This is a genomic window from Synechococcus sp. H55.10 (genome assembly GCF_047502715.1).
Classification (GTDB): domain Bacteria; phylum Cyanobacteriota; class Cyanobacteriia; order Thermostichales; family Thermostichaceae; genus Thermostichus.
On the sequence record NZ_JANSJJ010000155.1, the window covers coordinates 1 to 108,888 of the forward strand.

The 108,888-nt window shown below is 60.5% G+C and carries 91 protein-coding genes, 1 tRNA gene and 1 riboswitch; of the genes, 45 read left to right on the forward strand and 47 right to left on the reverse strand.

The features are described 5' to 3' along the window. Window positions 1–244 precede the first annotated feature (244 nt). From NW858_RS09600 to NW858_RS09610, 3 genes are all read right to left on the reverse strand, one after another. Window positions 245–1,534, reverse strand: a complete 1,290-nt coding sequence (locus NW858_RS09600; RefSeq protein ID WP_414337136.1) for a M16 family metallopeptidase — start codon at window positions 1,532–1,534, stop codon at window positions 245–247. Between the two features lie 61 nt (window positions 1,535–1,595). Continuing rightward, window positions 1,596–2,900 (reverse strand): M16 family metallopeptidase, encoded by a 1,305-nt coding sequence (locus tag NW858_RS09605; protein ID WP_414509468.1) that lies wholly within the window; start codon window positions 2,898–2,900, stop codon window positions 1,596–1,598. A gap of 84 nt (window positions 2,901–2,984) precedes the next feature. After that, window positions 2,985–4,199, reverse strand: a complete 1,215-nt coding sequence (locus tag NW858_RS09610; protein ID WP_414335773.1) for a site-2 protease family protein — start codon at window positions 4,197–4,199, stop codon at window positions 2,985–2,987. 318 nt (window positions 4,200–4,517) lie between these two features. On the opposite strand from NW858_RS09610, the gene nrdJ reads away from it, so the two are divergent. The 3 genes from nrdJ to pheS all read left to right on the forward strand — a co-directional run bounded on the left by nrdJ (window position 4,518) and on the right by pheS (window position 10,627). Next, complete coding sequence (gene nrdJ / locus NW858_RS09615) at window positions 4,518–8,108, forward strand: ribonucleoside-triphosphate reductase, adenosylcobalamin-dependent (RefSeq protein WP_414520385.1); 3,591 nt, start codon at window positions 4,518–4,520, stop codon at window positions 8,106–8,108. Between the two features lie 165 nt (window positions 8,109–8,273). Next, window positions 8,274–9,512: an RNA-guided endonuclease InsQ/TnpB family protein gene (locus NW858_RS09620; RefSeq protein WP_414520386.1), complete on the forward strand. Its 1,239-nt coding sequence runs from the start codon at window positions 8,274–8,276 to the stop codon at window positions 9,510–9,512. A gap of 113 nt (window positions 9,513–9,625) precedes the next feature. Next, complete coding sequence (gene pheS / locus NW858_RS09625; protein ID WP_414335728.1) at window positions 9,626–10,627, forward strand: phenylalanine--tRNA ligase subunit alpha; 1,002 nt, start codon at window positions 9,626–9,628, stop codon at window positions 10,625–10,627. A gap of 212 nt (window positions 10,628–10,839) precedes the next feature. On the opposite strand, the gene NW858_RS09630 is transcribed toward pheS, so the two are convergent. The 13 genes from NW858_RS09630 to NW858_RS09690 all read right to left on the reverse strand — a co-directional run bounded on the left by NW858_RS09630 (window position 10,840) and on the right by NW858_RS09690 (window position 22,163). Then, a complete protein-coding gene (locus NW858_RS09630) occupies window positions 10,840–11,136 on the reverse strand; it encodes a PipX family protein (RefSeq protein WP_414335729.1) in 297 nt (98 codons plus the stop codon). 197 nt (window positions 11,137–11,333) lie between these two features. Beyond that, window positions 11,334–11,909 carry a TIGR04376 family protein gene (locus NW858_RS09635; RefSeq protein ID WP_414520387.1) on the reverse strand — a complete coding sequence of 192 codons (576 nt, stop codon included), beginning with the start codon at window positions 11,907–11,909 and terminating at the stop codon, window positions 11,334–11,336. Window positions 11,910–11,991: 82 nt separating this feature from the next. Beyond that, window positions 11,992–12,747 carry an ABC transporter ATP-binding protein gene (locus NW858_RS09640; RefSeq protein WP_414520388.1) on the reverse strand — a complete coding sequence of 252 codons (756 nt, stop codon included), beginning with the start codon at window positions 12,745–12,747 and terminating at the stop codon, window positions 11,992–11,994. Window positions 12,748–12,812: 65 nt separating this feature from the next. Continuing rightward, a complete protein-coding gene (locus NW858_RS09645; RefSeq protein WP_414335734.1) occupies window positions 12,813–14,588 on the reverse strand; it encodes an MBL fold metallo-hydrolase in 1,776 nt (591 codons plus the stop codon). A 227-nt stretch (window positions 14,589–14,815) separates the two neighbouring features. Beyond that, a complete protein-coding gene (locus tag NW858_RS09650; RefSeq protein ID WP_414368246.1) occupies window positions 14,816–16,297 on the reverse strand; it encodes a cellulose synthase in 1,482 nt (493 codons plus the stop codon). Window positions 16,298–16,404: 107 nt separating this feature from the next. Then, the gene (rpmA, locus tag NW858_RS09655; RefSeq protein ID WP_414368248.1) at window positions 16,405–16,674 is read right to left on the reverse strand and encodes a 50S ribosomal protein L27; all 270 of its coding nucleotides are present in this window, start codon (window positions 16,672–16,674) and stop codon (window positions 16,405–16,407) included. Window positions 16,675–16,734: 60 nt separating this feature from the next. Continuing rightward, window positions 16,735–17,142 (reverse strand): 50S ribosomal protein L21, encoded by a 408-nt coding sequence (gene rplU / locus NW858_RS09660; protein ID WP_414335739.1) that lies wholly within the window; start codon window positions 17,140–17,142, stop codon window positions 16,735–16,737. A 192-nt stretch (window positions 17,143–17,334) separates the two neighbouring features. Continuing rightward, window positions 17,335–18,084: a photosystem reaction center subunit H gene (locus NW858_RS09665; RefSeq protein ID WP_414520389.1), complete on the reverse strand. Its 750-nt coding sequence runs from the start codon at window positions 18,082–18,084 to the stop codon at window positions 17,335–17,337. Between the two features lie 71 nt (window positions 18,085–18,155). Beyond that, window positions 18,156–18,437 (reverse strand): chaperone modulator CbpM, encoded by a 282-nt coding sequence (locus NW858_RS09670; RefSeq protein WP_414336116.1) that lies wholly within the window; start codon window positions 18,435–18,437, stop codon window positions 18,156–18,158. Beyond that, window positions 18,434–19,366: a DnaJ C-terminal domain-containing protein gene (locus NW858_RS09675; protein WP_414336118.1), complete on the reverse strand. Its 933-nt coding sequence runs from the start codon at window positions 19,364–19,366 to the stop codon at window positions 18,434–18,436. Before NW858_RS09675 ends, NW858_RS09670 begins: the two co-directional genes overlap by 4 nt. 129 nt (window positions 19,367–19,495) lie before the next feature. Continuing rightward, the gene (locus NW858_RS09680) at window positions 19,496–20,257 is read right to left on the reverse strand and encodes a ChaB family protein (RefSeq protein WP_414336120.1); all 762 of its coding nucleotides are present in this window, start codon (window positions 20,255–20,257) and stop codon (window positions 19,496–19,498) included. A gap of 272 nt (window positions 20,258–20,529) precedes the next feature. Then, on the reverse strand, window positions 20,530–21,384 hold the full coding sequence (locus NW858_RS09685; RefSeq protein ID WP_414333764.1) for a M28 family peptidase: 855 nt from the start codon (window positions 21,382–21,384) through the stop codon (window positions 20,530–20,532). Continuing rightward, complete coding sequence (locus NW858_RS09690) at window positions 21,384–22,163, reverse strand: HAD family hydrolase (protein ID WP_414520390.1); 780 nt, start codon at window positions 22,161–22,163, stop codon at window positions 21,384–21,386. Before NW858_RS09690 ends, NW858_RS09685 begins: the two co-directional genes overlap by 1 nt. A gap of 144 nt (window positions 22,164–22,307) precedes the next feature. On the opposite strand from NW858_RS09690, the gene lpdA reads away from it, so the two are divergent. From lpdA to NW858_RS09705, 3 genes are all read left to right on the forward strand, one after another. Beyond that, window positions 22,308–23,690, forward strand: a complete 1,383-nt coding sequence (gene lpdA, locus NW858_RS09695; protein WP_414333768.1) for a dihydrolipoyl dehydrogenase — start codon at window positions 22,308–22,310, stop codon at window positions 23,688–23,690. Between the two features lie 99 nt (window positions 23,691–23,789). Continuing rightward, window positions 23,790–25,097 carry a class I SAM-dependent methyltransferase gene (locus NW858_RS09700; RefSeq protein WP_414520391.1) on the forward strand — a complete coding sequence of 436 codons (1,308 nt, stop codon included), beginning with the start codon at window positions 23,790–23,792 and terminating at the stop codon, window positions 25,095–25,097. A gap of 65 nt (window positions 25,098–25,162) precedes the next feature. Continuing rightward, on the forward strand, window positions 25,163–25,807 hold the full coding sequence (locus tag NW858_RS09705; protein ID WP_414333772.1) for a DUF305 domain-containing protein: 645 nt from the start codon (window positions 25,163–25,165) through the stop codon (window positions 25,805–25,807). A gap of 188 nt (window positions 25,808–25,995) precedes the next feature. On the opposite strand, the gene NW858_RS09710 is transcribed toward NW858_RS09705, so the two are convergent. Then, entirely contained in the window at window positions 25,996–26,196 is a 201-nt protein-coding gene (locus tag NW858_RS09710; RefSeq protein ID WP_414333773.1) for a hypothetical protein, read from the reverse strand. A gap of 458 nt (window positions 26,197–26,654) precedes the next feature. On the opposite strand from NW858_RS09710, the gene NW858_RS09715 reads away from it, so the two are divergent. The 5 genes from NW858_RS09715 to NW858_RS09735 all read left to right on the forward strand — a co-directional run bounded on the left by NW858_RS09715 (window position 26,655) and on the right by NW858_RS09735 (window position 32,756). Next, entirely contained in the window at window positions 26,655–28,424 is a 1,770-nt protein-coding gene (locus NW858_RS09715) for a dipeptide ABC transporter ATP-binding protein (RefSeq protein WP_414347480.1), read from the forward strand. 148 nt (window positions 28,425–28,572) lie between these two features. Next, complete coding sequence (locus NW858_RS09720) at window positions 28,573–29,325, forward strand: response regulator transcription factor (protein ID WP_414333777.1); 753 nt, start codon at window positions 28,573–28,575, stop codon at window positions 29,323–29,325. A gap of 70 nt (window positions 29,326–29,395) precedes the next feature. Then, on the forward strand, window positions 29,396–31,504 hold the full coding sequence (locus tag NW858_RS09725; protein ID WP_414520392.1) for a TIGR00300 family protein: 2,109 nt from the start codon (window positions 29,396–29,398) through the stop codon (window positions 31,502–31,504). A gap of 85 nt (window positions 31,505–31,589) precedes the next feature. Beyond that, window positions 31,590–31,943: a hypothetical protein gene (locus NW858_RS09730; protein WP_414520393.1), complete on the forward strand. Its 354-nt coding sequence runs from the start codon at window positions 31,590–31,592 to the stop codon at window positions 31,941–31,943. Between the two features lie 30 nt (window positions 31,944–31,973). After that, a complete protein-coding gene (locus tag NW858_RS09735) occupies window positions 31,974–32,756 on the forward strand; it encodes an S-adenosyl-l-methionine hydroxide adenosyltransferase family protein (protein ID WP_414368258.1) in 783 nt (260 codons plus the stop codon). A 41-nt stretch (window positions 32,757–32,797) separates the two neighbouring features. Here the strand turns inward: NW858_RS09735 and NW858_RS09740 are convergent, their stop codons facing one another. After that, window positions 32,798–33,244: an Hsp20/alpha crystallin family protein gene (locus tag NW858_RS09740; protein ID WP_414333784.1), complete on the reverse strand. Its 447-nt coding sequence runs from the start codon at window positions 33,242–33,244 to the stop codon at window positions 32,798–32,800. 342 nt (window positions 33,245–33,586) lie between these two features. Between NW858_RS09740 and NW858_RS09745 the strand changes: the two genes are divergently transcribed. Both NW858_RS09745 and NW858_RS09750 read left to right on the forward strand, forming a co-directional pair. After that, window positions 33,587–33,805: a 2Fe-2S iron-sulfur cluster-binding protein gene (locus NW858_RS09745; RefSeq protein ID WP_414368632.1), complete on the forward strand. Its 219-nt coding sequence runs from the start codon at window positions 33,587–33,589 to the stop codon at window positions 33,803–33,805. A 203-nt stretch (window positions 33,806–34,008) separates the two neighbouring features. Continuing rightward, window positions 34,009–38,133, forward strand: a complete 4,125-nt coding sequence (locus tag NW858_RS09750) for a hypothetical protein (protein ID WP_414520394.1) — start codon at window positions 34,009–34,011, stop codon at window positions 38,131–38,133. 13 nt (window positions 38,134–38,146) lie between these two features. Here NW858_RS09750 and NW858_RS09755 read toward each other — a convergent pair whose 3' ends face one another. Genes NW858_RS09755 through ffh form a run of 3 tightly spaced genes read right to left on the reverse strand, consistent with a single transcriptional unit; the run spans window position 38,147 to window position 41,181 of the window. Then, window positions 38,147–39,208 (reverse strand): histidinol-phosphate transaminase, encoded by a 1,062-nt coding sequence (locus tag NW858_RS09755; protein ID WP_414520395.1) that lies wholly within the window; start codon window positions 39,206–39,208, stop codon window positions 38,147–38,149. Between the two features lie 48 nt (window positions 39,209–39,256). Continuing rightward, window positions 39,257–39,715, reverse strand: a complete 459-nt coding sequence (locus NW858_RS09760) for a tRNA (cytidine(34)-2'-O)-methyltransferase (RefSeq protein ID WP_414333789.1) — start codon at window positions 39,713–39,715, stop codon at window positions 39,257–39,259. A gap of 8 nt (window positions 39,716–39,723) precedes the next feature. After that, window positions 39,724–41,181: a signal recognition particle protein gene (ffh, locus tag NW858_RS09765; RefSeq protein ID WP_414333791.1), complete on the reverse strand. Its 1,458-nt coding sequence runs from the start codon at window positions 41,179–41,181 to the stop codon at window positions 39,724–39,726. A gap of 158 nt (window positions 41,182–41,339) precedes the next feature. Between ffh and NW858_RS09770 the strand changes: the two genes are divergently transcribed. The 3 genes from NW858_RS09770 to NW858_RS09780 all read left to right on the forward strand — a co-directional run bounded on the left by NW858_RS09770 (window position 41,340) and on the right by NW858_RS09780 (window position 44,666). After that, window positions 41,340–42,800: a carotenoid oxygenase family protein gene (locus tag NW858_RS09770; RefSeq protein WP_414520396.1), complete on the forward strand. Its 1,461-nt coding sequence runs from the start codon at window positions 41,340–41,342 to the stop codon at window positions 42,798–42,800. Window positions 42,801–43,411: 611 nt separating this feature from the next. Next, complete coding sequence (locus NW858_RS09775) at window positions 43,412–44,290, forward strand: hypothetical protein (protein ID WP_414347462.1); 879 nt, start codon at window positions 43,412–43,414, stop codon at window positions 44,288–44,290. A 91-nt stretch (window positions 44,291–44,381) separates the two neighbouring features. Next, window positions 44,382–44,666 (forward strand): hypothetical protein, encoded by a 285-nt coding sequence (locus tag NW858_RS09780; RefSeq protein ID WP_414333797.1) that lies wholly within the window; start codon window positions 44,382–44,384, stop codon window positions 44,664–44,666. 192 nt (window positions 44,667–44,858) lie between these two features. Here the strand turns inward: NW858_RS09780 and NW858_RS09785 are convergent, their stop codons facing one another. The 4 genes from NW858_RS09785 to NW858_RS09800 form a co-directional block, all read right to left on the reverse strand. Then, window positions 44,859–45,653 carry a transporter substrate-binding domain-containing protein gene (locus NW858_RS09785; protein WP_414520397.1) on the reverse strand — a complete coding sequence of 265 codons (795 nt, stop codon included), beginning with the start codon at window positions 45,651–45,653 and terminating at the stop codon, window positions 44,859–44,861. 5 nt (window positions 45,654–45,658) lie between these two features. Then, a complete protein-coding gene (rplT, locus tag NW858_RS09790) occupies window positions 45,659–46,015 on the reverse strand; it encodes a 50S ribosomal protein L20 (RefSeq protein ID WP_414333801.1) in 357 nt (118 codons plus the stop codon). A 123-nt stretch (window positions 46,016–46,138) separates the two neighbouring features. Next, window positions 46,139–46,339 (reverse strand): 50S ribosomal protein L35, encoded by a 201-nt coding sequence (gene rpmI / locus NW858_RS09795; protein WP_414333811.1) that lies wholly within the window; start codon window positions 46,337–46,339, stop codon window positions 46,139–46,141. A gap of 117 nt (window positions 46,340–46,456) precedes the next feature. Then, window positions 46,457–47,683 carry a class I SAM-dependent methyltransferase gene (locus tag NW858_RS09800; protein ID WP_414520398.1) on the reverse strand — a complete coding sequence of 409 codons (1,227 nt, stop codon included), beginning with the start codon at window positions 47,681–47,683 and terminating at the stop codon, window positions 46,457–46,459. 71 nt (window positions 47,684–47,754) lie between these two features. Between NW858_RS09800 and glcD the strand changes: the two genes are divergently transcribed. After that, window positions 47,755–49,245: a glycolate oxidase subunit GlcD gene (gene glcD, locus NW858_RS09805; RefSeq protein ID WP_414347454.1), complete on the forward strand. Its 1,491-nt coding sequence runs from the start codon at window positions 47,755–47,757 to the stop codon at window positions 49,243–49,245. On the opposite strand, the gene NW858_RS09810 is transcribed toward glcD, so the two are convergent. The 3 genes from NW858_RS09810 to NW858_RS09820 all read right to left on the reverse strand — a co-directional run bounded on the left by NW858_RS09810 (window position 49,242) and on the right by NW858_RS09820 (window position 52,541). Next, window positions 49,242–51,113 (reverse strand): AAA family ATPase, encoded by a 1,872-nt coding sequence (locus NW858_RS09810; RefSeq protein ID WP_414427124.1) that lies wholly within the window; start codon window positions 51,111–51,113, stop codon window positions 49,242–49,244. The genes glcD and NW858_RS09810 overlap by 4 nt on opposite strands. Before the next feature lie 122 nt (window positions 51,114–51,235). Then, window positions 51,236–51,925, reverse strand: a complete 690-nt coding sequence (gene hypB / locus NW858_RS09815; RefSeq protein WP_414333809.1) for a hydrogenase nickel incorporation protein HypB — start codon at window positions 51,923–51,925, stop codon at window positions 51,236–51,238. A 43-nt stretch (window positions 51,926–51,968) separates the two neighbouring features. Continuing rightward, window positions 51,969–52,541, reverse strand: coding sequence for a phycobiliprotein lyase (locus NW858_RS09820; RefSeq protein ID WP_414347451.1), 573 nt, complete (start codon window positions 52,539–52,541; stop codon window positions 51,969–51,971). Between the two features lie 396 nt (window positions 52,542–52,937). Here NW858_RS09820 and NW858_RS09825 point away from each other — a divergent pair, with 396 nt between their 5' ends. Both NW858_RS09825 and NW858_RS09830 read left to right on the forward strand, forming a co-directional pair. Continuing rightward, complete coding sequence (locus NW858_RS09825) at window positions 52,938–53,219, forward strand: hypothetical protein (protein ID WP_414335973.1); 282 nt, start codon at window positions 52,938–52,940, stop codon at window positions 53,217–53,219. Between the two features lie 183 nt (window positions 53,220–53,402). Beyond that, on the forward strand, window positions 53,403–54,533 hold the full coding sequence (locus NW858_RS09830; protein WP_414335975.1) for a murein hydrolase activator EnvC family protein: 1,131 nt from the start codon (window positions 53,403–53,405) through the stop codon (window positions 54,531–54,533). On the opposite strand, the gene NW858_RS09835 is transcribed toward NW858_RS09830, so the two are convergent. After that, window positions 54,524–55,174, reverse strand: coding sequence for an ABC transporter ATP-binding protein (locus tag NW858_RS09835; protein WP_414335977.1), 651 nt, complete (start codon window positions 55,172–55,174; stop codon window positions 54,524–54,526). The two genes, NW858_RS09830 and NW858_RS09835, sit on opposite strands and share 10 nt — an antisense overlap. A 166-nt stretch (window positions 55,175–55,340) precedes the next feature. Between NW858_RS09835 and NW858_RS09840 the strand changes: the two genes are divergently transcribed. The 4 genes from NW858_RS09840 to NW858_RS09855 all read left to right on the forward strand — a co-directional run bounded on the left by NW858_RS09840 (window position 55,341) and on the right by NW858_RS09855 (window position 58,584). Then, complete coding sequence (locus tag NW858_RS09840; protein WP_414335979.1) at window positions 55,341–55,541, forward strand: DUF3285 domain-containing protein; 201 nt, start codon at window positions 55,341–55,343, stop codon at window positions 55,539–55,541. A 188-nt stretch (window positions 55,542–55,729) separates the two neighbouring features. Further along, window positions 55,730–56,863, forward strand: coding sequence for a histidine kinase (locus tag NW858_RS09845; protein WP_414335981.1), 1,134 nt, complete (start codon window positions 55,730–55,732; stop codon window positions 56,861–56,863). A gap of 278 nt (window positions 56,864–57,141) precedes the next feature. Beyond that, the gene (locus NW858_RS09850; RefSeq protein WP_414336181.1) at window positions 57,142–58,245 is read left to right on the forward strand and encodes a serine hydrolase; all 1,104 of its coding nucleotides are present in this window, start codon (window positions 57,142–57,144) and stop codon (window positions 58,243–58,245) included. Window positions 58,246–58,362: 117 nt separating this feature from the next. After that, window positions 58,363–58,584: an RNA-binding S4 domain-containing protein gene (locus NW858_RS09855; RefSeq protein WP_414336183.1), complete on the forward strand. Its 222-nt coding sequence runs from the start codon at window positions 58,363–58,365 to the stop codon at window positions 58,582–58,584. 3 nt (window positions 58,585–58,587) lie between these two features. Here the strand turns inward: NW858_RS09855 and NW858_RS09860 are convergent, their stop codons facing one another. The 3 genes from NW858_RS09860 to NW858_RS09870 form a co-directional block, all read right to left on the reverse strand. Further along, window positions 58,588–59,124, reverse strand: coding sequence for a hypothetical protein (locus NW858_RS09860; RefSeq protein WP_414427145.1), 537 nt, complete (start codon window positions 59,122–59,124; stop codon window positions 58,588–58,590). 10 nt (window positions 59,125–59,134) lie between these two features. Next, complete coding sequence (locus tag NW858_RS09865) at window positions 59,135–59,554, reverse strand: plastocyanin/azurin family copper-binding protein (RefSeq protein ID WP_414348027.1); 420 nt, start codon at window positions 59,552–59,554, stop codon at window positions 59,135–59,137. 210 nt (window positions 59,555–59,764) lie between these two features. Next, window positions 59,765–60,448 (reverse strand): DUF4439 domain-containing protein, encoded by a 684-nt coding sequence (locus NW858_RS09870; protein WP_414348029.1) that lies wholly within the window; start codon window positions 60,446–60,448, stop codon window positions 59,765–59,767. 202 nt (window positions 60,449–60,650) lie between these two features. Here NW858_RS09870 and NW858_RS09875 point away from each other — a divergent pair, with 202 nt between their 5' ends. From NW858_RS09875 to NW858_RS09890, 4 genes are all read left to right on the forward strand, one after another. Continuing rightward, window positions 60,651–61,400 carry a WecB/TagA/CpsF family glycosyltransferase gene (locus NW858_RS09875; RefSeq protein WP_414337171.1) on the forward strand — a complete coding sequence of 250 codons (750 nt, stop codon included), beginning with the start codon at window positions 60,651–60,653 and terminating at the stop codon, window positions 61,398–61,400. Window positions 61,401–61,444: 44 nt separating this feature from the next. Continuing rightward, window positions 61,445–62,260: a cell division ATP-binding protein FtsE gene (locus tag NW858_RS09880; protein ID WP_414333366.1), complete on the forward strand. Its 816-nt coding sequence runs from the start codon at window positions 61,445–61,447 to the stop codon at window positions 62,258–62,260. 63 nt (window positions 62,261–62,323) lie between these two features. After that, window positions 62,324–63,235, forward strand: coding sequence for a cell division protein FtsX (locus NW858_RS09885; RefSeq protein ID WP_414333364.1), 912 nt, complete (start codon window positions 62,324–62,326; stop codon window positions 63,233–63,235). Between the two features lie 78 nt (window positions 63,236–63,313). Continuing rightward, window positions 63,314–63,553 carry a DNA-directed RNA polymerase subunit omega gene (locus NW858_RS09890; RefSeq protein ID WP_414333373.1) on the forward strand — a complete coding sequence of 80 codons (240 nt, stop codon included), beginning with the start codon at window positions 63,314–63,316 and terminating at the stop codon, window positions 63,551–63,553. Between the two features lie 37 nt (window positions 63,554–63,590). On the opposite strand, the gene NW858_RS09895 is transcribed toward NW858_RS09890, so the two are convergent. The 4 genes from NW858_RS09895 to coaBC all read right to left on the reverse strand — a co-directional run bounded on the left by NW858_RS09895 (window position 63,591) and on the right by coaBC (window position 68,927). Continuing rightward, entirely contained in the window at window positions 63,591–65,474 is a 1,884-nt protein-coding gene (locus tag NW858_RS09895; protein WP_414520399.1) for a mechanosensitive ion channel family protein, read from the reverse strand. A 23-nt stretch (window positions 65,475–65,497) separates the two neighbouring features. After that, window positions 65,498–66,616: a calcium/proton exchanger gene (gene cax, locus NW858_RS09900; protein ID WP_414333372.1), complete on the reverse strand. Its 1,119-nt coding sequence runs from the start codon at window positions 66,614–66,616 to the stop codon at window positions 65,498–65,500. Window positions 66,617–66,807: 191 nt separating this feature from the next. Continuing rightward, window positions 66,808–67,578, reverse strand: a complete 771-nt coding sequence (locus NW858_RS09905) for a hypothetical protein (RefSeq protein WP_414520400.1) — start codon at window positions 67,576–67,578, stop codon at window positions 66,808–66,810. Between the two features lie 119 nt (window positions 67,579–67,697). Continuing rightward, complete coding sequence (gene coaBC / locus NW858_RS09910) at window positions 67,698–68,927, reverse strand: bifunctional phosphopantothenoylcysteine decarboxylase/phosphopantothenate--cysteine ligase CoaBC (RefSeq protein WP_414520413.1); 1,230 nt, start codon at window positions 68,925–68,927, stop codon at window positions 67,698–67,700. A 332-nt stretch (window positions 68,928–69,259) separates the two neighbouring features. Here coaBC and NW858_RS09915 point away from each other — a divergent pair, with 332 nt between their 5' ends. From NW858_RS09915 to NW858_RS09925, 3 genes are all read left to right on the forward strand, one after another. After that, window positions 69,260–69,628, forward strand: coding sequence for an AbrB family transcriptional regulator (locus tag NW858_RS09915; protein ID WP_011432615.1), 369 nt, complete (start codon window positions 69,260–69,262; stop codon window positions 69,626–69,628). 250 nt (window positions 69,629–69,878) lie between these two features. Further along, window positions 69,879–70,661 (forward strand): Ig-like domain-containing protein, encoded by a 783-nt coding sequence (locus tag NW858_RS09920; RefSeq protein ID WP_414333358.1) that lies wholly within the window; start codon window positions 69,879–69,881, stop codon window positions 70,659–70,661. 10 nt (window positions 70,662–70,671) lie between these two features. Beyond that, window positions 70,672–72,387, forward strand: a complete 1,716-nt coding sequence (locus tag NW858_RS09925) for a helicase HerA domain-containing protein (protein WP_414520414.1) — start codon at window positions 70,672–70,674, stop codon at window positions 72,385–72,387. Here NW858_RS09925 and NW858_RS09930 read toward each other — a convergent pair. The 4 genes from NW858_RS09930 to NW858_RS09945 all read right to left on the reverse strand — a co-directional run bounded on the left by NW858_RS09930 (window position 72,357) and on the right by NW858_RS09945 (window position 77,807). Continuing rightward, window positions 72,357–73,601 carry an FAD-dependent hydroxylase gene (locus tag NW858_RS09930; RefSeq protein WP_414520401.1) on the reverse strand — a complete coding sequence of 415 codons (1,245 nt, stop codon included), beginning with the start codon at window positions 73,599–73,601 and terminating at the stop codon, window positions 72,357–72,359. The genes NW858_RS09925 and NW858_RS09930 overlap by 31 nt on opposite strands. Before the next feature lie 6 nt (window positions 73,602–73,607). Further along, entirely contained in the window at window positions 73,608–74,597 is a 990-nt protein-coding gene (locus NW858_RS09935; RefSeq protein WP_414415428.1) for a methyltransferase domain-containing protein, read from the reverse strand. Window positions 74,598–74,817: 220 nt separating this feature from the next. Further along, a complete protein-coding gene (gene metE / locus NW858_RS09940) occupies window positions 74,818–77,061 on the reverse strand; it encodes a 5-methyltetrahydropteroyltriglutamate--homocysteine S-methyltransferase (RefSeq protein ID WP_414520402.1) in 2,244 nt (747 codons plus the stop codon). Between the two features lie 428 nt (window positions 77,062–77,489). Next, a riboswitch (cobalamin riboswitch) is annotated at window positions 77,490–77,695 on the reverse strand. Window positions 77,696–77,733: 38 nt separating this feature from the next. Continuing rightward, window positions 77,734–77,807: transfer RNA gene (locus tag NW858_RS09945), tRNA-Arg, on the reverse strand. Between the two features lie 266 nt (window positions 77,808–78,073). On the opposite strand from NW858_RS09945, the gene NW858_RS09950 reads away from it, so the two are divergent. After that, entirely contained in the window at window positions 78,074–79,396 is a 1,323-nt protein-coding gene (locus tag NW858_RS09950; RefSeq protein WP_414520403.1) for a dihydroorotase, read from the forward strand. A gap of 366 nt (window positions 79,397–79,762) precedes the next feature. Next, window positions 79,763–80,164: a SaoD/DsrE family protein gene (locus NW858_RS09955; RefSeq protein ID WP_414333147.1), complete on the forward strand. Its 402-nt coding sequence runs from the start codon at window positions 79,763–79,765 to the stop codon at window positions 80,162–80,164. A 5-nt stretch (window positions 80,165–80,169) separates the two neighbouring features. On the opposite strand, the gene clpB is transcribed toward NW858_RS09955, so the two are convergent. From clpB to phoU, 3 genes are all read right to left on the reverse strand, one after another. Continuing rightward, the gene (clpB, locus tag NW858_RS09960) at window positions 80,170–82,812 is read right to left on the reverse strand and encodes an ATP-dependent chaperone ClpB (protein WP_414333146.1); all 2,643 of its coding nucleotides are present in this window, start codon (window positions 82,810–82,812) and stop codon (window positions 80,170–80,172) included. Window positions 82,813–82,985: 173 nt separating this feature from the next. Then, window positions 82,986–85,160, reverse strand: coding sequence for a ribonuclease R family protein (locus tag NW858_RS09965; RefSeq protein ID WP_414520404.1), 2,175 nt, complete (start codon window positions 85,158–85,160; stop codon window positions 82,986–82,988). Window positions 85,161–85,333: 173 nt separating this feature from the next. Further along, window positions 85,334–85,975 carry a phosphate signaling complex protein PhoU gene (phoU, locus tag NW858_RS09970; RefSeq protein WP_414333153.1) on the reverse strand — a complete coding sequence of 214 codons (642 nt, stop codon included), beginning with the start codon at window positions 85,973–85,975 and terminating at the stop codon, window positions 85,334–85,336. 255 nt (window positions 85,976–86,230) lie between these two features. Between phoU and NW858_RS09975 the strand changes: the two genes are divergently transcribed. After that, window positions 86,231–87,559 carry a four-carbon acid sugar kinase family protein gene (locus NW858_RS09975; RefSeq protein WP_414520405.1) on the forward strand — a complete coding sequence of 443 codons (1,329 nt, stop codon included), beginning with the start codon at window positions 86,231–86,233 and terminating at the stop codon, window positions 87,557–87,559. A 34-nt stretch (window positions 87,560–87,593) separates the two neighbouring features. After that, window positions 87,594–89,123 carry an FAD-dependent oxidoreductase gene (locus NW858_RS09980; RefSeq protein ID WP_414520406.1) on the forward strand — a complete coding sequence of 510 codons (1,530 nt, stop codon included), beginning with the start codon at window positions 87,594–87,596 and terminating at the stop codon, window positions 89,121–89,123. On the opposite strand, the gene treZ is transcribed toward NW858_RS09980, so the two are convergent. Beyond that, window positions 89,096–90,937 carry a malto-oligosyltrehalose trehalohydrolase gene (gene treZ / locus NW858_RS09985; RefSeq protein ID WP_414520407.1) on the reverse strand — a complete coding sequence of 614 codons (1,842 nt, stop codon included), beginning with the start codon at window positions 90,935–90,937 and terminating at the stop codon, window positions 89,096–89,098. The genes NW858_RS09980 and treZ overlap by 28 nt on opposite strands. Before the next feature lie 134 nt (window positions 90,938–91,071). Between treZ and NW858_RS09990 the strand changes: the two genes are divergently transcribed. Beyond that, window positions 91,072–93,138, forward strand: coding sequence for a prolyl oligopeptidase family serine peptidase (locus NW858_RS09990; RefSeq protein ID WP_414520408.1), 2,067 nt, complete (start codon window positions 91,072–91,074; stop codon window positions 93,136–93,138). On the opposite strand, the gene eno is transcribed toward NW858_RS09990, so the two are convergent. Beyond that, the gene (eno, locus tag NW858_RS09995) at window positions 93,125–94,408 is read right to left on the reverse strand and encodes a phosphopyruvate hydratase (protein ID WP_414347112.1); all 1,284 of its coding nucleotides are present in this window, start codon (window positions 94,406–94,408) and stop codon (window positions 93,125–93,127) included. The two genes, NW858_RS09990 and eno, sit on opposite strands and share 14 nt — an antisense overlap. Window positions 94,409–94,598: 190 nt before the next feature. Then, on the reverse strand, window positions 94,599–95,273 hold the full coding sequence (gene ntcA, locus NW858_RS10000) for a global nitrogen regulator NtcA (RefSeq protein WP_414333132.1): 675 nt from the start codon (window positions 95,271–95,273) through the stop codon (window positions 94,599–94,601). A 289-nt stretch (window positions 95,274–95,562) separates the two neighbouring features. Between ntcA and NW858_RS10005 the strand changes: the two genes are divergently transcribed. Both NW858_RS10005 and NW858_RS10010 read left to right on the forward strand, forming a co-directional pair. After that, entirely contained in the window at window positions 95,563–97,425 is a 1,863-nt protein-coding gene (locus tag NW858_RS10005) for a M61 family metallopeptidase (protein ID WP_414520409.1), read from the forward strand. A gap of 49 nt (window positions 97,426–97,474) precedes the next feature. Then, entirely contained in the window at window positions 97,475–98,779 is a 1,305-nt protein-coding gene (locus tag NW858_RS10010) for a hypothetical protein (protein WP_414520410.1), read from the forward strand. Window positions 98,780–98,809: 30 nt separating this feature from the next. Here the strand turns inward: NW858_RS10010 and NW858_RS10015 are convergent, their stop codons facing one another. Further along, window positions 98,810–99,697, reverse strand: coding sequence for a hypothetical protein (locus tag NW858_RS10015; protein ID WP_414333128.1), 888 nt, complete (start codon window positions 99,695–99,697; stop codon window positions 98,810–98,812). Between the two features lie 306 nt (window positions 99,698–100,003). Between NW858_RS10015 and psbV the strand changes: the two genes are divergently transcribed. The 8 genes from psbV (at window position 100,004) to NW858_RS10055 (ending at window position 108,769) form a co-directional block, all read left to right on the forward strand. After that, window positions 100,004–100,546, forward strand: coding sequence for a photosystem II cytochrome c-550 (gene psbV / locus NW858_RS10020; RefSeq protein WP_414333127.1), 543 nt, complete (start codon window positions 100,004–100,006; stop codon window positions 100,544–100,546). Beyond that, a complete protein-coding gene (psbV2, locus tag NW858_RS10025) occupies window positions 100,546–101,070 on the forward strand; it encodes a photosystem II cytochrome PsbV2 (RefSeq protein WP_414333126.1) in 525 nt (174 codons plus the stop codon). The genes psbV and psbV2 overlap by 1 nt, the downstream gene beginning before the upstream one ends. Window positions 101,071–101,215: 145 nt before the next feature. Further along, on the forward strand, window positions 101,216–102,343 hold the full coding sequence (locus tag NW858_RS10030) for an HD-GYP domain-containing protein (RefSeq protein ID WP_414333124.1): 1,128 nt from the start codon (window positions 101,216–101,218) through the stop codon (window positions 102,341–102,343). Window positions 102,344–102,404: 61 nt separating this feature from the next. After that, entirely contained in the window at window positions 102,405–102,704 is a 300-nt protein-coding gene (locus tag NW858_RS10035) for a YlxR family protein (protein ID WP_414337986.1), read from the forward strand. 384 nt (window positions 102,705–103,088) lie between these two features. Further along, window positions 103,089–106,241 carry a translation initiation factor IF-2 gene (gene infB, locus NW858_RS10040; protein ID WP_414520411.1) on the forward strand — a complete coding sequence of 1,051 codons (3,153 nt, stop codon included), beginning with the start codon at window positions 103,089–103,091 and terminating at the stop codon, window positions 106,239–106,241. Window positions 106,242–106,349: 108 nt separating this feature from the next. Next, on the forward strand, window positions 106,350–108,179 hold the full coding sequence (locus tag NW858_RS10045) for a proline--tRNA ligase (protein WP_414333119.1): 1,830 nt from the start codon (window positions 106,350–106,352) through the stop codon (window positions 108,177–108,179). Between the two features lie 21 nt (window positions 108,180–108,200). After that, complete coding sequence (locus tag NW858_RS10050) at window positions 108,201–108,506, forward strand: hypothetical protein (RefSeq protein ID WP_414520412.1); 306 nt, start codon at window positions 108,201–108,203, stop codon at window positions 108,504–108,506. Next, a complete protein-coding gene (locus NW858_RS10055) occupies window positions 108,503–108,769 on the forward strand; it encodes a hypothetical protein (RefSeq protein WP_414333116.1) in 267 nt (88 codons plus the stop codon). The genes NW858_RS10050 and NW858_RS10055 overlap by 4 nt, the downstream gene beginning before the upstream one ends. The last annotated feature ends 119 nt before the right edge of the window (window positions 108,770–108,888 follow it).

Genomic DNA, 108,888 nt, shown 5'->3' on the forward strand with positions numbered 1-108,888 from the left:
ATGTCTGTTCTGCCTGTGGGTTTGCGATACCGCGGGACAGGGGAACGGTGATGGTTTTCTACAACGTTGCTACTAATCAGCAACCGGGGCTGGGAACCCGCCTCGTGAGTCTTGGATGCTTCAGCTCTACTTCAGAGACCCGGTACACGGGATCCATGAAGCAACTGGGGCAGAGGAAGAGACAAAAATCTCGCCGTAAAGCGGATGGGGAAACCCCACCCGCCTGCGCGGTGGGGTAGTTCATTCAAAACACCAGCTCAACTTCTGCTAAGGCAGCTTCCGGCCCCACCAGGGCAATGGCCGGGTTGGTCAGATAGGTTTTCGCAGCTTGATGGAGCTGCTCTGGGGTGAGCTGCCTGACCTCTTGCAAGTACTGCTGGTCGAACTCCATGCCCAAGCCCAAAATCTCGTACCAGCCGGCCAGTTGCGCCACTTGGGCATTGGTTTGTTTGCTGAGGGCGTATTGGCCCAATAGCTTGCGCTGGGCCATTTCTATCTCTTCTGGGGGGAGCGGATTGGCCTGCAGACGGTGGATTTCTGCCTGCAGGCGCTCCAGGGCTACCTGGGTGTTCTCCGCCGCAGTGCCCATATAAACCCCAAAAGGAGCGGGATCCCGACGGGTGGCAAAAAAAGCCGAGACCTCATAGGCCAGGCCGCAGCGCTCCCGCAGCTCCACAAACAGGCGGCTGGACAGACCGCTGCCCAGGTAGGTGGCCAGCAATTTCAGGGCTGGATAATCCGCAGAAGCCGCAGGGGATCCGCGAAAGCCGATCAAGAGGGTCGTCTGCTGGGTGGGCTGGGGCAGCTTCAGCAGTTGCGGCTCCCTCAGAGGGGGTAGGGGAAGATCCAGGTCTTTTGGAGAGGGGCCGGGAACAACCCAGTCTCCCAAAGCAGCTTCCACTTGGGCAGCCATCTGCTCCGGCGGCTCTGGGCCGATCACCACCATCACCATTCCATCGGGACGACAGTGGGCCGCATGATAGGCTACCAAATCCTCGCGGGTCAGGGATCCCACCGTCTCCAGCCGTCCCAGCCCCGGTAGGGCGTAGGGGTGATCCCCGTAGAGGGCTTGCCGCACCCGATCAAAAGCCAAGCTGAAGGGCCGTTCCTGTTGGGCGCGAATGGCCTGCAGCATCAAATCCCGCTCCCGCGCCACCTCCGCCTCGGGAAAGCTGGGATCCCGCAGGAGCTCCGCCAGCAACCCCAGCAGCTCAGGAAAATCCGCAGCCACACAGCGCAGGCTGACCTCGAAACAGTCGGCAGAGCTGTCCACCCCCAGCGAGGCTCCCAGCGATTCCACCCAAGCGGCAATGGCCTGAGAGTTGTGCCGATGTGTCCCTTTGGTGAGGACAGCCGCCGTCAAGTGGCTCACCCCCGCCTGCTGCGGTCGCTCTGACCGGCTGCCGCCGCGGAAAAAGCAGTGGGCCGCCAAGATCTCCACCGTTGGGTTCTGGCCCAGCAACAGCGTGAGGCCATTGGCCAAAAGGACGCGCTGTAGACGGCCACGTTGGGTGGCAAACAGGGTAGCGTTCATGCAGGCAAGGGATCCCCGTCCAAAATCCGAAAATCAAGGGTCTGGGGCGTCGAGGTAGCGCTCAACGACAAGCCAGTTGCAGCTCCGAGACTGCCGCCGGATCCAGAGCAGTTGGCTTGAGAAGGGTGACCACATGAGCTTCCGGAGACAAGTATTGCTGGGCCAGTTCCCGGAGCTGAGCCGGGGTAAAAGATTGCAACAACTCCAGGTACTCTTGAATGCGTTGCACCCCACTCAGCGTCTCGTAGTAGCCATAGATACTCGCCAGTTGACTGGGAGACTCGGCGGAGAACAAGAACTCATGGGTGAGCATACGTCGGGTGCGATCCAACTCCGCTTGGCCGATGCCATCCTGCTGTAACTTTTCAATCTCGTGCAGGATGGTCGCCTCCACCCGCGCCACATCCTCCGGCTCCAGTTGGGCACTGATACAAAAAAGCCCTCCCTCCTTCAGCACCAGCGAAGAACAGCCAATGGCCCTCACCCAGCCCCGCTGTTCCCGCAGCAGATGAACCAGCCGCGAAGTACGGCCATCTCCCAGCACAGAAGCCAACATCTCCAAGCCGCAGGCCTCTTGCCAATCGTCAATGCCGACGGTGGGCCAGGCCAATTTCAGGCGGGCTTGCTCCAAGCGGACATGGGTGCTCTCCCGGCGCAGGATCCCTTGGGGACGAGGCTGCGGCGGAATGGGGGGGCTGACCGCTGCCGGCCCGGCGGCAGAGCCACCAAACTGCTCCTCCACCAAAGCCAGCGCCTTTTCAGGTTCGAGGCCACCCGTCACCACCACCGTCATGGATTCAGGCCGATACCAGCCGCGGTGGTAGGCGCGCAGCAGCTCAGGGGTCAGTTGCATCAGGCTTTCTGGCGTGCCCAACACCGGTCGTCCATAAGGGTGCTCCCCGTAGGCGGTCTCCATCAGAAGCTGATAGGCGGTGTAGTCGGGGTTGTCGGCGGCGCGGCGAATTTCCTCCAGGACCACCTGCCGCTCCCGCTCAAACTCCTGCTCCGGGATCCCGGCCCGCAAAACCACCTCTGCCAGGTAAGGCAAGGTATCGGCCAGGTCGGCAGCGGCCACCGTAATGTAGTAGTGGGTGTAGTCTTGGCTGGTGGCCGCATTGGTAACTCCCCCCCGTCCTTCAACGGCCCAGTCCAACTCACCGGGGGCCAAACGCTCGCTGCCCTTAAACACCATGTGTTCCAGAAAATGGGAGATGCCCAGGCACTCCGGCAGCTCATGGCGTGCACCTGCCCGTACCCAGACATCAACAGTAACAGAATCGGCAATCGGGATGGGATGAAGGATGACGCCTAGCCCATTGCTCAGTCGGTGGGTGTAGGCGGGCAAAAGACGAGGAGCGCGATTCAAAATTCTTAACTAATAGAGAACACTCTTAATTATAGAGGGAAAAGGTCGCCGCGAAATAGCATTTGAGACTACTTTTCTTGGCATTTAAGGCTCGTTGTGCAGATCTGGGGATCCCTGCCAAGAGAGACTGGGGGATCCCTCGCCGGCCAGATTGTCCTCCACCTGAAATCCAGGGGGCCACTCTTGGCTGTCTCGCACCCGTTGCACCACCTCTTGGGGCAGCAGAACCCCCAACTGCCGGGCAGCCATGGCCACCACATCGCCCCGATCGATCAAGCCGGCAATGGCACCGCTGGGCGTGAAGACCAAAATGCGGCGCGGTTCTGCCTGGCGCATCATCTGAATCACCTGGGGGATGGGGGTCTCCTCTCGTACCCCCTGCAGTTGCTCCATCGGCTTGAGAATGGCCTTGAGGGTGAGGCGATCCCACTGGCTGCGCTCGATGTCGTTGAGCAGTTCTGGCCTGACCAACCCGCGGTAGCGGCCGTCTTCCTCGGCGAAATAAATCTCTGCTGGCTGAGCTGGGGCTTCCGGCTTGAGGGAAGAGGGCACCAGGTAGCGATCCACAAACTCCCGCAGGCTCATGTTGGCATCCAACACCCGAAACTGGCGGGTCATCACATCGGCAGCCTTCAGGCGGGCCAACACCTGCTGGAGCTGGGCATACTGGCTGTAGCGGCGGGCGGTGTTCAAAATAAACAGTCCGATCAGTCCCAGCCAGAGGCCATTCAGGCTGCCAGCAAAGACCGCCAACAACCCTAGCCCCAACAGGCCAAAGCCGACAAATTGTCCGGCCCGAGCCGCCCAGATCATGCCCTGTTGGCGATCCCCTGTCCAACCCCAGATGGCCGCCTTGAGCATTTGCCCTCCATCCAGAGGCAGTCCCGGCAGCAGATTAAACAGGGCAATCGTCAAGTTGATGGCAGCCAAGTTGGTGAGGGTTGAGGCCAGCATCGACTCCGGCACAGCCCAAGCCCGGGCCAGGCTGAAGATGAGGAACAGGCCCAGGCTGAGGAGGGGACCTGCCACCGCCACGCAAAAAGCGCCGAGGGGACGGGGGACTTCCCGCTCAATCGCTGCCATGCCCCCAAAAATAAACAGGGTAATGGAGTTAACCCTCACTCCGTAGGCGCGGGCCACCAGGCTGTGGGCCAGCTCATGGGCCAGCAAGGAGAGAAACAGCCCCAGCGCCGTCACCACGCCGTAGGAGAGCACCAGCAACAGAGCCGCCGGAAACCAGGTGTAGTCGATGAAAAAGGGGATCCCCCACAAGCTACCGATGCGCAGGCGACTGGTCATGGCATCCAACTCCTTCTACAGTTTGCGCCCAGGCGGGCGACTTTTCGAGAGAGCAAGCGACCCTCTTCCCCGGGATCCCTCTTCATCCACTGTAGCCCCTCTGCCTGGCCTTCCGTTCCCTCCGGCAGACACCTCGGGAGAGATAACCGGGCCGGCTCTATCCCTAGGGGATCTTTGGGAGCTCTTGCCAGCACAACACTACCTGCAACACCAGGCTCCTGAAGATTGTGATAACGTGGTTGGGCATCGGGTCGGCGGGGTTGCAAACCGACGCTCAAAGGAGCTTTAGCAGGGGAGCCTTGCAGGAGGGGTGTGGCTATGGTTCAGAGCAAAGAAGTACATTCTCCGGAAATTCAGGGACTTGGTCTCGCCGAGGCGACGGGATCCCTGGGCGAGTTCCCAGCAACAGCTCCGACGGCCGCTCCAGTGTTCTACCGCACCTACAGTCGGCGGCGCCCGGATGGCAGCCGCGAGACTTGGAGCGACGTCTGCGATCGCACCCTGACCGACATTGCCCGCTTGGGGCGTTTTACTCCCCAGGAGCGGGAGCTGGTGGAACGTCTGCAGCGGCAGTTGAAGGCGTTGATCTCGGGCCGGGCCCTGTGGGTGATGGGCACCGACTGGATCCAGAAGCCGGAAAACTACTCTGGCGCCTACAACTGCACCAGCACCACCGTGGTGGACTGGCGCTCTTTTGGCCTGATGATGGATCTGGCCATGATGGGCTGCGGCACGGGGGCGGTGCTGGAGCCCCAGTTCATCAACCGCTTGCCCCCCATCCTCAACCGCCTGCAGGTCCAGGTGGTGGGATCCCTCGGCGCCACCCCCCGAGAGCAGCGGCAGGAGCACACCCGCATCCAGCGGCAGGGATCCCGGGTGCACATCCAGGTGGGGGATAGCCGGCGGGGCTGGGTGGAGTCCTACCAGGCGCTGCTGGAGCTGGCGGCGGATCCCAGCTTGGGCGGCGAGGTTCAGGTGACGGTGGACTTGAGCGATGTCCGCCCTGCCGGCGAGCGGCTACAGGGGTTTGGGGGTGTGGCCAACCCCATCAAGCTGCCCGGCCTCTACGAGCGCTGTGCCGCCATCCTCAACAAAGCGGTGGGCAGACAACTGAACTCGGTGGAGTGCTGCCTGCTCATCGACGAGGCGGCGGTGACGATTGTGGCGGGGAACATTCGGCGGTGCTTACCTGAAAACGCCTTGGTGCACACCTCACAAGGTCTGGTGCCCATCAAGGATGTGCAGGTAGGCGATTGGGTTCAGACCCCTCTTGGGTTTCGTCGGGTGGTCAACAAGTTTGACCAAGGGATCCAAGAAGTTTACGAAATAGAGACCAATGCCCTTCCTTTCTTTTCAACTTTGAACCACCGCCATGCGGTTTTGGCAGACGCTCGGGGGAACATCGCATGGAAAAGTACCCACGAGTTAGTCGAGGGGGATCGTCTGCTGCACGACACCCAAGTTCTCCCCGGCACCATTACCCACCTCCCTGAGGACTTTACGGCACCTCGTCCAAGACAAAGCCCCACCGCAAAGCCCCTGCACATCCCGCCTCTGACGCCAGAGGTGGCCTGGCTCATTGGGTTTACCCAGGGGGATGGGTATGTTGCGCTGGGGCGCGATCTCCACGGCAAGCCCTACGGTCACCTGGAGTGGAGTGCCAATACCCTGGATCCCGAGCTGCTTTCCCGTCTCCAAGCTAAGCTGGAGCAGGCGCTAGCCGCCTTCGGGCTGACAGCTACCTGCAGCTATGGGCCAGGGGAGAACAGGGCAAAGTTTGTGTGTTCCTGCATCCCGCTGGCGGAGTATTTCGAGCGGCACATCAAGAAACCAAAGCAACCCCCGCAAGTTCCCGACTTTATCCTACGCGGCACCGTTGAGGTACGGTCAGCTTACCTGGCAGGCCTTATCGACAGCGATGGGTCAACCCGTAGTCATCCCCCCCAATTGCTGACAACTGTCCACCGCTCCTTTGCCCTGCAAGTGGGGGCTGTGCTCTCCAGTCTGGGTATTGCAGGCCGACTCAAAATCCTCCCCCCCCAGCAGGAGAACTGGCAGGTTCAATACAGCCTTACCCTACCGGCATTCAAGGATCGGTACAACGCCTTGGTGGCTCCCTACTCAGCTAAAGGGAAGTTGCCCCAAGGGCTGGAGACGCATGGCTTTACGATTCCGGGCTCCCTGCTGCAGGAAGTATACAGCTACACTGAGATGCGCGGCATGGGCTGCCAAGGAGCTCGGTCGGTCGAAGCCAACTATGAACGATACTTGGCTGAGTCGGGGTTGGATTTGGATATCCCCGTTACAGTTAAGGGCCTAGGCAGCCATGACTGGGTACGAACCTACGACATTGAAGTCGAAGAGGCCCATTGCTTTTACTGCAATGGCTATCTCACCCACAACAGCGCGGGCATGCGCCAATTTGCCGCCGACGACGAGCTGGGATCCAGCGCCAAGGACAACCTCTGGCAGCAGGACGAGCAGGGCAACTGGAGAATTGACCCGGAGCGGGATGCCCTGCGCATGGCCAACCACACGCGCGTGTTCCACCGCAAGCCAACGCGAGAAGAGTGCATTGCGGCGGTGCGCAAGCAGTTTTACTCCGGCGAGGGAGCCATCCAGTGGGCGGGGGAAGCTGTGGCGCGGGCCAATGTCGACCTGCTCGCCACTCCAGAATTGAAACAGACCTTCCTCAACATCTATGCTTCCCAAGGCCCAGAGGAAGCTCGACGCTGGCTAAAACACCACTGGCCAACCCTGCCCGAGGCTGAACTGGAGCACCGGCTGCGGCGGTATGGGTTAAACCCTTGCGGCGAGATCATTGGATGCGACTTCCACTGCAACCTGGCTGAGATCCACCTCAACCGGCTGGATCCCCACAACCGCCAGGAACAAGAGGAGGCCTTCACAGCCGGGGCCCTGACGGCGGCGGCGCTATTGCACCATCGCTTTGTCGAGCCCCGCTTCCAGCGCTCGCGGGAGTGGGATCCCATCGTCGGCGTCTCGTTTACCGGTCTGTTTGACTTTTGCGTCAAAGCCTTTGGGGTAGACTGGCTGCGCTGGTGGCAAGAAGGGAGGCCGGATACGCCCCTGGGGCGGGAGTTCAAGCAGCAGGAGCAGGAATACCTCAGCTTTTGGAAGGAAGTTGTCCACCGCGTGGTCTGGGACTACTGCGACCGCCACGGGTTGCGCCGTCCCAACCGCTGCACCACTGTTCAGCCCGCTGGCACCAAGTCCCTGCTCACCAACGCCTCGCCCGGCTGGCACCCGCCCAAGGCCCAGCGCTACATCCGCCGCATCACCTTTGCCAAAAACGACCCCGTGGCCCTCGCCTGTCTGGACTATGGCTACTCGGTAGTGCCCGCCCAGGCGGACAAGGACGAAAACGGCAACCTGCTCAACGACCCCTTTGATCCCCGCTGTACCGAGTGGCTGGTGGAACTGCCGGTGGAGGTGGAGTGGGCCAACTTGCCCGGCGCCGAGGAGATTGAGATTGAGCGCTTCTCCGCCCTGGCCCAGTTTGACTTTTACATGCAGGTGCAAAAGTACTACACCACCCACAACACCTCAGCTACCCTTGAGCTGCGCGAGGACGAGATCGAAGCGCTGGGATCCCGCATTTACGAGGCCATCCGCGACGACGAGGGCTACATCAGCGCAGCGCTGTTGGCCCGCTTCGACGCCCCCTTCCCCCGCCTGCCCTTCGAGAAAATCGACAAGGCCACCTACGAGCGGCTGGTGGCCGAGGTCAACACGAGACGAAGGACAGACGACTTCTTCGCGGCCCTGGCCCGCCATGACCACCACCTCGCCCTGGCAGCAGAGGGGCCGGCAGGGTGTGATGCTTTGGGGTGTCTGTTGCCAGATACGGACTCCGCCCCGCTATCCCCAACGGCGCCTCAGAGCTAGGCCCCAATAAGGAGTGGGTAGCTCTTTGCAACACAGCAGAGTAGCTTGGTAGCCCCGTACTAAGGACTCCGTCCCGCTAGCGCGAGTAGTGCGGGGCGGAAAAGCCTTCGATGCTCACCAATGATGCGAGTCGTTAATATAGCTTTGGATCGCCACTCAGCACCAATGGACTACGGCTGTCAACAGGTTCTGATTCAGGACAGGAAGCTAGTAGCCCTACTGGAGTACCTCTGCCAGCAGTCTAACAAGGTCTACAACTGTGCTCTGTACTATGCTCGCCAAGTCTATTTCAAGACCAAGCGACTGGTAAGCTACGCTCAGCTCTGCAGAGAGATGGTGAGAACCAAGAACAAGCACTTTGCGGCGATGTACGCTTCCTCTGCACAGCAAACTTGCAAGTCAGTAGCAGAAGCACTAACTAGCTTTAAGTCGCTTTTGCAAGCGCAGCCGAACGCAAAGCCCAGGTTGCCGCACTACCGTAAGGCTGGACTGTTCCCTGTAGCCTACCCGAAGCAATGGCTGAAATTCCAAGAAGGGCAGGTCAGAGTGCCTCTCGGCAAACAAGTCAAGGCGTGGTTTGGCCTAGACGCTTTCTGGGTGCAGTTCCCTACCCATTTGCGGTGGGAAGACCTCAAGGAACTCAGAATCCTACCCCGACATGGGGTGTTCTACCTAGAGTGGGTGTATGCCAAACCTTCTCAACCACAGCCCCTTGACCCAACAAAAGCGTTGGCAATTGACCACGGAGTTGACAACTGGCTTGCCTGCGTCAGCAATCTAGGGCACAGCTTCATCATCGACGGGCGCAAGGTTAAATCTTTTAACCAGTGGTACAACAAAGAGGTGGCCAGGCTCAGAACTAATAAACCACAAGGCTTTTGGTCTCGCCGCCTCAGTTGTCTCACTGAGAAAAGAAATCGTAGGATGCGGGATGCCGTCAACAAAGCCGCTCGCCTGGTTGTCAACTCCTGTCTGGAGCACTCTATTGGGAAAGTTATCTTTGGCTGGAACAAAGGGCAAAAGCAAGCGTGCAACCTAGGCAAGGTTAACAACCAGAGCTTTGTCTTCATTCCCACCGAGCGGTTGAAGAGGCGCATAGAGGAGCTATGTCAGCAATACGGCATTGAGTTTATCGAGGTTGATGAGGCGTACAGTTCCCAGGCCAGCTTCTTGGATGGGGATGAGCTGCCTAACTATGGTGAAAAACCCGACGGGTGGCAAGCATCTGGGAAGCGAGTAAAGCGGGGACTGTACCAAACGGCAACGGGATGGTTGGTCAATGCGGATGCTAATGCTGCGGCCAACCTGCTGAAAAAAGTAAGCAGAACCTTGGGGCTCTGTCTCAAGGAACTGTCTAGGGGCGTCTTGACAACGCCTTTGCGAGTCCGTCTGTGGACTGCGTAAGAATCCCCCGACTTTAGTCGGTGGGAGTGTCAAGACCGGGCTTCCTCCTGTGATACTTTTGTAGGGACTTATTCAGCCCTTCGGGGATCCCTTCTGCCCTTGGAATTGGCCCCATGCAAGACGCAAAAGACACGCTCCGCCAGCAGCTTCTCACCCTGCAAAGCGAGGCTCTTGCCCAAGTGGAACAAGCCGCCGATCTGGAGGCTCTGGAGCAGCTCCGCATCGACTACCTGGGCAAAAAGGGCAAGCTCTCCAAGATCTTGGGAGGAATGGGGAAGCTGCCCCCAGAAGAACGGCCTGCGATTGGCGCTTTGGCCAACACCTTCAAAGAGTCTCTCCAATCCAGCCTGGAGCAGCGCAAGCAGGCCCTTGGCGAAGCTCAACTGCTGCAGCGCCTAGAAGCAGAGCGGCTGGATGTCACCATGCCGGGGCCGCGTCGGCCTCTGGGGCGGATCCACCCTTTGCAGGCCACCATCGACCGCATGCTGGATATTTTTGTGGGGATGGGCTACACGGTGGTGCACGGCCCGGAGATCGAGACGGAGTACTACAACTTCGAGGCCCTCAACACCCCTGCCGACCACCCGGCGCGGGACATGCAGGATACCCTCTACCTAGAAAAGGGCTATCTGATGCGCACCCAAACCTCTTCGGTGCAGGTGCGCTACATGGAGCAGCACCAGCCGCCGCTGCGCATTGTCCATGCCGGGCGAGTGATGCGCCGCGATACCGTCGATGCCACCCACTCTGCCGTATTTCACCAGATGGAAATTTTGGCGGTGGGCGAGAACCTCACCTTTTGCGACCTGAAGGGTACCCTCAAGGAGTTCGTCACTCGCCTGTTGGGCCAGCGAGAAACCCGCTTTCGCCCCAGCTATTTTCCCTTCACCGAGCCTTCCGCCGAGATGGACGTGCGCTTTGGCTCCAAGTGGCTGGAGATTTTCGGCTGTGGCATGGTGGATCCCAATGTGTTTCAGGCGGTGGGCTATGACCCGGAGCGCTACACCGGGTTTGCGGCAGGGATCGGCATCGAGCGAATGGCCATGCTCCTACACGGCATTCAAGATATCCGGCTGTTCTACAGCAGCGACCTGCGCTTTCTGTCCCAGTTTTAGGTTTTATCGTCATTTCAAGGCTTCGTTTGCGCCAGCGACGCGGGGCGCTATTCTCGACTCCCCTCTCCCTCAGGGAGAGGGGCTGGGGGTGAGGGGAGTGGCGAGGGACGCGTGGGAAGTGTCTTAATCTAGTTTGAAGTGGCCATAAGCGGCTGTCTGGGGGAACGTAACCCTTGCCCTAAGGTCATGCCAGACTCTCAGAAGGAGCCCCGCTAGGAAAAGGTTTGCTTATAGATCAACTGCAGTTGTTCTAGCTCGTCTTGACGAGCGGCGCGGCGCAGCAGGCGCATTTGCTCTTCGATGAGTTGGCGAGCCTCGTTACGGCTAATCGGATCAAAGACCAGCTCCTCCACGGCAGCAGGATCCCCGTTGTTATCCGGCGGCTTGAAGTAAACCCGAAAAAAGAGCCTTTGAGCATAAAGGGTGGTGAAGATGGCCTGACTTTCGTCAACCCGACACAGGCTGTAGAGCAAACCAAATGTGGGGTGATTCAGATACAACTCATTCATGCCCAATAGCGTATCACTCTTGGTGGAGAAGAGGGGCTTTCCTTCTCGTTCGGTGGCGGAGAAAGTCTCCGAAGCGATTTTGCTCCGGCTCTTAAGACCGAGAGCTGAAATTATAGGTTCCACCCAGCTTGATTTTGGTTTGGCTGTTGCAACTGGATTCGAGGTTAACAAAGTTTTTCTGGGCACAGGTCGGGCTGCTATCGCCGCTTCTGTTCCCCCACCTTTTTCTTCATGTCATCCAATTCCTTATCTACCGCTAGCCGCATCTCCAGCCGACGAAATTCTTCCTCCAATTTATCCTCCTCAAACAGCTTTTCCCAGGGGCTAACCCGCTCGGCGGCAGTTTTGGCTTGTGCGGCTTTGACTTCTTGTAGCTTGGTTTGTACCTCTTGGCGGCGCTGGGCAATTTGCGGCAGTAGAGCTTCCAGTTGCCGGATTTTCTCCTCTAGGGACTTCCCTTGGTTGAACAACCGGCTCCCTTGCTGCAGCAGTTCGGCTTCGCGTCGGCGTGCCCCTTCGGCCAGATCGGGGCGGTTGGCTCGCTCGGCTTTTTCGATGCGAAAGTGCCAGGTCTTGATCTCCTCGCCCAGCTTGGCGAGAGCTTCGCTGAGGGCCTGCTTCTGAGCGCGGCTTTCCTGCAACAGCCGTCGAGTTTCTTCTTCCTGCTGGCGCAACTGCTCGTCGAGGGCTTGCAACTCGATCTCGGGGTGAGCCCTGAGAAACTCCTCCAGACGGGTTTCCAAAAATCGGATGATATCTTCGATGAATTTCATGGGCCGATCCTGCCGAGCGCTCAGTTGCGTTTAGGCTAGCGCAAGCCGGCTCGTTCCCGATAGGCCCCCGTTGGATCCCGGCCTAGGCCAGCAAATGCCCATCGGCAACTCGGATGATGCGCTGGGCGACCTGGGCCACTTTCAGGTCATGGGTAACCACGACAAGGGTAATGCCCTGGCGGTGGAGCTCGGCAAAAAGGTTGAGCACTTCCTGACCGGTGTGGCTGTCCAGGGCTCCTGTGGGCTCGTCAGCCAACAACAGTTGCGGTCGGTTGACGACGGCCCGGGCAATGGCCACCCGCTGCTGCTGGCCCCCGGAGAGCTGGGCTGGGCGCTGGTGCAGTTTGCTCCCCAAGCCCACTTGTTCTAAAGCTTGCTTGGCCCGCCGGCGTTGTTCTGGCTCCGGGATCCCGGCATAGGCCAAGGGGAGCATGACGTTTTCCAGTGCTGTCAGAACAGGCAGCAGATGAAACTGCTGGAAGACAAAGCCGATCTTTTGGTTGCGAATCCGGGCCAGCTCCCGATCCGTCAGGGTAGAGACTTCCACGCCGTCCAGCCAGTAGCGCCCTGAGCTGGGCCGATCCAAACAGCCCATGAGGTTCATCAGGGTGGACTTGCCGGAGCCCGAGGGCCCCATGATGGCGCAATACTCTCTCGGCCAGATCGTTAGGTTGATGTCGTAGAGGGCCTGAAAGCGGCCTTCCGGCAGCGAGTAGACCTTGTTCACCCCAGCCATCTGCACCACGGGCGGGCGGGGTGGGATCAAGGCGTCGGCTGATCGCTCCAGGGATCCGACTGGCCGCTGACGGCGAGCTGCCCAGGGTTGTTGCTCAGGCATGGTGGCTACCGCGACTTGTCCCATTCTAGCCTTTGGGCTGCTGGGGCTTCGGGGCTTGTTGGAAGCTAACCGGAAGAGCGGATTTCCAGCGGCTGATGGTAAGGACAGCTTCCTTGCGGATCCACCCGGAGGCGGTAGAGGGGAGAGCGCTCTTGGTCGCAGCGAAAGGCTTGGGCTTGTGAGGTCAAGATCTGGCGGGCAAAGCGGCAGTTCTGGCACTTTCTGCCACCGTTATGGGTGGAGGCAGAAGTCTGTTTTGGACGCGACATGATTCCTGCTGGGGCGGGGGCAGCCTCTGCCGGACGGATCAGCTCCCGTGGAGCAAGGCCGCGCAGCACCAGTTCGGATCCCTGCCAGCGGGCTTCCACCAGGCCGGTATCGGCCCAGGCGGCCCAGCGGGGATCCTGGGCGATCTGGGGCGGCAGACGCACCTGCACTCCGGCCAAGGCGCGGGGCGGGCCCTGTTCCTGCCAAATTTCTTCCACCTCCCCCTCGTAGCGCACCGCGGGATCCCTGACCTCGGCAGGAGCATCCGGGGGCTGGATCGGGGTTTGCAGGCGCCCGTCGGCCAGCTCTAGCCAATGGCCAGACTGGGGGCAGTGGACATGGTAGCGATTGCACAGCTCTGGCAGATCCGCCAGATCCTGCGCTTGCTGGGGGCTGGCGTGCACCAAAACCAGATGTTGGGGGCGAAAGGTGTGGATGATCTGGGTGAGATGCCCGACATCGTTGTGGCTGTGCCAGGTCATCCATTCCACCGCCAGGCGGGAGCGCAGCGGTGCCGGCCAACGCTCAAACGGGGTGGCCAGCTCCACTTCCGGCAGCCGCAGCAGCAGACAGGAGCGCTGCGGTTGGGCCAACAACCTCGACCAAATGGGATCCCAGGCCTTGGGATCAGCATCGGCATCGCACAGCAGCAGGCCTTGGGGCAGAGGATCCGCCTCCGTGAGGGGCTGCACCTGTGGCTGTAGGCGGTCTTCCCAAAACAAGGGCTGGTAGGTGGCGAAGTTGCGCACCGGCTCCGGCAGGTAGGGGAGCAAGCGTTCGTAGAGCTCGCAGCCTGCCGCCAAACCCGGCGCCACCCACACCTTCAGTGCTTGGGGAGATTGGGTAAAGCGGTGGTGGGCCTTGAGGAGAAAGATCAGCTCCTGCCCCAGCCCCAACACCGGCAGCGGCAACAGCACCGTTTGCCCCGCTTCCAGGGCGCTGAGCAACCGCTCCACCAGGCGATTTTCCAGATGACGACGGGGCGGATGGCGGGTGGATCCCAGCGAGGCTTCGATGAGCAGCACGTCCGGCTGCCAGTGGCGCAAAGCGGCGAGATCCAGGCCGGGGGCAAAGCGAGTTGAGGCCAGGGAACAGTCGCCGGTGTACACGCAGGTTTGGGCTGGAGTGGTCTGGGTATTTTGCAGCAGGGTTGCCGCCGCCCCTGGCAGGTGCCCGGCCGCAAAGAAAGTGAGCATCAGGTGGGGCAAGATCTCCCGCGCCCGGCCAAAGGGCAGCGCCCGAAAAGGGGGAAAGCGAATATCCCGGTCGTAGCCTGGCCAAACACCGCGCTCCCACAACCCGCCGGCCAAATGAGCCGTCACCGGGGTGGCGTAGAGGGGCACCTGCGGGTAGCGACGATGAAAGGCGGGCAGCCCCTGCAGATGGTCAAAGTGAGCGTGGCTGCAGATCACCGCGTCCGGGATCCCTGGCAGGGCCTTGAAGAGGGAGGAAGCAGGCAAACCGCAATCGAGGAGCAAGCGGTGGGATCCCATCTCCAGCCAGTAGGCACAGCCTTGCTGCCGGGGATCTGTGCCCAGGGGAAACAGTCGAAGGGGGGGTCTTTCTGACTCCACAGGTGTGCCGTTCTTAAACCCAGAAAACTGCGTTCAATTCTGCAAACATCAGGGGCAACTTGGCCAGGGATCCCGCCTCTCCACCGGTACGCCTCCCCGGAGAGTTGGGGGCAACCTGTGCCGAGTCAATCGTTGTATGTTTCTCACAGCATAGCGTTTGCCCACCAGCCGCTGCGGCAGCCTGCAATTCCATCTCTGCAGCAGCCAATGGATGTTGGCTGGGCAGCTTAGGGGTTGGCGCTCTCTTCCGTCGCCGCACTGCTGCTGGACAGGGCAAAGCCGGCAAAATCGTGATCGTCGGGGCGCACTGTCAGGATCATCAGGTTGTAGAAGGCCCAAACCAAGCCAAAGATCAGCTCCGGCCAGCTCGGATCCCAGTTGCCGGCAAAGCGCAGGGATCCCACCCCCATCGCCAGCAAGGTCAGCACAATAGCCAGCGCCTGCGGGCCGAGGGAAAGCTGGGACGGCTGTTCAGGATAGGGGATCCCGCCTCGCAAGCTCTGCACCAGCGCCTGGATAGACTGGAAGAACTGGCTGCCCGTCTGCCGTTCTGACCGCCACGCGGCCCCCCACAGCGAGGGGGGGAAGGCCAGCAGCCAGGTGATCCGCCCCAGCAGGGCATAGGGCAAAAACCAGGCGAAAAAGACCCTGTCAAAGGCCGGCACCGGCATCCAGCCCGTGCAGAGAAAGAGGATCGGCACCGCCAAATAGGCCAGCTCTGCCACGCCGCCAGCAGCCCAGAGGGCCAGCCACAGGTACTGGAAGCGCTGCTGCTGCGTGGTGGCCTTGCCCCAGAAGGGGTTTTCCCGCAAGGCCGAAAAAATCGCCAGCAAAGCCACGCGACGGTTGCGCAAGGGCAACAAAACGCCGGTGACCTGGGCCTGGCAAGCCAGGTGGGACTGCCAGCCGCGGCAGTGCATCTGACACCCCAACTGCACAGGGCGGCGAATGTCAATTTGCGGGATCCCCTCCAGGGCTGCCCGCCGAATGAGACAGCCGGATCCCAACAGGGGCGCCGTCTGGTAGCCCTGGGATCCCACCGCCAAAAGCTGCTGTAGGGGGTGGACGGCCTGGGGCCGGCCCAGGGTGCGCAGCATCGCCTGCACAAAGCCGGTGGCATTGGCGATGGGAGCCCGCTCTGGCGAGTCGTAAAACAGGGGCAACGTCTGCCACAAAAAATCCGGCTCGACAAAATGGCCCGGCTGCAACAGGAGCAGATACTCCCCTTGGATCTGGCCGCATCCCAGCATGTAAGCCAGGGGATCCAGGGTTGGCCTGGGGCAAGGCCAGTACTCGCAGGGGATGGCCCGCGCCACCTTGGCCATCTCCGCATCTTCCACCCGATCCACAACATGGACAAACAGCCGCTCCCAGGGGTAATCCAGGCGCAGGGCCGAGAGCACCGTCTGCCGGGTCGCTTCCACAGAATCCCGCTGGCGCATCACCAGCACATCCACCCGCGGCAGTTGAAAAAACGCCCGCCGCAGCACCTCCGGCGTCGGCACTCCCTTTCGCGGCACCTGGGGATAGCGGCTGAGGATAAAGCCCACCGCCGCCAGCCAAACGTACAACTCGGCCCCCCAAAACACAAGGGATCCCACACCGGTCAGCCCGGCTGTGATGCGCCAGTAGAGGTATGCCACCCCGGCAATGAGGTGGAGCAACCCCACGCCACGAAACAAGTACACCCGCACAGCCCCAGATCTCACAGGCGCTCCACACAGAATTGGGCATTGGGCCAAGCTGGGATCCCTCTGTTGGCTTGGGGGGGATGGGACAAATGGGCTGTCCTGGCCAGAACGGGAAAAAAGGCCACCTATTGGGCAGCCGTCTCAGCCGGGTAAACGCTCACCTTCTGCCGCCGTTTGCCGTAGCGCTCAAAGGTGACAATGCCGGTGGCTACCGCAAACAAAGTGTCATCGCCGCCGATGCGCACGTTCACCCCTGGGTGAAACTTGGTACCCCGCTGTCTCACCAGGATGTAGCCGGGATGCACCAGCTCGCCGCCAAAGCACTTCACCCCCAGCCGCTTGGCATTGGAGTCGCGGCCGTTGCGGGTGCTGCCGGTTCCTTTCTTGTGAGCCATAATGCCTCCTGTGCAAGTGTGTCGTCGCCGAAGATAAGTTGGGATCCTACAGTTTAGGGCCTATTCCTCCGCCTCGGGGATCCCGGCTGCAGCAATTGCCATCTCAGAAGTGGATGGCGAGGCAGCCTGAGCGGCGGCCAGTGGCGCCCCGTTGAGTTCGATGGACTCGATCAGCACACGGGTGAGCGGCTGCCGATGGCCTCTTTTCTTGCGGGTCTTTTTCTTCGGCCGCATCTTGTAGACGATGATTTTGTTGCCGCGGCGGTGCTGCAGAACCCGCGCCCTGACCACGGCCTCGGCAATATAGGGACGGCCTAGGGTCACCTGTCCCTCATGGTTAATCAACAACACCTGGGACAGGGTCAAAGGGCTGTTCTCTTCTGTGCCGGGCAGGCGATCGATGTCGTAAAAGCGCCCCGGCTCTACCCAAAGCTGCTTGCCACTGGTTTCCACAATCGCGTAGGTCATGCCTTTTCCTTGCCGTACAGGTGCCCCTGCGGGTCTTGAAACCTGATCCGAGCATTGACAGCGATTTTTAATGCTAGCGGAAAAACCTGCCCTCTGTCAGCTGGGGCTATTCCCTCACCCCCATCCCCTCTCCCAAAGGGAGTCAGCCCTCACCCCCGCCCCCTCTCCCAAAGGGAGAGGGGAGTTGGAGCATCACTCGGTTAGTTTCTCCCAGGCGGCCTGGAAGGCAGCTTGCATGCGCTGGGCGGCGCGTTCGAGGCGGTGACGCCAGGTTTCCCACTTTTGCTGCAAAAACTCTGCCGCCTCATCCAGCAGGGAGAGGTCAAACTTGCCCCCTTTGGCCAGCTCGTCTCGCACCTGCTTGACCTTGACGCGCACCACCTCCGGCGGATCCTGGGGGCCGACCAGGGCTTTGAGGCGATCCCCCATGCGCTGGATGAGCTGCTTGACTTGGCGGGATTTTTCGCTCCAAAAGTTCTTTAGGCCCTCAGTCTCCGATTTGAGGCGCTGGGGAGCATCTTCCTTGACCACCACCGCGTCCACGTCGATCGCCTCTACATCCTCAGGTAAGAGGACGGCGCGCCCTCCCCAGGGCTCAGCAATGCTGCCCCCCAGGATGTAAGCAGCAATGGATCCGGTCTCCCAGTCGAAGAGAAAATCCTCAATCCAACCCACCGGCTGATCCCCAATGCGCACCGTGCGCCGGTAGAGGGAGCTGAGGGGCGTTGCCGGGGTGGCGAAAACGGCGGAGTAGGTCAGCAGCGCGTCCGGCCCGATGAGCGAGATCTGCTCCAGGGGAGTGTAGCCCTGCTGGCTGGTGAAGTAGCAGACCCGTCCCTGGGGATCGACCCAGATTTCTTCGACGGTGCCCAGGGCCGTGGCGGTGCTGCCATCCAGGGCCAGCAGGCCCACCACTTGGCTGCGTCGGATGATCTGTTCCATGAGGAGTTCTCCTTAATTAAAGTTGACAAGGAGCAGGGTTCAGTGGGGTTGTCGTAGGGGTTCCGGGATCCTCAAAACCCGCGGTAGTGGTGGAGCTGCGCCCTGAGGCGGGCAATCTCCTGGGCCATGTCCAAAACCATCGCCGCCCCAACCCAGTTGAGGCCCAAGTCGCGATGCAGACGGATCATCTGGAGCAGGCGCCTGAGCTGCTGGGGAGTGAGGTAGCTGCTTTCGGCTTCCACCAAACCGTGGGCCAGCAGCCACTCCAAGAGGTGGGGCGGGATCCCAGCTACTTCGCTGGCCTGCTCAAAGGTATAGAGGCGTTCTTCCAACCGCACAATGGCCAAGCTCATAGCCTCACCTCCTGCAAGTAGGCGCGGGGATCCCAGCTCCGATTTTGCCGCAGTTTCTCGTAAAGATCCCGCTCAGTGGGGGAGAGGGATTTGGGCGTGACAACCTTTAGCCGCACCAGCAGGTCGCCTCGCTGCCCTTGGGGATCCCGCCAGCCTTGGCCGCGCAGCCGCAGGGTTTGGCCGCTATCGACGCCGGCAGGGATCTTCAGTTGCACCCGACCGGTGGGGGTGGGCACTTCCGCCGTGCCGCCCAAAACCGCCTCATCGGGCGTGATGGGCAGCTCGCAGAGCAGGTTGTCGCCGTCAAAGCGGAAGAAGGGGTGGGGAGGCAGCTCCAGGGTGAGGTAGAGATCCCCCCTCGGCCCGCCGAAGGGGCTATATTGGCCTTTGCCCTTGACGCGGATGCGGCTGCCGGGTTTGGCGCCGGCAGGGATACGGATGGTGAGGGTTTCGCCATCCACGCTCAGCCGCTTTTGGGTGCCGTGGAAGGCCTCTGCCCAGGTGAGGCCTAGCGTGGCTTCTACGTCTTGCCCTGGCAGATCCACCGAGACAAACGGCCCAAACCCGGTGGTGAAACCCTGGAAGCCGCCGCGGCGGGATCCCATGCGGCCCAGCAGATCGTTGATGAAGTCCTCAAAGTTGGTGTACTGGGCAAATCCTTCCATGCCCGGCCCTGCCGCCGCACCGCTGCCCACCCGTTGCCAGTACTGGCCAAACTGGTCGTAGCGCCGCCGCTTGTCCGGATCCGAGAGCACCTCGTAGGCTTCGTTGATCTCCTTGAAGCGCTCCTCGGCTGCCTTGTTGCCGGGGTTAACGTCGGGGTGATACTGGCGAGCCAGCTTGCGATAGGCGCGCTTGATCTCCTCTAAAGAAGCATCTCGGCTGACGCCCAGGATCTGGTAGTAATCCTTGAAATCGCTCGCAGCCATAAGCTCACCCCTACGAAATCAGGTTAAGGCTTTTCAGGATACTTCTCAGAATATTAAGGTTGGGTATTGAAGGGACAGAGCCACGGCGGGGCAGTTGGCTCTGCCACTGCTGTTGAGAAGCTATCTGGGCTAGGGCTTGCGCCTGGAAAAGATCCCCTTGTCGTCCCTTGTGAAAACTTGTTTGACCTTTTCCCAAGCCTTGAGCAGCGCTTGGGCGACGGGGTTGCCCTCTGCCTTGGCCTGGTTATAGGCTTCCACAAAGGTTTGCTGGGCTTCTTCTGAGAGATCGGCGCGGATTTCTGGGGAGATGGTCTCCGGCGTCAGGTTGCCTTCTGGCTCACTGGGCAAGTTCAAGTCGGCAGTGGCCACCTCTTCGCCGCCGGCACTTTGCAACAGCAAGTAGATTTCGCCGGCTTTTTCCTCCGGCACCTGCACCACCAAGAGGAACTCACCTGCTTGCACCCGGGTTTGGTAGATGGCAGCTTTCTCCTGCGGCATGCCCAGGGCAATGAGGGCGGATCCCAGCCCCGCTCCCAGCGCCCCGTAGAGAGCGCCACCGGTTGCCCCCAGCAGCGCCGCTCCCAAGGGCCCGGCGGCCACCACCGCTCCCAAAAAGGGAATAAACAGCACCCCTACCCCTGTAAGTAGCCCCAACAGGGATCCAAACAGGGATCCATAAATGGCGCCGCTGGTCAACCCGTCGAGAACCACATCCTTGCGGGTGATAAAGCCGCTGATTTTGGCTTCCGTTTGAAAATTGCGGCCAATGATGGAGATGCGATCGTTGGGGATGCCGCGGTTGAGCAGGCGCTGGATGCACTCCTGGACTTTGGCTTCTTCTTTGAAAACGGCAGAGACGCACTTTTTGGGGGCTTGGGCGAAGGCACTCATAAAAGCTCCTGGGAAAGTTTTGGCCGGGAAGGCTGAGGGCAGCTTTTGGCAAGCTTTTCCCCTCTTTGCCCATGCCGCCCATTATCTCCCTCGGTTGCCCCAGCGGGAGTCGAGGGATCGCGAAACTCCTGGAGCGATCTCCGTACTGAGGAGGCCTGCCCAAGCGCTCCGCGCCGCTCACGCGACCACCCCCAGCCCCTCTCCCTCAGGGACATCCCTCACCCCCGGCCCCTCTCCCTCAGGGAGAGGGGAGTTGGGAATCGAGGTCGCGGCTAGAGGGATCCAAGACCTTGCCTCAAGCCCTGGCAGACCCCCAGTAAAAAGTCAAGATCTAGGGTCTCAAGGGTGTCGCTGAGCTTGTGGTAGTGGGGGTTGCGCAAGAAGGCGGTGTCGGTCACCATAACCGCGGGGTAGCCTACATCCCAAAAGGGGGAGTGGTCGCTAAGGCGGGTAAGCGGCAGGATCAAACCCCGCTGGCCGGCCGGCAACCAGCAACACGGGATCCCCGCCTGCTGAAAACTGTGCTGTAGCCTCAGCAGATCCCCCAGGGCGGGCCAGTTGCCAATCAGGCCAATGTAATCCCCCCGGTCAGGGTAGAGCCGCTCCAGGCCAGCGGGGTAGCGCTGGGATCCGGGCGTGGGATCGCGGTAGCCCAGCATCTCCAGAGAGAGCATCAGCCGCAGGGGTTGGCGCTGTTGTCTAAGAAAGCGCGCGTAGGCCTTGCTCCCCAGCAGGCCCCGCTCTTCTAGGTCGAAGGCCACTAGCCACAGGGAGGAAAGGGCGGGATGGGTGGCAAAATGGCGGGCCAGCTCCAGCAGCACCGCCACACCGCTGGCGTTGTCGTCGGCTCCAGGGGTGGCCGGGGCAGCGTCAAAATGAGCCCCGACCAGAACGGGCGGTCGGCGGGGATGGGATCCCGGCAATTTCAAGATCCAGTTGCGGTGCTGGCAGCCCCGAGCCTCGAAGGAGAAAGATTCTACAAGCCCATAGCGGGAAAGCTCCTCTTGGATGTAGCGCTCCACCTGGCTGTGGCCCAGGGGCGACCAGTCGGGATCCCGCGGCTGGGCCACCTGTCGCAGATGGGCTTCTAGGCGCTGCTGCAGGTCTTCGCTCCCTGCCTCCGGCATTAGTTTTCTACCTCAGAGTGGATGGCTTGGGCATGAACCTGGCGGGCCAGCTCCAGGGTGAAGTAGCGGTGGGATCCCGCCCTTCCCGCCAGCACCTGAAACGGCAACTCAGGCTCCCCCAGGTGATCCAGCACCAAGGCTGCTCCGGAAAAGTCTTGCTCCCGGGTGTAATCGTTAACCGTCACCACGGCAGGGATGCCCGCCTGCTGGGCCGAGCGCAGCCCGTTTTCGGAGTCCTCAAAGGCCAGGCACTCCTGGGGACGCAGCCCCATCTGTTCCAGCGTGTAGAAGTAGATGTCGGGAGCAGGCTTTTTGGCGGGGACAATATCGCCGGCAGCAATCACCTCAAACCAGCTCAGGCTCTCCGGCAGGGTGTGCTCCAGAAGGGCCGTCACGTTTTCGGGCGTGGTGGTGGTGGCGATGGCCAGGCGGATCCCGGCGGCTCTGGCCTCCTGCAAGAGGCGCTTGACTCCGGGGCGCAAGGGGATCCCTCCTTGGGCCAGCAGAGCTGTGTAGTGGTGGGTTTTGGCCTGGTGCAGCCGGGCTATTAGGGCCGTCAGGTCTTCCCCGGCAGGCAGCGGCGGCTGACAGGTCTCGACGAAGTGGCGAATGCGCTCTTTGCCGCCCGTAATAGCCAGGAGCTGGCCGTAGAGCTCCACCGACCAGTGCCAGTCCAAGCCTGCCTCGGCAAAGGCGGCGTTAAAGGCCACGCGGTGCCCATCCCGCTCCGTATCCGCCAGCGTGCCATCCACGTCGAAAATCAAAGCTTGCAGTTCCATGCGCACCCCCCGTTCCCACCCCGCCAGCCTCCTGTCAACTGGGCAGGCGACCCTATGCTACCTCATGGTTTGGATGCTCTCAGCCAGGTTCCTGGGAAGGCCAAGAAGATGAGAAAATGAGGCACCGGTTATCCAAGTCTCGCCATGAGCTTCGATTTTGACTTGATCATCATTGGTGCCGGCGTCGGCGGCCACGGCGCAGCGCTGCATGCCGTCGAATCCGGCCTCAAAACCGCCATCGTCGAAGGTGCGGAAATGGGCGGCACCTGTATCAACCGCGGCTGCATCCCCTCCAAGGCTCTGCTGGCCGCCTCCGGCCGCCTGCGGGAACTGCAACACAGCGCTGGGCTGGGCATCCAAGTGGGATCCGTCCAGGCTGACCGGGGGGCGATTGCCAATCACGCCACCCAGGTGGTGGAGAAGATCCGCGCCGACATGACTCGCTCCCTGGAGAAGCTGGGGGTAACAATCCTGCGAGGGCGGGGCAGGCTGGCGGGATCCCAAATGGTTGAAGTCCAGGAAGAGAAGGGATCTCGAACCTACACGGCGCGGGATGTGATTCTGGCCACGGGTTCCCGACCCTTTGTGCCGCCGGGGATCCAAGTAGATGGCCGCACGGTCTTTACCAGCGACGAGGCGGTGCGGTTGGAGTGGATCCCGGAGCGGCTGGCCATCATCGGCAGCGGCTACATTGGCCAGGAGTTTGCCGACGTCTACACGGCGCTGGGATCCCAGGTCATTCTCATCGAGGCCCTGGAGACCCTGATGCCGGCCTTTGACCCCGACATTGCCCGCCTGGCCCAGCGGGTGCTGATCAAACCCAGGCAAATCCAGACCTATGTGGGCGTGCTGGCCAAGCAGGTGATCCCTGGCCAGCCGGTGACGATCCACCTCTCTAATGGCGAGACACTGCAGGTGGATGGCTGCCTGGTGGCCGCCGGTCGGATCCCGGTCTCAGAAGGGCTGGGCCTGGCGGAGCTGGGGGTTATCACGGACAAGCGCGGCTTTGTACCCGTAGATAGCCGCATGGCCACCGAATTGCCCCACCTCTGGGCCATTGGTGATGTGACGGGCAAGCTGATGCTGGCCCACGCGGCAGCGGCCCAGGGGCGGGTGGCGGTGGAAAACATCTGTGGCCGCCCTGCTTACATGGATTACCTGAGCATCCCGGCGGCGGTGTTCACCCACCCGGAGATGGGCTTTGTGGGGCTAACCGAGCCGCAGGCCAAAGCCGAGGGCTACAGCGTGGGCACGGTGCGCACCTACTTTGGTGGCAACTCCAAGGCCATCGCCTCTGGCGAGACGGAGGGCATGGTCAAGCTGGTCTTCGATAAGGAGGCAGGGCTTTTGCTGGGATCCCACATTTTTGGGCCGCATGCTGCGGATCTCATCCACGAGGCGGCCCAGGCCATCGCCCGCCGCGCCACGGTGCAAGAGCTGGCCCGCCTGGTGCACGTTCACCCCACCCTGGCAGAGACGCTGGAGGAAGCCTACCGGCGAGCTGCCCACAGTTTGACCGCAGCCTAGCCGTGCCCTGCTGCCGACCGACACGGGCCGACTTGACGGCCAAAACCGGTCTAAAAACCTACAAAGACTCTTAGGATAGGGGGGAAGAGGTGGGAGGACGTGGCTTTGGCCAACGAAGCGGAGATCACCCAGGCGGTGCAGGCCCAGTACGAGGCGTTTCCCTACCCGCCCGTTCCCTACGACCGGCCCTTTGAGGGCTTTTCCAGTCTGGGCAGCTACATTCTGGCCCAATACGCCCGCACCCGCACCTTGCAAAAGCCCAGCGGGGCCAGATTTTTGGTGGCCGGCTGCGGCACCGGCTGGGAGGTGCACGGCATTGCCGCCAGCAACCCCGGCTACGGCGCCGTGGTCGGGATCGACCTCAGCCGCCCGGCCCTGGAGATCGCCCAAAAACGGATCAAGTACCACGGCCTGCGCAACTGCTCGGTGCACTACGGGGATCTGATGGATCCCTCCACTTGGCCGGAGGGGAGCTTCGACATGATCAGCTCCTATGGGGTGATCCACCACACCGCCGATCCGGTCAAGGCTTTGAGAAACTTGGCCTCGCGCCTAGCTCCCGAGGGGGTAATGGCGCTGATGCTCTACAACCGTTCCGGCCGTTGGCACCTCTACCGCATTCGCCGCGCTCTGGAGCTGCTGGGGATTACTCCGCCGGCCACCCCGGAAAAGATCGAATTTGTGCGGCAATTGTTAAAGGCAGCCCATCCCAGTTCCATGCTGGCCCGGCATGCCAAGGCCCACGAGGAATACTACTTACCAGATGAGAACATCGTCGATAACTTCTTCCATGCCAACGACATTCCTTTTGACATCGGCGAGATCCCCGACCTTTTGGCCCAGGCGGGTCTGGAGTTTATCGATGTTGCCCCCTACTTGGACTATTGGAATGCCAAGCCCTTAATTGCCGCCACCCACCCGGAGTTCCACCGCCGCTACGAGGCCCTCGCCCGCATTGACCAACTGCGGGTCATCGAGTACTTGGAGCCCCTCTACCACACGCAAAATCTCTTTTGGTGCTGCCACCAGGGTAAGAAGTTGGCCAACTGGGATCCCTTCACAGCCGAGTTTTTCCGTAGCTCCCGTTGGCAGCTTAACCCCCTCTTTCTCCAGCACGGCCAGGTGCGCTACTGGGATCAAAAGATCCCCCTTTCGGATCTGCTGGGCAAGGTGGATCCGGCCCAGATTGTGACCCAAAAGATGGACATCTTCTGGCCCATTGCTCGGATCCCTGGCAAGATGATCGCCTCCAGCCGCCACCAGGTGGTGGAGCTGCTGCTGCCTCTGGCCAACCAAGCCCGCTCCGGCAGCGAGATTTTGGATCAGCACGCCGAGAGAGCCGAGCACGTCCTTCATCTGTTTCAACAGTGGGAAGCCGACCGCTTAGTTCTCCGAGTTGCTTCCTAACTCCCCAAAGGGAGTAGGGGAGAGGCTGTAGAATACAAGGCCGTTGTCGCCAGGAAGAAATAGCGATGCTCTTCAACAAGACTGCCCGTGGTCTGCTCCTTGCCGGCGCATTTGTCCTCAGCACTCCGTGGGTTGGCGGGGGGGTGAGGACAGAGGCCGCTTCCCACGACACCAATAGGGATCCCTCTGTCCCCATGGCTCACCTGATGAGCCTCGGCCCTGCAGATGAATCCTTTGATCTGCGCTTCCTCGACGCCATGATCCTCCATCATGAGGGAGCTGTGAGCATGGCTGAAGAAGCCCTGCAAAAATCCCGGCGGCGGGAAATTCGTCAATTGGCAGAGGCTATCTTGACGGCCCAAAGCCAAGAAATCGAGCAAATGCGGGCGTGGCGGCTGAGCTGGTACCCACAAGCTCCACAGGATCCCATGATGTGGCACGAGGAAATGGGGCACCTGATGGCCATGACCCCAGAAATGATCTCCCACATGCGCATGGATACAGACCTGGGATCCGCCGACCGAGAGTTTGACCGGCGATTTCTGCAGGCGATGATCCAGCACCACGAGGGGGCTTTGAGCATGGCCGGAGAGGCACTGAAGAAATCCAAGCGCCCCGAGATCCGTCAACTGGCAGAGGCGATTGCGGTTACCCAGCAGACGGAGATCCAGCAGATGCGCGCTTGGCAAAAGCAGTGGTATCCGCAGTAGGGTAGGGCTAGCTACAGGGATCCCTGCCCCATCCGTAGATCTATCCCAGAAGGCTGGACAGGACGGGGGCACCCTCTCAAGGGGTTCAAGCTCGTCACCATGCGGGGGGCGGAGACGGCTCTCTTGAGGGCTCTTCCGCCCCCCACTAAACTACAGGGCAAGTTCTAGACCCGATCTGGGCACTGTCTTCAATCAAGGCCGGGCTTTTTACAAGGATCGGAAGTAGCCTTCACCTCTTGGCGCAGAATGGCTTCAACCAGCTCGTCCAGAGCTTCTAGGTCGGATGGATCATAGCTTCTTTCCCAGAGGATTTGGTTAATGCTGGACTCCTGCTGTGGAGTTAGAATCGAGGATTTTAAAACTTCATCGAGGATCTCGGGAATGCTCATCTTAACCTCGCCATCTGAAGTCAGAATTTATAAACCTAGCCTATAGAATGCCGGAAGTGCCCTTGGATAGCCATCGCGAGGATCACGTATTTTGACGATCAAAATCCGGGGTGATCCATGCAAAGCTTTCGGGGAAATCGCCAATGGTAGTTTTACCGAGTTTGGCTATGGGTGCTGTCTAAATCTACGAGCTTCTCAGGATCTTCTCCGATAAGCGTGTCTAGCGATGAGGGCAGCTTGTGCCTCACAATCTAACCTATATATCTATATCTCTCTATAATCTCTCTATATTATCGACACTTCCTGGACACCTGCTGAAATCTCTCATTTGAGTTCTTAAAAGGCAAGCCTGCTGCAAACCCCAAAGCCCTCAACCTCCCCTTGGGAACTGGAGAGAACTTGGGCAGCCGGGGTCAGTGGTCTATAATCCTGCCAATCCTCCTATTGCCATAGTCGCCATGGCTGATGCTGCTCTTGTTGCCGAGGCTGCCCTGTTGACTGTACAAGGGCTACGGGTTTTCTTGCCCAGCCGCCCGGTTGGTCTTGGCAGGACAGAGGTGGTGGATGGGCTGTCTTTTCGGATAGGGATCGGCCAGACTTTGGGCCTGGTGGGGGAGTCGGGATCCGGCAAAACCATGACTGCCCTGACGCTGATCGATCTGTTGCCCAGCTCGGCCCGGGTGGAAGGCAAAATCCTCTTCAGGGGCCCCAACGGCACGGTGGACTGGCTGCGGTTGGATCCCCAGGAACGGCGGCGCTACCGCGGAGCCCAGATCGCCATGATCTTCCAAGAGCCGAGCACCGCCCTCAACCCCCTCTACACCTGTGGCCAGCAATTGCAGGAAACCCTGCGGGCCAACACCTCCCTAACCCCGACGGAGATCCGCGCCCAAGCCATCCGCCTGTTTGAGGAGGTGCAGCTTTCTCCCCAGATGCTGGAGCGCTACCCCCATCAGCTCTCTGGCGGCCAAATCCAACGGGCGGCTATTGCCTGTGCCATCGCCTCCAACCCCAAACTGTTGATTGCCGATGAGCCGACCACCGCTCTGGATGTAACGGTACAAGCCGAGATCTTGCGCCTGCTCCGGGATCTGCAACAGCAGCGGCAGATGGCGATCCTCTTCATCACCCACGACCTCAATTTGGTGGCGGAATTGGCAGATCAGGTGGTGGTGATGTGCCGCGGCCAAGCTGTGGAACAAGGATCGGTGGAGCAGATCTTTGGCAATCCCCAGCACCCCTACACCCGCGGCCTGCTGGCCTGCCGCCCGGTGTTGGAGCGGCGGTTGCGGCGACTGCCCACCGTCCAGGATTTTCAGGAGAAGGGGGGATCCCTCGAGGAGCGGTGGCAGCAACTGGAGATCCCAGCCGCCGAAGAGGAAGAACGGCTGCGCCGGATAGGCAGCCAGCCCCCTCTGTTGCAGGTGCGGGATCTGCGCACCCACTATGCCGTCCGTCGCGGGCCATTGGGCCGCCAGGTGGGCGAGATCCGGGCTGTGGACGGGATCAGCTTCGACCTGTATCCGGGGGAAACCCTGGGGGTGGTGGGAGAGTCCGGCTGCGGCAAAACCACCCTGGGGCGAACCCTGCTGCGCCTGATCCGCGCCAGCTCCGGCCAGGTAATCTACAACGGGGAGGATTGGCTCCGCCTGCCGCCTCAACGCTTACGCCGCCGCCGCCGCGAGATTCAGCTTATCTTTCAGGATCCGGCGGCTGCCTTGGACCCGCGCATGAGTGTGGGAGCCAGCGTCATGGAGCCGATGGCGCTGCACGGGATTGGGAGAAACGCCGCCGAGCGCCGGGCACGAGCCCAACGCCTGTTTGAACGAGTTGGGTTGGATCCCGAGGCGCTGGATCGGCTGCCCCACCAATTTTCGGGAGGACAGCGGCAGCGGATCTGTATTGCCCGCGCCCTGGCCTCAGAGCCGCGCCTGGTTGTCTGCGATGAAGCGGTGTCTTCCCTGGATGTCTCCGTGCAGGCCCAGGTGCTGAACTTGCTCAAGGATCTGCAGGAGGAACTGGGGCTGACCTACCTGTTCATCTCCCACGACTTGAGTGTGGTCAAGTTCATGAGCGACCGCATCCTGGTCATGAACCGAGGCCGCATCGAAGAAATCGGCCCTGCTTTCCAGATCTACCGGCAGCCGCAGCAGGACTACACCCGCCGCCTTATCGCCGCCATTCCCAAAGGGGATCCGAAAAAGCGTGGTGCCCGCCAAGCCGGATGAAGGGTTTCCCCTGGAGCCGCACCCACGCACCTCCCGGCCAGATTTGCAATGAGGCTAGAATTAAGTAAACTTTGAGTCGTAAAGCTTTGGACTCCTTGTTAGCTGATTTAACAAAACGTTTTATCCGCAGTGTGGGCTGCAACCGGCTATGGCTCGCATACTCATCATTGAGGACGACCCTTCGATTCTGGATATTCTGCGTATCAATCTGGAGTTGGCGGGCTACGAGGTCGTGAAGGCCACCGATGGGGTACGCGGACAAGCACTGGCTCTGCAGGTTCTCCCGGATCTCATCATTCTCGACCTGATGCTGCCCCAGGTGGATGGCCTGACGGTTTGCCAGCGCTTGCGGCGGGAGGAGCGCACCAGCGAGATCCCGATCCTGATGCTCACCGCCCTTGGCCAAACCCAAGATAAGATCGAAGGCTTCAATGCCGGTGCCGACGACTACCTAACCAAGCCTTTTGAGGTGCAGGAGCTGCTGGTGCGGGTGCGGGCCCTGTTGCGTCGCTCGGATCGGATCCCACAGGCGGCCAAGCACGGCGAGATCCTCACCTATGGCCCTCTCACGCTGGTGCCGGAGCGGTTTGAGGCGCTGTGGTTCGGCAAAACCATCAAGCTCACCCACCTGGAGTTTGATCTGCTCCACTGCCTGATGCAGCGACATGGCCAGACGGTTTCCCCCAGCGAAATCCTGCAGGAGGTGTGGGGCTACGAGCCTGACGACGACATCGAGACCATTCGCGTCCATATCCGCCACCTGCGCACCAAGCTGGAGCCGGATCCGCGCCACCCCCAGTACATCAAGACCGTCTATGGGGCGGGCTACTGTCTGGAGCTGCCCAACATCGCCGATCCCGGCCCACCGCAGCCAGAACTGGCGAAAGAGTCCCTCAAGTAATGCTTGAGGATGTTGCTCACACAACTGCTAATCTAGGGGATGCCCTGCTGCGGATTGCGGTCTGAGGTTTATGTCTGGTGCAATTCAGTATCTGATGTGCCCACCCGACCATTACGAGGTGGACTACGTGATCAATCCCTGGATGGTGGGAAATGTCCACCGCTCTTCGCGAGAACGGGCGCTGCAGCAGTGGCAGGCTCTCTATCGGCATCTCTCGCAGTGGGCGGAGGTGAAACTGATCCAGCCGGTGCCAGGATGGCCGGATATGGTCTTTACGGCGAATGCTGGGCTCATCCTCGGATCCACGGTGGTGCTGAGCCGTTTTTATCACCCGGAGCGGCAGGGGGAACAGCCCTATTTCAAGGCCTGGTTTGAGGAACAGGGCTACACCGTCCATGAGCTGCCGCCGGCCCTGGCTTTTGAGGGGGCGGGAGATGCTCTGCTGGATCGGGCAGGGCGCTGGCTGTGGGCGGGCTATGGCTTTCGCTCCATGCTGGAGTCCCATCCTTACCTGGCCAAGTGGCTGGGGATCGAGGTGTTGTCTTTGCGGCTGGTGGACGAGCGGTTTTACCATCTGGACACCTGCTTTTGCCCTCTCTCCGAGGGCTATTTGCTCTACTACCCGCCGGCCTTCGATGCCTATTCCAACCGCCTGATCGAGATGCGGGTGCCCCCCGAAAAGCGGATCCCGGTTCAGGAAGCGGATGCCGTTCACTTTGTCTGCAACGCCGTGGATGTGAACGGCACGATTCTGGTGAACTGGGTCAGCCCAGAGCTGGAAGCCACGCTGCAGGAGCGGGGCTTTACGGTAGTGCAGACGGAGCTGACGGAGTTCCTCAAGGCTGGCGGGGCGGCCAAGTGTCTGACGCTGCGCCTGGACGAGACGGTGGCTCCGCAAAGCGAGCCGGTAGCCACGGTGCTCAGCCGGACGGTGACCCTGGAGGGACACTTGGTGGACAGCGACCTGCTCACCCGCGCCGTCGATTGCATTGTGGACAATGGCGGCAGCTTCCAGATCCTCAAGTTTCAGCTTGGGGAAAAGCGGCAGAGCACTTCCAGAGTAGAGCTGGCCGTTTCGGCTCCCACCGAGGAGGCGCTGGATACCATTCTCAGCGCCTTGATCGAGCGGGGGGCGCGCCTGTCGGACGAGACCTTGCAAGATGCCCGCCTGGAACGGGTGGAGAAGGCGGGGGTGGCTCCCGACGATTTTTATGTCACCACCATCTACCCGACACAGGTGCGGGTGGCTGGCCAGTGGATCCCGGTGCAGCGGCAGCGCATGGATGGGGTGATCGTGGTCAAGGGATCCACAGCCTATTGCACTCTGATTCGCGATCTGCAGGTGGGGGATGCGGTGGTCTGCGGGGTGGAAGGGATCCGCACCGTGCGCCAGGCCAGCAAAGAGCGCTCTTCCCAGGAGTTTACCTTTATGGGATCGGGGGTCTCCAGCGAGCGGCGGGTGGAGCTCCTGGTGGAGCAGATCGCCTGGGAGCTGCGGCAGATCAAAGAGCGGGGCGGCAAAACGGTGGTGGTGGCAGGGCCGGTGGTCATTCACACCGGCGGCGGCTCCCATTTGGCTACCCTCATCCGCGAGGGCTATGTACAGGCCCTGTTGGGGGGCAATGCCATTGCCGTTCACGACCTGGAGCAAAATCTCTACGGCACCTCGCTGGGGGTGGATCTGTCGCGGGGCACCCCGGTCAAGGGCGGCCATAAGCATCACCTCAAAACCATTAACCTCATCCGCAAGTACGGCAGCATTCGGGCCGCCGTGGAAGCGGGCGTGATTACCGGCGGGGTGTTCTACGAGTGCATTCGCGCCCAGGTGCCTTTCTCGCTGGCCGGATCCATCCGCGACGATGGGCCGCTGCCGGATACGGAGATGGATCTGATCAAGGCCCAAGAGGATTACGCACGGCTGCTACAGGGGGCCGACATGGTGCTGATGCTCTCCAGCATGTTGCACTCGATCGGGGCCGGGAACATGACGCCTGCCGGGGTCAAGTTGATCTGTGTGGACATCAACCCGGCGGTGGTGACCAAGCTGGCGGATCGGGGATCCCTGGAGTCGGTGGGGATCGTCACCGATGTTGGCCTGTTCTTGAGCCTGCTGGTGCAGCAGTTGGCCCGTCTGGGACAGGTGTACAAGCGACCAGAACCCGCCCTTGCCGCCCGCTAGCCACCCCATCCCCAATGGCTGCTACCCTGTAGGTGTCTTTGCCGAAGTTTCAATTGGCCTTGGTTAATTTCAATGAGGAGACCCTATGCCGCTGCCTCCGGATGCTGGAGCTTGGTGGTGGGTATTGTTGGCCTCTGTAGCGGCTTGTATTCCTCTATTCTTTCCGGGGTTTTGGCTGACCAACTTTTATTCCAACCTGTTCAAAGCCTGGTTTGGACACGCCTTTGCCGAGGGGTTGGGACTGGGGGGCCTGTTTCTCACGATAGTGCTGAGTGTTCTCTATCCTCTGGGATTCTTTTGGGGATACTTGGCGATGTTGCCGCTGCGTTCTTTGGGATCCTGGGTGTGGGGAGTGGGGATCCTGGTGGCTGGCGTGTGGACGCTGTTGGTGTTTGCTCTGTTGTACTTTGACGCTCTGGATCAGGCGCGTCGATTGTAGGAAGAGGTCAGCGCTCGAGATCTTTAAAGTATGCCTTTCATTAGCCTGCTGACGGATTTTGGCCTGCAGGATCCCTATGTGGGCATCCTGAAAGGGGTGATCTGGGGGATCGCTCCCCAAGCCCAACTGATCGACCTCAGCCACGGGATCCCGCCCCAGGATGTGGCGGCAGCCCGCTTTGCCCTGATGACCGCCTATCCCCATTTGCCTTCTGGAACCATTCACCTGGCGGTGGTGGATCCGGGGGTGGGGAGCCATCGCCGGGCGGTGGCCATCCAAACTCAAGAGGGCTATTTGGTCGGCCCCGACAACGGCCTCTTCAGCGGCGTTTTGGAGCAATCTCCACCTCTGGCTGCTGTGGAACTCAACCGGCCCCGCTATTGGCGCACCCTTTCCCCCAGCCGCACCTTTCACGGGCGGGATATTTTTGCCCCCGTGGCCGCCCACCTGGCCAACGGGATCCCGCTTCTGGAGCTGGGAGATCCCTTCGATGTGGCGGAGCTAACTCCCTGGAATTGGCCCCAGCCTCAGGAGGAGCCCAACGGCTGGCGCGGCCTCATCCAAGCCATCGACCACTTCGGCAACGGCATCACCAACCTGCCCGGCCACTGGGTGGAAGGTCGAAGCTGGAGCGCCTGGATCAAAGGGATCCCTGTCCGCTCCGCGGCCACCTTCGCCGAGGGAAGGCAAGGGGAGCTGCTGGCCCTGGTGGGCAGCTCCGGCTGGGTGGAGATCGTGCAAAATGGGGGCAACGCCAGCCGCAGCCTCGATTTCAAAGTAGGGGATGAGGTGCGCCTGCAGTGGAATGGCTAGCTCCCTCACCCCCGACCCCTCTCCCAGAGGGAGAGGGGAGACTAGGCAGGTTGGCTTTCCACCGTCACCGCTTCCGAGGGGGTTGAAGTGCCCACTTGAACTTTGACCACCCGCGCGGCATCGGCCTTGGGCAGGGTGAGGGTGAGAATGCCGTCGCGGTAGGTAGCCGAGACTTTTTCCGGCTGAATAGTTTTGCTCAGTTTGAGGGTGCGTTGAAAAGGTTGCGCTTCTACCTCTTGATAGAGCAATTCGGCACCTTCAGGGCCATGAACCTGGAGCTCGCCGCTGATGGAAAGCTGCTGGGCTGTGGCCTCAATGTGGAAACGCTCTCGATCGGCGCCGGGCGCCCACAACTGGACGGTGTAGGCCTCGCCGCTCTCCCAAACCTGCAGCGGTGTAGGGAAGACTGGGCGAGGTCGCTCTCTCGAGCTCTGCTGCCTTGGTTGCAGCCGCACGTCGAGCACCGGTGCAAAGTAAACCAATGCCATAGCCCCTCCTTGCGTAACAGGGTAGATAGATAGACAACCCAACAGGAACAGCGCTTCGGATCCCGCCGCTCGATGAACCCCCCACCTGGAAAAGCCGCCATCCAATGGGATCCAAAGCCAATCCTGCTCCAATCATCCAAGAAAGCCATTTGAACGAGGGCGGGCAAACCGATCTGCGAGAGACAGGATCCCCTCACCTCATGGAAAAGCGGCATGAGAAGCAACGGAACCATCCATTGTCCATGTAAAGCATCTTGGTCAAAACAGATGAGGTAGAGGTGAGTCAAAAAAGAGGACCGTCATGGATCCTGCTCCCATCCCCATCCGATTTCAGTGCGGCTTTTGCACGCCCTCCTGACTGCCCGCTGGCTTTGGGAGCAAGGGATCCCTGCTGGCTCCGCAACGCTGACACCCAAGGAGGCAGAATTGTGGGATCAATTGCGGGGCAACCTTTGCCGCTGCACGGGCTATCAAGCGATTTTGGAGAGCATTCAAGGGATCCAATCCAGCATTTGCTTAAGCGTTGCGGAGCAATATGGCACCTCAGCCCGTTCGCGCTAGCGGCGCGGAGCGCCAACCTAGCTCCTAGCTCAATCAGAATTGCAAATAGTTTCACAAAAACTTAAATCAAGATAACCTGATTGATTCATAGATTTTTATGGGCGATAAGCGGAGCGCAAAAAAATTAAGACTTTTGGCATACGGATCATTCCCAATGCTTGACCGGCACTAGGATAGTTATCAGGTATACCTGGCGAGATCCCATGTACGTCTACTGCACAAGAGAAGTTCTGGAAGAGGGCGCTCAATATGATCTGAAGGTATTGATAGAACGGCTGGAGCAGGGGGATCGCACGCTTTTGAGCCAGTTGTTCGACGTTCGTTATCCTTACTGGAAGCGCAACCTGCGCGACAACATTCGCTTGGTGGGCGAGCTGCGCCATCTGGGAGAGGAGTCGGTTTTGGTCTTGTTTGGCCTCTGGCCAAGAGGTAGCCATGAGTACCAGGAATTTTTAGATCGGCGGGAGGCTCGCGACTATCAAGAGCGGGTGAGAAACTGGGCTCCTGACGGCCAGTTGCAGGATTGGCTGGCAGAAAGGCGGTGTAAAAAATTACAAGAGGAAAATGGACAAAACCGGCTTCCTCCTTTGCCCGATGAGCTGTATGAATGGACACAGTTTTTGAATGCTCCCAATCGGCAGGAGCGGCTGGTCTTGGAAAGTGGGGAATGGGTGTGGCAAGTGCAAGCCCTTTCTCCAGAGCAGCGGCGCCAGGTTTATCGGGCGGTGGCCGAGTTTGTTGCCAATGAGACAGGCGAGATCTACCGCCAGCTCCCCAGCTTTTATCCAGGGGCAGAGGTTAAATGCTGGCAAGAGGGATCCCTGCATCTGGTCCTCAGCCTGGTGCGGCTGTGCGAGCAGCAAGGGGTCTTCTTTCCATTTCTCGTCGGGGTTTACGACCATAGCCCAGAGCAAAAAGAACGGTTTGAGCTGGGAGGTCGAACCTGCCTCTTTGGGATGGGGGCCAAGCAGCCGGATATTCTCCAGCACCCACAACCGTTGGAGGTATGGAAGCGGTACGCCCGTCGCGCCTACCCGGACTACATCGTGGCGGATGAGACCCTTTGGCTGGAAATGCAGGAGAGCACAGAGGGAAACCTGGCTTTGTCCATGGAGGAGGAAGAAATCCTGCAAAGCACATCTATGCCCCTGCTGATCAACGGGCGAGCCGGCAGCGGCAAGTCTTTGATGTTGTACTATCGCTTTGCCGACTATTGTAGCCACTACCTCAAAACTTCAAGGCAGGGAACTTCTCCCTACCACCCTCTCTTTTTGACCTATAGCGCCAGTTTGGTGCAGCAAGCTCGCGACAGGGTGAGCACAATTTTGCGCATTAGCCATCGCTATCGTGAGGAGGGCTATAGCTTTTCAGCCGAAGAAATTCGGCAGTGTCGAGCTTTTTTTAGGACTTTTCAGGATTACCTGTTGAGCTGCCTTCCCCCTGAGCGACAGGAACGCTACCAACCGGATCAGTATATCAATTTTTATCGATTTCAGAACTGGTATCGCTGTCGCCATGATGTGGATCTAGAGTTGGCTTGGCACACCATTCGCACCCTGATCAAAGGCTATGAGGTAAGCGATTACTTGGATCCCGATGGCTATCGGGAAGTGCCCGAGGCCGACCGCAGTGTGGATGAAAGATCCTTTGAGCAGATTTACAAAGGGATTTGGCCAAGCTATCAGGAACGCATCACTCGCGAGGGCTACTGGGATGATCAAGACTTAGCTAGAGATGTGTTGCAAAATGGCACGCTTAACCCAATCCATCCGGTCATCTTTTGCGATGAGGTTCAGGACTTTACCCAACTTGAGCTGAATATTATTTTCTGTTTATCCCCTTGGGGGAAATACAAGTTAGATTGGGCCGTTGAGCGCCTGCCCTACGCCTTTGCCGGGGATCCCTTACAAACCATTAACCCAACAGGATTTCGTTGGGCTGCCCTGAAAAAATATCTCTACGAGCATATCCGCGCCTACCTATTGCCAACCCATCCCTTTAGGATCGAGGATCCCCAAGAGCTGAAAAATAACTATCGTAGCAACCCCCAAATTACTCGTTTTAGCAATGTGGTCAATCTATGGCGGCGGGTCCTCAGCGGCAATCGAGAAATCTATCCCCAGCAGCCCTGGCGTTCTCAAGAGCAAGGTATACCAGTTCAACAATTTGTGCTGGATGGCCAGGAAAAAAATTTAATTGAAAGTGAATTGAGAAATATGCTTAGCGACCTCACAGGAACAGTTTGTGTCTTACCCTGTTCTACAGGGGATGAGCTAAACTATGTGAGGCGGGATCCCGAACTTCAAAAAGTCTATGCCGAGGAGTTAGAGCAGAATCTCAAACCACCTCTTCTACAAACTGTTACAGCCGTCAAGGGAATGGAGTTCAAAAAAGTTATTCTCTACAAATTTGGAGACTACTACCGGCAGAAATTCGATCAAAACCTTAAACATTACACCCGGAGAGGCAGAGGAGAACTGGGCTTACAGTACTTTCTCAACCAATTGTATGTTGGTATTACCCGCCCCACTCAGGCTTTGGCTATTGTGGACACTTCTGCTGGTTGGCGGGAATTCTGGAACCCGAGCTTAGAACTTAACTTTTGGCTCGATCATCCTTCTCTGGAAGAGGATTGGTCAAAATGGAACACTGATCCGCCACTGCTGGGCTGCCCCGTCAAAGCCATGAATATCCAATACTGGACAAATACCAGCCTGAAAGATTTGCTGGAGTCGGCTCTTGAGCTACTTGGGCGCGGCGTAGAAGAAGGTAACCTTTCGCTGCTTGAGGATGTTCAAACTCTGGTGCAGAAAGCAGATAACCCGCAATTAGAGCAAGAATGTCGGGCTTGGATCTTCAAGCTCCGGAAGGAATATCTTTCAGCAGGACAACAGTTCCTGAGCTTGGAGAAGTCGGCTCTGCCCGGTAAAAATCTCAAACGAGAAGCCTGGGAGTGCTTCTGGAGAGCAAGGGCTTGGTCGGAGCTGCAGCAGCACACTGCCACCCACTTTGCCGGGTGCCCTGGGATCCCAGACTACAGTCCTCTGGTGGATTGGATGGTGGTGACTCAAAAAACCTCTGCCAAGCCTGTGGAGCGCTTCCGACAACTGGTGCGGGTGCGAGATTGGCTGAGCACTGAAGTCATCCCCAAGAACAACGACTCCGTCCCGCTTACGCGAACAGATCCCACTTGGAAAGCCTGTGTGGAGAAGTTTTTGGCGGAACTCCAAGAAGTCCTGGACAATTTGCAAACGTTTTGTCCTGAGGTGGAGGCCCGCAGCCGGTTTTTGCAAGAGACGCTCGCGGCTTTGGGGGGAAACTTGGCCTTTCTCGGCCAGCGGCAGCCGTCTGCGGATCGGTATTACCGGATTTGGGGCACCTGTCATTTTCAGCAAGGGCAATTTAAAGAGGCAGTTGCCATTTGGGATCAAGGTGGCCAAACGGAGCATTCCCGCTACTACCGGGCCAAGATCCAACTGGAACCTTTTCCCGGCAAGGTGAGGTGGCTATCCAAAGACCGGCAGGACGCAGCAGTGGTGAGCAAATGGCAGGAGGCGGGACGTCCCCTCGCGGGCGAGTGGGAGGAGTACATCGACGATGTCATCCTCAGCCTGGAACGCTTGAAAGAGTGGCCGCTGCTGCTGCGAGTCCTGATCCGGCGCCGCCAGTGGGAGAAGCTCTGGAAAGCGGTACAGGCCCACCCGCAGGCGTGGCAGCGGGGACACGATTACGAGCTGGTGGCCTGTATGGCTCGAGATCTCCAGACCAACTGGGAAGAGCTGAGGCGGAAATCCCCTGGGCTGCGAGATTTTCTTCAGGAAGTGGTAAGCAGTGTGCGCGGGGAGCACGCTTGGTGGCTGCAGCCGCTGGAGGTGGGCCTGGCCTACGAGCGACTGGGCCGCTACCGAGACGCGCTCAGGTTTTATGAGCGCTTCACCGAAGGCAGAATCGGTAGAATCCCAAGATGGCAACGCTCTCAGATTCGGCAGCGCTGGCTTCTGGTTCACAAGAAGTATCGAGATTCTCTGCAGGCGGAGGGGCGACCGACCGATCTTTTGGCGGAGGAGTTTAGCCGCGCTCAAGAGCGCTGGCGTGAGCAACTGCCCCAGGCAGAGCCTGAGCTGGAGGAACGGGATCCCTGGGCCTATGACTTTCTTGAGTACCCCAGCCCTGTTCAAAGTTGGCTGCTGCAGCAGGCTCAAACCGACGCCCAGAGACGACTCAGAGCGGAAATTGCCCAAGCGCTGGAGCAACTGGACGAACGACAATTGCAGCAGGTGCAAAGCTGGATCCAGCGCTTCTTGTCCATAGATCCACCCCGGCTCTAGAGGCAGGTTAGAGCTATGGCAAGAGCTGCCGCAGGCGCTCCAGGGCGCGTTGGTTTTCTGCGGGGGTGCCCACCGTCAGGCGCAGCCCGCCGCCGGTACAGCGCACGCAAGTTCCCAGCTCTTGCCAGGCCCGTTGTAAATCTTGGGGATCCCATCCTGCCACCCGGAAGTAGAGAAAATTGGCCTGGCTAGGCCACACCCGCACCCCCGGCAGCTCCTGCAGGGCTTGGTAGAGGGCTTCCCGCTCCTGACGGATAAGGGGTAGGTCGGCCAAAAACTCCTCGGCATGTTCCAGGGCGATCTGAACGGCCCACTGGGAGATGGCCGAGAGATTGTAGGGCAGGCGGATGGCATCCAGCACCTGGACGAGCTGCGGGTGGCCGATGGCATAGCCCACCCGGTGAGCTGCCAGGCGAAAGGCTTTGGAGAAGGTGCGCAAGATAACCCAGTTGGGGTGCTCCGCCAGCTTGGGCAGGGCCGTGTGTTGGCTGAACTCGAAATAGGCCTCATCGAGGATCACCAAAATCTCGGCGGGCAACCCTTCCACCCACTCCCACTCGGCGGTGCTCAGGCCGTTGCCGGTGGGCGAATTGGGATCCACCAAACACACCACCCGCACCCGCTGCTCCACTACGGCCTGTTGACACCGCTCCAGATCCAGGGCAAAGGTCTCGGCATGGCGCGGCACCCGCACCACCGGGATCCCCAGGCTCTGGGCCAGGATGGCGTACATGGAGAAGGTGGGCTCGGCAACCAAAATGCCGCCCCGCCCGCCCACACAGGTGGCGATGAGCAGCGAACGGATCAGTTCATCTGACCCATTGCCCAGGCTGATTTGGTCAGGATCGGCCCCGGCATAGGCGGCAATGGCCTGCTTGAGGCCCCGGTGCTGGGCATCGGGGTAGCGGTTGCTCGGGATCCCTTTTTCCCAGAGCAGCGAGAGCTTTTGCTTGAACCCTTCCGGCCAATCGAGGGGAAACTCATTGGCGTCCAGCTTGTCGGCAGCCGGGGTGGGCACGGCGTCGTAGGGCTTGAGATGAAGCAAATCGGGACGCAGATACTGCAAAGCACACATCTTCCTGACGGAGAGAAGCTCTGATCATAACAGGATCGGCCCGACCCCTCATGCCTTTGTCAGGGATCCCTGTTGACGTAATGCCTCAAAAAGGGCAATGGCCACGGCATTGCTGAGGTTGAGGCTGCGCACCGGCCCCCGCAGCGGGATGCGCACGCTGGGATAGGTTTCCAAGAACACGGGATCCAACCCCCGGCTTTCGCTGCCGAACACCAGCCAATCTCCCGGCTGATAGGACACCTCGGTGTAGAGGGCCTGGCCGCGCACGCTAAAGCACCAGAAACGAGCCTCAGGATGGGCCTGCAGCAAAGCCGACCAGGAGGGGTAGCGATAGAGCTGGACGTGCTGCCAGTAGTCCAGCCCCGCCCGCTTGAGATAGCGATCCGAGAGGCGAAACCCCAAAGGATCTACCAGATGGAGAGGGGTATCGGTGGCTGCACAGGTGCGGGCGATGTTTCCCGTGTTGGCCGGGATCTCTGGGGCAACCAAAACAACGTGGAAGGGCATGTCTTATTTTACTTGCCCCCAAAGCCGCGGTTACTGCCCCCTTTTTTGCCTCCACCTTTGCCCGGTTTGCGGCTGGGCTGTGGCCGGGCAGGAGGGGCTGTCGAACGTCCGCGCCAACTGGGATCCCCGCCGGGAAGAGGGGTGCGCCCGCCCCCCCACCCGGGAAAACCACCGCCCATGCCCATGTTGCGCATCATGTCGCGCATGCGCTGGAAATCGCTCACCAGTCGGCTGACATCCTCCAGCTTATGGCCAGATCCACGGGCCACCCGTCGTTTGCGGCTGACACTGCGGGCCAACAAGTCGGGATTGCGGCGCTCTTCGGGCGTCATGGAGTTGATCATGGCCTCGGCGCGGGCCAGTTGGTCTTGCCCCTTTTGCAATTGTTCCTCGCTGATTTTGCCCATCCCCGGCATCAGCCGCAACAGCCCCGCCAGGGATCCCATGCGTTTGATCAGGCGCATCTGCTTGAGGAAATCGGTGAAATCAAACTGGGCGGTCATCATCTTCTCCGCCATGCTGGCGGCATCGCCCAGGTCGATCTCTTCTTGGGCTTTTTCCACCAAGCTGAGGATATCCCCCATACCCAAAATGCGCGAGGCCATGCGATCTGGGTAAAAGGGATCCAGCGCTTCCACTTTTTCGCCGACACCGACGAACTTGATCGGCTGGCCGGAAACTTGGCGAATGGAGAGGGCCGCCCCGCCACGAGTATCCCCATCCAGCTTGGTGAGGATGGCGCCGGTGATGCCCAGGCGCTCATGGAAGGCTTGGGTAAGGCTGGCCGCCTCTTGGCCGATCATGGCGTCCACCACCAGCAAGATCTCGTGCGGCTGCACCGCCGCCTTAATCCGCTCCAGCTCGGCCATCATCTCCAGGTCGATCTGCAGGCGACCGGCAGTATCTAAAATTACATAGTCGTAGCCCTGTTCCCGCGCGGCTGCTACCCCCTGCCGGGCGATCTCCACGGGATCCGTCTTGCCCAGATCGAAAACGGGGATCTGAATTTGCTGGCCCAGAGTTTTGAGCTGATCGATAGCCGCCGGACGGTAGATATCCCCGGCCACCAGGAGGGACTTTTTGCCCTGCTTGCGCAAATACAAAGCCAGCTTGGCGCAGGTGGTGGTTTTGCCGGATCCCTGCAGGCCGGCCATGAGCACAATGGTGGGGGGCTGCTCCGCTTGGGCGATGGGCACGTTGGCCTCTCCCATCACCTTGACCAGCTCGTCATGGACGATCTTGATGAACTGCTGATCCGGCGTCACCCCCAGGATCACCTCGGAGCCCAGGGCAGCTTCCCGCACATCCTCGATAAACTGCTTCACCACCTGCAGATTGACATCCGCATCCAGAAGGGCGCGCCGCACCTCCCGCAGAGCTTCCTGAATGTTGGTTTCGGTGATTTTGTCCTGGCCGCGCAGCTTTCTCCAGGCCAATTCCAACTTCTCGGAGAGGGCATCAAACATGGGTGCTGTTTATCCTGTCAGGCGCTTCTGGGGCATTTCCTACCATAGTCCAGTTGGGGCAACTTCAGCCTGGGGATCCCAAGCGAGGCTGACCCAGAAAAACTGGTAACTTTACAAAAGTTTAAGCAACAATAGAAGGCGTTGCTTGCCGATCTCCCATGGTCAGTATCGCTTCTCTCTCCTACAGCAGCACCGACTGGCAGTTGGGCTATCGCTCTTTGCGCCAGGAGTACGACTATTGGATTACGGAGATCGAGGGGCGGATCCCGGAGCGGCTGCGGGGAACCCTATTTCGCAATGGCCCCGGCAAGCTGGAGGCGGGATCCCAGCGCTACGGCCATCCTTTTGACGGCGACGGCATGATCTGTGCCATCACCTTTGTGGCGGGGAAGGTTCATTTTCGCAACCGGTTTGTGCGCACCCCTGAGTTTGAGGCAGAGGAGAAGGCGGGCCGGGTGCTCTACCGCGGCGTGTTTGGCACCCAGAAGCCGGGAGGCTGGTGGGCCAATTTTTTGGATCTGAAATGGAAGAACCCCGCCAACACCAACGTCCTCTGCCTGGGCGACAAGCTGCTGGCGCTGTGGGAGGCCAGCGCCCCCTACCGCCTGAACCCGGCCACCTTGGCCACGGAGGGGATCGAAACATTTGCCGGCGGGATCTCCGCCAGCCAGCCTTTTACCGCCCATCCCCGGCGGGATCCCCACACGGGAGATCTCATCGCCTTCGGGGTGCGAGCTGCCCTCAACTCCACCTTGTTGCTGTACCGTCTGGATGCGCGCGGGCGCTTGCTGGAACAGCGGGACTACCGCCTGCCGGGCTTTGCCTTCCTGCACGATTTTGTCTGGACACCCCGCTACCGCATCTTTTTCCAAAATCCGGTGGTCTTCAACCCCCTGCCGTTTGTGTTGGGCTGGCGGCCGGCGGGCACCTGTCTGACCTTGAAGCCCGGAGAACCGACCCGCATCTGGCTCTTTCCCCAAGAGGGCGAGCCCCTGCAACTGGAAACAGAGCCGGGGTTTGTGTTCCATTTTGTCAACGGCTACGAAGTCGGGGAGCAGGTGGTGGTGGATGCCGTCCTCTATGAGAACTATCCTGCCCTGGAGCCAGATGCCGACTACCTGCAGATCGACTTTGCCCAGGTGCCAGCCGGCAAGCTGTGGCGGTTTGAGCTGGATCCCAAGGCGGGCAGTGTGAGGCGGGAACTGCTGCTGGATCGCTCGGTGGAGTTTCCGGCCATCCACCCAGCTCAAATGGGGGGATCCCACCGCTACATCTACATTGGAGCCACCCATGCGCCTGGCCCCAATGCTCCCCTACAGGCCATTCTCAAGTTGGATACCGCCACAGGCCGCACGCAGCAGTACAGCTTTGCCCCGCGCGGCTTTGTGGGAGAGCCGGTGTTCATCCCGGATCCGGAGAACCCAGCAGAAGAGGCGGGGTGGATCGTGACGGTGGTTTTTGATGCGGCCAGCCAGCGCTCTCAGGTGGTGATCCTGGATGCCTCAGACCTGGCTGCCGGCCCGGTAGCGCGGATCCCGTTGCGGCACCACATTCCCTATGGCCTACATGGCAGTTTTACTCCCCAGGTGTGGGTAGATGCCGATCCGAACAAAGGATAGGGGAGCGATCTGGGGATGGTTAAATCGATTTCTCTGGCTTGGAAAGCCAGACACGTTAAGTAGGGCACTGGGCGAGGCCAGGCAAGAGCTCTGCTCAGCAGATAGAGTTATGGCAAACAGCCATGGAACAGCTTGCTGGTTGAGCTCTAGCTCCCCTCTCCCACAAGGGGAGAGGGGGCGAAGCGTCTTAATTTTGCTTGCAACGACTATATTGCTTTTCCTTTTCCTGGAGCAGTTGCTATTATCTTCAGCTACGCTGGTGACAACAACAGCCGTTCTTTTGGCCGACAGACGCCTCCGACGCGAGGGAATGTGGGTTGGCCGACTGAGACGAACCAGGAAAAGCGTTGTTAGGCTGGGTGGTGTGTTGGGCAGGTCTTGGGTCGAGGGCAGAAGTAGGGCCTGTTTTTGCAACAGCAAATGTCTTGCGCTGCCAGACGAGCATCACTGCCCCTTCTTGAGCACTTAAGTTAACCTTCTGGATCGATTGCAACGGAACCGTCACAATGTCCTCAGAGCTAAGACCTCCCTTTCGATCTGTGCGGCCCCCCAGACCCAGCTCAACTGGCGAGGCCAGGGCCTCCTCCCTGCCGGGAAAAGCTGAGGATTCGGTGTCAACCGCTGGCTCTGCTCGCGGTAGCGGGACGGAGTCTTTGCAGCCTGTTGTCGGTACCACTGCTACTTTGGCGACGACGAAAGCGGCGGAAAGAGAGCGAGTCTGTTTGGAACCCATCCCGCCGCCTGGGGAGAAGATGCAATACCGGGCGATTGGCCTCATCGAGGGACAGTACATTCCTTCCCCTGGGCACTTTACCCGCGGGGTCTTACGTACCTCAGATGGCTTGGAGCTGAATGCCGTATTGCTGGGCCGGGTGATGAGTCTGGTACGTAAGCACCTACAGCCAGACCGCAACTACCTGTGGGTGGTCTATCCTCGCACCCGCGACAAGAGCGAAGATCTGCACGTGCAGCTGATGGGGGTGTGGGCCCCCGAAGAAATGGGGCAGACGCTCCCTGAGGGCTCCCGTCCGGCGGTGGTGCCGGATTGGTTTTCCATTCGGGGCGAGGTTGTTTTTCAGTCCCAGGAGAAAGGGTTTATCATCGTCAAAATTCGCCAATCGGGCAAAAAAACCTCTGCCAGCCCTTCTTCTCAGCGGAGCAAGGATCCCGTCCCGCCTACCCGAATAGCTCCCAAGCCCCAAGCCTTCAAATTGCGCCTGATCGGCTCCCTGCCGGGCAAGGAGGTAGGCAATTTCTGGGATCTACAGGTGCGTCGCCGCGGATCCCTGCTCTACGTAGAGGCGGGAACTCCCATCGGCCCTGTGCTCAAAGCGCCGCCGCGCCCCCGCCTGAAGCACTCAACGCCCCGCCCCAAAGTCAAGAAGGGCTCTCTTCCCTCGTCTTCAGGTCAGCAGTCTATTTCAGATCAACTTTATCCGCCGCGGGATCCGGCCAAAGTTCCCAAACCGGTCAAGAAAAAGCGTCCATAATCTCTTCTATAGATTCTTCTCTGGATTAGAGCTCAGTAGAGTTCTCCTCCCAATCTTCCGGTTTTAATAGCCCTTTTATCTTGGTTGTGCCGTGACAGAGTCAAACCTACCCCCCAACAAAGATGAGTTTATTTCGCCTCGCTATCCCTACTGGGGCGAGGTGAGACCCCAGAATTTGGTTTTCGATGCCAATTTACAAGAATTCAGCAACAGGGTGTCTTTGATCTGTGGCCTGGAAACGGGGGGCAAGATCACCCCGGAGGAAGCCTATCGGCAGATCAAACAGCTCTGGAAACAGCTCAAAGAAACCAAGAAAGCCATCTTGGACGACCCGCAGTGGCAGGAGCCTCCCCCCGAATTGCCGGAGGAAGAGTAGCCGGCTGGATCCCTTGGCTCGCAACCCCTGCTGGCTAACTGCAAACGGCGTCTGGTGGGCGCGGAGCCCTTGCCATTGCCAACAAGACAACGCTCAAGCGCTCTGTGCCGCTGAGACCATCACTTTCAGCTTCTCTCCCAAAAGGAGGGGAGAGTTGGAAGCCCAGGGCTGTGAAGGGTGTCTGTAACTGGCCTAGGGCAGGCCCCAAGCTCTGGCCTGCTCCGCCAGCCAGCCCTCGGCGCGCAGGTTCTCCAGTTCTCGGCGCACCCGCAGCCGCAATTCAGCATGCTCCAGCCCCTTGGGCAGGGCAATGGCCAGCCCCACTGTCGCCAACGGGGATCCCAGAAACTGAAACTGGGGGTGCTCCGCCAGCCACCCCGCCAGCACCGAGCGATCCGCTGCCCAGGCCTGCACCGCCCCTTTTAGGAGCAATTCTGCCCCTTCCTGGTAGGAATCCACCGCCACCAACTCAACCCCTGGGAGGTAGCGCTGGAGGTGGGGAATGGCGGCCGATCCGCGCAGGACGGCAATCCGCGCGCCGCGCAGCTCTGACCAGCTCGTCCAGTTTTGGGAACGGGCCACAACCAGGCTGGGGCCATCGGGGTAGTAGGCCGAGGTGAACTCCACCTGGCGCGCCCGATCCGGTGTGATGCCGATCTGAGCGATGGCCAGATCCACTTCCCCTGCAGTCAGCACCTGTAGCCGCTCCACATTGGCCACTGGCACCAGCTCCACCGCCGACGGGGATCCCAGCAGCCGGGATCCCAGCTCGCGGGCTAGGTCAATCTCAAACCCCTGCAGCTTGCCTTCGGCATCGCGAAACCCCAACGGCTTCAGGTTGTCTTTGACTGCAACTCGCAACTGACCCGAACGAACAATCTCTGACCAGGGACGGGCAGCGGCAGGGATCCCTAGGCAAACTAAGGCCAGGCTGGCCGCCCAGCAAGACCTCTGGATCGCCGAGGCCAACGGAGACCGAGATCCCATCCCCTTCAGGCGGTGCGGGACTGGCGGGCCGCAGCCACCACTTGGGTGAAGGCTTCGGGATCCAGGAAAGCCAAGCGGGCCAACATTTTGCGATTGAGCTGGATATTGGCTTTTTTGAGGCCGTCGATGAACTCGCTATAGCGCAGGCCCTGGGCGCGGGTGGCGGCATTGATGCGGGCAATCCAGAGGCGGCGAAAATCCCGCTTCTTGCGGCGGCGATCCCGGTAGGCACTGCGCAGGGCCTTCATCACCTGCTGGTTGGCGGTGCGGAACAGCTTAGAGCCGGCTCCGCGAAAGCCTTTGGCCAGCTTGAGGATCTTCTTGCGACGCTTGCGGGCAACATTGCCCCGTTTGACTCTCATGGCGGTAACTCAATACAGACAGATGGATACAAGGGCGAACAAGCCTTGAGACTTTTGGCCTGCCGTGGCGATCGGCTCACCCTAGGCTGAGGGAGTGGAGGAAGCGGCGCAACGGGATCCCACCTAGTGGGTGTTGGGCAGCATCAGGCGCACGTTGGCCAGATCCCGTTCATCCACCAGGGCCACGCCGGCCAATTTGCGTTTGCGGTTGGTGGTTTTGTGCTCAAGCAAGTGGTTGTGCCCGGCCCGGCGACGCATGAACTTGCCGCTGCCGGTGAGGCGAAAGCGCTTGGCGGCTGCCTTGCGAGTTTTGATTTTGGGCATGGCAATAACCCCAGAAATGGCCAGGGGAAAGGTCACAGTCTCCTAGCATAAGCTAGGGAAGTCCAAGAAAGCAAATGCCGCAATGGCCTCTTCCTGTCTCAAGGCCGCCAAGAGCCCTCAAAAACTGTTCTCTTGCGGCTCCAAAAGCAACACTTGCCAGCGCAGCAACTGCTGCAACTGCGGCCAGCTCAGGGGAGAGTCTAGGCTTTCTTGAAGGGCTTGGACGGTGCGGATCCCGTCCACCTGCTGCAGGAAGGCGAAGGCTTCCTCGCTGAGGGAGATGGCCTCATAGGCGTAGTTGAAGAGGCTCCGCCCCGGCCACAGGCCCAGGCAGGGGCTGAGGTGGGCAACTGCCGCGGCCACATCCTCTGGATGTGTCCATTCCCAGCGGCGAATAGGGGGCTTGCCGAGAAAGAGCTCGTAGTGGGCCACCACCGGATCCAACAGCTCGATTAGGCGGTAGCGCTCCGGCTCCGGCAGTTGGGCTGCCTGGGCCAGTAGGGTTTCATCTTTGCCCAACACCCGCTCCAGCCGCCAGAACTCTGGGTTGGAAAAGCGCAAAAACTGCAGCCCTGAAGCCTGAATTAGCTCAAACAGCGTCTCGATGGTGTAGTCCACTTCCTGCGGGTGCAGGTACATATCGGCAAAGCATTCGTCGTCCACGTTTTCGATGGCCCAGCGGGCGCGTTCCTGCTGCTGGATGCGGTTGCTGTCTGGCAAAATCTGGAAAAGGCGGCGGCCCACCTGGAGCCCTTGCTGTAGGTGTTCTGCGGAAGCTAGCGGCTGATGCTCTGAGCCAGTGACCAAGAGGCGGATGGCCTTCTGCATCAGGCGGATCTCGTGGCGGCCCAGCTCGCCGTACACAAATAGGTGCAGGATCCCGCTGGGAGCCAGCTTGTTTGCCAGAGCCTGCAGCCCCGCCACCGGATCCGGGAGGTGGTGGAGCATGCCTACGCAGTTGATGAAGTCGAACTGCCCCGGCAGTTGGTCAATGTCGTAAACGTTGAGCTGGCGAAAGTGCACCGGTGGTGCCTGGGAAGCCCGGCAGCGGGCCTCGGCAATCTCCAGGGCGCGGCTGCTCAGGTCAAAAGCCCAGATTTCGGCGTTGGGGTTTTGGTGGGCGATATACTCCGTCCCCACCCCAGAGCCGCAGCCGGCGTCCAGGATGCGCACTGGGCGGCGGCCTGGATGAGCACCTGTGCAAAAGGCATAGGCCTGGGGCCAGCTCCAGCGCCAGTTCCACCCCGGCGGGGGAACGGTGCCGATGGGCTGTGGCGGGAAGGGGTAGAGGTCGTAGAGCTGCCGCACTTGTTTGAGAATCTGTTCGGCGCTGCGGGACTGCATAGGCTCTCCGGCCAGACTATCCAGACTATAGTGACGATATCTCCCCTGAGGACATTTCTCGCCAACGCTCTATGGTTGTCCGCGCTTCCCATCCTCTGCAAGCTGGCCTCACCTTCGACTGGATCAAGCTGACGGCTGAGCTCAAAAAAATTCTCGATCCCCGGCGAGTGATCAGCAAGCCGGAGGAGCTGTTGGTTTACGAGTGTGACGGGCTGACCAGCTACCGGCAAAGGCCGGCTTTGGTGGTGTTGCCGCGCACCACAGAAGAGGTGGCGCAGGTGGTGAAGCTGTGCAGCCGCTACCAGGTGCCCTTTGTGGCGCGGGGATCCGGCACTGGCCTTTCGGGAGGGGCGCTACCCCTGGAAAATAGCGTCGTCATTGCCACCACCCTGATGAAACAGATCCTGGAGATTGACCTAGACAACCGCTGCATGGTGGTGCAGCCGGGGGTGATCAACGCCTGGATTACCCAAGCGGTGGCCGACCAGGGCTATTTTTATGCGCCGGATCCCTCTAGCCAGTCGGTTTGCTCCATCGGCGGCAATGTGGCGGAAAACTCCGGCGGCGTCCACTGCCTCAAGTACGGGGTAACAGCCAACCACATCCTCGGCTTGACGGTGGTGCTGCCGGATGGGGAAGTGGTGCGCTGGGGGGGCAAGATCCCGGAGATGCCCGGCTACGACTGGGTAGGTCTGTTTGTCGGTTCCGAGGGCACCCTGGGCATCGCTACCGAGATTACCCTGCGCCTGCTGAAAACCCCGGCCCAGGTTCAGGTTTTGCTGGCGGACTTCGACAGTGTAGAAGCAGCGGGATCCGCCGTCTCTGACATTATCGCTGCCGGGATCATCCCCGCCGGCCTGGAGATCATGGACAACTTCAGCATCAACGCCGTCGAGGATGTGGTGCAGTTGGGCTGCTACCCGCGGGATGCGGCGGCCATCTTACTGGTGGAGGTGGACGGGCTGGAGCTGGAGGTGGAGGAAGCCGGCCAACAGGTGAGGGCGCTGTGCCTCAAAAACGGGGCCCGCCAGGTGCAAGTGGCAGCCGGCCCAGAAGAGCGGGCGCGGCTGTGGAAGGGGCGCAAGGCGGCCTTTGCTGCAATGGGCAAGCTCAGCCCCAACTACTACGTCCAGGATGGGGTGATCCCCCGCAGCCAGCTAGCCTATGTCCTCAAAGAAATCGAGCGCCTCAGCCGCGAATACGGCTACCCGGTGGCCAATGTGTTCCATGCCGGCGACGGCAATCTCCATCCGCTGATCCTCTACGACGAGTCGGTGCCGGGATCCCTGGAGCAGGTGGAGAAACTGGGGGGCGAGATTCTCAAGCTGTGTGTGCGCCTGGGGGGTAGCCTTTCTGGCGAGCACGGCATCGGGGCGGAGAAACGCTGCTACATGTCGGAGATGTTTACGCCCACGGATTTGGAGAGCATGCAGTGGGTGCGGCAGGTATTTGACCCGCAGCACATCGCCAACCCCGACAAGATCTTTCCCACTCCCCGCACCTGCGGCGAGGCGGCCCATGCCCACCGGCGGCCGGAATGGCAAGGGATCCCTGTCTTCTAGCTGGCCTGCCGCTGCTGCTGCAGCTCGGCAAAGGCCTGGGCAAAGTCTTCCTGGCAGATGACCAGGGTTTTGGCATCCACCGTCTCGGCAGTGGCGCGGTGGCGGCGGATGGCGGCAATGGCGGCACGGTTGCTCAATAGAGCCAGATCGGCACCGCTCCAACCTTGGGTCTGCTCGGCCCACCCCTGTAAATCCACATCCGGCCCCAGGGGACGCTTGCGGTTATGTACAGATAAGATTTCCCACCGCCCGGCGCGATCCGGCAGCTCCACACTCAGGTGCAGCTCCAGCCGTCCGGCACGGGTGAGGGCGGGATCCAAACTGGCTTTGCGGTTGGTAGCGGCCACCACCAGCACCCCCTGGCTGGGGCGGATCCCGTCCAGTTCGGCCAGGAGTTGCCCCAGGACACGGTCGCTGACGCCACTATCGCCGGAGTAACTGCCTCGCGCGGGAGCGAGGGTGTCGATCTCATCGATGAAGATGACGCAAGGGGCACACTGGCGGGCGCGGGCAAAGAGTTCCCGCACCGCCTGCTCGGAGGATCCCACCCATTTGCTCAAAAGCTCCGGGCCGGAGACGGCGATGAAATTGGCCTTGGCCTGGGAGGCGATGGCCTTGGCCAGCAGCGTCTTGCCGGTGCCGGGGGGCCCGCTGAGGAGGATCCCTTTGGGGGCCTGGGCCTGGGCCTGCTCGTACAGCTCCGGGTGCAGCAGGGATCCCTCGATGGCCTCCTGCAAAATCTGCTTGGCGTGCTCCAGGCCGCCGATCTGATCCCAGCTCACCTGGGGCGACTCAATTTCCACCGAGCGCAACACCGCCGGCTTTACCTGTTGCAGAGCCTGCTGAAAGTCCGCTGCTGTGACTTTTAGGGATTCGGGAATGGGGGATTCCAAATCCGGCACCTGACGCCGCAAAGCTGCATAGGCGGCCGCCTGGCACAGGCCGCGCAGATCCGCCCCCACAAAGCCCAGCGTCTGATCCGCCAGGCTGTCCAAATCCACATCCTCCGCCAGCGGCATGCCGCGGGTGTGAATGGCCAGGATCTCCCGCCGCCCCTCCCGATCCGGCACCTTAAAGATGATCTCCCGGTCAAAGCGCCCCGGTCGCCGCAGGGCCGGATCCAGGGCCTCAGGCCGGTTGGTGGCCGCCAGCACCACAACACCTTTTTGAGCCGCAAACCCGTCCATCAGCCCCAGCATTTGAGCCACCAGGCGTTTTTCTACCTCCCCCTCGACGGTGGCGCGGTTGGGGACAAGAGCATCGATTTCGTCGATGAACACCAGACAGGGGGCAGACTTAGCCGCCTTCTCAAATAGCTGCCGCAGGCGCGCCTCCGCCTCCCCGTAATACTTGCCGATCAGTTCCGGGCCGACAACGGCAATGTAGTTCACCCCCAGGCTCTCGGCCAGGGCGCGGGCAGTCAGAGTCTTGCCGGTGCCTGGGGCTCCCACCAACAGCACGCCACGGGGCGGATCCAGTCCCAGCTTGGCCAGCAGATCGGGCCGCTTGAGGGGAAGTTCTACCATCTCCCGCAGAATTTGGAGTTCTTCTTTCAGACCTCCCACGTCCTTGAGCGCGAGGCCCTTGGCGCTGCGGAGCGAGTCCGTTGCAGCGGCTCTGCTTTGCTCACATGGGCCCGCTGCAGGTCTAACCTGCGGCTCGCTGCTCCAAGAGGATTGCCCCGTGGCGGTTTGAACGCCGCTGGGACGAGGGGGAATAGAGCCGGAACGGGGAATAGAACTGCCCAGAGGCCGGGCCTGGACGCGAACTTCAGTTCGTAGTTCCCCACTTTGTTTTTTCTCATCCAGCTTCTGAGCCAGCTCGATTAACTGCTCAATACCCTGGATAAAGTCGCTTAAATTGGCCATAGCCGGGATTTTCCATCACACAGTCGTCTGCAAATTGACCCCGCCAGAGGTTCCAGCTCATCCCCTGCCTGGCCGGTTCAGGTGAGGAGAGTTCCACGGCCAGATGCTCAGTATGATACCCTTCACTTCGACTGCCGTCCTTGCTGGGTGAGGAAAATCTGCTCTCGGATCCAGCCCAGCCAGGGATCCAGCCCGGCACCCGTCTTCGCAGAAAGACAAAAAATGGGCACAGAAGGGTTGATCTCACGGATGTTGGCTTGCATCCGATCCAAATCCACCTCCAAAACAGGCACCAGATCCACTTTGGTGATCAGCAGACAATCCGCCTCTCGAAACATAATCGGGTACTTGAGAGGCTTATCCTCCCCTTCGGCAACGCTGAGCAGCGCTACCTTGGCGTGTTCTCCCACCTCAAACTCCGCCGGGCAGACCAGGTTGCCGACATTTTCCACCAGCAGCAAATCCAGTTGTTGCGGATCCAGCAGGGCTTCCAACTGCTGTAAACCCCCGGCCACCATGGCCGCGTCCAGATGACAGGCCCGACCCGTGTTGATGGCAATCACCGGGATTCCGTAGCAGCGCAACCGCTCTGCATCCAGTTGGGTTGTCATGTCTCCCTCGATCACCGCCAGGCGCAGCGAGCCGGCAAGAGCGGCCACGGTTTTCTCCAGCAAAGAGGTCTTCCCGGCTCCGGGAGCGCTCATGAGGTTCAGACAGGTCACTCCCCAGGCATCGAAGTGCTCCCGGTTGTGGTCGGCCTGGTGTTGGTTGGCGTGGAGCAGGTTAATCCCCAGATCCAAGACTTGATGCATGGCACAAGCTGTATGTGGGTTGCGGTTGAGAAGAGAAAAAACTCTAGCCTCCGAACGAGCGGAACTCGCTCATGGCCGGGGCAGGGGAAGGGCTGGCCGAAAGTTTGCGCACCTCAGAGCAGAAAGAAGCCATGCTAAAGCCACCAAAGCGCTTGACGGTGCTGGCCCGCAGGCGCAGGTTCGGGCTGGCAAACCAGATGCGCTCCTCTGACTCGGTCATCTCATATTCGGTGTAGAGGGTGAGGGCGCCGTCAGATCCCATCACATAGGTACCGGCCACCGGTATTTTTTCGGCATAGCCCTGATCCCGCAGCAATTGCCCGCGCATGGGATCGACCTCATCGGGGATGGGAACCAGCACCACATCGCCTTTGTACTCTTCGTTGTCCCACTCCTGCTCGCCATCCCACCGCACCCGCGCTGCTCCCACAGCTCGCTGCGGATCCACCTTGAACAGCTCACAAACCCGGATGACGGCTGGATCGGTTGGCGCAAGCGTGGCAATCTGGACTTTCGACCTCCCTCCCTCAGAGCGGCGAAAAGCCAAGTGATGGCTGGTGCGCTGGCACATCCACTCCCCAGCACTGAGGGCGAAAAACTCCATTACGGTCATCATGGCCGACGCGGATCCTCTATCGATAGACAGGATTTGCCGATCTTAGCTTGCGTGGCAACTCACCCTTAACTCTCAATTTAGCTTTTAAGGGGTTCGGGGAGCTCTCAGTCCTGCGCTCTGGCATTCCCCATGGCACGCTACGCCAACCGTGGGGTTGGGCCAGACCAATCCACCTCATGTTGCTCACGCCCGCAGCGACTTCCATTGCCAAACCGCACCTAAACTTTGCCCTCAGGCCCAGACCACGAAACCCAACAGGGATGTGGGGCAGCCGGCGTCGTACCGCTGGCGGTCGGTGAGGGGAGAATGGCGCTTAGAATCCAGAAATAACAAAACCGGCTTGTCGGCAAAACAAGAATAAATTGTAAAAATTCCCTTTTGGGAGAAGGTTAACAGATGAACAGAGAACGGGCAAAGCTGGTGTTTATGGGAGCAACTGTTTGTGCGTTTACAGCACTGGTTGGAGCGTTTGCTTTTCCCATTCTTTCGTGGCGTCGCTGGTTCCTCCTTTTGTCAGCCATCTGTGGCCTTGTTGTCTCTCTAGCCAATATTGAACTGGGCAGAGAGGAGGAAGAAGCCCCCCAGACTCGCAAGTGGCGCATGGTGTCCCGTTTGTATGAGATGGCTCTTGGGTCAATTTTTGTCATTCTCGTATTATTTTTACTATTTTTAGCCTGAAGTTTTGCCGATAGGCGGGCGGCCAGCCCATCGCCATTTGGAGTAGCGAGACCGGGGGCAACAATCCAGTTGGGCTCGGTCAGATCCTGGCAAATCTTTGTATCCTTAGGGTCGGTAGGTCTGTTGCAGAGGGTGTGGGGAGTGACAAGTCTGAGTCGTGTGGCACACAGGCTGAAAGGGTGGATGGTGTTCGGATTGCTCGCCCTCTGTCTGCTGCTGTGGGAAATGGCCCCGTCTCAGGCGCAGAATGTTAACCAACTGCAGCAGCGCCAGCAGCAGATCCAGCAACAAATCCAGAGCACTCAGCGCCGCCTCGGAGAAGTGCGCCAGGCCGAAGAAGAGGCCCGCCGCCGCATGGGATCCCTGCGCCAAAACATTCGCCAAACCGAAGCCAGCCTGCGCGACAACCAATATCGTCTGGAACAGGCCCAGAAGGCCCTAGAGCAAGCGCAGCAAGAGCTCCAGGAGCTGCAAGACCGCCTGAGGCGGCAGCAGCAGGGCACGGCCGCCCGCTTGCGCTACATGCAGCGGCAGGGGGCAGAACATTGGTGGGCTTTGCTGCTCACCAGCCGCGACCTGAACGAGTTTTTCGATCGCCGCCACCAGTTGCAATTGCTGATCGAGGCCGACCGGCAGTTGATCCGGGAGCTGCAGGCGATGGCTGAGGAGGTGGAGCAGCAGCGCGTTGCTCTGGAGATGCAGCGCAACGAGATTTCTTTGATTTTGCAGGAGCTGGCCGCCCAGAAAAACCAACTGCAGCAGCAGGCTGCCGCCCAAGAGCAACTGGTGGGCCGCCTGGCCAACGAGCGCGCTGCCTATGAAGCAGCCCAACGGCGTTTGGAAGCCGATTCTCAACAGTTGACCGTCCTCATCCAGCAACTGATCGCCCAGCAGGCTCAGCAGCGAGGGGGTGGGGATCCGGTTCAGGGGACGGGCCGGTTGATCCCACCGGTGCGCGGGCCGATCACCAGTGGCTTCGGCTGGCGGGTTCACCCCCTCTATCGCAGCCGCCGCTTTCATGCGGGGATCGACTTCGGTGTGCCCACCGGCACGCCAGTTCGGGCATCAGACCGGGGCACGGTCATCTACGCCGGTTGGTACGGCGGCTACGGCTACACGGTGATTGTGAACCACGGCGGCGGCATCACCACCCTCTATGCCCACAACAGCCGCGTCGCCGTCGGGGTGGGCCAGCAGGTACAGCGGGGGCAGGCCATTGCCGCTTCTGGCTCCACCGGCCTCTCCACCGGGCCTCATGTTCACTTTGAAGTGCGGGTCAACGGCCAACCGGTGGATCCGCGCCGCTACTTGTGAAGCAGCGCCTCTGCCGGCACCGGCTGTAGGGATCCCGCCTGCAACGTCCACTGCACATCGGCAATAGAGGACAGCTCCTCCGGGTCGTGGGAAACCACCAACACCGTCCAGGTGGATTTCAGCCGGGCCAACAGCTCGATCAACTGCCGCCGCACGGACCAATCCAGCCCCGCCGTCGGCTCGTCCAGCAGCAGCAGAAACGGGCCGCGAATGAGCTGCACCGCCAGGGCCAAGCGCCGCTGTTGCCCGCCGCTGAGGTGGTTGGGGAAGGTGTGCAGAGGGATCCCTGCCAATCCCACCTGCTGGAGGACATTCTCGATCTCCTTTTGCTGCAGTTCCGGGTGGCCGAAGCGCATTTCCTCCAGCACCGTCAAGCCACAAAAGTGCCGCTCCGGGAACTGAAACACCAACCCCGCCAGGCTGCGCAACTGGTTGAGGGAGAGCTCCGTCCCGCCCCAGGCAATCCGTCCCTGGGTGGGCCGCGCCAAGCCGGCCAAGATTTCCAGCAGGGTGCTCTTGCCGGCCCCACTTTTGCCCACGATCAGCCCCAACTGGTTCGGGCCCAGCTCAAAGGAGAGATCCTTGAGAATCGGCTGGGAAACGGCTGCCGGATGGTAGGAAAGATGCTGAACCTGCAACATAAGCGCCAAGGAGGGGGATGCTGTCGTTATTTTGGCACCGGAAGATCCCCGCCCAACAGCCATCGCTTCGCTGCAATCGGCAGGTTACCCCAAAACGATGCCGATGTCTGGCAGGCAGATTGAGCTAGCCTGGAGACAGGGTTAAGTTATTGCTCTGGTCATTCGGATGGCGCAGCCTTCTTCTGCAGATTCTTCTTCGACCGGCATTCGCGCAAGCGTTGCGGAGCAGCAGGGATCCCCCCCGAGCTATACCCGCCTGGCCATGCGCAACATGGTGCGCAAAGGCAGGACCTCTCTGCTTCACTTCACCCTGACAGCGGTGGGGTTGGTGGCTCTGCTGGTGGGGTTGGCCTACCTGTTTCACTGAGTTCCACGGTTGTCAGTTGGGCGGAAAAGGTGCACTCTGGGGGTCTCTCGCTACGTTCGCTGTTCCTTTTCAGCTTTTCCCCAAGGTTAAGTGTTAGGAAAGAACAAGCAGCAGTGGATCCCACAGCTCGAGCAGATGGCAATCCCGGCTGCTGAAACGCCAACCTCTGGCCTTTTGGATTTCGGCCTATGCAGACTTCGCCAGATCTCACCTCCGCTCGTTCTGTCATTCGCCTGCTGTTGTTTGCCAAGAGTCGAGCCGTCGTTGCTGAACTTGAGAAGCATCTGCTTCAGCACATCCAGGGGTTACCCGGCCAATACCCTGCCCAACTAAAAGTGGTGCTGCTGGAGGAGCACCCCTACCTGGCGGAGCATTACAAGTTGGTGGCGACTCCAGCTCTGGTCAAGGCCGAACCTCTGCCCGCTCAGGTCTTGGCGGGGGCCGACTTGGCAACACAGTTGGAAGTGTGGTGGCCCCGTTGGCAGGGCCAGGCGGCCTTGGCCTCCCAACAAGAAGGTGCAGGACAGGATCCCACCCCTCCCCCGACCACCGAGGCGCTGTTGCAAATGTCGGAAGAGGTGTTTTTGCTGCGGCAGGAACGGGCCCAATTGCAGGAGCAGTTGGACTTCAAAGACCGCGTTCTGGCCATGTTGGTACACGATTTGCGCAGCCCCCTGACGGCCACGGCTCTGGCGGTCGAAACCCTCCAGCAGGGGCGCGAGGGATCCCTGGACAAAGCGCTGGAGCGGCAGTTGTTCGACCACGCCCGCCAGCAACTGCGCAAGATGGACAGCATGATCACCGATATTCTCGAGTCAGCCCGGGGCGCCGCCTCGGAGCTGAGGATTCGAGCCGTAGAAACCCAGTTGCCCAGCCTGTGTCAGCCGGTGATCGAAGAGCTACAGCCGCGCATGCAAGCCAAGCGGCTGCAGTTTCAAGCGGATATTCCCGTCGATCTGCCTTCTGTTCATGTGGATCCCGACAAGATCCGCCAAGTTCTGTTCAACCTGCTGGATAACGCCATCAAGTACACCCCTGCCGAGGGATCCATCCGCCTCGATGTCCTCCATCGCACCAGCCAAAAGGTGCAGGTGACCGTCAGCGATACCGGCCCCGGGATCCCGGAAGCCGACCAGGAGAGCATCTTCTCCGATTCCGTTCGTCTGTCCCGGGATCAACAGCAGGAGGGCTATGGCATCGGCCTTTCCCTCTGCCGGCGGATTGTGCGCGCCCACTATGGCCAGATTTGGGTGGAATCTGTCCTGGGCAAAGGCAGCAGCTTTCATTTCACCTTGCCGGTATACCGGCTCTGCAAGCGCTAGCCAAAGGCCCCGGCAGGCAAGCAGATATCTGGCAACAAGGACTCCGTCTCTGCCGGGGTTGAGGCCGCAACGGTTTGATTGATGTCTGGGTCGGGTCAGGTTGGCCAATTTGTGTGTTTAATTAAACCGAGCCACCAGAGCTGGTAAAACTGTCAACATCTTTACGCAAGCCTTGTGTGGGAGCAGTTGTTCTCATGGCCGGAGCAAGGGAGAGGAGACCAACGCCCAAGAAGCCTCGGGATCCCCGCCGCCCCTCACGATCCGCTAAGGATGCCCTATTGGGGGGTTCTGGGCGCCTGCTTCCTGCCCCGGCTGCCTCCCACCCTCAGCCGCTGCGTCTGGCCCGCCAAAAAGCCATCGCCCGTCTGCGCCAACGGGCTGTCCAGCCTCGCCGCCCAGGACGTTCTCCGGCCCTCGGAGAAGTGTTGCTCAGGGGCCTGAGCTTCAGTCTCATCCTGGGCCTGACAATGGCCGGCCTCTCGCAACTGCTGCAATCAACCCCCACTGGACAGACAGAACCTGCCACGACGCAGCTTGGGGATCCAGGGCCGAGCGATACCCTGCAGGGAGAGGCGATCCCGGCTTTGCAGGAGCGCCTAGCCGCTTTGGCCGACCAACCGGGGTTGACGGCAGGGGCCCTGTTTTGGGAGGTGGAAAGCGGCGCCTTTGCCGGCGTCAGGCCGGATCAGGCTTTTCCTGCCGCCAGCGTAATCAAGATCCCCATTCTCTTGGCCTTTTTCCAGGCCGTGGAAACCGGGCAGGTGCGGCTGGATGAACCGCTCGCCCTGCGGGAAGATCTCAAGGCAGGAGGAGCGGGCGTGCTCCAAACCCGTCCCCTGGGATCCCAGGTCTCTGCCCTGGAGGCGGCCACCCTGATGAGCACCCTCAGCGACAACTTCGCCACCAATCTGATCATCGATCGCCTGGGTGGACAGGAGGCTCTCAACCAAAAATTTCGTCAGTGGGGGCTACAGCACACGCAAATTTCCTGGTGGCTACCGGATCTGGAGGGCACCAACACCAGCAGCCCACGCGACATGGTTTGGTTGCTCAGCCAAGTGGAACAGGGGCGCATGCTTAGCCGCCGCAGCCGCGACCGCTTTTTGGACATTCTCTGGCGTACCCAACGGCCTTCCTACTTTCGACCCCACCTGGGCCAGGAGGTGCGCATTGCCCACAAGACGGGAACCCTGCGCTCGGTGGTGGGAGATGCCGGGATCCTGGATTTGCCCAACGGGCGACGCTATGTGGCGGCGGTGTGGGTGAAGCGAGAAACCCCCAACGACCCCAGAGCCGAAGAGCTGATCGCCAGCCTGTCGCAAGCCGCTTATGAGTTCTGGGCCGGGGATCCAACGGCAACCACGAGCAGCTTGCAACCCTGATCCCAAACATCACCAATTTTTCTCTCCCGAGCCCCATTCCGGGCAGAATGCAAATGCCAGAGTGGAGAAACAGGCAATGGGACAACTGGTCGATGTCAAAACCCTTTGGGTGCAGTGATGGCGACAGATCCCGTGATTAAGCTGGATCAGTTTCTCAAGTGGGCGGGGGTTGTGTCCACCGGTGGGCAGGCCAAGCAGTTGATCCAAGCCGGACAGGTGCAGGTCAATGGCGAGGTGGAAACCCGCCGCGGGCGCAAATTGCGCCTTGGGGATGAGGTGAGGGCGCTGGGCCAAGTCTGGCAGGTGCACCTGGATAAGGCCTCAGAGGGAGATCAGTGAGATCTATCGAGATCCATGCAGCGGGATCAGAAGCAGCATGGCCAAAGCCCCGATCCCCCCTGCCACCGCATACTGCCACTCCAGCCCCCACAGCAGGCAGGCAACTCCGGCCAAGATCTGGATCCCACCGGTGATCCAGTAGGGAAGGCGCGGCGGATCCACCAGGCCGTTGAGCCAGTGGCCCAACCCCATTTGCCACAGCCAAAACACCCCCAGATATTGGCTCAAAGCCGCTAGAGGGGTACGACCGACAAAAGGCAGCACGGAGAGAATCATGCCCAGGGCGATCACCAGTGTCCAGACCAAGCCCACGAAGTAAAGATGGGCCAATCCGGCAGCTCGAAACTCCGGCAGCGCCGTCTGCCGCACCATATAGCCCAAGCCAATAAGAGAAATCAGCAACCACAGCCAGTTGATGTTGGCCTCTTGGTGAAACTGGGTGGCGGCAAACCCGATCCCCAAAAGAATGGCCCAAACCAGGTACACCCGCCGACAGAGGGTCCAAAAAGGGACAGGGGATCCCAGGGTTTCCGTTGGCATGGCTTTCACCTTACTCGACGACAACAACTCGACCCACCATACTGGGGTGAATATCGCAGAAATACTCCTGAATGCCGGCTACCTCGAAGGTCAAGGTTTTGCTCTCGTTGCGCCGCAGCCGCCCTGTCCCTTGGAACTGCGCCCCTGCCACAGGAGTAGCCGTGTGGGGGGTGGAATCCAGGTTGGTGAAAGTCACCTTGCCCCCCCGCTTGAGAGTAATCTCCGGGGGCAGGTACTGAAACCCGCGAATGATCACCTCTGCTTCCGTTTGCGCCAGCGGGCCGTGAGCCTCGACTGCTGCCGTTGTCTCGACAGGATCCTGACCCGCAGCCGAGCCGGCTCGTCGCCAGCGCTCCACGGCCAAAATGGCCCCCACATTGACTAGGGATCCCAGCCCACTCAGCAACAGCAACCGCCGCGTCATTGGCATAGGGCTTTCTCCACACAGGCCAGGAAGAGCAAAAAGGCTGAGACTTCCTATAGTCGTTTAGTCGTTTTAAATAGCAATGAAACGGTTCGTTACGTCGTTATTGCTACGCACTGCCGCTCTAACTCCCCTCTCCCTTTGGGAGAGGGGTGAGGGAAGCGCTTGGGAGCTGCCTCAATAGGGACATGGGGAGGCCCTGGAGATCATCCAGCTCTACACCTTCAGGATCCAGCGCTCCCGAGTCTCGGCGCTGACGAAGGGAGCAGGCACCACCAAAATGCTCGGATCGAGGCGATTGAACACGGCCCGGATCGCAGTGGCGTGGGCAACTTCATTGGGACCGATGGTGCTGGCGGCAGCCACCAGGTCTTTGTTGGAAAGCTGAACGAATGCATCGTTGTAGGCCAGGGCTGCATCGAACTCCAGGGCCAGGGCCAGCTTGGCGATGTTGGCGTCGGAATCGAGATTGCCTTCTTTGCCGTCAATGTAGGTGGAGAGGTCGTAGCTATCCCGAGCCGGCGAGGGGGTTCCCCCCAACTGCCGCACGGCACCCGCCAACAGATCGCGGTGTTGTTCGTGATCCTTCAGGTTCTTGGTGGCCACTTCCAACACAATTTTGCCCACTTCGGTGTTGCTCAGCTTGCCGGCAGCGGTTTTGTAGGCCCAGATCGCCTGCTGTTCCAAGTCGATGGCAGCGTTGAGGATGGCGATGTCGGCAGTGTTGGTCTGGGCAGCACTGGGTAGGCTGCGCAACCCAAGCACCCCACCCACTCCCGCCAGCAAACCGGTCAACAACAAGCTGCGGCGGGAAGGCTGCCAGAACCTGCCAGATGTGGTGCTGGGATCCCATTCGGCGGCCAGGTGAGGCAGAGCGAAGGGAGTCTTTGCAGTCTTCATCTCAAGTCTCCTGTCTCGAAAGAGGGCAACCAACTTCTAAGGGCTTGCTCTTGCTCGGGCAATTCCCTCTCGGCCTGGTCTGATGGGAATACGCCGCTTGTGCTGCCCTGGATGCCTGAGGGAAGAGACTTTACATGGAATGAGCTGGACGGCTGAGCCGGGCTATCTTGAAACCAGCGGGGGCAAGCATGGGTCGGTGGTGGTGTCGTTAGCAAGCCATTCAATTCTGGGTGTGAACCTACACCTGGCTCTGCCAGAAGCCAGTCTACAGAGCTATGCCACCTGGATCGAGGCGCGTATTCAGGAGAGGCAGGGCGCCCAGGTGGTTACTTGTAACCCAGAGATGATCATGCAGGCGCAGCGGGATCCGGCCTTTGCCCAGGTGCTACAACGAGCAGAGCTGGTGATCCCAGATGGGGCGGGGGTGGTGTGGGCTTTGCGGCGGCAGGGGATCCGCGTCCAGCGGGTGCCGGGGATCGAGCTGGCCGAAGCCCTGATCGCGCTGGCGGCAGAACGGGGGTGGCGCTTGGCCTTGGTGGGGGGAAGGCCGGAAGTCAACCGGGCAGCGATTCAACATTGGCACGCTTGCTTTCCCTCTCTGTCCATTTGGGGCTACCACGGCTACTTCTCCCCTGCCGAGGAAGAAAACCTGCTGCACACTCTCCAGGACTTCCAGCCGCAACTGGTGTGGGTGGGGCTGGGCTCCCCGCGCCAGGAGCTGTGGATCCAGAGATGGCGCAGCCTCTTGCCCCAGGCCATCTGGATGGGGGTGGGGGGCAGCTTCGACATTTGGGCTGGCCAAAAACGGCGAGCCCCCCGCTGGTGGCGTGACCATCACCTGGAATGGTTGTATCGTCTCTATCAGGAACCTTGGCGCTGGCGACGCATGTTGGCTTTGCCCAGGTTTGCCTGGCGGGTGCTGTGGGATCCCGCTTCTCGCTGGCGCCCCTAGCCTGCCGGCGCTTCCTCGTCTTCCTCTTTTGTAGGCGCTTCCTTATGATGCTTGGTCAGCACATCGGCTATTCCCCTCGCGTTCACCGTTGGGCCGGTACAGCTCCCACTCCTCATCTGGCCCCCTTGAGCTTGTACAGCAGCACCCAGCCGGGATCTTTGCAGGCCCCAGCCAGCATGGTGTCCCTGCGGGGCGTGAGCAAGGTCTTCCCCAACGGCAACTTGATTTTTCAGGATGTGAACCTGGAGGTGCGCCGCGGCGAGTTCGTGTTTGTTACCGGCGTGTCGGGAGCGGGCAAGTCCACCCTCTTGCGACTGCTCTACGGGGACGAACAGGCCACCGAGGGCACGGTTGTGGTGGATCAGGTGTGCCTATGTTCTTCGGAAGGGCGGCGGCCCTACCGCATTCCACCCCGTCCGCTGGCGATGCTGCGGCGGCGCTTGGGGGTGGTCTTTCAAGACTATCGCCTGTTGGCCAACCGCACCCTGGCGGAAAATGTGGCCTTTGTGCTGCGCGCCCAAGGGCTGTCCCCCGCCGAAATCCGCCGCCGCATCGGGCCGACTTTGAAGATGGTGGGGCTGACCGAAAAGCGGGATCGCTTTCCCCATGAGCTTTCGGGAGGAGAACAGCAGCGCCTCAGCCTGGCCCGTGCCATTGTTAACATGCCGGTGCTGCTGCTGGCAGACGAGCCGACGGGGAACCTGGATCCGGAAAACTCGCTCTTGGTTCTCCAGATTTTGGAGCGGCTCAATTCTTTTGGGGTGACTGTCATCATGACCAGCCACGACCCCCATCTGGTGGAGCGGGCCGGCCACCGGGTGGTGCGCATGGAAGGAGGACGCCTGTATGATCTGCGCTGAGGCGCTGCATAGGGCGGGAATCCCGAAGATTGGGTTTACTGGCAGTGTTGGGCGGTAAACAGCATGCAATCTCTCTCCCGATTTCTCAACAAGATTCGCTATCTCCTGCAAGAGACTTTTTTGGGGTTGCGGCGGGGAGGCTGGCTGAACTGGGCGGCGGTGAGCACCCTGCTGGTGTTGCTGTTTTTGGTGGGGATCGGCGTGGAGCTGTCTTGGGGGGTGGATGCGACGGTGCGATCCCTGGGGGAGCAACTGGAGATCTCCGTCTATCTGGAGCCGGAACGCCAAGGGGTGGAGTTGCAGCCCCAGGTCGCCCAATTGCCCCACGTGGTGGCGGTGAAGGTCATCACCAAAGACCAAGCTTGGCGCACCCTCCTCATCGAGATGGGGATCCAGGATGAGGCGGCGATGGAAACCCAGTTGGGGGAGAACCCTTTGGTGGATGCCCTGCGGGTCAAGGCGGATTCCGCCGAAGCCCTGGGGGAGGTGGCGGCACAGATTCGCCAATTGGAAGGGGTAGACGAGGTGTACTACGGCAGCCGCATCGTGGAACAACTGGCCCAAATTCAGGAGATGCTGCGGCTGGGATCCCTGGGCATCACCGGGGTGTTGGCCCTGACGGCGGTGGCTGTGATCACCACCACCATTCGGCTGATCGTCATGGCGCGGCGGCGGGAGATCGAGGTGATGCAACTGGTGGGGGCAACGGCAGCTTGGATTTACTTGCCCTTTATTTTGCAGGGCTGCCTGTTCGGGGTGATCAGCGCGCTAGGGGCTTGGGGCTTGGTTCTGGGATCCCGACAGTTGCTGCAGGAGGTGCTGGAGCGGTTGATCGCCTTGCCCTTTCTCAAGGTGATGCAGGCGGATCCCGGCCAACTGGAGTTTTGGTTCTTGCCGCTGCTGCTGTTGGGGATGGGGGTTTTTCTGGGCACCGGCAGCAGCTTGATCGCAGTGCGTAAGTCGGTCGGGCGCTGAGCAAGGGAAGGATTGGCCGGTTCTCTGCTAAAATCAGGATCCCCTGTAACAATAGATGCCAAGGTTAAAACTGCGATGATGGCCCCACGCAAGCATCAACTGGCTATCGACAACGACGAGCTGATGCGTCGGGTAGAGGCTCTGATCAACGCCTCCAAAAATCGCTACCGCATCACAGTACAGGTGGCCAACCGGGCCAAGCGCCGTCGCTACGACGATCCCGACGATCTGGAAGATGGCTGGATGAAGCCCATCCGCCGCGCCGTCATCGAGATGTCGGATGAACTGACTGAGCCGGAAATCATCGGCGACGAGTAGCTGTTGGCCCTGTCGCAACTGCAGGCCAGCCGGGCGGCTAAGGGCGATGAAGACCCTCGGCAGGAACCTGGTCTGTGAGGTCTTCTGGATCAAGATCCCTTTCCCGCGGACGGGCCTCCAGCCGCGACTCCATCAGGCGCAGCAGGCGGTGGGTCTCCTCTGGGCTGAGGCCCTGGATGCGCATCTCCAAGGGGCTGTGGAACCAGAGGGTTTGCTGCGGAAACGGAATCCGGATCCCGGCTTGGTCGAAGGCATGCTTGAGGCGACGGCGATATTCCCGCGCCACCCGCCACTGCTGTAGGGGCTGCACTTTGATCCAGATGCGCAGGGTGATCCCCCGCTCCCCTAGGTCATCGACGCCGTGCATCTCGGGGGGCTCGAGGATCTTGTCCCGCCAAGCCGGCTCCCGGTACATCTGGAGCGCCACCTGCTCGGTGATGCGGATCGCCTGTTCCAGGTCGTTTTCGTAGGCGATCACGATCCCCAAATCCACCCGCGACCAGCCGTTGGAGAGGTTCTCCACCACCCGAATGGCGCTGTTGGGAATGGAGATCAGGCTGCCTTCGGTGTTGCGCAACTGGGTTAGCCGCAGATCCATATGTTCCACCAGGCCGCTCCGCCCATCCACCACGATCACATCTCCTTCGGCAAATTGGTCTTCCAGCAAAATCAACAGCCCGTTGATCACGTCTTTGATCAAATCCTGGGCGGCGAGGGAGATGCCCAGGCCGATGAAGCCCAGGCTGGCCACCAAAGGGCCGATATTCACCCCCACTGAGGCCAAGCCGACCAGGGATCCCAGCAAAACCAGCGTGGTGGCTGTCACTCCTTTGGAGACACCGGCAAAGGTGCTGAGGCGTTTGCTGAGGCGATAGGTGGGGGCATTTTGCCACTGCTCCTGGCGCAAGGCGGCGAAGAGGCCGTCCAGCAGCAGGCTGCTCAGCCAAACACTGCCATAGGTCGCCAGGCCCACCCCTGCCAAGCGCAGCAGAGGGCCGCGCAGCGAGACCAGGAGAAACGTTTGCAAGGGTCGTGTTTGGGGGAAAAGGCCCAAACTCACCCCAACGCCGCCCGTCCACAGGCCAACCTGCACCAGGCGCAGCAGACGAATTTGCAGCTCCAAATAGGATGCCTGCCGTTTGCGCCCTGCCTGTTGTTCGACCAAGACGGGATCCTCGCCCGGCTCCCCCTGGAGGCGCTCCTGCACCTCTGCTTGGATGGCCTGGTACTCCGCCTGCAGGGCATCGCGTTTTTGCTGCAGCCGTCGTCGTTCTCGTTGACAAAGCCGGCTCAGGCTTGCCGCTGCTGCCAGAATGGCGAGGGCTATCAGGGCTTGGCGGCGCAAAAACTGGGGCTGTCGCTCCCGCTGCCAGGTGCGCAGGGCCTCCTCGACAATGCCCGCCACCTGTTCGGCCCAATCCATCGGCTGGCTGCCCTGAAGCTGAGCATCCAGAGAGGTGATGGTCATCAAATGGCGTCCATTCACCCGGATCACCGGCTGATTGGTTTGGCTGTCGAGGACGACCTCCACCCGCAGTGTTTCCGGGTCAAGGCCCGACTGGGCCAACTGGCGCAGGGTTTGTTCGATGGAGCGGGCCCGCTGCGACACCGGCGGCACGCTGCCGGGATCCCCCTGCAGCGCGGCGACCAAAAACAGCCGCCGCCCATCCAGCGTCACAGCCTCCGTTTGGATGGAGGTGGTGGGCAGGCTGAGCGCCTGCCGCAGCTCTTCCAGGGCATCCAAGCGGTTGAGCAAAGGCAGGTTGGAGGCGGTGCCGTTGTTTTGAGAAGTTTCCTGACCCCATGCCGGCTCGATGGCCGGGGATAGGGCGAGGGAAGTGCCGAAAAAAAGGAGCGGCCAAAGCAGGGATCCCGCTGTTCCCCGCCTCGATCTACTTGAAGCTTGCAGATTGTGCGGCATGAGCCGATGCTAAAGTTCTTCCATCAATCTAAGAAGAAGAAAGCAATGCCGAGAATGGCATAGGTGGCCAAGAGCAACAGCCCCTCCAGCCAGTTGGAGCGCCCGTCGCTGCTGACAGAGTTGACCAGCAACACCGAGACGGCGATCGCTACCAGCTCCACCATGCCGAAGTTAAAGTTCATCGGCTGGCCCAGCAGGTCACCGGCCAGGACCAGCAGGGGCGCCACGAACAGGGCAATTTGCATCGTCGAGCCCAGAGATACTGAGAAGGAGAGATCCATCTTGTCTTTCATGGCCACCGTAATTGCCGTCGCATGTTCGGCCGCATTGCCGATGATCGGCAGCAAGATCACCCCCATAAACAGCGAGGTAATGTGCCAATGCTCCAGAGTGTGCTCCAAGGTGCTCACCAACAGTTCCGACTCCAGTGCCACCAACACCGTCAACCCCAAAAGGGCCAACACCCAAGGCCATAGCCCAGGCTGCTCGGGCGGGGCCGTCAACACTTGGGGAATGGAGCCCTCCGCCTGCAAAACCGGATTGGGGGCCAGGCGATTGGCCGCCTCATTCTCTGCGGCTGCGGCCTCGTGAAGAGCGTAGAGGTAACTGTGGGTTTTGAGGGAAAACAGCAAGGTGAGGCCGTAAACCCCGATCAGCACCAGAGCCACCGCCGTGGACAGCTCTTGGATGGAGAGCGCTCCCAAGTTGGCATCGGCATAGGTGACCACACTGGGCAAGATCAAGGCCACCACCGCCAGGTTCATCACCGAGGCATTCATGCGGGCCACTTCGGGCCGAAAGCTCTGCTCGCGAAACTTAATGCCGCCCAAAAACATGGCCAGCCCGGCCACCAGCAGCAGGTTGCTGATGATCGAGCCGGTGATCGAGGCTTTCACCACCTCCACCAGCCCCGCCCGCAGCGCCACCAAGCCGATGATCAATTCTGCCGCATTGCCAAAAGTGGCGTTGATCAACCCCCCTATGGTCGGCCCGGTCAAGGCGGCAATCTCCTCGGTGGCTTGACCCATAAACTTGGCCAAGGCCACCACCGCCAAGGCGGCACAGAGGAAGACCAGATTGGGATCCCAGCCTCGGAAGTGCCCCACCCAAGATAGAGGAACTCCCGCCAGCAGCAGGAACATCAGGCCGTTCAAACCTCTCTGCCAACCTGCTGCAGAGCGATCCGGAGAACCCAGAGAATTTGCATTAGCCAGAGTCATGGTTGCACAAAAAGGGAGCGCCAATAGATGCCGTTTGGGTTTTGGAGAGCAGTACCCCCAGCCATCTCCAAGAGTCTAACGGCTGCGAGGGGCAGTTGGATAGGTGCGTCTGGCTAGAGGGAGATAACCCGGTTGCGCTGCAACTGCCGGGCGATCTCGGCTCCCAATTGATCCGACAGGCGCTGCGGATCGGCAATTTTCAAAAAACTGCTGCCCTCCACCTCGAAAGGAAAGGATCCCTCGATGTCGTCGCGGGGCATTTGTACCAGCAGCAATTGCTCGGGGCGCTTCGCTTGCAGGGCATAGCCCAACTCCAAACAGACCTGGGGACTGGGCAGAGGCCGTCCTCGGCCATTCACCTGCACCGGGGTGACATCGGCCACCACCAGCAGCGCGTGCTTGAGCTTGCGAATCAGGGCCGCGTCGATGAGGGGGGTCTCGCTTTCGCTGGGCAGGGATCCCTGCAGTTGCAGCGGAAGAACCGGTTGGTGATGGCGGTTAATGGTCTCCACCACCGCCTGCAACGCCTGGTGCAGCGTGGCGCTGGAGTCGGGGTAATCCGCTTGGCCACAAAAGTAGATGACCGGCTCCGTCATGTTCAGGGTGGCCCGCTTATTAAAGTAGATCTCGCGGCTGATCAAATCGAGGTTGGAGATGCTGTAGGCGCCGCTGCCCTCGATGTAAAACTCCACCAGCTCCCCTTCCAAGTAGCGCTGCCACCAGACAGAAGCCTTCACCTGCTCCACATCGTCGAGGAAATCGGCTCGCATCGCCGTTTTCAAGAGGCCGGTACGGCTTAGGCGCAGATCGGGAGCCCTCTGTTGAACTTGGGAGGCAGACAACACCGAATCCAAATACCAGGCTTTCAAAACGATGATCGCCATCGGATCCCTCTGCGCTTAGCCTCAAAGGTACCTGATTTTGGCCTGATTTTGGTCCGATCGCCGGGAGAACCGTTACCCTCGCAGCCGAGATACGAAGCCAAAGCAGTGAGGCCTCGGGGTCAGCTCGGCTCCAGCTGCAGGGCCAGATCCAGCAGCCGGTGGGCCAGGGTGGCCTTGGTTGTCCAAGGCAGCCGTTCTGGGCTGCCCTGCCGCGGGATCCAGTAGCCTTGGTTGTGGCTGCTGCCAAAGCCGCTCTCCGGCTGGTCGATGGGATTGGCCACAATGGCGTCCAGCCCTTTCTGCTGCAGCTTCTCCTTGGCTGAGGGGAGGGGATCCCCGCTCTGGGCGGCAAAGCCGATAAGAAGCTGACCGGGACGTCGGTGGCGGGCCAGGGCTGCCACCAGGTCAGGGACAGGCTCCAAGGGCAGCATGGGGGGCAGATCGCCTTTTGGCAGTTTCCCCGCGTAAACCTGGGCGGGGCGCACATCCCCCACAGCGGCAGCCATCCACAAAAGATCCACCTGGGGAAACTCCGCCTGCAAAACTCTCTCCAGTTGGGCTGCCGTCTCCACCGGCATGGCCCGAATGGCGAAGGGTGCTGGATCAAGGGGGATCCCCAGCGGCCCATGCACCAGCGTGACCTCGGCCCCCCGGCAGGCGGCTGCCACTGCCAGCGCCACCCCCATCCGCCCACTGGCCGGGTTGCCGATAAAACGCACCGCGTCGATGGGCTCGCGGGTGCCTCCTGCCGTCACCAACACCCGCTTCCCTTGCCAGTCTTTTTTCCCCCCTGTCCAGAGCAGAGCCCGCACATACTCCTGCAGCGCCTCTGGCTCCAACATACGCCCTTCCCCCACCGCATCACAGGCCAGGCGGCCACTGGCAGTGGGCAAGGCCCAGAAGCGGGGATCCCGTTGCAGCCGCTGCCAATTCTCGGCCACCGCTTCAGCCTTCCACATGTGGGTATTCATGGCCGGCGCCAGGGCCACCGGACAGTGGCAAGCCAAAACCACATTGGTGAGCAAATTGTCCGCCAGCCCCTGGGCCACCTTGCCCAAGGTGTTGGCCGAAAGCGGCGCAATCAGAAGAGCCTCGGCCCATTCCCCCAGCTCGATGTGCAGCGGCCGTCCCCGCGTGGCTTGCCAAAACTCGGCATCTGTAAAAGCTGGCTGGCGAGACACGGTGGCAAATGTCAGCGGGGAGATAAACTGTTCTGCAGCTTTCGTCAAAACCACCCTCACCTCTGCCCCCTGCTGGGCCAGAGCAGATACCAAAACCGCCGTTTTGTAGGCAGCAATCCCCCCGCTCACCCCAACCAGAAGACGCCGTCCCGACCAAAAGAGATCCATATCGAGTGACACTCAAACAGCCTTGTTTCCAGTTTCCCTGCTTTTGCTCAACTCCGGTGCCGCAGCGGGGATCCAGCGTCTAGAGACACTCAAAGACACCTTTATATGCCCTTGGCCCTGAGGGCCTGTCCCTTCCGCGAAAGTCTCCCCCACAGGTTCTGGCCTCTAGAGAAAATTCTCCACTACTGTTTTGCGCAATCACCCTTCAATCCCATTGCAGCCGCCGAACCTATTCTCTCTAATAGGAAGGTGAAGAGGAATTGGAGGAACCTCTATTGCAATCGCTGTTTGTTTCTGGCTACACTAACTGTTGTCCTTAAAACCACCTTGATATGGCTACAACCAGTAAACCAAAACCACTCACTGGCCAAGAGCTCCTCGACAAAGTAACTTCAATGGGAAATGCGGATCGCAAGGAAAAAGCTCGCGCCTGTGGCTATGTCACCTACACCAAGAATGGTCAGGAGCGAGTGAATCTGATGCAGTTTAACAATGCCCTGCTGAAGGCTGTTGGCGTGGATCTCGGTGCCAGTGACGAAAATGGATCTCGTGGCCGCGCTCCTACCTTCCGGGTTTCGGTTCATAAGAATGGCAATCTCCTAATTGGAGCTGCCTACACCAAGAAGATGGGCCTCAAGCCCGGAGATGAGTTCGAGATCAAGTTGGGCCACCACAACATCAAGCTGGAGCGCGTCAACTGATTGGCTGTCTCCCTGTACTGCTTCTCCCTGCTGGTGATCTCCTATCAGCTTGGGTGAAGCCCTCAATATGATTTTCAGCCTTTGGGAGCAGCAGCCTCTTCTTTTTGCTCCGGCGTTCATTGTTCGTCTACTCTACCAGACAAGGGATCCTCATGATCCGCTGGGGATCCCTGACGATCTGTATCTCATCAACGGCTGAAGCATGGATTAAGTTCGCTATTCTGACAACAGTAGAATTGGGTCTGCGGCAATGAACACTCCGACCGTACAGAATATCTTTCGCCACTGGGGACGGTGGCGAACTTGGGCGGGGCTGTTGTTGTTGGCAGCAATGTTCTTTATCAGCGGGTCTCATCCGTGGGTTTGGTCCCAGTCGAATGCGTCTTTACAGTGGGTCTCTTCTCAACCTGCCCCTGAACAGCAGGATGTTTTGATAGATGGAGTCATTCGGCTGCAATTCGATCGGCCGCTGGATCCCAATCTACAACGGCTGGCGGTTCAGTTGGAGCCGCCGGCAGCGGTCATTTTCGACGTGCAGGGAGACGAGTTGTTGCTTAAGCCTCGAGATCCCTTGCGCTTCAGCACCGACTACACCCTTACGATTGCCCCCCAAGAGGGGCTGCCGCTGGAGCAGGCCATCCAACTGCGCTTTCGCACCGAGCCGCAGTTTACCTACGAGCGGGACATCAAACCGCTGCTGGAGGCCAGTTGTGTCGGCTGTCACCAGCCGGCGGGGCGACAGCGCACCCAGTTGCTGGATAGCTACGAGGCGGTTCTGGCCTACGTCAAGCCAGGGGATCCCAAGAGCGAGTTGATCGATCCCCGCTGGACGCGCCGCCACGCCACTATTCTCAACGCCAACAATCCCAACCGCTCTCAGGCCCGCGGCGGATCCCCGGAGATCGCCTACATCCAGGCCCGCGGGCTGCCCCTCTCCCGTCTGGGCTTTTGGACGCCGGAGGAGGTGGAGATCGTCCGCACCTGGATCGTGCAGGATGGCGCCCCCCGCACCAGCGCCCGTGCCCAGAACTAGTCTCACCGCCATGACCGCTTCCCAACCTTTGGCCACGGTGATTCAGGGATCCCTGAGTCGGGGCTTGGAAGCTCGCCTCAACCCCGGTGTTTCGGTAGAAGACCTGCGGGTGGGCAAGTTTGTGGTGATTCAAGGGGAGCGCCACCGCTTCTTCGGTCTGCTCACCGACGTTACGTTAGCAACCAGCAACCCCCAGATCCTGGTCAACCCCCCCCGCCCGGAAGAGACCCTGCTGCAGGAGGTGCTGGCGGGTACCGGCACCTACGGGGTTATCGCCCTCACGCCGATGCTGATGTTGGTGCCGCGGCAGACGGAAGGGGAAAGGCTGTACCCCCTCATTGATCCCAACCGGCCAGAAGATGGCGGCCCAGCCCTTCCTGGTGCTGAGGCGATGGAGCTGCTGCCGGTGAAAACGGTGCCGGCCCACTTTTCCCAGGTGTACGAGGCGCGGGAGCTGGACTTTCGCACCGTCTTTGGCTGGGAAGAGGACCCAACTCGGCGCAACTTCGCCATCGGTCAGCCCCTGGACATGGCGGTGCCCATTTGCCTAGATTTGGATCGCTGGGTGGAGCGCAGCAACGGCATCTTCGGCAAGTCCGGTACCGGCAAATCCTTTCTGGCCCGCCTGCTCCTGGCGGGCATCATCCGCAAACGGGCGGCGGTGAACCTAATTTTTGATATGCACTCCGAGTACGGCTGGGAGGCGGCCAGCGAGGATAGGCAGGCCACCACTGTCAAGGGGCTGCGGCAGCTCTTCCCCGCCCAGGTACAAATCTATACCTTGGATCCCGATTCCACCCGGCGGCGAGGGGTGCGGGATGCCCGCGAACTGTTTATTGCCTACAACCAGATCGAGGTGGAAGATCTGGCACTGTTGGCGGAGGAGCTCAACCTCTCCGAGGCCAGCCTGGAAAACGCCATTATCCTGCGCAACGAGTTTGGCCGCGACTGGATCAGCCGGCTCTTGAGCCTCTCCAACGCCGAGGTTCAAGAGTTTTGCGAACAGAAGATGGGCAACAAGGCCTCGATCCTGGCCCTGCAGCGCAAGCTCACCCGCCTCGACGACCTCAAGTACATCCGCAACAGCTTGCCCCACAACTACATCGGCGAGATCTTGGAGGCCCTCAGCCGCGGCATCCACGTGGTCATCGAGTTCGGATCCCAGTCCAACCTGCTCTCCTACATGTTGGCAGCCAACGTCATCACCCGCCGCATCCACCAGGCCTATGTGCAGCAGACGGAGCGGTACCTGCAGTCCAAAAATCCCCTCGACCGGCCCCGGCAACTGTGCATCACCATCGAGGAAGCGCACCGCTTTCTGGATCCGCGGGCGGCCAAGCAGACCATTTTCGGCACTATTGCCCGCGAGATGCGCAAGTACTTTGTCACGCTGCTGGTGGTGGATCAGCGCCCTTCCAGTATCGACAGCGAGGTGATGTCGCAGTTGGGCACCCGCATCACGGCCCTCCTCAACGACGAGCAGGATATCGACGCTGTCTTTACAGGGATAGCCGGCAGCCAGAACTTGAAAACAGTGCTGGCCAAGCTGGATTCCAAACAGCAGGCCCTGATCCTCGGCCATGCCGTGCCCATGCCGGTGGTGGTGCAAACCCGCTCCTACGACCCCAGGTTCTACGCCGAGATCGCCGATCCCGACTGGTCCCAGGCCGCCGATGCGGAGGTGCTTTGGGCAGCTCAGAAGGCCAAGGAGGAACTGGGGCTGTAGGGAGGGCTTCCCCACAAGCCAGTCATCAGGCGCAGCAAAAAGCAGCGCAGGGGCGGAAAGGCCATCATCCCGCTCAGGATCCAGCGCCGCATGACCACCAGGGGCCAGTAGGAGTTGGAGAAGGTGCGGGTGAGTAGATCCGTGAAGAGCAGCACCAGCCAGTTTTCCCAGCGGCGCCGGCGGCCGTAGCGGCACAGGACTTTGACATCTCCCAGATCCTCGTGCCGTTGCCAAGCAGCCAACAGCACCTGGGCCAAGGCAGCGGCATCGCGGATGCCGAGGTTCAGCCCTTGGCCGGCCACCGGATGGCAGTGGTGAGCAGCATCTCCCACCAACGCCAAGCGGTGCTGATAGTAGCGGCGGCTCTGGCGCAGACGGGCCGGGAAGACTTGGGGCGGGTTCAGCAAGGTGAGGCAGCCGCCCTGGACGCCGTAGTAGCGCTGCATCTCGGCCAAGAAGTCGGCCTGAGAAAGGGCCAGCGTGGCTTTGGCCTGCTCGTGGGGCAGGATCCAGACCACCTGGCAGCGATTGCCGGGCAGGGGCAGGATGGCGAAGGGGCCAGCAGGCCAGAAGCGTTCGTAGGCGATGTTTTGGTGGTCTTGGGCAGGGGCCACCAGGGCGGTGATACACGACTGCCAGTAGTCCCAGCCGTCGCTAGGGATCCCTGCCCGCTGCCGCACGGGAGAGCGCAGGCCGTCGGCAGCCACCACCAGAGCGGCGGCCAGTCGGCGCCGGCCCTGTGTCATTTCCAGCTCTACCTCGGCGGCAACCTTCCCGTAGGTTACCCTCTCCACCCTGGCTTCGTAGTAGCAGGTGATCTTGGGATCGGCGGCTACTTGCTCCTGGAGCACCTGCTGCAGCCGAGCATGTTCGCCGCAGTAGAAAACCGCCGTTTCCCCCACATCCTCCGGCCTAAATGTCACCCGCTGGGGAGCGTTGGCGTCGGTCAGAATCACCTGGGCAAAGGGCGTGATGTGGGGAGCCAGCGCCTCCCACACCCCGATGGCCCGAAAGATGCGGATCGACAGCGGCGAAAGGGCATAGGCCAAGGGGCGCTGCCTGACTGCCTCAGCCGACTGGGCCTCGATGAGGGCCAAGCGCAGGCCGGAGCCCTGCAGGGCACAAGCTAGAGTCAGGCCCGCAATGCCGCCGCCGACGATGATCACGTCGTAGAGGGCGTCCAGGGTATCCGGAGTGGGAGCAAGGATCGTCATTGTCTCTTATTGGGTGCTGTGGCCAACTACTTCTGGGGAGGCGGAGTTTGCCGGCGTGGCGGCCCGCACCGCCCGGAACATGCCAAAGCGGCAGAGGCCGGTGCCGAAGGCCAGGCGCATGAGCAAGAAGGTGGGCACCTCCCGCAGCGACTTAATCAAGCCTACCAAGCCAAACTTCAGCAAGCCCTCGGGACGGACAATGCCCTGCCAGATGGAATCCAGCCAAGAAGGAAGGGTTTCTTGCGTCCAGTCGGCGGTTTCCACCTGCCCTTCCACCAGCCCGGTGGCTTGCAACTGTTCAGCAAACCCCTCGATGCTGGAAAAAGCGGGGTGCGACCACTGATCCAACAACTGCCGCATCACCAGCCGCTCCCAGAAGTTGAGGGGCTTTTGACGGTCGTCCCGCTGGTTCCAGTCCGCCACTACCAGGATGCCGCCTGGCTTGAGCACCCGCAGCATCTCGCTGGCGTAGCGGGCCTTGTCCGGCATGTGGGGCCCCGCTTCGATGGACCAGACCACATCAAAGCTGGCGTCGGGAAAGGGCAGATTGAGGGCATCCGCTACCTGAAACCGGACAGGGAGATCGGGGGGGGTGAGCTCTTGGGCCCGCTGCACCTGCTGCGGGCTGATGGTGATGCCGGTTACGACAAAGCCGTAGTCGCGGGCCAAGAGGCGACAACTACCGCCGATGCCGCAACCTACATCCAGCACCGTCGTCCCCGGCGGCAACCGATCCAGCCCGCCCCAGCGCACCATCTCGTGGACAAAGTCGTACTTGGCTTGAATGAAGTTCTTCCGCCGCGGCGGGGATCCGTAGTGGCCGAGGTGAATGTGCTCGCCCCAGTAGAACTCCAGGATCCCATCGCGGGTCCACTCGTCGTAGGCGCGGGCTACCGATTCAGGAGATCGGTACTTGCGGGCGGTTAGCAGGTAGGCTGCCAGGCCCACGGCCAGCAGCAGGACTAGGCCCCAAAAAACCCAAAGTGTCGGATTCATCAGAATGATGTCAATATGGCTGGAGACGACGACGATTATCGTTCCTTCGGTGGCAAGGGGGCAAGCAAGGGATCCCTCCCTGGGTCTGTCGATCCAGCGGAGTGACGAGACAATTCCATCTTGCCCTATTGGCCAGCCGCCAGGCGGGCTGGGGCTGTCGTAGCCCCAAATGGTCGGTTGCCGGCGGAGGGAGCGTTGGCCTGAGGGATCTCGCTGGGGGCTAGGTGGCCTGGAGCTCCTCCCTTAGGCGCTGAGTGGCTGCCACCATGTTCCTCAGGGCAGGGATCACCTCCTCCCAGCGGCGGGTTTTTAGGCCGCAGTCGGGGTTGACCCAGGTTTGTTCTAGCGGCAAGTGGGCCACTCCCAGGCGCAGTTGCTGGAGAATCTGCTCGGTGTCGGGCACCGCCGGGCTGTGGACGTCGTAAACGCCGTTGCCCACCTGGTGGCGATAGCCCGCTTGGGCGATCTGCAGCAAGGTTTTGTTGCTGCTGCGGCTGTTTTCGATCGAGAGAACGTCGGCGTCCAGCCGCTCGATGTGCTCGATGATGTCCCCGAACTCCGAGTAGCACATGTGAGTGTGGATCTGGGTTTCGGGCTTGGCGCCAGCGGTAGCCAGTCGGAAGGCCTCCACCGCCCAGCTTAAGTACTCCGGCCAGCGCTCTTTTTTCAAGGGTAGACCCTCCCGCAGCGCTGGCTCGTCCACCTGTACCATTACGGCTCCGGCAGCTTCTAAGTCGGCCACCTCTGCCCGCAGGGCCAAGGCAATTTGCAAGGCTTGCTCGCGTCGGGAAAGGTCGACGCGGGGGAAGGACCAGTTGAGCATGGTTACCGGCCCGGTGAGCATCCCCTTAACCGGCTTTTGGGTTAGAGATTGGGCCACCTTAAACTCCCGCACCGTCATGGGGCAAGGGCGAGACACATCGCCGTAGAGAATGGGGGGACGCACGCAGCGGCTGCCATAGCTCTGCACCCAGCCGTGCTCGGTAAAGGCAAAGCCCTGCAGTTGCTGGGCAAAGTATTCCACCATGTCGGTGCGCTCGAACTCGCCATGCACCAGCACATCCAGGCCAATTTCTTCTTGAATGCGGATGCACCTGGCAATTTCGGCGTCGATAGCGGCCTCGTATTCGGCCTGGGAGATCTCGCCCTTTTTGTACTTGACCCGCCACTGCCGGACTTCGGGGGTTTGGGGAAAAGAACCGATGGTGGTAGTGGGCAGCGGTGGCAGCTTGGCCTGCCGGCCTATACGCTGCTCGTAGGGAAGGGAGCGCTGGAAGTCCTGCGCCGTCAGGTTGGCCAAGGCCTGGCGCACCGCAAGGTTGGGGGGATTGAAGTCCTGGAAGGCCTGCCACTGCTGTTCCAGCTTGTTCTGCTGGGCAGCGGTGTCTTCGCCGTTGAGGGTGCGAGCGAGCAGAACCACTTCGGCCAGCTTCTGCTCGGCAAAGCTGAGAACATTGCGCAAAGGCTCTGGCAGGTGGGTTTCCAGAGCAGCGTCGTGGGGCACAAACTGGAGCGAGCAAGAAGGCTGCACCCGCAGGTTGGGGGCTAGGGCTTGCAGCTCTTGCAGAGTGGCCAGAACGGCCTTGGGCTGGATCTGCCAGACGTTGCGCCCGTCCACTACCCCCGCCCCTAGGATCTTATCGGCGGGGAAGCCGTGGGCTCTGACCAGTTCCAGGTTGTGGCCGCGGGTGAAGTCGAGGCTGAGGCCGGCTAGCGGCAGCTCCACCACCCAGGGGTAAGTCTCCCCCAAGTCGTCAAAGTAGGTAACCAAGTGGACAGGGATCCCCAACCGAGCCAGCCGGCGGTAGGTCTGCTCCACCGCTTCCCGGAGACTGTCGCCTTCGCTCGTCACCAAGATGGGCTCATGGACTTGCACTTCCCGGATTCCCAGTCGCTGCAGCTCCTGCAGCAGCTCCTCGTAGAGAGGAAGCAGCTTCTCCAGATCTCCCCGCAACTTGCCAGAGCGCTGGCTTAGAGCAAGAAGGGTAACCGGACTGAGGAGGACGGGGCTGGTGCGGTTTCCTAGGATCCCTTGCGCCCGCCGCACTGTGGCCAGGAAGTCATCGAAATGGGCCTGAGGGATCGCGTCGGCCTCAATTTCCGGCACCAGGTAGTGGTAGTTGGTGTCGAACCACTTGGTCATTTCCAAGGCGGGCAGGCCCTCCCGTCCCCGCGCCATGGCAAAGTAGCGCTCCAGGCCTGATAAGCTCTGAAACCGGGAGGGAATCAGCCCCAGCCAGGTGGCCCAGTCCAAAACATGGTCGTAGAGGGTTTGATCTCCTACTGCAATGTGGTCGATGCCAGCCTGAAGCTGTACCCCCCAGACCTGTGCCTCCAGCTCCTGGAGCGTTGCTGACAAGGCCTCCGCCTCCAGGGTGCCGCTCCAAAAGGCTTCCAGCGCTTTCTTCAGCTCGCGGCGCTTGCCCATGCGGGCATAGCCGAGGGTTTGGGTTTCGATGGCCATAAGGTACTGTCTCCTGAACTGAATTCGGTAATTGAGGTTGCCGCCAGTTGGCTTTGTACAGCCGGTTGTCATCCAACCTAGGCAGCAAGAAATGGCCGCCGACATGCCTATCGGTGGGATCCCGGCGGAAGGTTTTCTCTAGGCCAGGAAACCTGCTGGAGCTGTCAAGGCGTTCCTCAACCTATCGGCTGGCCCACTCGGCACAGGAGGGTGCTTAGAGGACTCTTTTGCGCAACCAAAGCAAGAAAACGTCCTCCAAGAGTTAGCTGCCCCTGAGCCAACTGCTTAGCTCTCTTGTCCGCGCTTTTGACTTAGTGCCTACGATCCAAGAGCGTCGAAAATCCGTAAGCAGGCCGATGAAAAAACTTCGGGACGGGAACGGGCCAACGTCAAAATGGGAAGCATATCTGTACCTCGCAGATATGGTGAACTGGGGAAAAACCGCCGGCGGGCATTCTGACTTGCTCAGTTTTGGAGGGGCTGGCTTGCGTCGTCAAGGGCTTTTGCAACAACAACTAGGGATCCCCGATCCAAAACCGGCTCACAGCTGCGGGACAGCGGCAGATTCTCACTGCACTTTCCCCGTTGCCTCTGACGGCTGATCCCCGTCAGAACCGGCAGTAGACTACATCCTACCACCAGCTTGGAGGAGCTAGTAGCTACTCACTTAGACGGGACTGGGCGGATTTGAACCGCCGACCTAGCGCTTAGGAGGCGCTTGCTCTATCCATCTGAGCTACAGCCCCAGACAAAGAGAGAATGGAGCAAGGGATGCTGGGCAACACCTACCGATCTTAAACCCCCAACTTAGATTACCAGAAAGAGCCATCTAGACCTTTGCCTGGAAGCAAGCCGCAGCCGTGGAGAGGATGTCAAGTCAAGGCCCTTTTGCGCTGTCGCGCCAGCGCTGAGTCGGAAGTGAGGTGCCGGATTGGCGGCCAGTCTTCCAAGGTATTTTGATAAAGTATTCTGAATATTTTGGCTGGGAAATTAGCGTTGTCTCGGGGGCGCTTTGTCTGACAGTCTGCTGATCCGCAATGCGGAGCTATTGGTGCCGGAAGGGGATCCCTGGCTGGGAGATGTGCTGGTGCGGGAGGGGCGCATTGCCCAAATCGGCCAGAATCTCTCGGCAGAAAGGGTGGCTAGGGTTATCGACGCGGAGGGCCATACCCTCATGCCGGGGGTGATCGACCCCCAGGTTCACTTTCGCGAGCCGGGCCGGGAGCACAAAGAAGACCTACAGACGGGATCCTGGGCCTGCGCTCGCGGTGGGGTAACCAGCTTTCTGGAGATGCCCAATACGGATCCGCTGACGATCGACCAGGCAACGCTGGATGACAAGTTGGCCCGGGCCGCCAGCAAGTGCGTGGTCAACTACGGCTTTTTCATCGGAGCCACCGCCGATAACCTTAAAGAGCTGCAAACAGTGCAAGGGGCTTGCGGCATCAAGATCTTCATGGGATCCATGCATGGCCCCTTGCTGGTGGATGACCAAGCGGCATTAGAGCGGATCTTTGCCGAGACGGATCCCAATTTTGTTATCGCCGTCCACGCTGAAGATCACTCGCGGATTCAAGCCCGGCGGGCCCTCTTTGCCGGACGTACAGATGTGGCGGTTCACTCCCTGATTCAGGATGAAGAAGCCGCGCTGATTGCCTCGCAACGGGCTTTGGACTTGGCCACCCGCTACCGCCACCGCCTGCACATTTTGCACCTCTCCACCGGCCTGGAGGTGGAGCTGCTGCGCCAGCACAAACCCGCCTGGGTTAGCGCCGAGGTCACCCCTCAGCACCTGCTGCTCAGCACCGCCGACTACGCCCGCCTGGGATCCCTCGTCCAGATGAACCCGCCGCTGCGGGATCCGGCTAACCTGAACCAGCTCTGGCAGGGGCTACACGACGGCATCCTTGATTGCATCGCCACCGACCATGCCCCCCACACCCTGGCCGAAAAGGCCCAGCCCTACCCCCACTCCCCCTCTGGCATGCCCGGTGTGGAGACGGCCTTGCCCCTGATGCTGACCGCAGCCCAGCAGGGCCGCTGTACCCTGCGCCAGGTGGTGCAGTGGATGTGCGAGGCGCCGGCCCGCCTCTACGGGATCCCCAACAAGGGGCAGCTGCAGGTGGGCTACGATGCCGATCTGGTATTGGTGGATCGCCACACGCCTCAGCCGGTGCGACGGGAAGAGCTGCTCACCAAATGCGGCTGGAGCCCGTTTGAGGGCTGGGAGCTGGTGGGCTGGCCGCTGGCCACAATTGTGGGCGGGCAGATCGCCTTTCAAAACGGTCAGGTGGATCCCTCGGTGCGCGGCCAGGCGCTAACCTTTCGGCGCTAGGGGGATCCCCTTCGAGGTTGCACCTGTTCAAACCTTTCAAGATGGCGGTTGAACACTGAGCTGCTTCGGCTTCTCCCTGCCTAGGCAAGAGGAGCAGAGCTCCAGATCCCATCTCAGTTTATAGTCTTATAGTCATTTCAAATAGCAATGAAACGGTTCGTTACGTCGTTATTGCTACGCAACGCTGTCGCGAACGCGCCGCTCTAACTCCCCTCTCCCTCTGGGAGAGGGGCTGGGGGTGAGGGCTGGGAGAGGGGCTGGGGGTGAGGAATGCTTGGGGAGTGTCTTACGCCCTTTCAGTAAGCTGTGCTACTTTGAAAGCGATAATCGATGATAATCAAGTTGGAAAACACCTAAGGAGCGGCCATGAAAGTTGCCTACGTCTTCATCACTCCTCGCGGCGGCACCTACAAGCTGGGCCAGATGATCCTGCCGCAGCTAGAAGCGGGGGTACACGGCGTGGAAGTGGTGGGCATGTTCTTTTTTGACGACAACTGCTTTGTCTTGCGGCAGGGGGATCCCATTGGCGAGCGCCTGGCCAAGATTGCCGAAGCGCAAAAGATTTTGCTGATGATGTGTGACCTGTGCGCCCTGGAGCGCAACCTGGCGGAAGGGGAACCCAAGTGGTGCGACTCAAAGGGCCAGGGGCGCAAGGAGCCGGGCTATTGTGTTCCCAAGAATGTGGTCAAAGGCGTGCAGGTGGGCTGCTTTCCCGACCTCTACGCGGCCTTAAAAGACAACCCACCTGACCAGGTAATTAGCCTCTAACCAACTTAGCTGACGGCTACAGCAGCAGGCGGCTCTTGGCTGGGCTGAGAGCCAATCTTGCGGAAGACCAGCCGCTCGTTGGCCACATCCACCAGGATGCGGTCGCCGGGCAGGAACTCGTTTTCCAGCAGCTTGGTGGCGATGGGGTTTTCGATCTCCCGCTGGATGACCCGCTTGAGGGGTCGGGCCCCAAACACGGGATCGTAGCCCAGCTCGGCCAGGTAGTCCTTGGCCTCTTCGGTGAGGACAATCTCAATCTGCTGATCCGCCAGCAACTGCTCCACCCGCCGCATCTGCAGGCTGACGATCTGGCGAATCTGCGCTTTGGTGAGGGCGTGGAAGATGATGAGTTCATCCACGCGGTTGAGGAACTCCGGCCGGAAGTGGTGCCGCAGCATGGCCAGCACCTGAGTTTTCATCTCCTCGTAGCGGCTCTCATCGCCCCCGATTTCCAGAATCAGCTCGCTGCCGATGTTGCTGGTCATGATGATGATGGTGTTCTTGAAGTCCACCGTCCGCCCCTGGGAGTCGGTGATGCGGCCATCGTCCAGCACCTGCAGCAGGATGTTGAAGACATCGGGGTGAGCTTTCTCCACCTCGTCAAAGAGCACCACCGAGTAGGGACGGCGCCGCACCGCTTCCGAGAGCTGCCCCCCTTCTTCGTAGCCCACATAGCCCGGCGGAGCCCCAATCAAGCGGGAGACAGAGTGCTTCTCCATGTACTCGGACATGTCGATGCGCACCATCGCCTCGGAGGTATCGAAGAGGAACTCCGCCAAGGCGCGAGCCAGCTCGGTCTTCCCGACGCCGGTGGGCCCCATGAACAGGAACGAGCCGATGGGTCGGTTGGGATCCTTGAGGCCGGCCCGGGCCCGCCGAATGGCAGCGGCTACGGCGGCTACCGCTTCGTCCTGGCCCACCACCCGCTGGTGCAAGTGGGCTTCCAGGCGCAGCAGCTTTTGCTTTTCCGACTCCATCAAGCTGGTGACCGGGATCCCGGTCCAGCGGGAGACGATCTCGGCAATGTCTTCGGGCGTCACCTGCTCCCGCAGCAAGGGCTCACCGTTGGCCTGCAGCTTGGCCAGGTGGGCCTCCTGCTCTTGGATCTGCCGCTCCAGCTCCATCAGCTTGCCGTATTTGAGCTCGGCAGCGCGGTTGAGGTCATATTTTTGTTCTGCCTGTTCAATCTGCAGCTTGACGGCATCCCGCTCGGCTTTGAGGTTTTGCAGCCGCTCGATGGCCTCTTTTTCCATCTGCCAACGAGCATTGAGCTCCCGCTGTCGCTCCATCAGGTTGGCCAGCTCCTGCTCGATTTTGCCCAGGCGATCTTTGGAGGCGAGGTCGTCTTCCTTCTTGAGGGAGAGCTCCTCCATCTGCAGTTGCATGATGCGCCGGTCGATTTCATCCAATTCGACGGGTTTGGAGGTGATCTCCATCTTGAGCTTGGCCGCCGCTTCGTCCACCAGGTCGATGGCCTTGTCGGGCAAAAAGCGCTCGGAGATGTAGCGGTTGGAGAGAACGGCTGCCGCCACCAAGGCCGAGTCGCTGATCTTGACCCCGTGGTGCAGCTCGTAGCGCTCTTTGAGTCCGCGCAGGATGGAGATGGTGTCTTCTACGGAGGGCTGATCCACATACACCGGCTGGAAGCGGCGCTCCAGGGCGGCGTCTTTTTCGATGTGTTTGCGGTACTCATCCAGGGTGGTGGCGCCAATGCAGCGCAATTCGCCCCGGGCCAGCATCGGCTTGAGCAGGTTGCCGGCATCCATCGCCCCCTCGGCAGCCCCCGCCCCGACCACGGTGTGCAGCTCGTCGATGAAGAGGATGATCTGCCCTTCCGATTCGGTAACCTCCTTGAGCACAGCTTTGAGGCGGTCTTCAAACTCACCGCGGTACTTAGCGCCAGCAATCAAGGAGCCCATATCTAGGGCAATGACGCGCCGGTTTTTCAACGACTCCGGCACATCTCCCCGGTTGATGCGTTGAGCGAGACCTTCGACAATAGCGGTTTTCCCCACGCCGGGTTCGCCGATGAGCACCGGGTTGTTTTTGGTGCGGCGGGAGAGCACCTGAACGACGCGGCGGATCTCGTCGTCCCGCCCGATCACCGGATCCAGCTTCCCTTCGCGGGCGGCCTTGGTCAAGTCGCGGCCATAGCGCTCCAGGGCCTCGTAGCGGGACTCAGGGTTTTTGTCGGTAACCCGCTGTTTGCCCCGCACTTGTTGGATAACGGGTTTGAGGCGCTCGACGGTCAAACCTAGGGGTGCTAAAACCCGCTTGCCCACCCGCTCGTCGTCCAGGGCTCCCAAAAGCAAGTGCTCTACCGAAATGAAGTCGTCTTCGTATTCTTTGCGAAACTCTTCAGCCCGATCCAGCGTGGTCTCCAGGCCGCGGCCCAGGTAGAGCTGATCCACCCGCGCCAGCTTGGGCTGCTGGTTGATAAAGCTTTCCACCTTGTCCCGCACCAGCCTTGGATCGAGGCCGGCCCGCTGCAAAATGGTCTGGGTGAGACCCCCTTCTTGATCGAGAAGGGAGATGAGCAAATGCTCGGTTTCCAGTTGCTGCTGCTGGTGCCGCCGGGCTACATCCTGGGATTGGACAATGGCGCTCCAGGCTTTCTCGGTAAATTGGTTGGGATTGGTGGGCTGCATAGAAGTTCAGCAGGTTTTTTACTACAGTGTATAGGAAGACAGCAGGGGAAGCGGCCATCTCGGCCCCCGCTTGGGAAAAGGGATCCTGATAATTCAGGTATCGCCCATTTTGGCCGCGCCAGAGTTCGCAACAACCGCCCCCTTTGCCCTCGATCGATGGAGGGATCCCCGCCTTATTCCTCTTCTTCGCAGGGGCGGCCCTCGCCGATCACTGCCAAATCAATTTGCTGGCGGTAGTAATCGACGTTTTTAATCTGCACTTCCACTCGATCCCCCAGACGGAACTGGCGCCGGCTCTTGCGCCCTACCAGGGCCTGCTGGCGGCTGCGGTACTCGTACCAATCGTTTTTCAGGGTGCTGACCCGCACCAACCCTTCCGCCAAGATGGGATCCACCTGCACAAAAAAGCCGTAGTTCTGGACGCCGATGATCAGGCCGGGGAACACCTCCCCCAGATGTTTTTGCATGAACTCAGAGCGCTTCAGGCCCATCAGCTCCCGTTCTGCGTGCTGCCGGATCCGGTGCCCCGCCTGGATTTTGGGCAGTTGCGCCTGGAGAAAGGCCTGCCATTCCTCCTGCAGCTTGGGTGGCAACACCTGCCAGTCGATCTGGCCGTAGCCGCCGGGGCCGTGCAGATCCACCACGGTTTTGGAGCGCGGGCTGCGGCGATCCCGTCCTTTGCTCAAGGCCAGGTGCAAAGCACGCAAATTCAGCAAATCGGCATAGCGGCGTAAAGGGGCCGTAAAGGTGGCGTAGGGTTCTTTAAGGCCCAAGCCAAAATGGCCGAGGGGCTCCTGCAGAGGCTGCAGGCAATACTCGACGGGGGGCAAAGTGGCCAACAACTGGGCCACCAAGGCTGGGCTAGTCCCTGCGGCCAACACATCGGGGGCGGTGATGCGGACACAGATCCGCTGCCAATCGGCCAAGGTCACGGCTTCTGGATCCTGCAAATTCAGATCCAGCTTCATGGCGCTGGCCAGGCGCAAAAAGTTCTGCAGGGCCTCGGCAGTGGGGGCGGACTGCACGCGGGCCAAGGAAGGGATCCCCAATTGGCGCAAATGGTGGCCCAAGGTTTGGTTGGCCAGCAGCAGCACCTCGGTCATCAGAGCGTGGGCGCCGAGGCGATCGCTGATCAAAAGGGGGCCGTAGCCGCTCTCGTCAGCGGAGTGGGGGGTGAGCAAATCCAACAGGGGCAGGTCAAAGCCGCCCGCTTGGTGACGTTTGACCCGCAGGATTTGGCTGAGGCGGAGCAGGTTTTGCAGCAGGGCCATCAATTCTGGCACCTCCTCCTCAGGGCCCAGATCCGCAGCGGTGGCCAAGAGGGCCTGCACCTGGCCATAGGAGAGGTGAGCCCGCGACTGCACCAGGCTGGGATGGATCTCGAAGCTTTGTACCACCCCCTCTGGGTCGATGGTTAACAGCAACGAATAGGCCAAGCGCTCCTGCTGCGGCAACAGAGCCAGGCGGCTGTGCACTTCCGGCGGAAAAAGAGGCAACACCCTCGTGTCGAGGTAAACGGTGGCCGTCCGCTGCTGAGCTTCTTGCTCCAGAGGATGCTCAGGATCCAGCCAGTGGGCCACGTCGGCAATGTGGATCCCCAGCAGCCAGTTGTCCTCTTCCTGCCGCTGCAGGGAGACGGCCACGTTGGGCTCGAGGCCGTGGGGGTGCTGCAGATCCAAGGGTTCTAAAGTGATGCAAAACCAATCGCGCAGATCGCGACGGCTCTTTTGGTCGGAGCGGCTCAGCTTTTTGGGCAGGGCGGCCGCGGCTTCTAGCACCGCCGGGGGAAACTCCTGCGGCAGGTCGTACTTGCAACAAACCAGATCTGCATCGATGGAGGCCTCCGGGCCGTCGCCCAAGATCTTGCGAATCGTGCCCACGGGGGGCAAATCTCCCAGCGGATAGCGCTCCACTTCCACATAGGCCACCCGACCTTCCGCCAGCTCGGCAGGGGATCCCTCCGTCAAGGCCAGCTCGAACAGCAGCCGGTCATCCAAAGGCACCACCCGAAAGTCCTGTTCCGTCTGTTTGAGGCGGCCCACCAGCGTAGGGTTGGCCCGCTCCATGACGGCCACCACCTCTCCCTCCGGGCTGCGGCGGCGATTGCCCTCTTTGGTGATCCGGGCTATCACTTGGTCGCCGTTCCAAGCGCCGCTGAGGTTGCTGCCGTGGATGTACACATCCTCCGCCCCCGGCTCATCCCGGATGGCGAAGCAAAAGCCCTTGCTGGAACAGCGCAAGCGCCCCACCACCAGGGATTCATCCGGCCTACGCCGATAGCGAGGCGGATCCCCTGTGCGTTCGAGAAACCCTGCCCGCACCAGACCATCGAGGGCAATCTCAAGCATTTCCTGCGCTTCTGGATCAGGGGATGGCAAGAGAGCAAGAAGTGTGTCTTTGTCGGTCCATTGTTCCTGAGAGAGAAAATGCTGAAAAATCCGAGAGAAGTCCATTTTGGGTGTCAGGGAAAGGAGGAGGGAAGAAGGGGGGTTAAGACAGGGCAAGACTCAACCCGTTGGCGTTAATCTCGGTGGCCGGTGACGATAAAAGCCACCCGCTGACCGATGTTGGTGCTGTGGTCGGCCAGACGTTCTAGGTAGCGGATCGCCAGCAACATCAACAGGATAGGCTCGATCGATCCCCTGATGTCCGACTGTTGCGCCAACGTATTGTAAAGGTTGGTGTAGTCTTCATCAACGGCGTCGTCTTCCCGCTTCAGTTGTCGGCCCAGCTCGGCATCCAACTCCGTCAGGGCCGCCAGGCTATGGCTGAGCATTTTCTGGCAGCGCTGCATCATCACGCGAATGTGCCTCAGCTCCGGCGGCGGCGGGTAGAAAGCCAAGCGCAAGGCCACTTCGGCCAAGTCTTTGGCGTAGTCGCCAATCCGCTCCAGATCCCGCACCAGTTGCATCAGGGCGCTGATCCAGCGCAGATCTTGTGCCACCGGCGAGCGCAAGGCGATCAAGCTAATACAATCTTTCTCGATTTGACGATAAAAACGGTCAATTTGCTTGTCTTGGGAGATGGCCTGTTCGGCAGCGGCCAAGTTCTGTTCAAACAGGGCCTGCTGGGCCAAGACCACCGATTTTTCCACCAGCGCCCCCATGCGCAGCACGTCCTGCTGAATCCGCTTGATCTGAAGTTGCAGCTCAGCTTGCCCCATGGCTTTTTCCCCATGGATGTAGGTGGGAGGGAGTGGCTGCCACTGTTGGCGGCCCCCGAAGCCAGTCGATTGCACCGGTAGATCTCAATCATGGCAAACTTCTCTCGAATCAAGAGAAAAAACAGGATGGGGATCGAGGGAGCGGCCAATTTGGGAGAGGATGATAAGGAGGGGGTGCAAGCGGGTGGGGTGTTGCGAGGTTGTCTCCGCCTGGAGGCTTGGGGCTATGCTGTCGTTCTGGATTGAGATACTCCGATGACTCGTCCCCCCATTGTCGTGCTGGATGATGATCCCACCGGATCCCAGACCGTGCACAGTTGCCTGCTGCTGACCCGCTGGGATGCGGAAACGCTCAAGCTGGGCCTGCAGGATGGCTCGCCAATTCGCTTCATTCTCACCAACACGCGATCCCTGCCGCCGGCCAAGGCTGCCGAGGTGACACGGTCGGTCTGCCGGGCCCTCAAGCAGGCCATGGGGGAGCTGGGGTGGGAGCGGGCCCTCTTTGTCAGCCGCTCCGACTCGACGCTGCGCGGGCACTACCCCTTGGAAACCGATGTCATGGCGGCGGAGCTGGGGCCTTTTGATGCCCATTTTCTGGTGCCGGCTTTTTTTGAGGGAGGGCGCATCACCCGCGACAGCGTCCACTACCTGCGGGTGGAGGGCCGCTGGGTGCCCGTGCATGAAACGGAGTTTGCCCGCGATGCGGTGTTCGGCTACCACCACAGCTATTTGCCCGACTATGTGCAGGAAAAAACCCAGGGGCGGATCCAGGCTGAGCAGGTGGTGCGATTGACGCTGGAGCAGATCCGCGCCGGCTGTTTGGAGCAGCTTTTGGGTCTAGAGGGGAATGTCTGCTGTGTGGTGGATGGAGAAACCCAAGCGGATCTGGATCGTTTTGCCCAGGATGCTTGGGCGGCTCTGGAGCAGGGGAAGCGCTTTTTGTTTCGCAGCGCCGCCAGCCTCTTGACGGCTCTAGCCCAGTTGCCGCCGCAGCCGGTTCCGCCAGAGCAAATGGGGCAGTTTGTCCGCTCCGACCGGCCAGGGGTGGTGATCGTGGGATCCCATGTGCAAAAGTCCAGCCAGCAGTTGGCCCGCCTGTTGCAGGAGCCAGGGATCCAGGGCATTGAAGTGGAGGTGAAGCGCCTGTTGGAACCGGGGCGGGAAGCGGAGCTGCTGCCGGCCATCTTGAGCCAAGTCCAGCGCGCCTACGAGCAGGGCCTGACGCCGGTGGTCTACACCAGCCGAGAAGAAGTGAGGTTCGACGGTGCCACCCCAGAGGCACGCCTGGCCTTTGGGCAGAGGGTTTCTCGTTTGTTGATGGCCATTGTGCAGGGGCTGCCGGAGGGGATTGGCTACCTGGTCAGCAAGGGCGGCATCACCTCCAACGACACCCTCAGCCTCGGCCTCAACCTGCCGGCAGTGCGGCTGCTGGGGCAGATCTACCCAGGGGTCTCCATGGTGCTCACGCCGGCGGATCACCCCCGCTTTCCCAACTTGCCGGTGGTGCTGTTTCCGGGCAACGTGGGCGAGGTGGATACGCTGGCTTTGATCCACCGTCGCCTCCACAGCCGCGGGCTGGTCTAGCCTAGAGGGAACGCTTCTGTCGGTTCTTCCCGCCATGGCTGAACTCATCTCTTCGCCTGAAGCTCTGCCCGCCTTGGAGGCCTGGTGGGGATCCCTACGCCAGGGGCAGACGGCGTTGCCCGCGGCGGTGGTGCACCGCTGTTCTGAGCGCCTGGGCAGCCGGGATGCCGATGTGGTGATTGCCGGCGGCACCCTGGGGATCCTCTTGGGAGCGGCTTTGGCCCGGCGGGGCTGGCGGGTGATCCTCATCGAGCGGGGGAGCCTGCGGGGGCGGGAGCAGGAGTGGAACACCTCCCGGCAGGAGCTGCAGGTGTTGTTAGAGCTGGAGTTGCTCACCTCGACAGAGTGGGAGGCGGTGCAGGTGACCCACTACCCCAGGGGGCGCATTGGCTTTGGGGAGGGCCCCACCTGGTGGGTGGAAGGGGTGCTGAACGTGGGCGTGGATCCGGTCAGCTTGCTGGAGTTCCTCAAGCAGCATTTCCTGGCCTGGGGGGGCCAGGTGCGGGAGCAAACCGGGTTTCTAGGCGCCACGGTCCACCCCGATGGGATCCGCATCCGGACCACCACCGGCCAGCTCAGCGCCCAACTGCTGCTGGATGCCATGGGGCACCGCTCCCCCATTGCGGCCCAGGCCCGCCAAGGGCAGCCGCCGGACAGTGTCTGTCTGGTGGTGGGATCCTGCGCCCAGGGGCTGCCGGAGCAACCCACTGGGGATCTGTTCTACAGCTTTACCCCCGCCCAGGAGGGCTACCAGCCCTTTTGGGAGGCCTTCCCCGCCCGCGATGGCCGCACCACCTATCTCTTTACCTACTGCGACCGGGATCCCCGCCGACCCAGTCTGGAGAGGCTTTGGCAGGACTACTGCCGGCTGCTCCCTGCCTACCAGGGGGCCGAGTTGGCCCAGATCCGCTGGCTGCGCAAGCTGTGTGGTGTTTTCCCCGCCTACCGCCGCAGCCCGCTGCAACTGCCTTGGGATCGCCTCTTGGCGGTTGGCGACAGCAGCGGCAGCCAGTCGCCTTTGAGCTTTGGCGGCTTTGGGGCGATGTTGCGCCATCTGGATCGCCTGCAGCAGGGGATCCACGAGGCGCTGGTGCAGCGGCAGTTGGAGCAGGCGGCCCTGGCCCTGCTGCAGCCCTACCAGCCCAATTTGGCGGTAACCTGGCTTTTTCAAAAGGCGATGATCCCTCCTTTGGGAGAGAAAAACTGGGATCCCAACAGCATTAACCGCCTGTTGAGCAGAGTGTTTGAGGCCATGGTTGCCGCCGGCCCCCAGGTGGTGCAGCCCTTTTTGCAGGATGTGGTGCAGTTTGGCGGCTTGGCTCAGGCACTGTGGGGGGTGATGAGGCAAGATCCAGCCCTGGTGGCCGCACTTTTGCCCCGGTTGGGGTTGCCGGAGCTGGTGGCCTGGGCGGGCCACTTTGGCGCCCTCGGCCTCTACGAGCTCTTGCAAAGGCTAGCCGACCGCCTGGAAGGGGCCCCGCAAGACTACTTCTGGCAGCGGCGGCGCGAGGCCTGGCGCTACGGCTGCGGTCGGGATCACTGGCCGTACACCACCACCCCATAGGGCGGCACCTCAACGGGATCCCCTTGGTTTTTTGCCGAGGATCCCTGGTCGCCGCTATCTAGAAGCTTCTCCCACTGGCCGTTGGGCCATTGGGCGTAGGTGGCTGCTTGGTCGGAGCTGAAGTTAAACAGGGCCAGGACAGCTTGGGATCCCTGGTGGCGGTGCAGGGCCAGGCCAGTTGGAGCAAACAGCTCCACCCCCACCGAACTCCGCTCCAGGTTTTGCAGCGGCGGCAGGGTCTTGCGCAGGTGAATGAGGGTTTGGTACCACCGCCGCAAGACCTGGTGGTGGCCAGCAGTGCCCAGCTCCCAGTTGAGCTTGGAGCGCAAGAAGGTCTCCTCTGCCTGGGGATCCGGCACCTCCCCTTGCCAGGCAAAGGCGCTGAACTCGCGGCGCCGTCCCTGCCGCACCGCTTCCACCAGGTCGGGATCCCCGTGGCTGACAAAATACAGAAACGGCGCTACCTCCCCATACTCTTCCCCCATAAACAGCAGCGGCAGCATGGGAGCCAGCAGCAGAGCAGCGGCGGCCAACTTCAAGCCCTCTAGGGAAGTGAGCTGGCTGAGGCGTTCCCCCAGCCGGCGATTGCCCACTTGGTCGTGGTTTTGGATGCAGATTACAAACTGGGAGCCCGGCCTGGCGAGAGCGGAATTGCCGTGGCGGCGGGCCCGGTAGCGGGAGTACTGCCCAGAATAGACGTAGCTCTCGCGGTAGGACTTGGCCAGGTGCTCCAATTGGCCGAAGTCTTGGTAGTAGCCTGTCTTTTCCCCGGTAAGCAGGGTGTGAACCGAGTGATGGAAGTCGTCGCACCACTGGGCATCTAGCCCGTAGCCCCCCTGCTCACGGGGGGTGATGAGGCGGACGTCGTTGAGGTCGCTTTCGGCTACCAGAACCCTAGGCCAGCCGCTGCGCGCTTCCAGGGCATCTACCCGCTCCGCCAATTCCTGCAAAAAAGGGTGGGCGCTGAAGTCGTAGATGGCGTGCACCGCGTCCAGCCGCAGGCCGTCCAGGTGAAACTCCTCTAGCCAGTACTCGGCATTTTGCAGGAAAAACTCCCGCACCTCGTCAGAATAGCGGTCGTCGAAGTTAAGGGCCTCTCCCCAAGGAGTGTGGTACTTGTCGGTGAAGTAGGGGCCAAAATCCCGCAGGTAGTTCCCCTCCGGCCCCAGGTGGTTGTAGACCACATCCAAAATGACGGCTAGGCCCTGTTGGTGGCAGGCATTCACCAGCGCCTTCAGGCCCGCTGCTCCTCCATAGCTGGCCTGCACGGCATAGGGATAGACGCCGTCATAGCCCCAGTTGCGCTCCCCCGGAAACTGGGCCACCGGCATGAGCTCCAGCACGTTGACCCCCAGCTCCACCAGTTGCGGCAGGCGGGGGATCAGGGCGGCAAAGGTGCCCTCCGGGGTAAAGGTGCCTACATGCAGCTCGTAGAGGATCCACTGGGAGAGCGGGATCCCCTTCCAGGCTTGATCCTGCCAGTCGAAGTGAGGATCCACCACCCGCGAAGGGCCATGGACGCCGCGGGGCTGGCAGCGGGAAGCCGGATCCGGCCGCTCCACCACCCCCCCTGAGGTGTGCAGGCGGTAGAGGTAGTCCACTGGCCCCGGCGGGATCCCCTCCACTTCACCCTGCCAGTAGCCTTGCCCATCTTGGGCCAGAGGGATGACCTGTTGGACGGGGCTAATGACTTTTAGCTCCACGTGTTCGACCAAGGGCGCCCACACCGAGAAGCGGTAGTGGCCCTGGCCGCAGGGATAGGCGCCAATCCGTTCGACCTGGGAACGCTGAGAGGAAGGGGAACCCTGAAGCACGAAACCCACCTGCACAACTCGGCTTCCACTATAGCGAGGCTTGCTCCCCCAGACATTCGAGGCTCAGGTCTTGGGGTGGGTTGCCGACTCTTCCCTCTGCCATAGTGGAATTGGCCTTTCGCTGCTCCGTCCCTATGTTTAACTACCCGCCCAGCCATCCGGATCCCACCGTTGTCGATGTCTACCATGGGCAGCCGGTGCCGGATCCCTATCGCTGGCTGGAAGATCTGGATTCTGAGCAGACGCGGGCCTGGATCGAGGCGCAAAACCGGCTAACTTTTGACTATCTGCAGCGGATCCCGGCGCGGCAGCGGCTCCTGGAGCGCCTGACCCAACTTTGGAACTACGAAAAATACAGCCAGCCCTTCAAAGAGGGCGGCCGCTACTTCTACTTCAAAAACGACGGCCTGCAAAACCAGAGCGTTCTCTATACCCAAGAAAGCCTGGAGGGCGAAGCCCGGGTTTTGCTGGATCCCAACACCCTCTCACAAGACGGCACCGTGGCCCTCTCAGGCATTGCCATCAGCCGCGACGGGCGCTACCTGGCCTATGGCCTCTCCCGCTCCGGCTCCGACTGGCAGGAGTGGAAGGTGCGGGACATTGCAACAGGAGAAGACCTGCCGGATCACCTGCGCTGGATTAAGTTCTCTGGGGCCAGCTGGACACGGGATGGGCAGGGATTTTTCTACAGCCGCTACGACGAGCCGCCCCCCGGCAGCGAGTACGAAAGCGCCAACTACTTCCAAAAGCTCTACTACCACCGCCTCGGCACCCCCCAGTCGGAAGATGTCTTGGTCTATCACCGCCCCGACCAAAAAGAGTGGGGCTTTGCTGGCGGGGTTACCGAAGATGGCAACTACCTGATCATCTCCGTCTGGCGGGGCACGGATCCCAAAAACCTCCTCTTCTACAAAGACCTACGGGATCCCAACTCGCCGGTGGTGGAGCTCATTTGCGAGTTCCAGGCCGAGTACAGCTTTGTCGGCAACGACGGCTCCCGCTTTTGGCTGCTGACGGACTTCCAGGCTCCGCGGCGGCGACTGGTGGCCCTTGACCTGGACAGCCCAGGGCAATTGCAAGAGGTGATCCCTGAGGCTGAGGAGACCCTGCAAGGGGTTAGCCTCATCCACAATCAATTTGTTGCCTTCTACCTCAAAGACGCCCACACCCAGATCAAGACCTTTGCTTTAGACGGCACCTACCTGGGGGAAATCCCCCTGCCGGGGCTGGGATCCGCCAGCGGCTTTGCTGGCAAGCGCTACGACACTGAGACCTTCTACACCTTCACCAGCTTCACCACCCCGCCCACCATCTACCGCTACGACTTCACCACCGGCAGCAGCACCCTCTTTCGCCAACCGCAGGTGGATTTCGATCCCCAGGCCTATGAGGTGCAGCAGGTGTTCTACGCCAGCAAAGACGGCACCCGCATTCCCATGTTCCTTGTCCACCGCCGTGGCCTAGCGCGGACAGGGGATCACCCCACCCTGCTGTACGGCTATGGCGGCTTCGGCATCTCTCTGACCCCCAGCTTCTCGGTGGGCCTGGTGGCCTGGCTGGAGATGGGGGGAGTTTACGCCCAGCCCAATTTGCGTGGCGGCGGCGAATATGGGGAAGCCTGGCACCAGGCGGGCACCAAGCTCAACAAGCAAAAGGTCTTCGACGACTTCATCGCCGCGGCTGAGTGGCTGATGGCCCATGGCTACACCAACCCCTCGAAGCTGGCCATCGCCGGCGGCAGCAACGGCGGCCTCTTGGTGGGGGCCTGCCTGACCCAAAGGCCGGAGCTGTTTGCCGCGGCCCTGCCCGCTGTGGGGGTGTTCGACATGCTGCGCTTTCATAAGTTCACCATCGGCTGGGCCTGGGTCTCGGAGTACGGATCCCCGGAAGACCCGGAGGAATTCAAGGCCCTCTACGCCTATTCCCCCCTGCACAACCTCAAGCCCGGCACCGCCTATCCCGCCACCCTGATCACCACAGCAGATCACGACGACCGGGTGGTGCCGGCCCACAGCTTCAAGTTTGCTGCTGCCCTGCAGGCGGCACAGGGGGGATCCCAGCCCATCCTCATTCGCATCGACACCAAAGCCGGCCACGGGGCCGGCAAGCCCACCACCAAGCTCATTGAAGAGACCGCCGACCGCTGGGCCTTTTTGGTGCAAGTGCTGGGGAGGGATGGAACGGGAGTTAGCGAGCTTTAGGGCCCAGGCCCACCCGGCCGGCATAGACTGCCGCTTCCCCCAGCTCGTCTTCGATGCGCAACAGTTGGTTGTATTTGGCAATGCGCTCGCTGCGGCAGAGGGATCCGGTTTTGATCTGGCCGGCGCGGGTGGCCACCGCCAGGTCGGCGATGGTGGTGTCTTCTGTCTCACCGGAGCGGTGGCTGATCACAGAGCGAAAACCTGCCTGGCTAGCCAGGTGCATGGCCGAGACCGTCTCCGTCAGCGTGCCAATCTGGTTGAGCTTGATCAAGATGGCATTGGCGGCGCCGCTGTCGATGCCTTTCTGCAGCCGGGCTGGGTTGGTGACGAACAGGTCGTCCCCTACCAGTTGCACCCGCGATCCCAGTTGAGTGGTGAGGGCCTGCCAGCCGGCCCAGTCTTCCTCCGCCAGTCCATCTTCAATGGAAAGGATGGGATAGTTGGCCAGCAGTTGCTCGTAGTAATTGACCATTTGCTCGGCGCTACGGGCTTGGCCCTCGAAGTGGTACTGCCCATCCTGCAGCAGCTCGTTGGCGGCCACGTCCAGGGCCAAGGCGATATCTTCCCCCGGCCTGTAGCCTGCCTGTTCGATGGCCGTCAGCAACAGATCCAAAGCTGCCGCATTGGAGGGGAGATCGGGGGCAAATCCGCCTTCGTCCCCCACCCCGGTGGACAGCCCCTTCTGCTGTAGCACCGTCTTCAGCACCGCAAACACCTCGGCCCCGTAGCGCAGCGCCTCGCGAAAGCTGGCCGCACCAATGGGCACCAGCATAAACTCCTGGATGTCCACGTTGTTGTCGGCGTGGGCACCGCCGTTGAGCACGTTCATCAACGGCACCGGCAGCAAGTTGGCAAAAGGCCCGCCCAGATATTTGTAAAGAGGCAGGCCCACCGCTTCCGCCGCCGCTTTGGCCGTCGCCAGAGAAACTGCCAAAATGGCGTTGGCCCCCAGGCGGGACTTGTTGGGGGTGCCGTCCAGGTCGATCAGCAACTGGTCGATGCGGGCTTGGTTGAGGGCATCTTCTCCCCGCAGCTCCGACTGGATGGGGCCAAGAATGTTTTCCACCGCCCTCAGCACGCCCTTACCTCCATAGCGCTTGGGATCCCCGTCCCGCAGCTCGTGGGCCTCAAAGGTACCGGTCGAAGCGCCGCTGGGCACCTGCGCCAAGCCCGTTGCTCCGTTGGCCAGGCCCACCAGGGCTTCTAGGGTGGGGCGTCCTCGCGAGTCGAGGATCTCATGGGCGGTAATCCACTCGATGGCCGTTTCCACAGTTACACCTCAGCAATTGGCTAGACAGCTCTGGCCAAAGCCAGATCCCCCCACAGGCTAATAGATCCTTGACCGGGATCCCGTCAGCTTCCAGAAAACTTTAAGAGAGAGAACCCAAAGATTCTGCGGAGCTGCAGGGGTGAATTGAGCATTGGCTGGTTTGGGGGGCAGAGTTTAGGCCCCATCCCCTCTAGACAAAGCGGTGGCTCAGCCGCATCGGGTCGTGTACAGTGATCTTCTTCTTGTAAATGGAAATGTACTTCTTCTTGCGCAGCTCTCCCAACAGACGGGTGATGGTGACGCGGGTCGAGCCAATGGCTTCGGCAATGGCCTGGTGAGACAGCTTGAGATCAATGGTGACCCCATCCGGGCCAGGCACCCCGAAATCGCGGCAGAGGATCAGCAAAAAGCTAACCAGACGGGATCCCATATCGCGGTGAGCCAGCGTCTCGATCATCATCTCCGTTTGCAAAATGCGGGAAGACAAGCTCTTGAGCAGCAACATGGCCAGTTCGGCGTTCTCCCGCAGGGATTTTTCCACCTGCTCAATCGGCAGAGAGAGCAACTCAGCAGGCGTAAAGGCCACCGCGTGATAGAAGCGGTCGGAGCGCTGCCCTGTGATGAAGGAGAGCACCCCGAAGATGCTGTTTTCCCGTAGAAGAGCAACGGTAATTTCTTCCCCCATTTCGTAGACCCGCGAGAGCTTGACAGCTCCTTTCACCAAAAAGTAAACTCGCTCCGCCGGATCCCCAGGGAAAAAGATGGTCTTACCACGTTCAAACGTTTCGATAACCGGAGGATGGTGAGGGCCTCCCAGTTGCTTGAAGGCTGTGATCAGAGATTTTTCTGCGACGGCCACCACCATACTCATCAACCTTTTGAGGTCAGTTTATACCTAAGATCAATCCATGTAAGATCAATTTAGAAGCATTGGGCCGAGTTGCAACCCTATCGACTCCAGAATCGGCAACAATAGCCGGGTTTACCCTAAGGTAGAAGGTTCTGCCTAGGCATCTTTGTAGCATGGGCTACGTTTTTAGGTCTCGTTTCTGTTCCACAAAGGGATCCCAAGCCAAGGGTAGGATAAGGGCTATTGTCACTGGGGCCTTGCCAGCTCTGGGTGGTAGGAAGCAAGTGGTGGACTGGAAAATCCTATGGGGATCCCGGAGGCTGTTGTTGCTGCACCTTCTCAACTGAGCCGCCAGCATTTCACAGTGCGGATGCCGGAGCCGGCCAAGCATCTGCTGGAGGTGGAACTACAGATCCAAGAGGTGGATCCAGAAGTGCCTCTGCGACTGCGGCTGCCGGTGTGGACGCCGGGATCCTACCTGGTGCGGGAATATGCCCGCCATGTGCAAGAGTTTCAGGCGGCAACGGAGCAAGGGATCCCTTTGGCCTGGCGGAAGGTAGATAAGAACACTTGGGAGATCGAGCCGCCGGGCTGTTCGGCTGTGAAGGTTCGCTATCGGGTCTATGCCTACGAGCTGACGGTGCGCACCAACCATTTGGATCTCACCCACGCCTACTTCAACGGGGCGGCGCTCTTTTTCTATGTGCCCGGTCGCGAGCGGGAACCCTACACCTTGACGGTGATCCCTCCCAAGCCAGATTGGCGCATCGCCACCAGTTTGCGACCTTTGATTTCTTCTTCTGAGGATCCTGCTTCCGGCCAGTCTTTTGTGGCGGCAGACTACGACGAGCTGGTGGATAGTCCGGTGGAGGTGGGCCTGCACCAGTTGCGGTCGTTTGCAGTGGAAGGGATCCCCCACTACTTGGTGGTCTGGGGAGCGGGCACTCTGGATTTGGAGCAAGCGGTGACCGATGCCGAGAAAATTGTCCAGGCCACTGCGGCGTTTTTCGGCGGGCTGCCCTACGACCGCTACTGGTTTATTGTGCATTTGTCGGCAGGGGGATTTGGCGGCCTAGAGCACAAGTACAGCACCACCCTCAACTATTCTGGCCTGGAGCTGCATCGGCCCCAGTCCTACCGCCGCTTTTTGGCGCTGCTGGCCCATGAGCTTTTCCATGCTTGGAACGTCAAGCGGCTGCGCCCTCTGGCTTTGGAGAAAATTGACTACAACCAAGAAAACTATGTGGACTGCCTCTGGTTTTGCGAGGGGGCGACCAGCTACTACGAAAATGTCATCTTGCTGCGGGCAGGGATCCTCAGCGCCAAAGATTTTTTGCAGATCCTGGCCGAGCAAATTGGCCGGCTGCAGCGCACTCCGGGTCGGGCCGTGCAATCGCTGCGGGAATCCAGTTTCGACACCTGGATCAAACTCTACCGTCCCCACGAAAATAGCCTCAACAGCCAGGTTTCCTATTACCTCAAGGGCGCTTTGGTCTGCTGGCTGCTGGATCTGCACATTCGCCACCTTTCGGGGGGCCAGGGATCCCTGGACACGGCCATGCAGGATTTGTGGCAGCGCTTTGGCCGGTTTGAGAAAGGCTACACCCACCAAGACTTGCGGGAAGCCTTTGAGCGGGCAGCCGGCGCCGATCTTGGCCGCTTTTTCGCCGCCTATGTGGAAGGTACGGAAGAGCTGGACTACAACGCTCACCTACACCCTTTTGGCCTCACCCTCAAGGCCCACTTCAGCCGCCCTGACCCTTCCCCCTATCTGGGCCTGAACTTCAACGGCGAAGGCAACCGCATCAGCGCCGTCGAGATGGGATCCCCGGCCCAAAAAGCAGGCATCTGGGCCGGCGACGAGCTGGTGGCCTTGGATGGCTTCCGGGTAAGCGCTGCCAACTTGCCAGAACGCTTGGCGGCCTACCAGCCCCACCAGGTCATCTGCCTGAGCGTCTTCCAAGGCGATCAGTTGAAACACTTCTGGATCCCCTTGGATCCACCCCGCCCGGATGTTTACACCCTCGAAGCGTTGCCGCAACTCACTCCCACCCAGAAAGCGCTCCAGCAGGGCTGGCTGGGATCCCTGCTCGGCTCTTCGGGACAAGATACGCCTCTTCTTGAAAATTCGCTCACCTCGCCTGAGAATCTTGAAACAAGCGAGTAACCTAGTTAACTTAAACGAGAAGTAACAACAGGGGTCAGGAGCGAATCTAATGGACTTCGTTTTGGTTTTATTAATTGGGGTGGCTGTTGGTTTCTCATTGGGTGTTTACGTTGCTCGCCATTACAAGGTCAGTCCTAGACCGGAAATCTGGAAACAAGAGATCATTAGAGAGATATCTTCACACTTAAGGCAACACAGCCAAGAACTCAACAACGCCAACAAAACCTTAACCAAACTGGTCGAAGGATTGGCAGACGAGATTTCTCGGAAGTTACAGGCTACTCAAGCCGATCTCAAAGGGCTTAGATCTCGTCTTGTAGATAGTCACCAAGATTTGCTGCAAAGTTGGAGTAGGGATCTTCTGCAGGCTATATCTGTAAAGTTTTCCGAACATAATGAGCAGCTAAACGATCAGCGAGCCATCCTGGAAAACTTAGTGAAAGAAACTAAAGATATTTATCAGCGACTACAGATTGCTATCCAAAGTTCTCCCAGATTAGAGATATCCCAAACTACAGATCAGAGCTCTCAGAATGAGCAGGTTGCCAGTCATGAAACACCAGAGCCTAGGCTAACAGACGATGTACCGAGAGATAAAGAGGAGATCGCTGCCGCCGGTATATTAGAGGTCGACGTATCAAAGATAGAATCATTCTTAAGCTCAAAAAACATAAAAATCAAAAGCATAGATGTGAAAGAAAAAGAGGAAAAATTAGATCAAATAGCTGCCTTTATGGGCAATCGATATTCTTTGATTAAAAGATTCTATGGAATGATTAAATCAAATATGAATAGCGGAAACTCTTTCTCAATAAACCTTAAAGACGAGCCTCAACAAGTAATCAGCTCAACTTGCCAGGTTGCCAAAGAGTTACATGGAATCGCATTTTTAGAAGAGTACAGATACTTTAAGGCACCCAGGTATCTGTTGGTAGCAAGACCCAGTAGGTCGTCCCAAGCACTAAATTTTCTCTCAGGAAAATGGCTAGAGAGATACGTTAGGGATAAGCTGATCTGCCTTGCCGCAAGTCAAGCTGAAAAGATTGATTTCTCTTACATAACAAATGCTCAAGTTACTTTGCCGAATGGAGCTGATTTTGAAATGGATCTTTTCTTTCATATTAACGATCAATTCTACTGGGTGGAATCAAAGACAGGCGAGTACCAAGACAAAGTACAGAAGTACTCCAAGATTGCTTCTGACCTCGGTCTCCAGAAAAACCAAGTTTTCATGGTTTTAACCGATGTTAGCCAAGATGTAAAAACCGGTCTATCTTCCCTCTATCATTTATCAGTCATCAGCGTTGATGAGGTTGAGGCTACCTTTGAGGGGATCCTAAAAAGTCATCTTTGAGAAATCTGAAAGGCACCCAAGCGCATTAGCTCAAGCCACAATTTTGACAGCCTGCTCCACACACCACCAGGGATCCTCGGCAAAAGCCGGCATGGGCGTGCTGCCCGCCTTGCCCAAAATGGCCAGCCGAACTTCCCGATCCAGCCGGGATCCGGCCCCATAGGGATCCTCAGAGGGGGGTTCCAGTCTTTGTCCTAGGGGGGGCATCGCCATGATGCCCGGCTGCATACTGGTACTGCTGACCCAGATTTTGAAGCGATCCACCGCCATATCTGCGCCTTCGGGCAGTTGCATCTGGAGCAGGTAGCGGGGCCCAGAGCCGATCAGCAGGCTCTCGCTGGGGCGCAAACGAGCGGGCAGATCCGGTTGATAGGGGTAAACCAAATCCACGCTGTAGCGCCGCTCGTCAAAGACCACCACATAGACGTGCACGGGGGTGGGGGCTCTGTTGCGCAGGGCGATGGCGAGGTTGCGGCCTGCCTGGATTTGCACCTGTCCCTGGGGATCCCGCGGCAGGGGGCTCACTTCGGCAGGGGCAGAGCTGCTTGCCGGCGTTTCCAGTTGGAGAAACTCCACCTCTAGGACGCTGCTCAAAGCATCGGTGGCAGGTTGCAGGTTGAGGAGGTTGCCAAAAGCAGCCACGTGCTCCAGCAGCCGCACCAGCTTGCGGGGCAGGGCCTGTGGCTTTTTTACCGGGATCCGAAAGGCGGCCAGAGCCACTTCTTCCCCCCGCCGATAGAAGTGGTAGATGGCATCGGGCAGCATCTCTACCCGCAAGTCCGCTGCTTCCGGGTCAGTGTAGGTCAGAAGCGGCGAGGCCGGCAACGCTGCCAGCAACTCGGCAACGGGCATTTGGACTTGGCTGGGATCCGCACAGGTGAAAGCCACCCGCAACGGCTGAAATCGGACAGAGGACATGGGGGCAATCCTGCGAAAACCTGGGACGGAGTCTGGCGAGATCTCCTGCTCTATGCTGCCGGGCAAGCAAGCCAAGCTCTATATTACCCGCTCAGCTCCCCACCCCTCGACCAGGCTGCAACACAGTCAGCTCCAACAGGCCCTAGCTCCGCGATCAAGCTTAACAGCCAGGGCAAGCGGAACCGATGCGGATCCCGGATCTCGTCTGCAAATGATCTCTCAATGGTCTATTCTTGATCCTGTTGTCGGGTTTGTGGCTGGAGTGGAGCCGACCTCTCCTCTTGACTAGCTGATCTAAGGAGAACCATGTTTAGCAAAGCTTTTTCTTTTCAGAAGGTGCTGCTGCCAGGGCGTCATCGGTTGTTTGTCCTGTTCTTGGCTGCCTTGATGGCTGGGCTGAGCTGGGGACTGGCTCCAGCGTTCGCGGCCAAGGATATTCCTGCGGTGGCTCTGTCGCCCACTGAGTCCATTACCTTTACCGAAGCACAGTTAGCCCGAGGCAAGCAACTTTTTAACAAAGCCTGTGCCCAGTGCCATGTGGGGGGCCAGACCTATCCCAACCCAGATGTGAGCCTGAAGCTTTCGGATCTGGAGGGGGCAACTCCTCCACGGGATAATGTGCTGGCGATTGTGGATTACATCAAAAACCCGGTCACCTATGACGGGGCCGAATCCCTGGTTGAGTATCATCCCAACACTCAGCTTCTGAGCGAGTATCCTCGCCTGCGCAACCTCACCGATGAGGATCTGAAGTTGATTGCCGGCTATATTTTGGTGCAAGCCAAAACCTCCCCCGGCTGGGGCGGCACCAAAAGCGAAAGCCACAGCGACCTGTCGGCCTACCTCTGATGCTGCGTCTGGTTCGGAAGTTGCTTATGGGTTGTCGGATCCCGTCCCGCCTCTGGATCTGGGTCGGGATCCTGGCTGTGCTGGGGCTGGCCAGCCCGGTGGCGGCCCGCATTGACCCCTACGTGAACCAGTATTTGCGGGTGAGCGGCCCGGTGGAATTACCTCTAGACGCCACAGGGCGCACCCTCACCTTTACTCCAGAGCAGCTCACGGATGGCAAAAATCGTTTTCAGTCCGCCTGCTTGAACTGCCATGTGGGCGGCTCCACCCTGCCAGCTCCCAACATTTCCCTCTCCTTGAAGGACTTGCGCGGTGCCACCCCACCCCGAGATACGATTCAAGCTTTGGTGGAGTATCAGAGGGATCCCCGCAGCTACGATGGCTCGGATTTCAGCTATGGATGCCGCCCCGTGCCCCCTTCCTGGATGGACGACGAAGCCCTGAAAAATCTGGCTGCCTTTATTCTCAGAGCGGCTCAGGTTGCCCCCGGCTGGGGATCCCATGAGTTGATCGATGTCGGTTGAGGGTTGCCAACTGAGCTGATCCCGGCTCTTTTTCCCCAGACCACCATGCCCAGAGGACACGCGCGCCCTGGGCCGTTTGTACCCAGAAGCGGATTGCCGGGATATCTGGGTGGACCCTGTACGACGCCCCCAGAGCCTTGGATCGATGAGAGCTCAGTACAAAGACCGATGTTCTGCCTTTGGCAGTGGGATTAGCCTAGAGGTGTTGCAACTGCGATGTATGGTGAGCAGCTTTTCCCCTGCCCAATCGACCGAACTCAAGATGCCGGTAACGGTTGGCATCCCCGTTACACCTGCTGCGGATCAGGCTGAGGCTGGCCACCTACTGATCGTGGATGACCAGCCCTACAGTCGCCTGTTGCTGGGGGATCTGTTGGAGAGCATTGGCTATCGGGTCAGCGAGGCCGAAAGTGGCCATCAAGCCCTGCAGATGTTGCAAACCTTCCAGCCGGATCTGATCTTGCTGGATGTGATGATGCCGGGGTTGGATGGGTTCGAGGTCTGTCGCCGCATCAAAGCTGATGAGGAGACGCGCCTGATCCCGGTGGTGTTGATCACGGCGGCCAGCGACCGCACAAATCGCGTGCGCGGCATCGAGGCTGGAGCCGATGATTTCTTGAGCAAGCCCTTTGACGAGTCGGAATTGTTGGCGCGGGTGCGTTCCCTCGTTCGCCAAAAGCACCTCAATGAAGACTTGGATCATGCTGCCCAGGTTTTGTTCGCCATTGCCCGCAGCGTAGAAAGTCGGGATCCCACCACTGGGGATCACTGTGAGCGCCTGGCACAACTGGCCAAGAGCTTCGGCGAGTTTCTCCAGCTACCCCGTCCCCTGATCAAGGTGCTGACCTGGGGAGGCTACCTGCACGACATCGGCAAAGTGGGCATACCCGATGCCATCTTGGGTAAAACGGGCAAACATACGCCGGCAGAGTGGGAAGTGATGAAATCCCACGTCTTGATCGGAGAGGAAATCTGCCGCCCGCTGCGCACCATGAAGGATGTGCTGCCCCTCATCCGTCACCACCACGAGCGTTGGGACGGCAGCGGCTATCCCGACGGCCTCAAGGGAGAAGAGATTCCACTCGTGGCCCGCATCTTCCAGATTGCCGATATCTACGACGCCCTTACCTCGGAGCGACCCTACAAGCGAGCCTTCACCGTTCAAGAGGCCATGGGCATCCTGCGGGAAGAGACGGCAAGGGGATGGCGGGATCCCTACTTGGTGGAGCGTTTCTTTGAGTTTCTGCAATCGCGCCTGCCGGATCTGAAGTAGGCTGGAGAGGGTTATTTGTGTTGTGTTGGCAGGATAGAGCCTTTTGCTGGGTGCCGATCCGTTGCGTCGTTGCGTAGGCTGTCGCCAGTTGTTTCCTCGCTCGCAATTGTGGCGGCTGGTTCGACAATTTGACTCCCACCAAGTGCTTTTGGATCAGGGTATGGGGCGTTCTGCCTATGTCTGTCGCCGGCTAGAATGTTTGCAGGCAGCCCGACGCAAGCAACAGATGAGCAGAGCCCTCAAAGCACCTGTGCCCGATTCGGTGTTTCAGCGGCTGGAGCAGCAACTGCTGCGCGATTCTGAGGCCCAAGGCCCCTGGGAAACATCACCTCCGGAGGCCAGTGCTTCAGACAAAACCTAGGCAGCTCCAGAATTGGCCAAGGTAAGATATTGAGACACCTTTTTAGGTTCATCCAGTTGTGAACTACACGGCAGCCCCTCTCAACTGTCAGAATGGGGGTTGGCTGGGTCAGCCGAGGCTGGTCTGTATGAGCCGCAGAAAGGTTATTCTAAAAGCGCTGTTGATGTTGGTTCCTTCCCCGGTTGTCTTAACTTTATGTCCTCTGCGGATGTTTCCAAAGCAGCTTCGGACTTAGATTCCCTCCAGTCTGCGTCCTTGAAGGATCGCCGAGACGCTGTCGATGTACCGGAGGAAGCGCCCACACACCCAACAGGTTCAGTCCTACCCACTAATTATTTGGATAGTAAAACTGACAAGTAGAAAGGAGCAGAGGCTAGCAGACGAATGACCGATAAAGTTCGACTTTATGACATTGCCCGGGAAATGGGGCGCGACAGTCGGGATGTGTTGGAGGTTTGTGAGCAACTGGGGATCCCTTTCAAAACCCACAGCAGCACCATTTCTCCGGAGCAAGCCGAGTTGGTGCGCAGCAAGCTGGGCGCCCCCCGCATTGTGAAACCTTCTCAGCCCCGGCCCAAACCCCAATGGGACAACCCGCCGCCGGAGCCTCCTGCTGAAGCCAAAGCCAGTGAGCGCCCTCCCCAGAAAGGGCCCGGCACCGCCAGCGCGATCGTCGGCATTCGCCGGCCTGCGCCTGCTCAGCAGCAAGCCCCAGTTGGCGAGGCCAACCCCGCTGCCGCTCCGCCGGCTGCCAAACCTTCCCTGTCTCGACCTGAGCGAGTCTCCGCCGGTGGCGCTCAGCTCATCGGCCCGCCGCGGCGACAAGTCAACTCCCCTGCCCCTTCATCTGAGGCCGCCCAAAAGCCGGATAGCCTGCCTCAACCGGCAGCTCCTCCCGTTCGCCCTGAGCCTACAACGGCCAAAGCCAGCAGCTCGGAACCCAGTCCTGTGCCCAAGCGCCCAACTGTGCTCACGCCCCCTCGACGAGCTGCCACCGAGACGGAACCACCGGCAGAGCCTCCTGGATCTCCGCAACAGGTTTCTGAGCTCCCTCGCCCCCCGGAAGCCCCATCCCTCAGCCGTGCCCCTCGGCCTGGAGAAGAGAAAGCGCCTTCTCATCAGCCTGCACAGCGCCCGCGTCCACAACTGGTGGGCGCACCCGTTCGTCCCAGCAGTCGCCCTGAGCCGCGCCCGCCGGCAGTCAAGAAGGAAGAGAGCTCCGGCAGCAGCAAAGCCGGTGAAGCTCCTCGTCCACAGCGGCGGATAGAACTGGTGGGGCCTCCTACCCGTCCTGTGGCCAAGCCAGCCCCCCTCGACCCGGATGCCGCCACTCCCTTGCCAGAAAGGATCCCTGAGGAACGCCCCACCCCGGTGTTGGCTGAAGCTCCCGTGCGGCCTGCTGCGCCCAAAATCAAGCGCAAGACGGTAGAAGAAGAGGACGAGGAACTGCAAGCCCTCGAACGACGGGCCAGCCGCACTCAGGCCAAGCGCAAACGCAGCCGCAGACGAGGGGAAGGAGACGGGGATGGCTTGGATTTGGATCCCATGGCCGTCATTTCGGCGGTCAAGCAGGCTGAGTTGAACGCCCTCAAGCCCTTGGCCCGTCCTACTGCCAAGCCTCCTTCCTATCGTCCACCTGCGGCAACGGCTGCTCCCACTGCCCGTCCCCGTCCCGCTGCCCGCTCGCAGCAGCCATCTACCTCCGCCGAAGCCAACACTGCTGTTCGTGTCGGCGAGACGGAGTCCTTGCCGGCAGAGAAGGTGTTGCTCTTGGAGGGCAGCCTAACCGTTCAGGAATTGGCCCACCGCCTGCGTGTGGCCGAAACTGAGATCATCAAAACCCTCTTTTTCAAGGGGGTGATGGTGACCATCAATCAGGTTTTGGACGAGTCGCTGGCCGAGTCGGTAGCCACAGAGTTTGGGTACGAGGTTCGCCGGCCAAAGGCAGAATCCGAAGTCAAAAAAACCGAGATGCTGGACGTGGAGGACATCGACCATCTGGTCTTGCGTCCGCCAGTGGTGACCATCATGGGCCACGTAGACCACGGCAAAACCACCCTGCTCGATGCCATCCGCGACACCAAGGTGGCCCAGGGCGAGGCTGGCGGGATCACCCAGCGCATCGGCGCCTACCACGTGGATGTGGACTTTGAAGGCCAGAAGCGGCGCATAGTTTTCCTAGATACTCCCGGCCACCAGGCTTTTACCGCCATGCGCGCCCGCGGCGCCCGCGTCACCGACATTGCCGTTTTGGTGGTGGCTGCCGACGATGGGGTGCAGCCGCAGACGCTGGAGGCGATCAGCCATGCTCGTGCGGCCCAGGTGCCGATCATCGTGGCCATCAACAAGATCGACAAGCCCGGCAGCCAGCCGGAGCGCATCAAGCAGCAGTTGGCGGAACACGGGCTGTTGCCAGAGGAGTGGGGTGGGGATACACCCATGGTAGAGGTGAGCGCCCTCACCCGCCGCAACCTGGACGCCCTGCTGGAGATGATCCTGTTGGTGGCCGATGTGGCGGAGCTGCAGGCCAACCCCGACCGTCCTGCCCGCGGCACGGTGATCGAAGCCCACCTGGACAAAGCCCGCGGGCCGGTGGCCACTCTGTTGGTGCAGAACGGTACCCTGCGGGTGGGGGATACGCTGGTGGCCGGTGCCGTCTTGGGCCGGGTCAAGGCGATGATGGACGATCGCGGTCAGCGATTGCAAGAGGCCGGGCCATCTTCGGCGGTGCAACTGCTGGGTATGGATGAGGTTCCAGCAGCCGGTGACGAGTTTCAGGTTTACACCGACGAAAAAGAAGCCCGTCGCATTGCCCAAGAGCGGGCGGAGGCGCTGCGGCAAACCCGTTTGCAACAGGCGCTGCTGTCTCGTCGCGTCAGCTTGGGCAGCATTTCTGCCAAGGCCCAAGAAGGCCAGCTCAAGGAGTTGAACCTCATTATCAAGACGGATGTGCAGGGATCCGCCGAGGCCATCCAGACAGCGCTGCGGGATTTGCCCCAAGAGGAAGTGCAGTTGCGGGTGCTGCTGGCGGCCCCCGGGGAGATCACAGAGACCGACGTGGATTTGGCGGCGGCCAGCGACGCGATCATCCTGGGTTTCAACACCACCCTGGCTCCCGGCGCGCGGCAGGCTGCCGACGACAAGGGGGTGGATGTGCGCGAATACGACATCATCTACAACCTGCTGGACGACTTGCGGGCAGCGATGGAGGGCCTGCTGGAGCCGGAGGAGGTGGAAGAGCCCTTGGGCCAGGCGGAAGTGCGCATGGTGATCCCCATCAGCCGCGGTGCGGTTGCCGGCAGCTACGTGCTCTCCGGCAAGGTGCAGCGCAATGCTCTGGTGCGGGTTCGCCGCAAAGGGGAGGTGGTTTACGAAGGACGCCTCGACTCCCTCAAGCGCTTCAAAGACGACGTGCGGGAGGTGGCCGCCGGTTTCGAGTGCGGGATCGGCATCGAGAAGTTCCACGCTTGGCAAGAGGGGGACATCATCGAGGTCTACCAGATGGTCACCAAGCGACGGACACTGGCTCCTGCCTAGTCCCAGCCGGTGGTAGAGTTTCAGGGATCCCAGCCCCAAGGGAGCCCTGGGGAGAGTTTCCCCCCAAAGCAATGGAGAAAATCTTAAGTGGCCAGAGGGAGGAAATGGATGCAACAGAGCCAGAGACTGAGCCAGATGTTGTTTGTGACGCTGCGGGAGGATCCCGCCGAAGCAGAACTGCCCAGCCACAAGTTGCTGCTGCGGGGCTGCTTTATCCGGCGGCTCTCCCCGGGGATCTACACCTATTTGCCGCTCCTCTGGCGGGTGCTGCAGAAGATCTCGGACATTGTCCGGGAAGAGATGAACGCCATTGGCGCTCAGGAGTGTCTGCTGCCCCAGTTGCAGCCGGCGGAGATCTGGCGGGAATCGGGCCGCTGGGACGTGTACACCCAAGCCGAAGGGATCATGTTTGCCCTCAAAGATCGGCAGGGACGCGAGCAGGCACTGGGCCCCACCCATGAAGAGGTGATCACCCTGCTGGCGCGGGATCTGATCCGCTCCTATCGCCAGTTGCCGCAGACCCTCTATCAAATCCAGACCAAGTTCCGCGACGAGATCCGGCCCCGCTTTGGCCTGATGCGTGGGCGGGAATTCATCATGAAAGACGCCTACTCCTTCCACGCCAACGAAGAGAGCCTGCGCCAGACCTACCAGGACATGTACCGGGCCTACAGCCGCATCCTGCGCCGCTGCGGGCTGGAGTTTCGCGTGGTGGATGCCGACGCCGGAGCCATTGGCGGGCCATCCGCGGCTTCTCAGGAGTTTATGGTGTTGGCCTCTGCCGGCGAAGACGAGATCCTCTACACCCCCGATGGCTCTTATGCCGCCAATGTGGAGAAGGCCGTCTCCCTTCCGCCACCGGCAGCAGACTCCCCCTACACCACCTTCCAGGTTCTGGACACGCCGGGAACCGAAACCATCGAGAAGCTGGCCGATTTCTTGAAGATCTCCCCCACTCTGATTGTCAAAAACGTCCTCTACCAAGCCCTTTACGACAACGGCCTGCGGGTGGTGGTGCTGCTGAGCATTCGCGGCGATCAAGAGGTGAATGAGGTAAAACTGGCCAACCACCTCAGCCGTCTGGCGGAGCGTTACCAGGCCCACAAATTGCTCACCCTCACCCTGGCGGACGCGGAGATCCAGAAAAGCTGGCAAGGGGATCCGATCCCGGTGGGCTACATCGCCCCCGACCTACCGGATAGCTGCCTGGGCCGGCAGAAACACTTTGCCCCTCAGATCTTGCGCCTAGTTGACCAGACGGCAGCCCTGCTGAAAAACTTTGTAACCGGCAGCAACCAGGTGGGGCGGCACGTGGTGGGGGCCAACTGGGGCGAGCAGTACCCTCTGCCGGAGGTGGTGGACGTGCGCAAAGCCCAGGCGGGGGATCGCTGTCTGCTCAACCCCGACCAGATTCTGGAAACCGCCCGTGGCATCGAGATTGGGCACATCTTCCAGTTGGGCCTCAAGTTTTCGCTGCCGATGCGGGCCACCTTTACCGACGAGCAGGGCGTCGAGCAGCCGCTGTGGATGGGCTGCTACGGCATTGGGGTATCGCGCCTGGCCCAGGCGGCGGTGGAACAATCCCACGATGCCCATGGGATCATCTGGCCGGTGGCCATTGCCCCCTATCACGTGGTGGTGGTGGTGCCTAACGTCTCTGACCCGGAGCAGATGCAGGTGGCGGAAAAGTTGGTGCAGGAACTGGCTGCTGCCGGCATCGAGACCCTCTGGGACGACCGGGACGAGCGGGCCGGCGTCAAGTTCAAAGATGCGGATCTCATCGGGATCCCTTACCGCCTTACCACCGGGCGCAGTCTTAAGCAGGGCAAGGTGGAATTGGCCGAGCGGGCCACCGGCCAAGCGGTAGAAATTCCCATTGAGGAAGTGGTGGCTACCCTGAAAGAGCGGATTGCCGCCGCCCTAGCCGTGCCAGATTGAGTAGGGCTTTTGTCGTCACCAATGCTGAAAGGCAGCCTCGATTATCTATTGCGCGGCAAGAACATCCTGCTGGTGGTGGAAGCCAAAAAGGACGATCTGACTCGGGCTTTTGTCCAAATGGCGGTGGAGATGATCGCCCTGGCCCAGGTGGAGCCGCAAACGCGGATCTACGGCGCCGTCACCATCGGATCTACCTGGCAATTCGGACAGATCCTTGGGGATCCACAGACAATCCGACAAGACTTGACCTTGTACCGAGTACCGGAAGATCTGGAGAGCGTTGCCGGTATCCTCACGGCCATGGTAGGGGATCCCAGCCAACCATGAAACCCAAAACCCTCTGGTTTGCCCTGCAATTGATGGTGGCCGCTGCGGTTATCAGCGCGGCCATCAAATACGGTGGCCCCTATCTGGCCTTGCCGGAGACCCTGCCGGTGATCCTCGCCATGATCGTCTCGCCCACCTTGGTCATGGCCGGGATCCTGTGGCGCTGGCAACAGCGGTCTTCTCTTTCCCCAACCCGCGTCCAAGAGGCCCTGCCAACTGCAAACTCTGAGAACCCAAAAGTCTCTCAGCCGCCTTCCGATTGACCCTCACCCCCAGCCCCTCTCCCAGAGGGGGGGGGGGGGGGGGGCGCGCCCCAGCACCCCCCCTCCCCGGGGTGTGGGAGGCGCGCGGCGCGGGACGCGCCCCGCCCCCCGAACACCCC

Excerpts from the sequence above, each read along its gene's own strand:
- NW858_RS09600 (WP_414337136.1), bottom strand. The coding sequence starts at position 1,534 with ATGAACGCTACCCTGTTTGCCACCCAACGTGGCCGTCTACAGCGCGTC.
- NW858_RS09610 (WP_414335773.1), bottom strand. The coding sequence starts at position 4,199 with ATGACCAGTCGCCTGCGCATCGGTAGCTTGTGGGGGATCCCCTTTTTC.
- nrdJ (WP_414520385.1), top strand. The coding sequence starts at position 4,518 with ATGGTTCAGAGCAAAGAAGTACATTCTCCGGAAATTCAGGGACTTGGT.
- NW858_RS09620 (WP_414520386.1), top strand. The coding sequence starts at position 8,274 with ATGGACTACGGCTGTCAACAGGTTCTGATTCAGGACAGGAAGCTAGTA.
- pheS (WP_414335728.1), top strand. The coding sequence starts at position 9,626 with ATGCAAGACGCAAAAGACACGCTCCGCCAGCAGCTTCTCACCCTGCAA.
- NW858_RS09630 (WP_414335729.1), bottom strand. The coding sequence starts at position 11,136 with ATGAATGAGTTGTATCTGAATCACCCCACATTTGGTTTGCTCTACAGC.
- NW858_RS09635 (WP_414520387.1), bottom strand. The coding sequence starts at position 11,909 with ATGAAATTCATCGAAGATATCATCCGATTTTTGGAAACCCGTCTGGAG.
- NW858_RS09640 (WP_414520388.1), bottom strand. The coding sequence starts at position 12,747 with ATGCCTGAGCAACAACCCTGGGCAGCTCGCCGTCAGCGGCCAGTCGGA.
- rpmA (WP_414368248.1), bottom strand. The coding sequence starts at position 16,674 with ATGGCTCACAAGAAAGGAACCGGCAGCACCCGCAACGGCCGCGACTCC.
- rplU (WP_414335739.1), bottom strand. The coding sequence starts at position 17,142 with ATGACCTACGCGATTGTGGAAACCAGTGGCAAGCAGCTTTGGGTAGAG.
- NW858_RS09665 (WP_414520389.1), bottom strand. The coding sequence starts at position 18,084 with ATGGAACAGATCATCCGACGCAGCCAAGTGGTGGGCCTGCTGGCCCTG.
- NW858_RS09670 (WP_414336116.1), bottom strand. The coding sequence starts at position 18,437 with ATGAGCTTGGCCATTGTGCGGTTGGAAGAACGCCTCTATACCTTTGAG.
- NW858_RS09675 (WP_414336118.1), bottom strand. The coding sequence starts at position 19,366 with ATGGCTGCGAGCGATTTCAAGGATTACTACCAGATCCTGGGCGTCAGC.
- NW858_RS09680 (WP_414336120.1), bottom strand. The coding sequence starts at position 20,257 with ATGAGTGCCTTCGCCCAAGCCCCCAAAAAGTGCGTCTCTGCCGTTTTC.
- NW858_RS09685 (WP_414333764.1), bottom strand. The coding sequence starts at position 21,384 with ATGCCGGAGGCAGGGAGCGAAGACCTGCAGCAGCGCCTAGAAGCCCAT.
- NW858_RS09690 (WP_414520390.1), bottom strand. The coding sequence starts at position 22,163 with ATGGAACTGCAAGCTTTGATTTTCGACGTGGATGGCACGCTGGCGGAT.
- lpdA (WP_414333768.1), top strand. The coding sequence starts at position 22,308 with ATGAGCTTCGATTTTGACTTGATCATCATTGGTGCCGGCGTCGGCGGC.
- NW858_RS09705 (WP_414333772.1), top strand. The coding sequence starts at position 25,163 with ATGCTCTTCAACAAGACTGCCCGTGGTCTGCTCCTTGCCGGCGCATTT.
- NW858_RS09710 (WP_414333773.1), bottom strand. The coding sequence starts at position 26,196 with ATGAGCATTCCCGAGATCCTCGATGAAGTTTTAAAATCCTCGATTCTA.
- NW858_RS09715 (WP_414347480.1), top strand. The coding sequence starts at position 26,655 with ATGGCTGATGCTGCTCTTGTTGCCGAGGCTGCCCTGTTGACTGTACAA.
- NW858_RS09720 (WP_414333777.1), top strand. The coding sequence starts at position 28,573 with ATGGCTCGCATACTCATCATTGAGGACGACCCTTCGATTCTGGATATT.
- NW858_RS09725 (WP_414520392.1), top strand. The coding sequence starts at position 29,396 with ATGTCTGGTGCAATTCAGTATCTGATGTGCCCACCCGACCATTACGAG.
- NW858_RS09730 (WP_414520393.1), top strand. The coding sequence starts at position 31,590 with ATGCCGCTGCCTCCGGATGCTGGAGCTTGGTGGTGGGTATTGTTGGCC.
- NW858_RS09735 (WP_414368258.1), top strand. The coding sequence starts at position 31,974 with ATGCCTTTCATTAGCCTGCTGACGGATTTTGGCCTGCAGGATCCCTAT.
- NW858_RS09740 (WP_414333784.1), bottom strand. The coding sequence starts at position 33,244 with ATGGCATTGGTTTACTTTGCACCGGTGCTCGACGTGCGGCTGCAACCA.
- NW858_RS09750 (WP_414520394.1), top strand. The coding sequence starts at position 34,009 with ATGTACGTCTACTGCACAAGAGAAGTTCTGGAAGAGGGCGCTCAATAT.
- NW858_RS09755 (WP_414520395.1), bottom strand. The coding sequence starts at position 39,208 with ATGTGTGCTTTGCAGTATCTGCGTCCCGATTTGCTTCATCTCAAGCCC.
- NW858_RS09760 (WP_414333789.1), bottom strand. The coding sequence starts at position 39,715 with ATGCCCTTCCACGTTGTTTTGGTTGCCCCAGAGATCCCGGCCAACACG.
- ffh (WP_414333791.1), bottom strand. The coding sequence starts at position 41,181 with ATGTTTGATGCCCTCTCCGAGAAGTTGGAATTGGCCTGGAGAAAGCTG.
- NW858_RS09770 (WP_414520396.1), top strand. The coding sequence starts at position 41,340 with ATGGTCAGTATCGCTTCTCTCTCCTACAGCAGCACCGACTGGCAGTTG.
- NW858_RS09785 (WP_414520397.1), bottom strand. The coding sequence starts at position 45,653 with ATGGGATCTCGGTCTCCGTTGGCCTCGGCGATCCAGAGGTCTTGCTGG.
- rplT (WP_414333801.1), bottom strand. The coding sequence starts at position 46,015 with ATGAGAGTCAAACGGGGCAATGTTGCCCGCAAGCGTCGCAAGAAGATC.
- rpmI (WP_414333811.1), bottom strand. The coding sequence starts at position 46,339 with ATGCCCAAAATCAAAACTCGCAAGGCAGCCGCCAAGCGCTTTCGCCTC.
- NW858_RS09800 (WP_414520398.1), bottom strand. The coding sequence starts at position 47,683 with ATGCAGTCCCGCAGCGCCGAACAGATTCTCAAACAAGTGCGGCAGCTC.
- glcD (WP_414347454.1), top strand. The coding sequence starts at position 47,755 with ATGGTTGTCCGCGCTTCCCATCCTCTGCAAGCTGGCCTCACCTTCGAC.
- NW858_RS09810 (WP_414427124.1), bottom strand. The coding sequence starts at position 51,113 with ATGGCCAATTTAAGCGACTTTATCCAGGGTATTGAGCAGTTAATCGAG.
- hypB (WP_414333809.1), bottom strand. The coding sequence starts at position 51,925 with ATGCATCAAGTCTTGGATCTGGGGATTAACCTGCTCCACGCCAACCAA.
- NW858_RS09820 (WP_414347451.1), bottom strand. The coding sequence starts at position 52,541 with ATGATGACCGTAATGGAGTTTTTCGCCCTCAGTGCTGGGGAGTGGATG.
- NW858_RS09825 (WP_414335973.1), top strand. The coding sequence starts at position 52,938 with ATGAACAGAGAACGGGCAAAGCTGGTGTTTATGGGAGCAACTGTTTGT.
- NW858_RS09830 (WP_414335975.1), top strand. The coding sequence starts at position 53,403 with ATGGTGTTCGGATTGCTCGCCCTCTGTCTGCTGCTGTGGGAAATGGCC.
- NW858_RS09835 (WP_414335977.1), bottom strand. The coding sequence starts at position 55,174 with ATGTTGCAGGTTCAGCATCTTTCCTACCATCCGGCAGCCGTTTCCCAG.
- NW858_RS09840 (WP_414335979.1), top strand. The coding sequence starts at position 55,341 with ATGGCGCAGCCTTCTTCTGCAGATTCTTCTTCGACCGGCATTCGCGCA.
- NW858_RS09845 (WP_414335981.1), top strand. The coding sequence starts at position 55,730 with ATGCAGACTTCGCCAGATCTCACCTCCGCTCGTTCTGTCATTCGCCTG.
- NW858_RS09855 (WP_414336183.1), top strand. The coding sequence starts at position 58,363 with ATGGCGACAGATCCCGTGATTAAGCTGGATCAGTTTCTCAAGTGGGCG.
- NW858_RS09860 (WP_414427145.1), bottom strand. The coding sequence starts at position 59,124 with ATGCCAACGGAAACCCTGGGATCCCCTGTCCCTTTTTGGACCCTCTGT.
- NW858_RS09865 (WP_414348027.1), bottom strand. The coding sequence starts at position 59,554 with ATGCCAATGACGCGGCGGTTGCTGTTGCTGAGTGGGCTGGGATCCCTA.
- NW858_RS09870 (WP_414348029.1), bottom strand. The coding sequence starts at position 60,448 with ATGAAGACTGCAAAGACTCCCTTCGCTCTGCCTCACCTGGCCGCCGAA.
- NW858_RS09880 (WP_414333366.1), top strand. The coding sequence starts at position 61,445 with ATGATGCTTGGTCAGCACATCGGCTATTCCCCTCGCGTTCACCGTTGG.
- NW858_RS09885 (WP_414333364.1), top strand. The coding sequence starts at position 62,324 with ATGCAATCTCTCTCCCGATTTCTCAACAAGATTCGCTATCTCCTGCAA.
- NW858_RS09890 (WP_414333373.1), top strand. The coding sequence starts at position 63,314 with ATGGCCCCACGCAAGCATCAACTGGCTATCGACAACGACGAGCTGATG.
- NW858_RS09895 (WP_414520399.1), bottom strand. The coding sequence starts at position 65,474 with ATGCCGCACAATCTGCAAGCTTCAAGTAGATCGAGGCGGGGAACAGCG.
- cax (WP_414333372.1), bottom strand. The coding sequence starts at position 66,616 with ATGTTCCTGCTGCTGGCGGGAGTTCCTCTATCTTGGGTGGGGCACTTC.
- NW858_RS09905 (WP_414520400.1), bottom strand. The coding sequence starts at position 67,578 with ATGGCGATCATCGTTTTGAAAGCCTGGTATTTGGATTCGGTGTTGTCT.
- coaBC (WP_414520413.1), bottom strand. The coding sequence starts at position 68,927 with ATGGATCTCTTTTGGTCGGGACGGCGTCTTCTGGTTGGGGTGAGCGGG.
- NW858_RS09915 (WP_011432615.1), top strand. The coding sequence starts at position 69,260 with ATGGCTACAACCAGTAAACCAAAACCACTCACTGGCCAAGAGCTCCTC.
- NW858_RS09920 (WP_414333358.1), top strand. The coding sequence starts at position 69,879 with ATGAACACTCCGACCGTACAGAATATCTTTCGCCACTGGGGACGGTGG.
- NW858_RS09925 (WP_414520414.1), top strand. The coding sequence starts at position 70,672 with ATGACCGCTTCCCAACCTTTGGCCACGGTGATTCAGGGATCCCTGAGT.
- NW858_RS09930 (WP_414520401.1), bottom strand. The coding sequence starts at position 73,601 with ATGACGATCCTTGCTCCCACTCCGGATACCCTGGACGCCCTCTACGAC.
- NW858_RS09935 (WP_414415428.1), bottom strand. The coding sequence starts at position 74,597 with ATGAATCCGACACTTTGGGTTTTTTGGGGCCTAGTCCTGCTGCTGGCC.
- metE (WP_414520402.1), bottom strand. The coding sequence starts at position 77,061 with ATGGCCATCGAAACCCAAACCCTCGGCTATGCCCGCATGGGCAAGCGC.
- NW858_RS09955 (WP_414333147.1), top strand. The coding sequence starts at position 79,763 with ATGAAAGTTGCCTACGTCTTCATCACTCCTCGCGGCGGCACCTACAAG.
- clpB (WP_414333146.1), bottom strand. The coding sequence starts at position 82,812 with ATGCAGCCCACCAATCCCAACCAATTTACCGAGAAAGCCTGGAGCGCC.
- NW858_RS09965 (WP_414520404.1), bottom strand. The coding sequence starts at position 85,160 with ATGCTTGAGATTGCCCTCGATGGTCTGGTGCGGGCAGGGTTTCTCGAA.
- phoU (WP_414333153.1), bottom strand. The coding sequence starts at position 85,975 with ATGGGGCAAGCTGAGCTGCAACTTCAGATCAAGCGGATTCAGCAGGAC.
- NW858_RS09975 (WP_414520405.1), top strand. The coding sequence starts at position 86,231 with ATGACTCGTCCCCCCATTGTCGTGCTGGATGATGATCCCACCGGATCC.
- NW858_RS09980 (WP_414520406.1), top strand. The coding sequence starts at position 87,594 with ATGGCTGAACTCATCTCTTCGCCTGAAGCTCTGCCCGCCTTGGAGGCC.
- NW858_RS09990 (WP_414520408.1), top strand. The coding sequence starts at position 91,072 with ATGTTTAACTACCCGCCCAGCCATCCGGATCCCACCGTTGTCGATGTC.
- ntcA (WP_414333132.1), bottom strand. The coding sequence starts at position 95,273 with ATGGTGGTGGCCGTCGCAGAAAAATCTCTGATCACAGCCTTCAAGCAA.
- NW858_RS10005 (WP_414520409.1), top strand. The coding sequence starts at position 95,563 with ATGGGGATCCCGGAGGCTGTTGTTGCTGCACCTTCTCAACTGAGCCGC.
- NW858_RS10010 (WP_414520410.1), top strand. The coding sequence starts at position 97,475 with ATGGACTTCGTTTTGGTTTTATTAATTGGGGTGGCTGTTGGTTTCTCA.
- NW858_RS10015 (WP_414333128.1), bottom strand. The coding sequence starts at position 99,697 with ATGTCCTCTGTCCGATTTCAGCCGTTGCGGGTGGCTTTCACCTGTGCG.
- psbV (WP_414333127.1), top strand. The coding sequence starts at position 100,004 with ATGTTTAGCAAAGCTTTTTCTTTTCAGAAGGTGCTGCTGCCAGGGCGT.
- psbV2 (WP_414333126.1), top strand. The coding sequence starts at position 100,546 with ATGCTGCGTCTGGTTCGGAAGTTGCTTATGGGTTGTCGGATCCCGTCC.
- NW858_RS10030 (WP_414333124.1), top strand. The coding sequence starts at position 101,216 with ATGAGAGCTCAGTACAAAGACCGATGTTCTGCCTTTGGCAGTGGGATT.
- infB (WP_414520411.1), top strand. The coding sequence starts at position 103,089 with ATGACCGATAAAGTTCGACTTTATGACATTGCCCGGGAAATGGGGCGC.
- NW858_RS10045 (WP_414333119.1), top strand. The coding sequence starts at position 106,350 with ATGCAACAGAGCCAGAGACTGAGCCAGATGTTGTTTGTGACGCTGCGG.
- NW858_RS10050 (WP_414520412.1), top strand. The coding sequence starts at position 108,201 with ATGCTGAAAGGCAGCCTCGATTATCTATTGCGCGGCAAGAACATCCTG.
- NW858_RS10055 (WP_414333116.1), top strand. The coding sequence starts at position 108,503 with ATGAAACCCAAAACCCTCTGGTTTGCCCTGCAATTGATGGTGGCCGCT.